General features: G+C 58.5%; 112 protein-coding genes (2 of these 112 cut by a window edge). 70 read left to right on the top strand and 42 right to left on the bottom strand.

Annotation, left to right across the window (positions count from 1 at the left end):
* A protein-coding gene (gene metH, locus BM074_RS16700) for a methionine synthase (protein ID WP_091923497.1) crosses the window boundary here: on the top strand, positions 1-2,301 show its 3' portion. 1,488 nt of this gene lie to the left of the window's left edge; only the last 2,301 of its 3,789 coding nucleotides appear in the window; its start codon lies off the left edge, out of view; its stop codon occupies positions 2,299-2,301.
* Here metH and BM074_RS16695 read toward each other — a convergent pair.
* A complete protein-coding gene (locus tag BM074_RS16695; RefSeq protein WP_027232296.1) occupies positions 2,286-3,110 on the bottom strand; it encodes an AraC family transcriptional regulator in 825 nt (274 codons plus the stop codon). The genes metH and BM074_RS16695 overlap by 16 nt on opposite strands.
* A 128-nt stretch (positions 3,111-3,238) precedes the next feature.
* Between BM074_RS16695 and BM074_RS16690 the strand changes: the two genes are divergently transcribed.
* From BM074_RS16690 to BM074_RS16680, 3 genes are all read left to right on the top strand, one after another.
* The gene (locus BM074_RS16690) at positions 3,239-4,453 is read left to right on the top strand and encodes an MFS transporter (RefSeq protein ID WP_091923495.1); all 1,215 of its coding nucleotides are present in this window, start codon (positions 3,239-3,241) and stop codon (positions 4,451-4,453) included.
* A gap of 199 nt (positions 4,454-4,652) precedes the next feature.
* Positions 4,653-5,579, top strand: coding sequence for an ABC transporter ATP-binding protein (locus BM074_RS16685; RefSeq protein WP_091923493.1), 927 nt, complete (start codon positions 4,653-4,655; stop codon positions 5,577-5,579).
* On the top strand, positions 5,576-6,337 hold the full coding sequence (locus BM074_RS16680; protein WP_027232293.1) for an ABC transporter permease: 762 nt from the start codon (positions 5,576-5,578) through the stop codon (positions 6,335-6,337). The genes BM074_RS16685 and BM074_RS16680 overlap by 4 nt, the downstream gene beginning before the upstream one ends.
* Here BM074_RS16680 and BM074_RS16675 read toward each other — a convergent pair.
* From BM074_RS16675 to BM074_RS16665, 3 genes are read right to left on the bottom strand one after another with little or no spacing between them, the layout of a single operon-like run.
* Positions 6,334-6,777, bottom strand: coding sequence for a TA system VapC family ribonuclease toxin (locus tag BM074_RS16675; RefSeq protein ID WP_091923491.1), 444 nt, complete (start codon positions 6,775-6,777; stop codon positions 6,334-6,336). The genes BM074_RS16680 and BM074_RS16675 overlap by 4 nt on opposite strands.
* A complete protein-coding gene (locus BM074_RS16670; RefSeq protein WP_091923596.1) occupies positions 6,774-7,004 on the bottom strand; it encodes a CopG family transcriptional regulator in 231 nt (76 codons plus the stop codon). The genes BM074_RS16675 and BM074_RS16670 overlap by 4 nt, the downstream gene beginning before the upstream one ends.
* A gap of 21 nt (positions 7,005-7,025) precedes the next feature.
* The gene (locus tag BM074_RS16665) at positions 7,026-7,544 is read right to left on the bottom strand and encodes a MarR family winged helix-turn-helix transcriptional regulator (RefSeq protein ID WP_091923594.1); all 519 of its coding nucleotides are present in this window, start codon (positions 7,542-7,544) and stop codon (positions 7,026-7,028) included.
* Between the two features lie 73 nt (positions 7,545-7,617).
* On the opposite strand from BM074_RS16665, the gene hmgA reads away from it, so the two are divergent.
* The 3 genes from hmgA to maiA are packed head-to-tail and all read left to right on the top strand — an operon-like array spanning position 7,618 to position 10,603.
* Positions 7,618-8,946: a homogentisate 1,2-dioxygenase gene (hmgA, locus tag BM074_RS16660; protein ID WP_091923490.1), complete on the top strand. Its 1,329-nt coding sequence runs from the start codon at positions 7,618-7,620 to the stop codon at positions 8,944-8,946.
* Positions 8,947-9,960, top strand: coding sequence for a fumarylacetoacetate hydrolase family protein (locus BM074_RS16655; RefSeq protein ID WP_091923488.1), 1,014 nt, complete (start codon positions 8,947-8,949; stop codon positions 9,958-9,960).
* Positions 9,950-10,603: a maleylacetoacetate isomerase gene (gene maiA, locus BM074_RS16650; RefSeq protein ID WP_091923486.1), complete on the top strand. Its 654-nt coding sequence runs from the start codon at positions 9,950-9,952 to the stop codon at positions 10,601-10,603. The genes BM074_RS16655 and maiA overlap by 11 nt, the downstream gene beginning before the upstream one ends.
* A 60-nt stretch (positions 10,604-10,663) precedes the next feature.
* Here maiA and BM074_RS16645 read toward each other — a convergent pair whose 3' ends face one another.
* From BM074_RS16645 to hppD, 3 genes are read right to left on the bottom strand one after another with little or no spacing between them, the layout of a single operon-like run.
* Positions 10,664-11,401 carry a nucleotidyl transferase AbiEii/AbiGii toxin family protein gene (locus BM074_RS16645; protein WP_091923484.1) on the bottom strand — a complete coding sequence of 246 codons (738 nt, stop codon included), beginning with the start codon at positions 11,399-11,401 and terminating at the stop codon, positions 10,664-10,666.
* Positions 11,402-11,454: 53 nt separating this feature from the next.
* Positions 11,455-11,679 (bottom strand): hypothetical protein, encoded by a 225-nt coding sequence (locus tag BM074_RS16640; RefSeq protein ID WP_091923483.1) that lies wholly within the window; start codon positions 11,677-11,679, stop codon positions 11,455-11,457.
* 52 nt (positions 11,680-11,731) lie between these two features.
* Positions 11,732-12,844 (bottom strand): 4-hydroxyphenylpyruvate dioxygenase, encoded by a 1,113-nt coding sequence (gene hppD / locus BM074_RS16635; RefSeq protein WP_091923480.1) that lies wholly within the window; start codon positions 12,842-12,844, stop codon positions 11,732-11,734.
* 120 nt (positions 12,845-12,964) lie between these two features.
* On the opposite strand from hppD, the gene BM074_RS16630 reads away from it, so the two are divergent.
* On the top strand, positions 12,965-13,426 hold the full coding sequence (locus BM074_RS16630) for an Lrp/AsnC family transcriptional regulator (protein ID WP_091923478.1): 462 nt from the start codon (positions 12,965-12,967) through the stop codon (positions 13,424-13,426).
* Here the strand turns inward: BM074_RS16630 and pdeM are convergent.
* Both pdeM and BM074_RS16620 read right to left on the bottom strand, forming a co-directional pair.
* A complete protein-coding gene (pdeM, locus tag BM074_RS16625; RefSeq protein ID WP_175499054.1) occupies positions 13,423-14,106 on the bottom strand; it encodes a ligase-associated DNA damage response endonuclease PdeM in 684 nt (227 codons plus the stop codon). The genes BM074_RS16630 and pdeM overlap by 4 nt on opposite strands.
* 29 nt (positions 14,107-14,135) lie before the next feature.
* Positions 14,136-16,649, bottom strand: coding sequence for a ligase-associated DNA damage response DEXH box helicase (locus BM074_RS16620; protein WP_091923475.1), 2,514 nt, complete (start codon positions 16,647-16,649; stop codon positions 14,136-14,138).
* Between the two features lie 313 nt (positions 16,650-16,962).
* Here BM074_RS16620 and BM074_RS16615 point away from each other — a divergent pair, with 313 nt between their 5' ends.
* Both BM074_RS16615 and BM074_RS16610 read left to right on the top strand, forming a co-directional pair.
* The gene (locus BM074_RS16615; RefSeq protein WP_091923472.1) at positions 16,963-17,970 is read left to right on the top strand and encodes a ligase-associated DNA damage response exonuclease; all 1,008 of its coding nucleotides are present in this window, start codon (positions 16,963-16,965) and stop codon (positions 17,968-17,970) included.
* Positions 17,970-19,595: a cisplatin damage response ATP-dependent DNA ligase gene (locus tag BM074_RS16610; protein ID WP_091923470.1), complete on the top strand. Its 1,626-nt coding sequence runs from the start codon at positions 17,970-17,972 to the stop codon at positions 19,593-19,595. Before BM074_RS16615 ends, BM074_RS16610 begins: the two co-directional genes overlap by 1 nt.
* A 4-nt stretch (positions 19,596-19,599) precedes the next feature.
* Here BM074_RS16610 and BM074_RS16605 read toward each other — a convergent pair whose 3' ends face one another.
* Entirely contained in the window at positions 19,600-20,394 is a 795-nt protein-coding gene (locus tag BM074_RS16605) for a DUF1295 domain-containing protein (protein ID WP_091923468.1), read from the bottom strand.
* A gap of 143 nt (positions 20,395-20,537) precedes the next feature.
* On the bottom strand, positions 20,538-21,722 hold the full coding sequence (locus BM074_RS16600) for a TIGR02281 family clan AA aspartic protease (RefSeq protein WP_091923467.1): 1,185 nt from the start codon (positions 21,720-21,722) through the stop codon (positions 20,538-20,540).
* A gap of 388 nt (positions 21,723-22,110) precedes the next feature.
* Between BM074_RS16600 and BM074_RS16595 the strand changes: the two genes are divergently transcribed.
* The 4 genes from BM074_RS16595 to BM074_RS16580 all read left to right on the top strand — a co-directional run bounded on the left by BM074_RS16595 (position 22,111) and on the right by BM074_RS16580 (position 27,596).
* Positions 22,111-23,706, top strand: a complete 1,596-nt coding sequence (locus BM074_RS16595; RefSeq protein ID WP_027232278.1) for a peptide ABC transporter substrate-binding protein — start codon at positions 22,111-22,113, stop codon at positions 23,704-23,706.
* Positions 23,707-23,931: 225 nt separating this feature from the next.
* Entirely contained in the window at positions 23,932-24,855 is a 924-nt protein-coding gene (oppB, locus tag BM074_RS16590; protein ID WP_027232277.1) for an oligopeptide ABC transporter permease OppB, read from the top strand.
* A complete protein-coding gene (locus BM074_RS16585) occupies positions 24,848-25,987 on the top strand; it encodes an ABC transporter permease subunit (RefSeq protein ID WP_091923465.1) in 1,140 nt (379 codons plus the stop codon). The genes oppB and BM074_RS16585 overlap by 8 nt, the downstream gene beginning before the upstream one ends.
* A 1-nt stretch (position 25,988) precedes the next feature.
* A complete protein-coding gene (locus tag BM074_RS16580) occupies positions 25,989-27,596 on the top strand; it encodes an ABC transporter ATP-binding protein (RefSeq protein ID WP_091923464.1) in 1,608 nt (535 codons plus the stop codon).
* A gap of 4 nt (positions 27,597-27,600) precedes the next feature.
* On the opposite strand, the gene BM074_RS16575 is transcribed toward BM074_RS16580, so the two are convergent.
* The 4 genes from BM074_RS16575 to BM074_RS16560 are packed head-to-tail and all read right to left on the bottom strand — an operon-like array spanning position 27,601 to position 30,572.
* A complete protein-coding gene (locus tag BM074_RS16575; protein ID WP_348271667.1) occupies positions 27,601-28,020 on the bottom strand; it encodes an addiction module antidote protein in 420 nt (139 codons plus the stop codon).
* Positions 27,999-28,934, bottom strand: a complete 936-nt coding sequence (locus BM074_RS16570) for a carbohydrate kinase family protein (RefSeq protein WP_091923460.1) — start codon at positions 28,932-28,934, stop codon at positions 27,999-28,001. Before BM074_RS16570 ends, BM074_RS16575 begins: the two co-directional genes overlap by 22 nt.
* A complete protein-coding gene (locus BM074_RS16565) occupies positions 28,931-29,374 on the bottom strand; it encodes an RbsD/FucU family protein (protein ID WP_091923458.1) in 444 nt (147 codons plus the stop codon). Before BM074_RS16565 ends, BM074_RS16570 begins: the two co-directional genes overlap by 4 nt.
* Before the next feature lies 1 nt (position 29,375).
* Entirely contained in the window at positions 29,376-30,572 is a 1,197-nt protein-coding gene (locus BM074_RS16560) for an ROK family transcriptional regulator (protein WP_244532920.1), read from the bottom strand.
* A 251-nt stretch (positions 30,573-30,823) separates the two neighbouring features.
* Between BM074_RS16560 and BM074_RS16555 the strand changes: the two genes are divergently transcribed.
* The 7 genes from BM074_RS16555 to BM074_RS16525 all read left to right on the top strand — a co-directional run bounded on the left by BM074_RS16555 (position 30,824) and on the right by BM074_RS16525 (position 36,823).
* On the top strand, positions 30,824-31,858 hold the full coding sequence (locus tag BM074_RS16555) for a sugar ABC transporter substrate-binding protein (protein ID WP_036814663.1): 1,035 nt from the start codon (positions 30,824-30,826) through the stop codon (positions 31,856-31,858).
* A 92-nt stretch (positions 31,859-31,950) separates the two neighbouring features.
* Entirely contained in the window at positions 31,951-33,033 is a 1,083-nt protein-coding gene (locus tag BM074_RS16550; RefSeq protein WP_027232270.1) for an ABC transporter permease, read from the top strand.
* Positions 33,033-33,812, top strand: coding sequence for an ATP-binding cassette domain-containing protein (locus BM074_RS16545; RefSeq protein WP_027232269.1), 780 nt, complete (start codon positions 33,033-33,035; stop codon positions 33,810-33,812). The genes BM074_RS16550 and BM074_RS16545 overlap by 1 nt, the downstream gene beginning before the upstream one ends.
* Before the next feature lie 25 nt (positions 33,813-33,837).
* A complete protein-coding gene (locus BM074_RS16540) occupies positions 33,838-34,530 on the top strand; it encodes a D-lyxose/D-mannose family sugar isomerase (protein ID WP_091923455.1) in 693 nt (230 codons plus the stop codon).
* 133 nt (positions 34,531-34,663) lie between these two features.
* Entirely contained in the window at positions 34,664-34,975 is a 312-nt protein-coding gene (locus BM074_RS16535) for a DUF3302 domain-containing protein (RefSeq protein WP_081815912.1), read from the top strand.
* Entirely contained in the window at positions 34,972-36,120 is a 1,149-nt protein-coding gene (locus tag BM074_RS16530) for an HlyD family secretion protein (protein WP_091923453.1), read from the top strand. The genes BM074_RS16535 and BM074_RS16530 overlap by 4 nt, the downstream gene beginning before the upstream one ends.
* 76 nt (positions 36,121-36,196) lie before the next feature.
* The gene (locus BM074_RS16525) at positions 36,197-36,823 is read left to right on the top strand and encodes a nucleoside triphosphate hydrolase (protein ID WP_091923451.1); all 627 of its coding nucleotides are present in this window, start codon (positions 36,197-36,199) and stop codon (positions 36,821-36,823) included.
* Positions 36,824-36,827: 4 nt separating this feature from the next.
* On the opposite strand, the gene BM074_RS16520 is transcribed toward BM074_RS16525, so the two are convergent.
* On the bottom strand, positions 36,828-37,628 hold the full coding sequence (locus BM074_RS16520) for an IclR family transcriptional regulator (RefSeq protein ID WP_091923449.1): 801 nt from the start codon (positions 37,626-37,628) through the stop codon (positions 36,828-36,830).
* 167 nt (positions 37,629-37,795) lie between these two features.
* Here BM074_RS16520 and BM074_RS16515 point away from each other — a divergent pair, with 167 nt between their 5' ends.
* From BM074_RS16515 to BM074_RS16475, 9 genes are all read left to right on the top strand, one after another.
* Positions 37,796-38,563 (top strand): SDR family NAD(P)-dependent oxidoreductase, encoded by a 768-nt coding sequence (locus BM074_RS16515; protein WP_091923592.1) that lies wholly within the window; start codon positions 37,796-37,798, stop codon positions 38,561-38,563.
* Positions 38,560-39,471 carry a 2-dehydro-3-deoxygalactonokinase gene (locus tag BM074_RS16510; RefSeq protein ID WP_091923447.1) on the top strand — a complete coding sequence of 304 codons (912 nt, stop codon included), beginning with the start codon at positions 38,560-38,562 and terminating at the stop codon, positions 39,469-39,471. Before BM074_RS16515 ends, BM074_RS16510 begins: the two co-directional genes overlap by 4 nt.
* A 13-nt stretch (positions 39,472-39,484) precedes the next feature.
* Positions 39,485-40,123 carry a 2-dehydro-3-deoxy-6-phosphogalactonate aldolase gene (locus BM074_RS16505; protein WP_091923445.1) on the top strand — a complete coding sequence of 213 codons (639 nt, stop codon included), beginning with the start codon at positions 39,485-39,487 and terminating at the stop codon, positions 40,121-40,123.
* 9 nt (positions 40,124-40,132) lie between these two features.
* On the top strand, positions 40,133-41,002 hold the full coding sequence (locus tag BM074_RS16500; protein ID WP_091923444.1) for an SMP-30/gluconolactonase/LRE family protein: 870 nt from the start codon (positions 40,133-40,135) through the stop codon (positions 41,000-41,002).
* A gap of 130 nt (positions 41,003-41,132) precedes the next feature.
* On the top strand, positions 41,133-41,639 hold the full coding sequence (locus BM074_RS16495; protein ID WP_091923442.1) for a YciE/YciF ferroxidase family protein: 507 nt from the start codon (positions 41,133-41,135) through the stop codon (positions 41,637-41,639).
* 233 nt (positions 41,640-41,872) lie between these two features.
* Positions 41,873-42,718: a transporter substrate-binding domain-containing protein gene (locus BM074_RS16490; RefSeq protein WP_091923430.1), complete on the top strand. Its 846-nt coding sequence runs from the start codon at positions 41,873-41,875 to the stop codon at positions 42,716-42,718.
* An 85-nt stretch (positions 42,719-42,803) separates the two neighbouring features.
* Positions 42,804-43,466 (top strand): amino acid ABC transporter permease, encoded by a 663-nt coding sequence (locus BM074_RS16485; protein WP_027232257.1) that lies wholly within the window; start codon positions 42,804-42,806, stop codon positions 43,464-43,466.
* 4 nt (positions 43,467-43,470) lie between these two features.
* A complete protein-coding gene (locus BM074_RS16480) occupies positions 43,471-44,133 on the top strand; it encodes an amino acid ABC transporter permease (protein WP_091923429.1) in 663 nt (220 codons plus the stop codon).
* Between the two features lie 11 nt (positions 44,134-44,144).
* Positions 44,145-44,912 carry an amino acid ABC transporter ATP-binding protein gene (locus tag BM074_RS16475; RefSeq protein WP_091923427.1) on the top strand — a complete coding sequence of 256 codons (768 nt, stop codon included), beginning with the start codon at positions 44,145-44,147 and terminating at the stop codon, positions 44,910-44,912.
* On the opposite strand, the gene BM074_RS16470 is transcribed toward BM074_RS16475, so the two are convergent.
* From BM074_RS16470 to BM074_RS16455, 4 genes are all read right to left on the bottom strand, one after another.
* Positions 44,890-45,297 (bottom strand): DoxX family protein, encoded by a 408-nt coding sequence (locus tag BM074_RS16470; RefSeq protein ID WP_027232254.1) that lies wholly within the window; start codon positions 45,295-45,297, stop codon positions 44,890-44,892. The genes BM074_RS16475 and BM074_RS16470 overlap by 23 nt on opposite strands.
* A 137-nt stretch (positions 45,298-45,434) precedes the next feature.
* Positions 45,435-45,611, bottom strand: coding sequence for a Flp family type IVb pilin (locus BM074_RS16465; RefSeq protein WP_027232253.1), 177 nt, complete (start codon positions 45,609-45,611; stop codon positions 45,435-45,437).
* 352 nt (positions 45,612-45,963) lie between these two features.
* Positions 45,964-46,140 carry a Flp family type IVb pilin gene (locus BM074_RS16460; RefSeq protein ID WP_081815911.1) on the bottom strand — a complete coding sequence of 59 codons (177 nt, stop codon included), beginning with the start codon at positions 46,138-46,140 and terminating at the stop codon, positions 45,964-45,966.
* Positions 46,141-46,365: 225 nt separating this feature from the next.
* A complete protein-coding gene (locus BM074_RS16455; protein WP_091923426.1) occupies positions 46,366-46,722 on the bottom strand; it encodes a hypothetical protein in 357 nt (118 codons plus the stop codon).
* Positions 46,723-46,944: 222 nt separating this feature from the next.
* Between BM074_RS16455 and BM074_RS16450 the strand changes: the two genes are divergently transcribed.
* The 6 genes from BM074_RS16450 (at position 46,945) to BM074_RS16425 (ending at position 52,824) form a co-directional block, all read left to right on the top strand.
* Positions 46,945-48,300, top strand: coding sequence for an LLM class flavin-dependent oxidoreductase (locus BM074_RS16450; protein WP_091923424.1), 1,356 nt, complete (start codon positions 46,945-46,947; stop codon positions 48,298-48,300).
* A gap of 28 nt (positions 48,301-48,328) precedes the next feature.
* Positions 48,329-49,222, top strand: coding sequence for an ABC transporter ATP-binding protein (locus BM074_RS16445; RefSeq protein ID WP_091923590.1), 894 nt, complete (start codon positions 48,329-48,331; stop codon positions 49,220-49,222).
* Between the two features lies 1 nt (position 49,223).
* Positions 49,224-50,297: an ABC transporter substrate-binding protein gene (locus tag BM074_RS16440; protein WP_091923422.1), complete on the top strand. Its 1,074-nt coding sequence runs from the start codon at positions 49,224-49,226 to the stop codon at positions 50,295-50,297.
* A gap of 108 nt (positions 50,298-50,405) precedes the next feature.
* Positions 50,406-51,167, top strand: coding sequence for an ABC transporter permease (locus BM074_RS16435; RefSeq protein ID WP_244532906.1), 762 nt, complete (start codon positions 50,406-50,408; stop codon positions 51,165-51,167).
* Entirely contained in the window at positions 51,167-51,952 is a 786-nt protein-coding gene (locus BM074_RS16430; RefSeq protein WP_091923419.1) for an ABC transporter permease, read from the top strand. Before BM074_RS16435 ends, BM074_RS16430 begins: the two co-directional genes overlap by 1 nt.
* Before the next feature lie 11 nt (positions 51,953-51,963).
* Positions 51,964-52,824 carry an NADPH-dependent oxidoreductase gene (locus tag BM074_RS16425; protein ID WP_091923417.1) on the top strand — a complete coding sequence of 287 codons (861 nt, stop codon included), beginning with the start codon at positions 51,964-51,966 and terminating at the stop codon, positions 52,822-52,824.
* Positions 52,825-52,842: 18 nt separating this feature from the next.
* Here the strand turns inward: BM074_RS16425 and BM074_RS16420 are convergent, their stop codons facing one another.
* Complete coding sequence (locus BM074_RS16420; RefSeq protein ID WP_091923415.1) at positions 52,843-53,667, bottom strand: class I SAM-dependent methyltransferase; 825 nt, start codon at positions 53,665-53,667, stop codon at positions 52,843-52,845.
* 329 nt (positions 53,668-53,996) lie between these two features.
* On the opposite strand from BM074_RS16420, the gene BM074_RS16415 reads away from it, so the two are divergent.
* The 4 genes from BM074_RS16415 to BM074_RS16400 all read left to right on the top strand — a co-directional run bounded on the left by BM074_RS16415 (position 53,997) and on the right by BM074_RS16400 (position 59,827).
* On the top strand, positions 53,997-55,058 hold the full coding sequence (locus BM074_RS16415) for a siderophore-interacting protein (protein ID WP_091923413.1): 1,062 nt from the start codon (positions 53,997-53,999) through the stop codon (positions 55,056-55,058).
* 9 nt (positions 55,059-55,067) lie between these two features.
* Complete coding sequence (locus BM074_RS16410) at positions 55,068-55,952, top strand: helix-turn-helix domain-containing protein (protein WP_091923412.1); 885 nt, start codon at positions 55,068-55,070, stop codon at positions 55,950-55,952.
* 135 nt (positions 55,953-56,087) lie between these two features.
* Entirely contained in the window at positions 56,088-58,235 is a 2,148-nt protein-coding gene (locus tag BM074_RS16405; protein WP_091923410.1) for a TonB-dependent siderophore receptor, read from the top strand.
* Between the two features lie 146 nt (positions 58,236-58,381).
* Positions 58,382-59,827 (top strand): metal-dependent hydrolase family protein, encoded by a 1,446-nt coding sequence (locus BM074_RS16400; RefSeq protein ID WP_091923408.1) that lies wholly within the window; start codon positions 58,382-58,384, stop codon positions 59,825-59,827.
* Positions 59,828-59,832: 5 nt separating this feature from the next.
* Here BM074_RS16400 and BM074_RS16395 read toward each other — a convergent pair whose 3' ends face one another.
* From BM074_RS16395 to BM074_RS16385, 3 genes are all read right to left on the bottom strand, one after another.
* The gene (locus tag BM074_RS16395; RefSeq protein WP_244532904.1) at positions 59,833-60,882 is read right to left on the bottom strand and encodes an AI-2E family transporter; all 1,050 of its coding nucleotides are present in this window, start codon (positions 60,880-60,882) and stop codon (positions 59,833-59,835) included.
* A 151-nt stretch (positions 60,883-61,033) separates the two neighbouring features.
* Entirely contained in the window at positions 61,034-61,525 is a 492-nt protein-coding gene (locus tag BM074_RS16390) for a DUF1269 domain-containing protein (RefSeq protein ID WP_027232239.1), read from the bottom strand.
* 150 nt (positions 61,526-61,675) lie between these two features.
* A complete protein-coding gene (locus BM074_RS16385) occupies positions 61,676-63,352 on the bottom strand; it encodes an alpha/beta hydrolase (protein WP_244532898.1) in 1,677 nt (558 codons plus the stop codon).
* Between the two features lie 213 nt (positions 63,353-63,565).
* Between BM074_RS16385 and BM074_RS16380 the strand changes: the two genes are divergently transcribed.
* On the top strand, positions 63,566-63,877 hold the full coding sequence (locus tag BM074_RS16380) for a hypothetical protein (RefSeq protein ID WP_027232237.1): 312 nt from the start codon (positions 63,566-63,568) through the stop codon (positions 63,875-63,877).
* Positions 63,878-63,898: 21 nt separating this feature from the next.
* Here BM074_RS16380 and gltS read toward each other — a convergent pair whose 3' ends face one another.
* Positions 63,899-65,092 carry a sodium/glutamate symporter gene (gene gltS, locus BM074_RS16375; protein ID WP_027232236.1) on the bottom strand — a complete coding sequence of 398 codons (1,194 nt, stop codon included), beginning with the start codon at positions 65,090-65,092 and terminating at the stop codon, positions 63,899-63,901.
* 219 nt (positions 65,093-65,311) lie between these two features.
* Between gltS and BM074_RS16370 the strand changes: the two genes are divergently transcribed.
* From BM074_RS16370 to BM074_RS16350, 5 genes are all read left to right on the top strand, one after another.
* On the top strand, positions 65,312-67,237 hold the full coding sequence (locus BM074_RS16370) for an adenylate/guanylate cyclase domain-containing protein (protein ID WP_175499048.1): 1,926 nt from the start codon (positions 65,312-65,314) through the stop codon (positions 67,235-67,237).
* A 254-nt stretch (positions 67,238-67,491) separates the two neighbouring features.
* Entirely contained in the window at positions 67,492-68,769 is a 1,278-nt protein-coding gene (repA, locus tag BM074_RS16365) for a plasmid partitioning protein RepA (protein ID WP_175499053.1), read from the top strand.
* A gap of 10 nt (positions 68,770-68,779) precedes the next feature.
* Positions 68,780-69,841 (top strand): plasmid partitioning protein RepB, encoded by a 1,062-nt coding sequence (gene repB / locus BM074_RS16360; protein WP_091923404.1) that lies wholly within the window; start codon positions 68,780-68,782, stop codon positions 69,839-69,841.
* A gap of 205 nt (positions 69,842-70,046) precedes the next feature.
* On the top strand, positions 70,047-71,363 hold the full coding sequence (repC, locus tag BM074_RS16355) for a plasmid replication protein RepC (protein WP_091923402.1): 1,317 nt from the start codon (positions 70,047-70,049) through the stop codon (positions 71,361-71,363).
* A gap of 258 nt (positions 71,364-71,621) precedes the next feature.
* A complete protein-coding gene (locus BM074_RS16350) occupies positions 71,622-74,129 on the top strand; it encodes an EAL domain-containing protein (RefSeq protein ID WP_091923400.1) in 2,508 nt (835 codons plus the stop codon).
* A 35-nt stretch (positions 74,130-74,164) separates the two neighbouring features.
* Here the strand turns inward: BM074_RS16350 and BM074_RS16345 are convergent, their stop codons facing one another.
* Genes BM074_RS16345 through BM074_RS16330 form a run of 4 tightly spaced genes read right to left on the bottom strand, consistent with a single transcriptional unit; the run spans position 74,165 to position 77,972 of the window.
* Positions 74,165-75,238 carry a D-TA family PLP-dependent enzyme gene (locus BM074_RS16345; RefSeq protein WP_175499047.1) on the bottom strand — a complete coding sequence of 358 codons (1,074 nt, stop codon included), beginning with the start codon at positions 75,236-75,238 and terminating at the stop codon, positions 74,165-74,167.
* Entirely contained in the window at positions 75,228-76,103 is an 876-nt protein-coding gene (locus BM074_RS16340) for a MurR/RpiR family transcriptional regulator (protein WP_091923396.1), read from the bottom strand. Before BM074_RS16340 ends, BM074_RS16345 begins: the two co-directional genes overlap by 11 nt.
* Positions 76,104-76,108: 5 nt before the next feature.
* Positions 76,109-77,179 carry an ABC transporter ATP-binding protein gene (gene ugpC, locus BM074_RS16335; protein WP_091923395.1) on the bottom strand — a complete coding sequence of 357 codons (1,071 nt, stop codon included), beginning with the start codon at positions 77,177-77,179 and terminating at the stop codon, positions 76,109-76,111.
* Positions 77,180-77,183: 4 nt separating this feature from the next.
* Positions 77,184-77,972, bottom strand: a complete 789-nt coding sequence (locus BM074_RS16330; RefSeq protein ID WP_091923393.1) for an SDR family oxidoreductase — start codon at positions 77,970-77,972, stop codon at positions 77,184-77,186.
* A 242-nt stretch (positions 77,973-78,214) separates the two neighbouring features.
* Between BM074_RS16330 and BM074_RS16325 the strand changes: the two genes are divergently transcribed.
* The 5 genes from BM074_RS16325 (at position 78,215) to BM074_RS16305 (ending at position 83,081) form a co-directional block, all read left to right on the top strand.
* On the top strand, positions 78,215-79,444 hold the full coding sequence (locus tag BM074_RS16325) for an ABC transporter substrate-binding protein (protein WP_091923391.1): 1,230 nt from the start codon (positions 78,215-78,217) through the stop codon (positions 79,442-79,444).
* Between the two features lie 73 nt (positions 79,445-79,517).
* Positions 79,518-80,387, top strand: a complete 870-nt coding sequence (locus BM074_RS16320; RefSeq protein WP_027232226.1) for a carbohydrate ABC transporter permease — start codon at positions 79,518-79,520, stop codon at positions 80,385-80,387.
* Entirely contained in the window at positions 80,381-81,208 is an 828-nt protein-coding gene (locus tag BM074_RS16315) for a carbohydrate ABC transporter permease (RefSeq protein ID WP_027232225.1), read from the top strand. The genes BM074_RS16320 and BM074_RS16315 overlap by 7 nt, the downstream gene beginning before the upstream one ends.
* A gap of 17 nt (positions 81,209-81,225) precedes the next feature.
* Entirely contained in the window at positions 81,226-81,591 is a 366-nt protein-coding gene (locus tag BM074_RS16310; RefSeq protein ID WP_081815920.1) for a RidA family protein, read from the top strand.
* A gap of 20 nt (positions 81,592-81,611) precedes the next feature.
* Positions 81,612-83,081 carry a M81 family metallopeptidase gene (locus BM074_RS16305; RefSeq protein WP_091923387.1) on the top strand — a complete coding sequence of 490 codons (1,470 nt, stop codon included), beginning with the start codon at positions 81,612-81,614 and terminating at the stop codon, positions 83,079-83,081.
* Here the strand turns inward: BM074_RS16305 and BM074_RS16300 are convergent.
* Complete coding sequence (locus tag BM074_RS16300) at positions 83,078-83,248, bottom strand: hypothetical protein (protein ID WP_244532896.1); 171 nt, start codon at positions 83,246-83,248, stop codon at positions 83,078-83,080. The two genes, BM074_RS16305 and BM074_RS16300, sit on opposite strands and share 4 nt — an antisense overlap.
* A gap of 235 nt (positions 83,249-83,483) precedes the next feature.
* Here BM074_RS16300 and BM074_RS16295 point away from each other — a divergent pair, with 235 nt between their 5' ends.
* The 9 genes from BM074_RS16295 to BM074_RS16255 all read left to right on the top strand — a co-directional run bounded on the left by BM074_RS16295 (position 83,484) and on the right by BM074_RS16255 (position 92,214).
* Positions 83,484-84,224 (top strand): FadR/GntR family transcriptional regulator, encoded by a 741-nt coding sequence (locus BM074_RS16295; RefSeq protein ID WP_244532918.1) that lies wholly within the window; start codon positions 83,484-83,486, stop codon positions 84,222-84,224.
* On the top strand, positions 84,221-85,408 hold the full coding sequence (locus BM074_RS16290) for a PLP-dependent transferase (protein ID WP_091923383.1): 1,188 nt from the start codon (positions 84,221-84,223) through the stop codon (positions 85,406-85,408). Before BM074_RS16295 ends, BM074_RS16290 begins: the two co-directional genes overlap by 4 nt.
* Before the next feature lie 49 nt (positions 85,409-85,457).
* Positions 85,458-86,729, top strand: a complete 1,272-nt coding sequence (locus BM074_RS16285) for an ABC transporter substrate-binding protein (protein ID WP_174208373.1) — start codon at positions 85,458-85,460, stop codon at positions 86,727-86,729.
* A 115-nt stretch (positions 86,730-86,844) separates the two neighbouring features.
* Complete coding sequence (locus tag BM074_RS16280) at positions 86,845-87,777, top strand: carbohydrate ABC transporter permease (RefSeq protein WP_091923380.1); 933 nt, start codon at positions 86,845-86,847, stop codon at positions 87,775-87,777.
* A complete protein-coding gene (locus tag BM074_RS16275) occupies positions 87,777-88,625 on the top strand; it encodes a carbohydrate ABC transporter permease (protein ID WP_091923378.1) in 849 nt (282 codons plus the stop codon). Before BM074_RS16280 ends, BM074_RS16275 begins: the two co-directional genes overlap by 1 nt.
* Before the next feature lie 14 nt (positions 88,626-88,639).
* Positions 88,640-89,710, top strand: coding sequence for an ABC transporter ATP-binding protein (ugpC, locus tag BM074_RS16270; RefSeq protein WP_091923376.1), 1,071 nt, complete (start codon positions 88,640-88,642; stop codon positions 89,708-89,710).
* 177 nt (positions 89,711-89,887) lie between these two features.
* A complete protein-coding gene (locus BM074_RS16265) occupies positions 89,888-90,658 on the top strand; it encodes an amino acid ABC transporter substrate-binding protein (protein ID WP_027232215.1) in 771 nt (256 codons plus the stop codon).
* A gap of 99 nt (positions 90,659-90,757) precedes the next feature.
* A complete protein-coding gene (locus BM074_RS16260; RefSeq protein ID WP_027232214.1) occupies positions 90,758-91,438 on the top strand; it encodes an amino acid ABC transporter permease in 681 nt (226 codons plus the stop codon).
* 2 nt (positions 91,439-91,440) lie between these two features.
* On the top strand, positions 91,441-92,214 hold the full coding sequence (locus BM074_RS16255) for an amino acid ABC transporter ATP-binding protein (protein WP_027232213.1): 774 nt from the start codon (positions 91,441-91,443) through the stop codon (positions 92,212-92,214).
* A gap of 122 nt (positions 92,215-92,336) precedes the next feature.
* On the opposite strand, the gene BM074_RS16250 is transcribed toward BM074_RS16255, so the two are convergent.
* The 4 genes from BM074_RS16250 to BM074_RS16235 all read right to left on the bottom strand — a co-directional run bounded on the left by BM074_RS16250 (position 92,337) and on the right by BM074_RS16235 (position 96,303).
* A complete protein-coding gene (locus BM074_RS16250) occupies positions 92,337-93,503 on the bottom strand; it encodes a diphosphate--fructose-6-phosphate 1-phosphotransferase (protein WP_091923374.1) in 1,167 nt (388 codons plus the stop codon).
* Between the two features lie 65 nt (positions 93,504-93,568).
* Positions 93,569-94,465: an NAD-dependent epimerase/dehydratase family protein gene (locus BM074_RS16245; RefSeq protein WP_091923372.1), complete on the bottom strand. Its 897-nt coding sequence runs from the start codon at positions 94,463-94,465 to the stop codon at positions 93,569-93,571.
* A gap of 51 nt (positions 94,466-94,516) precedes the next feature.
* The gene (locus BM074_RS16240; RefSeq protein ID WP_027232210.1) at positions 94,517-95,518 is read right to left on the bottom strand and encodes an ABC transporter permease; all 1,002 of its coding nucleotides are present in this window, start codon (positions 95,516-95,518) and stop codon (positions 94,517-94,519) included.
* A gap of 41 nt (positions 95,519-95,559) precedes the next feature.
* Positions 95,560-96,303, bottom strand: a complete 744-nt coding sequence (locus BM074_RS16235) for an ATP-binding cassette domain-containing protein (RefSeq protein WP_091923370.1) — start codon at positions 96,301-96,303, stop codon at positions 95,560-95,562.
* Between the two features lie 498 nt (positions 96,304-96,801).
* Here BM074_RS16235 and BM074_RS16230 point away from each other — a divergent pair, with 498 nt between their 5' ends.
* A complete protein-coding gene (locus tag BM074_RS16230; protein WP_027232208.1) occupies positions 96,802-97,791 on the top strand; it encodes a sugar-binding protein in 990 nt (329 codons plus the stop codon).
* 122 nt (positions 97,792-97,913) lie between these two features.
* On the opposite strand, the gene BM074_RS16225 is transcribed toward BM074_RS16230, so the two are convergent.
* The 3 genes from BM074_RS16225 to BM074_RS16215 form a co-directional block, all read right to left on the bottom strand.
* Complete coding sequence (locus BM074_RS16225; protein ID WP_091923368.1) at positions 97,914-98,540, bottom strand: hypothetical protein; 627 nt, start codon at positions 98,538-98,540, stop codon at positions 97,914-97,916.
* Positions 98,541-98,574: 34 nt separating this feature from the next.
* Positions 98,575-99,969 (bottom strand): selenium-binding family protein, encoded by a 1,395-nt coding sequence (locus BM074_RS16220; RefSeq protein WP_091923366.1) that lies wholly within the window; start codon positions 99,967-99,969, stop codon positions 98,575-98,577.
* A gap of 153 nt (positions 99,970-100,122) precedes the next feature.
* Positions 100,123-100,884: an ABC transporter substrate-binding protein gene (locus BM074_RS16215; RefSeq protein ID WP_091923364.1), complete on the bottom strand. Its 762-nt coding sequence runs from the start codon at positions 100,882-100,884 to the stop codon at positions 100,123-100,125.
* Positions 100,885-101,117: 233 nt separating this feature from the next.
* Between BM074_RS16215 and BM074_RS16210 the strand changes: the two genes are divergently transcribed.
* Complete coding sequence (locus tag BM074_RS16210) at positions 101,118-101,321, top strand: hypothetical protein (RefSeq protein WP_027232204.1); 204 nt, start codon at positions 101,118-101,120, stop codon at positions 101,319-101,321.
* A 181-nt stretch (positions 101,322-101,502) separates the two neighbouring features.
* On the opposite strand, the gene BM074_RS16205 is transcribed toward BM074_RS16210, so the two are convergent.
* Entirely contained in the window at positions 101,503-103,167 is a 1,665-nt protein-coding gene (locus BM074_RS16205; protein WP_091923582.1) for a dihydroxyacetone kinase subunit DhaK, read from the bottom strand.
* Between the two features lie 137 nt (positions 103,168-103,304).
* Between BM074_RS16205 and BM074_RS23345 the strand changes: the two genes are divergently transcribed.
* A complete protein-coding gene (locus tag BM074_RS23345) occupies positions 103,305-103,598 on the top strand; it encodes a hypothetical protein (RefSeq protein WP_244532894.1) in 294 nt (97 codons plus the stop codon).
* 349 nt (positions 103,599-103,947) lie between these two features.
* Here BM074_RS23345 and BM074_RS16195 read toward each other — a convergent pair whose 3' ends face one another.
* Positions 103,948-104,955, bottom strand: coding sequence for an AI-2E family transporter (locus tag BM074_RS16195; RefSeq protein ID WP_027232201.1), 1,008 nt, complete (start codon positions 104,953-104,955; stop codon positions 103,948-103,950).
* Positions 104,956-105,343: 388 nt separating this feature from the next.
* Between BM074_RS16195 and BM074_RS16190 the strand changes: the two genes are divergently transcribed.
* Positions 105,344-105,808: an AAA family ATPase gene (locus BM074_RS16190; RefSeq protein ID WP_244532893.1), complete on the top strand. Its 465-nt coding sequence runs from the start codon at positions 105,344-105,346 to the stop codon at positions 105,806-105,808.
* Between the two features lie 220 nt (positions 105,809-106,028).
* Positions 106,029-106,895: a class I SAM-dependent methyltransferase gene (locus BM074_RS16185; protein ID WP_091923349.1), complete on the top strand. Its 867-nt coding sequence runs from the start codon at positions 106,029-106,031 to the stop codon at positions 106,893-106,895.
* A 3-nt stretch (positions 106,896-106,898) separates the two neighbouring features.
* On the opposite strand, the gene BM074_RS16180 is transcribed toward BM074_RS16185, so the two are convergent.
* Together BM074_RS16180 and BM074_RS16175 are read right to left on the bottom strand one after the other, a co-directional pair.
* Complete coding sequence (locus BM074_RS16180; RefSeq protein ID WP_091923347.1) at positions 106,899-108,491, bottom strand: acyl-CoA synthetase; 1,593 nt, start codon at positions 108,489-108,491, stop codon at positions 106,899-106,901.
* Positions 108,492-108,509: 18 nt separating this feature from the next.
* Positions 108,510-109,358, bottom strand: a complete 849-nt coding sequence (locus BM074_RS16175; protein WP_091923345.1) for an IclR family transcriptional regulator — start codon at positions 109,356-109,358, stop codon at positions 108,510-108,512.
* Positions 109,359-109,562: 204 nt separating this feature from the next.
* Between BM074_RS16175 and BM074_RS16170 the strand changes: the two genes are divergently transcribed.
* Positions 109,563-110,417 (top strand): PCC domain-containing protein, encoded by an 855-nt coding sequence (locus BM074_RS16170; protein ID WP_091923343.1) that lies wholly within the window; start codon positions 109,563-109,565, stop codon positions 110,415-110,417.
* Positions 110,418-110,433: 16 nt separating this feature from the next.
* On the opposite strand, the gene BM074_RS16165 is transcribed toward BM074_RS16170, so the two are convergent.
* Entirely contained in the window at positions 110,434-111,486 is a 1,053-nt protein-coding gene (locus tag BM074_RS16165; protein WP_091923341.1) for a LacI family transcriptional regulator, read from the bottom strand.
* A gap of 299 nt (positions 111,487-111,785) precedes the next feature.
* Here BM074_RS16165 and BM074_RS16160 point away from each other — a divergent pair, with 299 nt between their 5' ends.
* From BM074_RS16160 to BM074_RS16145, 4 genes are all read left to right on the top strand, one after another.
* On the top strand, positions 111,786-113,027 hold the full coding sequence (locus tag BM074_RS16160; RefSeq protein WP_091923339.1) for an ABC transporter substrate-binding protein: 1,242 nt from the start codon (positions 111,786-111,788) through the stop codon (positions 113,025-113,027).
* A gap of 71 nt (positions 113,028-113,098) precedes the next feature.
* On the top strand, positions 113,099-114,004 hold the full coding sequence (locus BM074_RS16155) for a carbohydrate ABC transporter permease (protein WP_091923337.1): 906 nt from the start codon (positions 113,099-113,101) through the stop codon (positions 114,002-114,004).
* Complete coding sequence (locus BM074_RS16150) at positions 114,001-114,897, top strand: carbohydrate ABC transporter permease (RefSeq protein WP_027232193.1); 897 nt, start codon at positions 114,001-114,003, stop codon at positions 114,895-114,897. The genes BM074_RS16155 and BM074_RS16150 overlap by 4 nt, the downstream gene beginning before the upstream one ends.
* A protein-coding gene (locus tag BM074_RS16145) for an ABC transporter ATP-binding protein (protein ID WP_091923335.1) crosses the window boundary here: on the top strand, positions 114,894-115,343 show its 5' portion. Its footprint extends 648 nt past the window's final position; the window shows 450 of its 1,098 coding nt (coding positions 1-450); it begins with the start codon at positions 114,894-114,896; its stop codon lies off the right edge, out of view. The genes BM074_RS16150 and BM074_RS16145 overlap by 4 nt, the downstream gene beginning before the upstream one ends.

Below are 115,343 nucleotides of genomic sequence, written 5' to 3'. Positions count from 1 at the left end.
GGGGCGGCTGTCGTCGTCATGGCGTTCGATACCGAGGGCCAGGCCGATACGCTCAAGCGCAAGGTGGAGATTTGTACGCGCGCCTACGAACTCCTGACACGTGAGGCTGGCTTCGCGCCTGAGGATATCGTGTTCGACCCGAACATTTTCGCGGTCGCTACCGGCATCGAAGAGCACAACGGTTATGGCGTCGCCTTCATCGAAGCCACCCGGCAGATCACGCAGACCTTGCCGCACGCTCATATTTCCGGCGGCGTTTCCAATCTTTCCTTCTCGTTCCGTGGGAATGAACCGGTGCGCGAAGCGATGCACGCCGTTTTCCTCTACCATGCCATTCAGGCTGGCATGGACATGGGCATCGTCAACGCCGGACAATTGGCGGTTTACGAATCGATCGATCCGGAATTGCGCGACGCCTGCGAGGATGTGGTCCTCAACCGGCGGGACGATGCCACCGAACGCCTGCTCGACCTTGCCGAGCGCTACAAGGGCTCGGCCGGCAGGGAAGCACGCGAGCGCGATCTTGCCTGGCGCGAATGGAGCGTCGAAAAGCGGCTGGAACACGCGCTCGTCAATGGCATAACCGAATTCATCGAAGCCGACACTGAAGAAGCGCGCGCACGGGCCGAGCGCCCGCTTCATGTCATCGAGGGACCGCTGATGGCCGGCATGAACGTTGTCGGCGACCTGTTTGGTTCCGGCAAGATGTTCCTGCCGCAGGTAGTGAAATCCGCCCGCGTCATGAAGCAGGCCGTCGCCGTGCTGCTGCCCTACATGGAGGCAGAGAAGCTTGCCAATGGCGGATCGGGAAAACGCGAAAGTGCCGGCAAGGTGCTGATGGCGACCGTCAAGGGCGATGTCCACGACATCGGCAAGAACATTGTCGGCGTTGTCCTCGCCTGCAACAATTACGAGATCGTCGATCTCGGGGTCATGGTGCCGTCAACGAAGATTTTGCAGACGGCGCGCGACGAGAATGTCGATATTATCGGCCTTTCGGGCCTTATCACGCCCTCGCTCGACGAGATGGTCCATGTTGCGTCTGAACTCGAGCGCGAGGGCTTCGATGTTCCGCTGCTGATCGGAGGCGCAACCACGAGCCGTGTGCATACGGCGGTCAAGATCAATCCGCGCTACAGCAATGGCCAGACCGTATATGTGACCGATGCAAGCCGGGCGGTGGGTGTCGTTTCGAACCTTCTGTCGATGGATGCCAAGCCCGGCTTTGTCGATACGATCCGCGCGGAATATGAGAAAGTTGCGGAAGCGCATGCCCGCAACGAAGCCGACAAGCAAAGGTTGAGCCTAGAGAAGGCCCGCGGCAACGCTCATAAGGTTGACTGGTCGTCTTATGTACCGCCCGAGCCGCAATTTACGGGCACTCGCGTTTTTGAAAATTACGATCTTGCGGAAATTGCCCGTTACATCGATTGGACGCCTTTCTTCCAGACCTGGGAGCTCAAGGGTCGCTATCCTGCGATCCTGCAGGACGAGGCACAAGGCGAGGCGGCGCGCCAGCTCTTTGCGGATGCGCAGGCGATGCTGACAAAGATCATCGATGAGAAATGGTTCAATCCAAAGGCCGTCATCGGGTTCTGGCCCGCAGGGTCTGTCGGGGATGACATTCGCCTCTTTGCCGACAACGCCCGCGATAAGGAGATCGCAACGCTGTTCACGCTGCGCCAGCAGCTTTCAAAACGCGATGGCCGGCCGAATCTCGCTCTTGCTGATTTTGTCGCGCCGGTGTCAAGCGGTGCACAAGACTATGTCGGTGGCTTCGTCGTCACGGCAGGCATTGAGGAAATCGCCATCGCCGAACGGTTCGAGCGGGCAAATGATGATTATTCCTCGATCCTCGTCAAAGCGCTCGCCGATCGCTTTGCCGAAGCCTTTGCCGAACTCATGCACGAGCGCGTCCGCAAGGAATTCTGGGGCTATGCGCCGGAAGAGACATTTGCGGCGGATGAACTTATCGGCGAGCCCTATCGCGGCATCCGTCCCGCTCCCGGCTATCCGGCGCAGCCTGACCACACAGAAAAGGATACGCTGTTTCGTCTGCTTGACGCGGAAGACAAGATTGGCGTGCGGCTGACGGAAAGCTATGCGATGTGGCCGGGCTCATCCGTGTCGGGCATCTATATCGCTCACCCGGAATCCTATTATTTCGGCGTTGCCAAGGTGGAGCGCGACCAGGTGGCTGACTATGCGAACCGCAAATCCATGCCGGTTGAAGAGGTTGAGCGTTGGCTGGGTCCGATCCTCAACTATGTTCCGGGCCCGCGCGTTCAGGCGGCAGAGTGAAGATAATGGCGCGGCGGGGCGCCCAGCATGCGTTTGAACATGGTTGTGAAGGCAGGAACGCTGTAGCCGAGATCGAGTGCGACGCTGGTCACAGGTTCGCCCTCGGTGAGGCGGGGCAGGGCTGCGAGCAGACAGGCCTGCTGACGCCACGTCGAGAGGCTTAATCCTGTTTCGCGGCGGAACATACGGGTAAACGTGCGCCGGCTCATGCCGAGCCGGTCCGCCCAATTGTCGATATTGGTGTGCGGCGAGGGATCTTTCAGGAAACCCCGACAGAGCATGGCAAGCCGCCGATCCTCGGGAAACGGCAGGCCAAGTGGGCGCTCCTCAAGGTTCGGAATCTCATGCAACAACAGTCCCATGACGAACATCGTGCGTTCCTCCGCCTGCCTCTCGGGCGCAACGGCGACTGCTTCGCGAATGAGATTGTCCATCAGCGGTGTCAGGCCGACGACGTGCAGGTGATCCTTCAATCCCGCCACGGCATCCGGCCGCACATAAATCGAATGCATCGAAACATCGCCAAGCATGTCCACCGCGTGTTCGACGCCGGCCGGCAGCCACAGCGCGTGGTGCGGAGGCACCATCCAGCGGCCGAATTTCGTGGTCACCATCGCGACGCCGGAAATTGCGTGGAGCAATTGCGCCTGGATATGGTGGTGGTCGGGAATGTGGTGGCCTGACGGATAAAGCGTGGCCAGCGCGAAAACATCACCCTCGGCCTGCTCCAGCCATTGCAGCCGCAACCTGTGCAACTGTTCGAGCTCCAACCCGGCGGCATTACGCGCAACGAAGGTTTGGTAACGCATGTTTTGGCCCACTTGCGAAAGAATTGGACCAAACCACGAAAGCAGGTTGATGGCAACCGATATATCAGTTTGAAAAAGGGCGGGGCAATCCTTGCGACGACGCCCTTGTTTTTCGATGGAACGCCTTGATGACCGATACGACCTTGCCCGCACAGCGGACCTCCGCTGACACGACCGTCTTTGCGATAATTTTCGCCGTCAGCTTCTGCCATTTGCTCAACGACATGATGCAGTCGCTACTTGCCGCGATCTATCCGATGCTCAAGCAAAATTACGGTCTCGATTTCAAGCAGATCGGCTTTCTGACGCTGACCTTCCAGGTCACCGCCTCGCTGCTGCAGCCGATTGTCGGAACGTATACCGACAAGCGGCCCATGCCGTATTCGCTCCCGGTTGGCATGGCGTTTTCGCTCGTCGGCCTCGGACTTCTTTCGGTCGCAACCCACTACGCCATGCTTCTTGCCGGCGCAGCCTTCATCGGCATTGGTTCATCCATTTTTCACCCGGAATCATCGCGGGTGGCACGTCTTGCCTCGGGCGGCCGCCACGGTCTTGCGCAATCCTTCTTTCAGGTGGGAGGCAATTTCGGTACCGCACTCGGTCCGCTGCTCGCAGCTTTCATCGTGCTGCCTCGCGGCCAGCAGAGTATTGCGTGGTTTTCCGCCGCGGCCCTCATCGGAATGATCGTCCTTTTTCAGGTCGGCAACTGGTACCAGCGCTATCGCAAGGCCAACGCGAACAGGCCGGCTGCAAGCAAGCAACTCAAACTGCCGCGCGGCAAAGTTGCCATGTCGCTGATCATCCTGACCTTGCTTGTCTTTTCCAAGAACATCTATCTCGCAAGCATATCGAGCTATTACACATTCTATGTCATCCACAAGTTCGGGATCTCGGTGCAGCAGTCCCAGATGATGCTGTTCCTGTTCCTTGGCGCAGCGGCAGTCGGCACCATTGTCGGCGGGCCGATTGGTGACAAGATCGGCACGAAAGCCGTGATCTGGTTCTCGATTCTCGGTGTCTTGCCGTTCACGCTGATCATGCCTTATGCGGACCTCTTCTGGACAGGCGTCCTCACGGTCCTGATCGGCCTTATCCTGTCCTCAGCCTTCCCTGCGATCGTTGTCTTCGCTCAAGAACTGGTACCGGGCCGTGTCGGCATGATTGCCGGCATCTTCTTCGGCTTCGCCTTCGGCATGGCCGGCATAGCGGCGGCGGTGCTCGGCTTCGTCGCCGACAACAAGGGCATCGACTACGTTTACATGATCTGCTCGTTCCTGCCCTTCCTCGGCCTGCTCACAATTTTCCTGCCGAGCATGAAGGAAGTGCGCGGCGAACAGGCTTAACAATTGAAGGCCCGGTATCGTCCGGGCCTTTTTCTCGATTAGCCAGATCCTGCGCTCTGCTGACGCCGAATGTCAGGAGAGGTGGTTTGAAAATCCCGCCTTAACCCCATATAAGGAACACCATTCCCCTGGTGACCTCCGCCAAAGGGTTTCGTTTCGCTCGCCGCATTCAAACCCAAAGTCCTCCCCGGGAAGCTTCATGTCCTCAGCCATTTCCGTCTCCAGCCTCAACAAAACCTATGAGTCCGGTTTTGAAGCGCTGAAGAATATCAATCTCGATATCCGCCACGGCGAAATCTTCGCACTGCTCGGGCCGAATGGCGCAGGCAAGACGACGCTGATCAGCACCATTTGCGGCATCGTCAATCCGACCTCCGGCACAATCCTCGCCGATGGTCACGATATCATCAAGGAATACCGCGCGGCGCGTTCCAAGATCGGTCTCGTGCCGCAGGAGTTGACGACGGATGCATTCGAGACCGTCTGGGCGACGGTCAGTTTCAGCCGCGGCCTTTTCGGCAAGCCGGCCAATCCCGCACACATCGAGAAGATCCTCAAGGAACTTTCGCTATGGGACAAGAAGGATAGCAAGATCATGACGCTCTCGGGAGGCATGAAGCGGCGCGTCATGATCGCCAAGGCGCTGTCGCACGAGCCGGAAATCCTTTTTCTCGATGAGCCGAGCGCTGGCGTCGATGTCGAATTGCGGCGCGACATGTGGAATGTGGTGCGGGCGCTGCGCGAATCGGGCGTCACCATTATCCTCACGACGCACTATATCGAGGAGGCCGAACAGATGGCCGATCGAATCGGCGTCATCAGCCATGGCGAGATCATTCTCGTCGAGGAGAAGGACGCATTGATGCGCTCGCTCGGCAAGAAGGAGTTGCGCCTGCTTCTCCAGGAGAAACGCGAGGAAATACCCGAAGCTTTGGCGGCCTACGGGCTTGAACTTTCGCCCGACGGGAGCGAACTCGTTTATCACTACGATACCCGCAAGGAACGAACGGGCATTACGGCGCTCCTGAAGGATCTCGACAAGGCAGGTGTCCGCTTCAGCGATATTCAGACGCGGGAAAGTTCGCTCGAGGAAATTTTCGTCAACCTGGTGAGGGAACGCAAATGAACCTTTACGCGATCAAGGCGATCTATCTCTTCGAAATGCATCGCACCTGGCGCACGCTCATGCAGAGCGTCATTTCGCCGGTTCTGTCGACGAGCCTTTACTTCGTGGTTTTCGGTTCGGCGATCGGCGGCCGTATCCCCGAGATCAACGGCGTAAGCTACGGTGCGTTCATCGTGCCGGGCCTGATCATGTTGTCGCTGTTGACGCAGAGCATTTCCAACGCGTCGTTCGGCATCTATTTCCCGAAGTTCGTCGGCACGATCTACGAACTCCTCTCGGCACCTGTCTCCTACGTGGAGATCGTGATCGCCTATGTCGGGGCTGCGGCGACGAAGTCGATCATTCTCGGGGTGATCATCCTTGCGACTGCGGCGCTATTTGTACCGCTGCGCATCGAACACCCCTTCGTGATGCTGCTGTTCCTGGTGCTGACAGCGGTAACCTTCAGTATGTTCGGTTTCATTATCGGCATCTGGGCGGATGGCTTTGAGAAGCTGCAGCTCGTGCCGCTGATGATCATCACACCGCTGACGTTTCTCGGCGGTAGTTTCTATTCGATCGACATGTTGCCGCCATTCTGGCAGACCGTGACGCTGTTCAATCCCGTCGTCTATCTTATCAGCGGGTTTCGCTGGAGCTTCTTTGGCCTTTCAGATGTGCATATCGGAACGAGCCTTGTCATGACAGCCGTGTTTCTCCTCGCGTGCATTCTGATCCTGCGCTGGATATTCAGGACGGGGTACAGGCTGAAGAGCTAAGTGGTTCGTTCGCCAATGACATGCAGACAATTTCGGCCATCCCGTACCGCATCGGTTACGAGGCGCCGATCAAAGGTCGCCAATTTCCCTTGGTGTGCCTGAGCAAGCGCCAGGAGGTATGTATCCGTGACCTGACCGGCATTCAACAGCCGCGACGGATCAATGGAATTGTCCATTAAGCTGATGTCATCTGCCCAAAAGATATGACCCGGAATGGCACGTAATCCGGCCAGAAGCGCAACAACCGCGGCTGGCGTGCCCGGTGAGTTAAGGTAGCGGGCGCTGCTGATAATACGGATCGCACCGTTCTCGGTTATTGGGCAAGTGGCCCAACTGGACCGTCCTATATCAGCAAACCACTCATGTGCAGGATCGTGATGGACATGTGCGGGATCGAATAGGGCAATCAGCACATTGACGTCCAGGAGATATGGCGTCACGGCAATTCATCGCGAAGTTGGTTCACCAGTTCCATCGTTACCGGCGTGGAATTGGTGCCTGCCGGGAGGAGCGGCACGCCGTTTCGCGTCGCTTGACGTGCCGTTGGAGCTTGCAGACCTTTGCGGGCGAGTGTCGATATGACTTCACCTACAGTTTTGCGCTGGCGCTCCGCAAGGCCCTTGGCCGCCGCGAGGACGTCATCATCAATTGCAAGCGTTGTTCGCATCGTCTTGCGCCTCATCACGCATCAAGCATCACGCATCATATATGCGAGATCGTTGCCCAATTCAATTGCGGCGCCGCTTCCGGCGGTCTGTCCCGCGAGTTTCTCCAGCGCCTCGAGGCCATGCTTCAACGCTGCTGCTCCGCGCGGTCCCAGTTGCTGCAGCAGTTCAGTCTCGAAGTCATGCGCAACTTTCACAAGGTCGAGATAGGCCTTCCGCCCGGCCGGGGTCAGCATAAGATTCTCGACACGGCGGTCGGTCTCATCGCGCTTTCGCAACAGCCAGCGCCGCTGTTCGAGGGCAAGCACGGCGCGCGAGACTTTTGTCTTGTGCATTGACGAATGAGTCCCGATCGCCGTGGCGGTCATGGTGCCAAACTGGCCCAGCGTTGCAAGTGTTCGCCACTCCGGCCGTGTCAGTCCATACTGATCCCGGTAAAGGCTCGCAAAACGATGGCTCACGGCTTCTGCCGCCTTGTTGAGACGGTATGGGGTGAACGCCTCCAGTATAAGCGGCGGGTCGATGTCGATCTTCCTTTTCATGTCCACAATCCCGATTGTCATTGATAGTTACAAAATAGATCGTCACAATTGCAACTAAATTGGAGGTTCGATCATGGCTCTTCACTATATGCCGGGCTTCGGCAACGACTTTGAGACGGAATCGCTTCCAGGCGCCCTGCCGCAGGGACAAAACTCGCCGCAGCGCTGCGCTTACGGCCTCTACGCCGAGCAACTCTCCGGCTCCCCCTTTACTGCGCCGCGCGGCACGAACGAGCGATCCTGGCTCTATCGCATTCGCCCATCGGTCAAGCATAGCGGGCGCTTTTCGCCGGGAAAGCGCGAGCACTGGAAGACCGCGCCAAACCTCGATGACCATGAACTGCCGATTGGACAGTTACGCTGGAATCCGACGCCAATGCCGCGCGATTCCGTCAACTTTATTGATGGCATTCGCACCATGACCACGGCTGGCGATGTCCACGGTCAGGTGGGCATGTCCGCACATGTCTACGCGTTCAATACTGCCATGGAGGACGACTACTTCTTCAATGCGGATGGCGAAATGCTGCTTTTGCCCGAGAGGGACAGCCTCAACATTTTCACCGAGATGGGCATCATCGAAATCGAACCCTCGGAAATCTGCGTGATCCCACGCGGGATGATGTTCAAGGTCTCTGCGCCTGACGGCGAGGCCAGGGGCTATATTTGCGAGAATTACGGGGCAAAATTCGCCCTGCCGGATCGCGGTCCGATTGGTGCCAACTGCCTGGCCAACCCGCGCGACTTCAAGACACCGGTTGCAGCCTTCGAAGACAAGGAAGTTCCTTGCCGTCTGCATGTGAAATGGTGCGGCAAGTTCTATCAGACGACACTCGATCATTCCCCGTTGGACGTCGTCGCTTGGCACGGGAATTATGCGCCCTACAAGTATGACCTGCGCACGTTCTCGCCAGTCGGGGCGATCCTGTTCGATCATCCCGATCCGTCGATCTTCACCGTGCTCACCGCGCCGTCGGGCGAGGAGGGAACGGCCAATGTCGATTTCGTTATTTTCCCGCCGCGCTGGCTGGTTGCAGAGCACAGTTTCCGGCCGCCCTGGTACCACCGCAACATCATGTCCGAATTCATGGGGCTGGTGTATGGTCAATACGATGCCAAGGAGGAGGGGTTCGTGCCTGGGGGCATAAGCCTTCACAACATGATGCTGCCGCATGGACCGGACACGATGGGGTTCAACAAGGCATCCACGGTGGAACTCAAGCCGCAGCGGCTGGACAACACGCTTGCCTTCATGTTCGAGACGCGCTTCCCCCAGCACCTTACCCGCTATGCAGCTGATACGCCGACGCTGCAAGACAATTACGCCGACTGCTGGAAAGGTCTCCGCAAGCGGTTCAACGGGACGCCGGAAGGCGACTGGTCGGAGGAGATCGTAAATTAAATGAAACTTGCCTCTCTCAATAATGGAACGCGTGATGGCAAACTGGTCATAGTGTCGAAAGATCTGACCCACTATACCGATGCCTCGTTCCTCGCGCCGACGTTGCAGTCCGCGCTTGACGACTGGTCGCGTATCGCCCCGCACCTCGCGGCGCTTGCCTCCAGCCTCGACCTGCGCGCCGTTCCTCTTGAGCGCTTTCACGAACATGATGCGCTATCGCCTCTGCCGCGCGCCTATCAGTGGGCCGACGGTTCAGCCTATGTCAATCATGTCGAACTGGTCCGCCAGGCGCGCAATGCGCCGATGCCCGAGAGCTTCTGGACTGACCCGCTCATCTATCAGGGTGGGTCCGACAGTTTCCTTGCTCCGCGCGAACCCATCCGCATGGCAGACGAAGCCTATGGCATTGACATGGAGGGCGAGGTTGCGGTGATCGTCGACGACGTGCCGATGGGCGCGGGTCTCGACGAAGCGCGGGCCGCGATCCGCCTGATCATGTTGGTCAACGATGTCAGCCTCCGCAACCTCATTCCGGCCGAGCTTGGCAAAGGGTTTGGCTTTTATCAGTCAAAGCCGTCGTCGGCCTTCTCGCCCGTGGCGGTCACACCCGATGAACTCGGCGAGACCTGGGATGGCGGCAAAGTGCGCCTGCCGCTCTGCGTCGATCTCAACGGCCGGCCCTTTGGCCGCGCCAACGCCGGCATTGACATGACGTTCGATTTTCCGACGTTGATTGCCCATGCGGCGAAGACACGCCCGCTTTGCGCCGGCACGATCATCGGATCGGGGACGGTTTCGAACAAGCTTGACGGCGAAGCGGGCAAACCCATTGAAGAGGATGGCGCCGGCTACTCGTGCATCGCCGAAATCCGCATGATCGAGACGATCGCCACCGGCAGTCCGCGAACGCCATTCATGCGTTTCGGCGACACAGTTCGCATAGAGATGAAAGACGCATACGGCCATTCGATCTTCGGCGCCATCGAACAGCAGGTGACCCGCCATGGGCGCTAAAGCCATCCTCTATGATTATTGGCGCTCGTCGGCGAGCTATCGCGTGCGCATTGCCCTTAACATGCTCTGGCTTGAGTATGACAGGGTGCCGGTCGACCTCTTGAGCCAGGAGCATAAAGGCATCGATCACCTCTGTCGCAATCCGCAGGGGCTCGTGCCGACACTCGCGATCGACGGGCATATGATGACCCAGTCGCTTGCGATCATCGAATACCTCAACGAATCCCACCCCGGGGCTCGCTTCCTGCCGGACGATCCTTTGGGGCGACAACGGGTTCGCGCGCTTTCCTACGCGATCGCGATGGAAATCCATCCCGTCTGCAATCTGGGTGTGGCATCGCATGTCATGCAGCTTGCCGGCGGCGATGAAGCGGCGCGGCGCAACTGGATGCATAAGTTCATCTCTGAAGGTCTGGGCGCATTCGAGACCATGCTCGATCACCCCGAAACCGGGCACTTTTGCCATGGCGATACCCCTTCCATGGCCGATTTCTGCCTCGTGCCGCAGGTCTTCAATGCGAGGCGCTGGGGAGCCAAAATCGAAAGTCTGGAGCGCGTCAATGCCATCGCTGCCCGTTGCGATGCGATCGGTGCTTTTGCCGCGGCGCATCCTGATCGGCTGAGGCCGGGATTACCTGGTTAAATCGCCGGACGGGTCTCGCGGTTCATCGGTTTCGGGATAAGGTTGGGCAAAGTCAGAGTTTTAGACGCCGCTGAAAGATCCGATAGGGTTTTGGACTTGGTCTGGCCAGCGACGCATGACTTCGCCCGTCAAAGCTCCGATGGATCTCCTCGCATCGGTCATTTCCATTTGCAGGACTTCGCTTGCACGCTGCAATTCGCCGGTCGAGTTCAATTTCGAAACGACCCATGCGAGTTTGCGGACAATGTCGGCACCATAGGCACCTTCGGCCTTAGCGATCGCAATATCGGGTATGTTTTTATGATGGTGCACGAGCATGCCAAGGTCGATGGCATCCCGATATGCAACGGAGCGATCGTGACACCTGTCGGCATTTGCCAGGAGCTTCTCCGCAAACAAATCCTCTTCGACAAGCATCGGTAGGCCAAGCTCCGAGTCGATATGGCCACACAGCTCAATCCGCGCTTCGCGGATGATTTCGAATTTGATCACCTGTTCGTTATGCCGTAGCGCGGTTCGCAATCCGTATTGATCGATTTTAAATGTGCGCAGCGGTTCGACAGGTGCTGGAAAGAACGCGCGAATACCACGCTCGACGGCTGCGCTGCGCAGTTCGCGATATCCGTCCGGGTCAGCGCAAAGGAAATCAACATCCAGCGACTGCCGATATTCGCCCAGTTTGAGGACGATTGACGTACCACCACCGAACCAGCATTGGTTGGTCGCCAGAAACGAAGCATCCATCAGGCGCAGCGCCTCAAGGATAACGCGGTGTTCCGCCCTTTTTAGTTCGGTCATATTTGTTCTCGCTGTGCATTGGTACTATGCAGCAGCAAGCATGGATACGAAAGTCAGGAATTCAGCAATACGCCATTGCCGAAAGTATCGGTCAAATCTTTGATGAGATCCGCTTCAGGTCCCGTCAGCTTATCCGTATCGATGAAGCGCCAATTGCGCTCGTAGATTTCAAACGCTTCTTGTGCCGGTATCGCGCGCGCAACATCGCGGTTCCAGGCAAGCTGCTTAAGCTGCGGGAAATCGGCTGGTACAATAGGGGCGATTGTTGCTGGTTTCATAATGCATCCAATATAAATGTGGACTGCGGATCTTTAAAGCTCCAATCTATACCTACTCCGCCGCTTCGATCTTGATGACGCCGCGCCGAATCTGGTCTTCCTCGATCGATTCAAACAAGGCGCGGAAATTGCCTTCGCCAAAGCCTTCGTCGCCCTTGCGCTGAATGAATTCGAAGAAGATCGGGCCGATCACGGTCTTGGAGAAGATCTGCAGAAGGATCTTCGTCATGCCGCCATCGATGACACCTTCGCCGTCGATCAGAATGCCGTGCGTCTTCATGCGCTCGATCGGCTCGTCATGGCCCTGCACACGCTCGTGCGACTTCTCATAATAGGTTTCAGGCGGGCCGGGCATGAATTTGAGCCCGTTTAGGGACAGCTTGTCGGTAGCTTCGTAAATCGCCTCTGTCCCGACCGCGATATGCTGAATGCCTTCGCCCTTGTATTTCCGCAGATACTCCTCGATCTGGCTCTTGTCGTCCGTCGATTCATTGAGCGGGATGCGGATCTTTCCGCAAGGCGACGTGATCGCGCGGGAGACGAGCCCCGTCAGCTTCCCGGCTATATCGAAGAAGTGGATCTGCTTGAAGCCAAAGAGCTCGCGGTAGAATCCCCACCATTTGTCCATGTTGCCGCGATAGACATTGTGGGTGAGGTGGTCGAGGTAATAGAACCCGACGCCTTCCGGCTTCGGATCGCGTTCGCCGAGCCATTCGAATTCGGCGTCGTAAGCCGATCCGCGCTCGCCATAGGTTTCGATGAAGTACAAAAGCGAACCGCCGATCCCCACGATGGCAGGGACGTCCAGGGTCTTGTCCTCGCCCTCATAAGGGGTCGCACCCTTGGCGACCGCATGATTAAAGGCGTGATTGGCATCGACCACGCGCCAGGCCATGGAAGGGGCGCAGGGGCCATGCTTCGAGACGAAATTGGTCGCATGAGAATTTGGTTCGGCGTTGAGAACGTAATTGATGTCGCCTTGGCGCCAAACTGTGATGTTCTTGCTCTTGTGGCGCGCAACCGGCACATAGCCCATGCGTGCGAACAACTCTTCGAGCTTTTCCGGCTCGGGATGGGCAAATTCCACGAACTCGAATCCGTCGGTGCCAGCTGGGTTTGCCTTGGTGATTGCGGCTTTCGGTGCGTCGTGCGGAAACGGTCCCATATCATCCTCCATGTACCACCCTCATTATCGCGCAAATCAGCCGCATGGTGCTTGCATTTCAACGCCGTCTGGACGTAAATAATGCACGTTGTATGCACATTGGCGTTACAAGGAGCACGAATGGAGCATCTTGACGCATTTGACCGCAAGATACTGTTCAGCTTGCAGGAAGATGGACGGCTGACAAACAACGAACTTTCGGAAAAGATCAATCTCTCGCCCTCGCAATGTTCGCGCCGCCGGTCGCGCCTGGAGGGGGGGGGCTATATTCGCGGCTACCGCGCGGAGATCGACCGCGAAAAACTCGGCCTTGGCATCGTCAACATTATTTCGGTGACGCTCGCGACACACAATCGCGACAACGCCCGGCGCTTCTCCGACCTTATCTCGAGATTGCCGCAAGTGATGGAGGCCCATGCGCTCACAGGCGAAATGGATTACTTTATCAAGGTAGTGACGCCTGATCTGCGGGCGCTCTCCGCTTTCGTCAATGAGGTATTGCTGCCGCATGAATCAGTTCAGAATGTCAAAACCGCTATCGTGCTCGACACGCTGAAAGAGGATGGGCGGTTGCCAATCTAAAGATAAAGCGCCTTGCCGGCCATCGCGTAAATGCGGGCGCGCCCGAGCATATAGGCGGTGAGAGCATGGATATCGAAGAGGCCGTGGAATGCGCGGCTCATGATGTTCATCCCGCCCGTATAGGCGCCGAATGCCGGCATGATCAGCCGCGAATGGTCGCTGACGAAGCAGCGCCGCTGCACTGACTGGCCGCGGTGCACCACCTTGGCTGCCGGGTGGAGGTGTCCGGCAATTTCGCCGCGGCACGCGAATTTCGAGGGCTCATGGCGGAAAATGAGATTGCCGAATGCAAGTTCCGTGAAGGTTTCGCCCGGAAGGTCGGCCGGATGTTCGGGGTCGTGGTTGCCTGTGATCCATATCCATTCGCGCCCCGCCATCAGTGCGGCAAGCTGCGCCGCATAGACCTCTGGCAGGCGCGCCGCGGCCTTGCCGTCATGAAAACTGTCGCCGAGGCTGATGACGCAGGCCGGATCATAGCGCGCCATCACCTTGGCAAGCGCCGCGAGCGTCGACGCTGTATCATATGGCGGCAGCATCATGCCGCGCCGCGCGAACGACGATCCCTTCTCGAAGTGCAGATCCGAAACGATGAGGACACGGTCGTCTTCGAGATACAGCGCGCCTGAGGGATCCCCGATCGCCGGATGTCCCGCAACGGCAATCTGCGCCGAGCCGTGCAGTGCTGTCTTCGTTGTGTGGAATGCCGGATTCACTTCTGTTCCATCTCGCGGGTAAGCTCGTCGGCAATCTCCTCGAGGATCCTCTCATGCGCCTCGCCCGGAACGCGTTCCCTGCCGATTTCCAGCATGACGGGAACGGCAAGCGGCGAGATCTGATCAAGATCCTTGTGAACGATATTGCCCTTGATTCGCCCAAGCATATCGGCAAGTCGGCGAATGTCGAGAAGGCCGGTCGCCGCATCGGCCCGCGTCGCCTGAATAAGAATGTGATCCGGCTCGTGCTCGCGCAGGACATCGTAGATAAGATCGGTCGAAACCGTCACCTGCCTGCCCGTCTTCTCCTGCCCGGGATGACGCTTTTCGACAAGGCCCGATATCAGCGCGCAGTTGCGAAACGTGCGCTTCAGCATCCAGCTTTCCGCCAGCCAGGCTTCGAGGTCATCGCCCAGCATGTCCTCGTCGAAAAGCTCGGCCAGCGGCAGTTCGCCCTTCTTGAACATGCGGCCCATGTCGCGCATGCCCCAGATCGTCAACGCATAGTCCGTTGCAACAAAGCCGAGTGGACGCGCCTTGGCCCGTTCAAGACGCCGGGTCAAAAGCATCCCGAGCGTCTGGTGCGCCAGTCTTCCTTCGAAGGGATAGGCCACCATATAGGAGCGCTCGCCGCGCGGGAACGTCTCGACAAGCAGGCTGCCGGGTTGTGGAATGATCGACCTGTCCCTCTGGATGCGCAGCCAGTCGCTCACCTGATCCGGGAGCGCGCCCCAACGCTTCGGGTCGGCGAGCATTCCTCGCACCTGATCCGCGAGATAGGTGGTCAGCGGGAACTTGCCACCGGCATAGGAGGGAATCTTTGCGTCGAAGCCGTCCGCTTTCGATACGAGGCACTCGTTTTCGCGAATGCCTTCGAACCGCAGCACGCGCCCGGAAAAGAAGAAGGTATCGCCCCGCGACAATGCTTCGATAAACGATTCCTCCACCTTGCCGAGAACCGGCCCGCCGCGCACAGCGCCCTTGCTCCCTTGCCGGACGAGCCTGACATTGAGCGCCGGAGCTTCGATGATCGTGCCGACATTGAGCCGATATTGCTGCGCGAAACGCGGATGCGTCACCCGCCATGTGCCGTCGGCGGTCTGTCTTATCTTGGCGAAGCGCTCATAGCTCTTGAGGGCGTAGCCGCCGGTTGCCACGAAATCGATGATCCGGTCGAAGGTTTCGCGCGCCAGTTCGGCATAGGGAAGGGCCGTGATCACTTCAGCATAGAGATCGTCGGCGCGGAACGGCGCGGCGCAGGCCATGCCGAGAACGTGCTGCGCCAGCACGTCGAGCGAACCCGCGCCAAGCGGCGGGGTATCCTGTGCGCCGATATAGTTCGCATCGAGCGCGGCCTGGCATTCCATCACCTCGAAGCGATTTGCAGGAACGAGGACCGCGCGCGACGGCTCGTCCATGCGGTGATTTGAGCGGCCGATGCGCTGCGCAAGGCGGCTGGCGCCCTTCGGCGCGCCGACATGGATGACGAGGTCGACGTCGCCCCAGTCGATGCCGAGGTCGAGGGTCGAGGTGGCCACGACGGCACGCAGGGTATTAGCGGCCATCGCCTGTTCGACCCTGCGGCGTTTGCTGACATCGAGCGAACCGTGGTGCACGGCGATTGGCATGTTGTCTTCGTTCGCCATCCAAAGGTCATGGAACAGGCGCTCAGCCTGACTGCGGGTATTGACGAAGATCAGTGTTGTCCGGTGCGCCTTGATCGCCTCATAGATACCGGGGATCGCATAGATCGCCGAATGTCCGGCCCAGGGCACGTGGTCCTCGGTATCGAGGATGGTGATATGGGGTTTGGCGCCGCCCTCCACGGTCACGAGGCTCGCTTTTGGCGCATCCTCAGTCTGTGGCAGCAGCCATCGCCGCAATCCGTCTGGGTCGGCGACGGTCGCGGACAAGCCCACCGCTTGTAATCCGGGCTGCAGTTGCCGTAGGCGTGCCAGGCCGAGGGCAAGCAGATGACCACGTTTCGAGGTGACGAGCGAATGAAGCTCGTCGAGGATGACGTAGCGCAGGTTTTCGAAGAACTTGCCGGCATCCTTGCCGGATATGAGCAGAGCGAGCTGCTCGGGGGTGGTCAACAGAATGTCCGGGGGGGCGAGTTTTTGCCTCTGACGCTTATAGGCGGGCGTATCGCCGGTGCGTGTTTCCAGCGAAATATCGAGGCCCATCTCGTCGATCGGCTTTTCGAGGTTGCGGTGGATATCGACGGCAAGGGCCTTCAGCGGCGAGATGTACAACGTATGGACGCCGCGGCTTGGCGCATTGCTCTTGCCGCGGGTGGACAGGTCTACGAGAGCGGGCAGAAATCCTGCGAGGGTCTTGCCGGCGCCGGTCGGGGCAATCAGAAGCGTCGATCTTCCCGCCTGCGCCTCCTCGAGAAGCTCGAGCTGATGCGCGCGCGGCGACCAGCCCTTCGACTGGAACCAGTTGAGAAAGGCCGGCGGCAATAGGGGTGTGCCGGTTTCGGCTATGGCGGCTTTGCTGGTGCTCACTTGCGCGAATGTAATGGCGCGGTGTCGATGCGCCAAGTTTTCTTTGTCAGGATTGTACGGAGCCAAATGCGACCTATGTTCGTTGTCGCAAGATCCAAGTGATTGATGAGATGATGATGGTGATATTACCCCCCTCTGTCCTGCCGGACATCTCCCCCACAAGGGGGGAGATCGACTTGCAGAAATCTCGCAATCAACCGGCGACGTTCGCGGAAGAAGAATTTCGTTTGCATCAATATGGTCTCCCCCCTTGTGGGGGAGATGTCCGGCAGGACAGAGGGGGGTGTCTTTATCGCGCTCCCAATTTGCAATGATGCGCCCCGAAGCACTCCTATGCTCGACCCCCGCCGGGCTCTACTCGCCGGCCGGTGATTTCTATATCGATCCGGTACGCCCAGTTGACCGCGCGTTGATCACTCACGGACATTCCGATCATGCCCGCTCTGGACATGCGAAGGTCATGGCCACAAGGCAGACGCTCGATATCATGGCCCTGCGCTATGGTGCGGGCTTCGCCGGCCAGACCCAGGCAGCAGAGCTTGGTCAGACCACGGAAATCAATGGCGTATCCGTGAGTTTCCATCCGGCGGGGCATGTGCTTGGTTCCGCCCAAATTGCTGTTGAAAAGGAAGGAATGCGGATCGTTGCCTCGGGTGATTACAAGCGGCGTCCTGATCCGACCTGCCTCGGTTTCGAGCCAGTTGCATGCGATGTTTTCATCACCGAAGCAACCTTCGCTTTGCCGGTCTTTCGCCATCCAGACAGTCGCGATGAGATCGCCAAGCTGTTGAAATCTGTCGAGCAGTTTCCCGAGCGTTCGCACCTCGTCGGTGCCTATGCGCTCGGCAAGGCGCAGCGGGTTATCCGTATGCTCCGCGATGCGGGCTATGACCAGACGATCTACATTCATGGCGCGCTGGCAAAGCTGTGCGACTATTACCAGTCGCAGGGCATCCACCTCGGCAAGCTTGCGCCCGCGACGGTCGAGAACGGAAGTTCCGATTTTCGCGGAGCCATCATTGTCGGGCCGCCATCGGCGTTTCTCGACCGCTGGGCCCGCCGATTTCCTGATCCGGTATCATGCTTCGCCTCGGGCTGGATGCGCATCCGCCAGCGGGCGCGTCAGCAGGGCGTCGAACTTCCGATCATCCTTTCGGACCATTGCGACTGGGATGAGCTCACGCAGACCATCGGCGATCTCGGGCCGAAGCAGGTGTGGGTCACCCATGGCCGCGAGGAGGCGCTGGTGCGCTGGTGCGACCTCAACCATATCGCGGCGCGGCCGCTGCATCTCGTCGGCTATGAGGACGAGGGCGACTGATGGAAGAATTCGCACAACTCCTCGACCGGCTTGTTCTTACCCCGGCACGCAACGGCAAGATCACCTTGCTGGTCGATTACTTCCGCGTGACGCCGGACCCCGATCGCGGTCTTGCGCTAGCGGCGATCACTGGCGATCTCGACATTGCCAATGTCAAGCCGGCCATGCTGCGCGCGCTGGTAAATGAGCGCATCGATGAGCAGCTCTTCGCCTATTCCTACGACTATGTCGGCGACCTTGCCGAGACCATTTCGCTTGTCTGGTCGGCGGATGAGGCGGTGCGCGCCAATGCGGCGCCTTCGCTCGGCGATGTCGTCGCATCTCTCGCTCGGGCATCGCGCAGCGACGCCCTCCGACTGGTCGAGCGCTGGCTCGACCAACTCGACGCTTCGGCACGCTATGCCCTGATCAAGCTCGCCACCGGCGGCCTGCGTATCGGCGTGTCGGCGCGTCTTGCCAAGCAGGCGCTGGCGCAGTTCGGAAATGTCGATGTCGTAGAGATCGAGGAGCTATGGCACGGCTTGAAGCCGCCCTATGAGGCGCTGTTCGCCTGGCTGGAAAATACCGCGGAGAAGCCGCAAAGTCTTGCAGCCGCTCCCTTCCGTCCGGTCATGCTCTCGACGCCGCTGGAGGAGCCGGACTATACCCGCATCAATGCTGAAGACTATGCGGCGGAATGGAAATGGGACGGTATTCGCGTGCAGTTGACGGCGGAGGGCGGGCAAAGGCGCATCTACTCGCGCACGGGGGACGATATCTCCCATGCCTTCCCGGATATCGCCGATGCCATGGATTTCGAAGGCACGCTCGATGGCGAACTTCTCGTCGGTCGCAGTGCCGTAGACGGTATCGAGATTGGTGCATTTGGCGACCTGCAGCAAAGGCTGAACCGCAAGGCGGTCTCGGTCAGGCAACTTGAAACGCATCCGGCTTTCGTGCGGGTCTATGATATTCTTTTCGACGGACCTGATGATGTCCGCGCTTTACCCTTTGCCGAGCGCCGCGAACGCCTCGAGACGTTCGTCGAGAAACTCGACCCAACGCGCTTCGATCTATCACCGCTCGTTCCATTTGCTGGTTTTGAAGATCTTGTCGAACTGCGGCGCAACCCGCCACATCCGATCATTGAAGGACTTATGCTCAAGCAGCGCTCGTCATCCTATGTTCCCGGCAGGCCGAAGGGGCCGTGGTTCAAATGGAAGCGCGATCCGTTCATCATCGACGCTGTGCTCGTTTACGCGCAGCGCGGCCATGGCAAGCGCTCGAGCTACTATTCGGACTATACTTTTGCGGTCTGGACGGGTCCTGAGACGGAGCCGCATCTCGTGCCTGTCGGCAAGGCCTATTTCGGTTTCACCGACGAGGAATTGAAACGGCTCGACGCCTATGTGCGCAACAACACCACCGAACGCTTTGGCCCGGTGAGGTCGGTGCGGGCCGAGCCCGAACATGGACTTGTGCTTGAAGTCGCCTTCGAGGGGCTCAATCGTTCGAAGCGCCACAAGTCGGGCGTCGCCATGCGGTTTCCGCGTATCTCCCGCCTGCGCTGGGACAAACCACCCATCGAGGCGGATCGGCTCGAAACCCTTGAAGCCTTGCTGCGCGATACCGAGGCGGTCGACTGACTGGTCAACGTGGCGGGCGCGGGAAGAAAATGCTGGTGCGCCGTTGGTAGTCGCGAAAGGCACTGCCCCGTGTTGCCAGCATGTGCTGCTCGAGTGGCGGAACCCCGGAAACGTGACGCAGAAGCACATACATCAGGACGGGCGCGACCAATGTCAGCCAGCCATGAGCATAGTCGCCGTCGAAATCGGCGCCGATAAAGACATAGGAGGTCCATCCAAGCCACTCGAAGAAATAATTGGGATGGCGCGACCATGCCCAAAGTCCGACATCGCAGACCTTGCCGTAGTTAGCGGGATCTCTGGCAAACGTTCTTAGCTGCCAATCGGCGACGGCCTCGCCGAGGAGCGCAACAAGCATGATCAGCGCGCCGAGATAATCCGGAAATTCGAGCTCCGCATCGGGACGTGAAGCCGCTACGTAGACGCAGATTACCAGCATCGCCCCGGCGAAGGCCTGGCTTTGCAGGAAGAAGAACATGCGCGAAGCGGCATTGGGTCCCCATTCGTGCCGCAGCCTGACATAGCGGGGATCGTCGCCATTCTTCAACGTCCGGACGAGAATGTGGCCGCCGAGTCGGAGGGACCAGATGAGGACGAGTGCAATGACCAGATATTTGCGGTCGGCAGAAACTATATCGCTTGAGGCAGAAACGGCGAGCGCCGCTATCGTTCCGACACCGAAGGACCAGAATACATCGGCCCATCCATCGTTGCCAGTGACCCGCTGCACCAGCCACGCCACCGCCATAACCGCCGAGAATGCGATCGTCGCGATAATTAGAATGGCAACTGCCGACATTGGAACCACAACCCCTTCCAACTTGCGCGTGAAGTGAAGCTCGCACTGGAACGAGCGACTCACCGCTCATGAGTATACGTCACGCCGGACAATTCGGACTACCGGCCACAAAAGCGACTAGCCGCTCTGTCTGGCCAGGGAAATCAGTCGCGTTGCTTCTTGCTCTCGATGCGCCATTCCTTGGCGCCGAACGTTACGTCGAAGCGCGACAGGAACGAGCGCCCGAGCAAGCCGTCGGTACCGTCGTCCAAGGCATGGTCGTCGGCATGAACAACAGCTGCTACATCGTCGGCCTCGACTTTTCCAAGCTTCACTTTTTCCAGCGAAGTGCGCTGCGCCATGGCGATCCCGTTCGCCGTTTGCAACCGGACCATGTGATCGCGTCCAAGGCGTATCTTGGCCCTCTCGGCAAACGACTTGCTGAGCGAGACTGAGCTTGCACCTGTATCGACGATGAATGTTCCGGTCACGCCGTTTACACTGACCTGGGCGGTGATGACATCCTTCCCCTGGGTGGGAAATCGATCGCTGCCCGTGGCATAGCTTTCGGCACATTTACCCTTGCGGCTATAGTCCTTGATGATCGATTGGGTGCGCGGAGTGTCGTTTTCAGATGGATCAATGGAGATCCATGTCTGGATCGGCGTGATGGCCTGGCAATATTGACCGAGAGCCGCATAGCTCAGCGACAATCTACGAAAAACGGTGCTGTTGAGCGATTTCAGATCATCGGTCAGGCCAATTGTCGAGTCGTACTCGTCTATGGCTTCCTGGTAGCGCTTGGCGTCCTCGAGAATTTGTGCCCTCATGTAATGGTTCTGGGCCAAATCGGGCGACATAACGATGAGATCGTTCGACACCTTCAACGCCGCATCCAGATCGCTCAGGCCGTACAATATGTCCGCGGCATTGTAGAGCGCGACGTCAGAGGGATTGCACTTGGCGGTAAACGCCAGAAAGACCTTCGCGGCCTCGCGGCGATAGCCTTCTTCGCGAAGGTCGTCCGTAAACTTATAGGTGGCTTGCCAATCGCACGGTTCTCTTACGAGGATGGCGAGATTCCTGGCCATGGAACCGCTGCCCGCAACCTCGGCAGGCAAGGGCTGAATATCGAAGCGCCCATAAAATTCCGGTGAAATCCCGTTCTGAGCTTGGCTCGCAACGCCCTTCGACGGACGACCATTCAAGAGGTCTTCGCCGAATAAATAAAGCGCGATTCCACCGGCTGCGATGAGCAAGATGACGATGATAATGAAGCTGTATGCGCTCCAGAAGGTTTCGCGTGGCGGCATTCCGCCGTTCCGGTCGTTCCAATCGACGTTAAGCATGGGCCGCTTTCAAAATTCATTATGAAAAAGTCTTGAGTAACCCACTATGCAACAGGAGGTGGGAGCCATGAAATACGACCTAAGTGCTACGAATTTATGCTATCCGGCAGCCGATCCGATGGGTTTCGCGTCCGAAATCGTGTCCTAGACAGCAGTTTTCCACATGATCCGCGGTTGTTCTGTCCCGATTCCGAATCTGCCGCATTTTCCCGATAAAGCGCCGCCAAATGACCATTTGGTCCATATGGTGCAACAATTTTTTGACGTGCTCGTAAGCCCCGTGGGATCAAAATATTACGACTAAAGTATTATACCCTCCTTGCGTTTGGGAAAATTTTGTCATTTGTTCATGCCTTCGCAATTCTCTTAGAGGGGAAGGAAAAGAAAAATGACCTTTATGAAACTGAATATCCGCGCGGCAATGCTGCTTGGATCGCTGATGATGGCGGCAAGCCCAGCGCTGGCCGAAGCCGTGCTTCATCGCGGCAATAGCGGTGAGCCGCAGACCCTCGATCAGTCACAGACTTCCATCGATATCGAAGCCTTCATACTGAAGGATCTTTACGAAGGCCTGACGATCTATGACGCCAATGGCAAGATCGTTCCGGGCGTAGCCGAAAGCTGGACTGTATCCGACGACGGCCTCGTCTATACGTTCAAGCTGCGTGAAAACGCCAAGTGGTCCGATGGTTCGCCGGTCGTTGCTGAAGATTTCATCTTCTCGATGCAGCGTGAGGAAGACCCGAAGACGGCTGCCGGCTATGCCAACATTCTTTATCCGATCAAGAATGCCGAAGCGATCAACAAGGGCAAGATGCCGGTGGACCAGCTCGGCATGAAAGCCGTCAACGACAAGACGCTTGAAATCACGCTGGAACGCCCGACGCCTTTCTTTATCGAACTTCTGTCGCACCAGTCCGCACTGCCAGTCAACAAGGCGAGCTTCGAGAAGAACGGCGCCGAATTCGTCAAGCCAGGCAAGCTGGTCGGCAATGGCGCCTTCAAGCTGGTGGAGCACGTTCCGAATGACCACCTCACGGTCGTGAAGAACGAAAACTACTGGGACGCTGCCAACGTAAAGCTCGACAAGGTCATCTTCTACCCGCTCGAAGACCAGGCCGCTGGCCTGCGCCGCTACGAGGCCGGCGAACTCGATCTCGTCTATAATTTCTCCTCCGACCAGATCAAGCGCCTGCGCGACGCCAATCCGAAGCAGGTTCATGTGACGCCTGCCGCCGCGACCTATTATTATCCGTTCGACACGCGTACCGAACCCTTCAACGATGCCCGCGTGCGACGCGCCTTGTCGATGGCGGTTGATCGCGACTTCCTCGCCAAGGACATTTACGACGGCACGAAACTTCCGGTCTATTCGCTGGTTCCTCCGGGCCTTGAAAATTATGGCGAGCCGTCCAAGGCCGATTTCGCCGGAATGTCGCAGCTTGACCGCGAAGACAAGGCTATCGAGTTGATGAAGGAAGCCGGATACGGCGAGGGCGGCAAGCCGCTCAACATCGAAATCCGCTACAACACCAACCCGAACCACCAGAAGGTTGCGACAGCCGTCGCCGACATGTGGAAGAAGACCTTCGGCGCCAATGTAACGCTGATGAATCTCGATATTTCGTCGCACTACGCCTACCTGCAGGAAGGCGGCAAGTTCAACGTTGCGCGCGCCGGCTGGACCGCCGACTATGCCGACGCCGAGAACTTTCTCAATCTCAACGTCAGCACCAACAAGACCTTCAATTACGGGCACTATGAGAACCCGGAATTCGATGCGCTGATGAAGAAGTCCTATGAAGAGCGCGACCCCGCGGCCCGCTCCAAGATCCTGCATGAGGCCGAGGCGCTAATCATGAAGGATCAGCCCATCGCCCCCTTGATGAACGATGCCAATCTCTGGCTCGTCTCCGACAAGGTGAAGGGTTGGGGTGACAACGCCAACAATGAACATCTGAGCAAGTATCTGAGCGTCGAATAGCATCGTGGGCGCAACCCGGTTTTTCCCGGGTTGCGCCGTTCGTTAGCCCGGCTCGCAATGCGGCACGTTCCGACAGAACAACAGTCAAGAGCGCTAAACCGGTGATCCTCATGGGTCGGCCGAGCGGAACCATTTGCGCCGTGCAACGGGATGATGCAGTCTTCAAGTTGAGAGAAACACAACCTCATTCTTGAACTGTTCCGACAAGAAGAAGAGACTAGTTCGATGTTTCATTTCGTCCTCCGCCGACTGGCGAGCGCCGTGCCGACGCTGTTTATTGTCGTCACGATTTCCTTTTTTCTCATGCGCTTTGCGCCAGGCGGACCATTCAACCTGGAACGACCTTTGCCGCCGGCGACGATGGAAAACCTGATGCGGGCCTACCATCTCGATCAGCCGCTATGGAACCAATATCTGCAGTACCTGAAGAACGCGGTTACCGGCGATTTCGGGCCGAGCTACATCTACAAGGACAACACCATTGCCGAGCTCATTGGCAAAGGTCTTCCTTACTCGGTCCAGCTCGGTACCTACGCCTTGCTGTTCGCCTTGATCGGCGGGGTGCTGATCGGAACGATCGCGGCGCTCAGGCAGAACAGTTTCATCGATTTCCTTGTCATGTCCGTGGCAACGACCGGCGTCACCGTGCCAAATTTTGTTGTCGGCCCGATCATGACCCTGATCTTCGCTCTCATGCTTGCCTGGGTTCCGGCCGGCGGCTGGGGCGACGGATCGCTTAAATTCCTCATCCTCCCGGTGATCACGCTGGGCCTGCCCCAGCTCGCGGTGTTTGCTCGCCTTACGCGCGGGTCGATGATCGAGGCCCTCCATGCGGATCACATCCGCACCGCGCGCGCCTACGGCCTGCCTGCGAAGGTGGTGGTCGTAACCCACGCCATGCGCGGCGCGCTTCTGCCGGTCGTTTCCTATCTCGCGCCTTGCGCCGCCGCCTTGCTGACTGGCTCGGCGGTCGTCGAGTCCATCTTCACAATTCCCGGCGTCGGTCGCTATTTCGTTCTGGGCGCAATCAATCGCGACTATACGCTAGTGATGGGAACGGTCGTACTCGTTGCCATTTTCGTCATTGTTTTCAATCTTGTGGTCGATATTCTCTACGGCCTTCTTGATCCGAGGGTTCGTCATGACTGATCTGATCGATGTTCCCACCACCATCATTCCTCCAGAGGAATCAAAGGGTCGCAGCCTGTTCCAACTTGCGGTCATGCGCTTTCGCCGCAACTACGCGGCGATGGCCGGCTGCGTCATGCTTGCGCTTATCACGATCTTTTCCTTTGTCGGTCCCTATTTCCTGAGCCACACCTACGACCAGGTGTTTCCGTCCTACGTAAACATGGGTCCGAGCCTCGAGGCCTATCCGAAGGCCGATACCCTCAACGACGTGATGAAGGGCGTAGCAAGCCGGGCTCGCGTCGAGCTTAACGAGTTTGCCGTGGATGGTAACAACTTCACCGCGAGCGTCAGCTCCGAGCAGCCGATCGATCCCCGCGTGACGCGCTATTTCGACCGGGCCAACGAGTTTGAAAACACCAAGGTCACGGCCACGGAAAATGACGGCAAGACCCTGAAGCTCGCGGGCGAGGTCAAGCGCGAGTACTTCCTTTTCGGCACGGACGACAATGGCCGCGATCTCATGGCGCGCGTCATGCTAGGCGGACAAATCTCGCTCGCCGTTGGTTTGCTTGCCAGCCTGGTTTCCCTGGTTGTCGGCGTAGTCTACGGCGCCATCTCCGGTTATATTGGCGGGCGTCTCGACAATGTGATGATGCGTCTCGTGGAAATTCTCTATTCGCTGCCCTTCGTCTTTCTCGTCGTCGTACTTGTCGTTTTCTTCGGACGCAGCTTTATCCTGATATTCCTGGTGATCGGCGCGGTGGAATGGCTCGACATGGCCCGCATCGTGCGCGGCCAGACGCTCGCGCTGAAGCGCCGCGAATTCATCGGCGCTGCGCAAGCCCTGGGACTGACCGATTGGCAGATCATTCGCCGCCACATCATTCCCAACACGATCGGTCCGGTCATCGTTTTCGTCACTGTGGTGGTGCCGAAAGTCATCCTGCTCGAAAGCTTCCTTTCCTTCCTCGGATTGGGCGTGCAGGAGCCGTTGACGAGTTGGGGCGCATTGATCTCGGCCGGCGCCAACAAGATGCAGTCTTCACCGTGGTTCCTGATCTTCCCCGCGATTTTCTTTGTCCTGACGCTGTTCTCGCTCAACTTCATTGGCGACGGATTGCGCGATGCTCTCGACCCGAAGGACCGCTGATATGACGGACACCAAAGAAAATATCTTGTCCGTACGCGGGCTGAAGGTCGACTTCACGACACCCGACGGCGACGTCAATGCTGTCAAGGGGATCGATCTCGACGTCAAAGCGGGCGAAACCCTTGCGGTCGTCGGTGAATCCGGCTCGGGCAAGAGCCAGACCATGATGGGCATCATGGGCCTCCTTGCCAGGAACGGCAGGGTAACGGGCTCAGCGAAATACCGCGGCAAGGAACTGGTCGGTCTGCCGCTGAAGCGCCTTAACGAGGTGCGCGGTTCGAAGATCACCATGATCTTTCAGGAACCAATGACCTCGCTGGATCCGCTCTATACTGTGGGTCGCCAGATCGCCGAGCCGCTCGTCCACCACAAGGGAATGACTTTCAAGCAGGCAAAGGTGCGTGTCCTGGAGTTGTTGAAGCTCGTCGGCATCCCCGACCCGGAGCGGCGCATCAACAGCTATCCGCATGAAATGTCAGGCGGACAGCGCCAGCGCGTCATGATCGCCATGGCCCTTGCCAACGAACCGGATCTGCTGATCGCCGACGAGCCTACCACGGCGCTCGATGTGACGATCCAGGCCCAAATCCTCGACCTGTTGCGATCACTGCAAAAGCGTTTCGGCATGGCCATCGTGCTGATCACCCATGATCTCGGCATCGTCAAGCACTTCGCCGACCGCGTCGTCGTTATGCGCCGTGGCGACGTCGTCGAACGCGGCAGCATCAAGGATATCTTCGAAAATCCGCATGAGGATTATACCAAGATGTTGCTTGCCGCAGAGCCGAGTGGAAGCAAGGAGCCGCCGGCCGACAATGCGCCAATCATCCTCGAGGGGCGCAATGTCGCGGTCGACTTCGCCATTGGCGGCGGATTCTTTACCAGCGCGAAGACCATGTTCCGCGCGGTAGACGGCGTAAGCGTCCGGCTGAAGAAGGGCCAGACAATCGGGATTGTCGGCGAATCCGGTTCAGGCAAATCGACCCTGGGCAGGGCGCTGCTGCGGCTCCTGCCAAGCAGCGGCCAATATCATTTCGGCTCGAAGAATATCTCCAATTTCGACCGATCCGCCATGCGCCCGCTGCGGCGCGAATTGCAGCTGGTATTTCAGGACCCATACGGTTCCCTGTCGCCGCGCCAGACCGTCGGTGAGATCATAACCGAGGGCCTGTTCATCCACGAGCCGCAATTATCACGCGCCGAGCGCGACAAACGGGCAATTGCTGCGCTCAAGGAGGTCGGGCTCGATCCCGCAGCGCGCAATCGCTATCCGCACGAGTTTTCGGGCGGCCAGCGCCAGCGCATCGCCATCGCCCGCGCTGTGATCCTCAAGCCGAAAGTGGTCATACTCGACGAGCCGACGTCAGCGCTCGACCGTTCCGTGCAGGGACAGGTCATCGATCTTCTCCGAGACCTCCAGGATAAGCACGACCTCTCCTATATATTCATCAGCCATGACCTTGCAGTGATCAAGGCAATGTCCGACTACGTCATCGTCATGAAGAACGGCAAGATTGTCGAGGAAGGCGATACCGAGGACATTTTTGAAACGCCGACCCAGAACTATACGAAGACCCTGATGGCCGCCGCGTTCGATCTGGAAATATGAGAGTTCAAGCAGCGCGCGTCGTGGTAACGGTCAGCTTTACCCCAAGTGCGCTGACAATTTTTTGGACAGTTTCGTATCGAAGCTTTGAACTGGGCCTGAGCGCTTTATAAAGGCTCTCTCGACCCAGGCCCGATACTTCGGCGATTTTGGCCATTCCTCGGGCCTTGGCGACGTCTCCGAGCGCTGCGATAAATACGTCAGGATTGCCGTCTTCAAGGGCTGCGGCGAGGTATTCAGCGATCATGTCGTCGCTGTCGAGAAACTCCGCTGCGTCGAATTTGGTATCCTCAGACATCCGTTGCCTTTCCCATGCCATCGCCCGAGCCCGCGCTATATCGCGTTTTTGCGATCTTTTGTCACCACCGACCAGAAGCAAAAAGACCGCTAGAATTGTTTGACGAACTACACCAACTCCGATCGCCACGGCGGGTTGGCGCCCGCGCGCGATACCGTCACCGCGGCCGCTTTCACCCCCAGCGACAACGCCTCGCGGACTTGGCCTTCAGTGAGGCGCGTGACCGCGTTCTTGGTTAAAAGGCCCGCTTCTTCAAGGGAAGCCAGTACACCGGCGGTAAAGGTATCGCCAGCGCCGACCGTATCGACGACGGGAACTTTCTGGGCCGAGACTTGCACTGTAAGGTCCGCCGTATAACCTGTGACACCGTCGGCGCCGTGGGTAACGAGGATTAGTTTCGGTCCGCTCTTATTTGCCGGCACGATCCAGCGCCGGGCGATCTCGTCCATCGTTCCGCTCTCGCCGAACCAGCGCATGTCCTCATCGGAGATCTTGAGGATGTCGGTCATGGCGATCATGCGGCGCATACGGGCCATGTGCTTTTCACGGTCAGGAATGAAGCCTGGGCGAATGTTGGGGTCAAGAATGGTCACACGCTTCTCGTGCTCGCGTGCCATCAACGCTTCATAGGTCGAGCCGCAGGGCTCCGGGATAAGGCTAATCGCGCCAAACTGTAGGGCGGTTATATCGTCGCCCAGCTGTGGCAGATGTTCGACTGCAAGCGAACGTCCGGCGCTGTTTTCGTCATAGAACATGTAGCTTGCCTGACCGTCGGTCAAACGGACGAAAGCGAGGGTCGTCGGCTGCTCCGAAATATGGGCATAGGTGGTGCCGACCTTGTTGGCGGCGAGACTGTCGAGCAGCATCTGCCCGAAAAAATCCGACGAAATTCCGGAAAAGAACTCCGTTGCAATTCCGAGCCGGCCGAGCGCGATGGCGGTATTGAAAACAGCGCCGCCCACATAGGGTGCAAAGGCAGGCTCTCCTGCCTCGCTCTTGCGCTGCAACATGTCGATCAGGGCCTCGCCACAACATAAAATCATAGGTCAATCTCTCTTGGATAAATGACACCCTTGCGGATGATAATATTGGCATAGAGCCGCGGTTCACTTGTCGCAATGATCGTGTGCGCGGCTTTTACACGTGCATAGAAGGCATCGCCGGCCAGTGCAACAAGCTTGAAACCCTTGGCACGGCGGGCACAGACTTGCGTCATTTCTTCGTGTACCGGATCTGCAAGAGCGGGATCGCCTTTTACCGAGGCACGAAACAGCGCCTCCGGGACGAAATCGTCGACGGGCAAGACTTGCAGGATAGCGTCGAGGAGGGGAATGAGCGGCAGGCCGTCCGCACGAATAAGGCGCCTTGCGTGTTCCAACGCCGGGTAATTGCCGTCGACAAGTGCGATCTCGTCGCCGTGGCCCATGGAGCGCAGGGTGAAAAGCAGTTCCGGCCCCAGCATCGGCGGGATTCCGATGAGCATCTCAGTCCACCTTCCTGTAGATCTTCTGCCCGATCAGGAAGCGGTCGGCGAGCGGAAGGCTGGCCGCCCCGATGGCGCGGGCGTGGATGCCGACAGTCCCCTCGAAAATCGCCGGCAGTTGCAGCCCTTCAAGATCGAAAGTCCCGACATGGAGGCGTACAGCGGCAACGATTCGCGCGCGCACGTCTGCAGGCATCCAGCCGTCGATGATCGCCGCCTCGAAATCCACCACGGATGAAGCAGCGACAACCGCCTGCGCGATGGCTTTGGAAGCCTGGTTGATCCATGCGTCGAGTTCGCCGCCCATCGGCCCCCAATCCTCGGGCGAGGCCCAAAGCGGGGAGGGGTCGCGGCCGAGGCTCGCGACGACCTTCTCGAGTGCGGTGATCGAGGCCACATCGATCAGCTGGCGCGGCGCGCCGTCGGGTCCCGGTACCGGCATCGAGCCGAGCGCGCCGGCATTGCCGCTGCGCCCCGGATAGAGATTACCGCTGATGACGATGCCGCCGCCGATGAACGAACCGATATAGAAGTAGACGAAATCGCTGATGTCCTTGGTCTTGCCGAACACGAGTTCCGCGCCGCAGGCGGCCGTCATGTCGTTCTGCAGGTATACGGGGTAGGGACAGAGCGCTTCGATGCGCGCGCGAATATCGCAGTCGCGCCACTGGTCCATGATTTCCTGTGGACCTCCGAGCGTGTCGGCCCATTTCCAGAGTTCGAACGGAGCGGCGATGCCGATGCCGGCAATTCTGTCCCGCTGCCTCTCCGTCAGGCCTTTTGTCATATCGTCGATCGCCTTCTCGGCAAATGTGAAGATCGGCTCAGGGGCTGGATAGTCGTAGGAAATATGCAACAGCGAGCGGATGTTGCCGACAAAATCGATCAAAACGAGATGTGCGCTGCGCCGCCCGATCTTAAGTCCGAGGAAGAAGGCACCTTCCGGATTGAGGGACATCGGAATAAGTGGCTGGCCGATCCGTCCGCGCAGGGGCTCTTCGCGGGTCAGGAGTTCATCCGCTTCAAGCATGCGCATGATGATAGAGCTGGTTTGTGCCGAGAGGCCTGTCATCCGGGCAATCGCAGTTTTGGCAAGGCTGCCATGCTGGCGCAGCAACGACAGCACAACGCGCTCATTGTGCTCGCGCATCCCGCTTTGATTTGTGCCGTGGTGAAGCGGTGGCCTGGTTCCTCCCATGCCTGCCCGCTCAGTAGCTCGAATGCCCAAGTGGGACTCCTCCCGATGTCTTCCGACAATGGCGGCATGAAGCCGGAGTGTCAATATTAAATCAGAGTGATTTATTAATGTTGACAGCCCGAGGCGAGTGGTATTTGCTAGGTGGAACACTTGGCCGGGAGGATAACTGTCCGAGGTGTTAGGAGTTGAACAAGGGACCGGCAGGGCGCCGGCCTATCGCGGACTGGCGCGATTTTTTGGGAGGAAGTGACATGCTCAGAAGCATTTATCTGAAATCAAGCGTTTTTGGTGCCGCCGCGGTGGCGATTACCGCTTTTGCTGCTCCGGCGCAGGCGGCGGATGTCGGCGCCTGCCTCATCACCAAGACCGACACCAATCCCTTCTTCGTCAAAATGAAGGAAGGCGCGGTCGCCAAAGCCAAAGAACTTGGCGTTAATCTGAAGACCTACGCCGGCAAGATCGACGGCGACAGCGAAAGCCAGGTCGCTGCAATCGAGACGTGTATCGCCGACGGCGCCAAGGGTATTCTGCTGACTGCGTCCGACACAGCCGGCATCGTTTCGTCTGTCAAGCAGGCGCGCGACGCCGGCCTTCTGGTTATCGCACTGGATACGCCGCTCGACCCTGCTGATGCCGCCGACGCAACCTTCGCCACCGACAACCTCCTCGCCGGCGAACTGATCGGCAAGTGGGCCGCCGGTACGCTCGGTGACAAGGCGAAGGACGCGAAGATTGCCTTCCTCGATCTGACGCCGTCGCAGCCAACGGTCGATGTCTTGCGCGATCAGGGCTTCATGAAGGGCTTCGGCATCGATGTTGTCGACATCAACAAGATCGGCGACGAAAAGGATCCGCGTATCGTCGGCCATGACGTCACCAACGGCAATGAAGAAGGCGGCCGCAAGGCGATGGAAAGCCTTCTGCAGAAAGACCCAAGCATCACCGTCGTCCATACGATCAATGAACCGGCAGCTGCCGGCGCCTATGAGGCTCTGAAGGCTGTTGGCAAGGAGAAAGACGTTCTCATCGTTTCCGTCGACGGCGGCTGCCCAGGCGTCAAGAACGTCGAGGCCGGCGTCATTGGCGCGACGTCACAGCAATATCCGCTGCTGATGGCATCGCTCGGCATCGAGGCGATCAAGAAATTCGCCGATACCGGCGAAAAGCCGAAGCCCACGGAAGGCAAGTCGTTCTTTGACACGGGTGTTGCGCTCGTCACCGACAAGCCGGTTCAGGGCCTCGAGTCCATCGATGTCAAGACCGGCATGGGCAAGTGCTGGGGCTGATCCAGGTTTGAGCCAGCAATAAAGCAAGCAGGGGGAGAGAGGAGGGTGTAACCTCCTCTCTCCGACTTCAGCGGTTCAGGGAGGGCCCAGCCATGACGGAAACCAACACCACATCTCAGACCGGGCAAGAGTTCGAGCGCGTGCTGTCGCAAAGTGCGACGACGGTCGCGAGCTTCGACCAGCATGAGCGAAGCCCCCTCGAAAAGCTGCGGCACTTTCTGCACTCGAGTCCGGCCTCGGTACCCCTGATCGTTCTCGTCCTGTCACTGCTGATCTTCGCAGTCATCGTCGGGTCGCGATTTTTCACGCCCTTCGCGCTGTCGCTTATTCTTCAGCAGGTGGCCATTGTCGGTATCGTCGGCGCGGCGCAGACCTTGGTCGTGCTTACCGCCGGCATCGACCTTTCGGTCGGCGCGATCATGGTGCTGACTTCCGTGGTAATGGGGCAGTTTACCTTTCGCTACGGAATGCCGGTTGAACTTGCGATCCTCTGCGGCGTTGCGCTCGGCGCATTGTGCGGCTTCATCAACGGTTTTCTTATCGCGACCGTGAAGCTGCCGCCCTTCATCGTCACCCTCGGCACCTGGCAGATTTTCCTCGCAACGACATACATCTATTCCGCCAATGAGACGATCCGGGCCCAGGATATTGAGACAAACGCGCCCTTGCTCCAGTTCTTCGGTCAGAAGATCAATATTGGCGGGGCCACTTTCACCTATGGCGTCTTTGCCATGCTCATTCTGATTGCCGTTCTCTGGTATGTCCTCAACCATACGGCGTGGGGCCGCCACGTTTACGCCATCGGCGACGATCCCGAGGCGGCGAAGCTTTCCGGCGTCCGGACGAAGCGTGTAGTGATCACTGTCTACGTGCTTGCCGGTCTCATCTGTGCACTGGCCGGGTGGGCCTCCATCGGGCGCAACGGTTCGGTTTCGCCGCAGATCGGCCAGTTTGCCAACATCGAATCGATCACCGCCGTGGTGATCGGCGGTATGTCGCTCTTCGGCGGACGCGGCTCCATCCTCGGCATGCTCTTCGGCGCGCTCATCGTCGGCGTGTTCTCGTTCGGAATGCGCATGTACGGCACTGACGTGCAATGGACGTACCTGATCATCGGCGTCCTGATCATCCTTGCCGTCGCAATCGATCAGTGGATCAGAAAGGTAGCAGGCTGATGCAAAGCGAACCCCTTCTAACCGCGCGTGGACTGGTAAAGCGTTATGGCCGGGTCACAGCCCTCGATTACGCGGATTTCGACCTCTATAAGGGCGAGGTCCTCGCGGTGATCGGCGACAATGGCGCTGGAAAATCTTCGCTCATCAAGGCGATTTCCGGCGCTATCCACCCCGATGACGGCGAGATCAAGCTGGACGGCAAGCCCATCCACTTCCGCTCCCCCATGGAAGCCCGCGACGCAGGTATCGAGACGGTGTACCAGAATCTTGCCCTGTCGCCGGCGCTTTCGATCGCCGACAACATGTTTCTCGGCCGCGAGATCCGCAAGCCCGGCATCATGGGCAAGTGGTTCCGCATGCTTGACCGCAAGGCCATGGAGAAGCGGGCGCGCGACAAGTTGACGGAGCTCGGCCTGATGACCATCCAGAATATCGGCCAGGCTGTGGAGACGCTTTCGGGCGGGCAGCGCCAGGGCGTTGCGGTCGCCCGTGCCGCGGCGTTTGGCTCCAAGGTCGTGATCATGGACGAACCGACGGCTGCCCTCGGCGTCAAGGAATCGCGGCGCGTGCTTGAACTCATTCAGGACGTGAAGAAACGCGGACTTCCGATCGTACTGATTTCGCACAACATGCCGCACGTCTTCGAGGTGGCCGACAGAATTCATATCCATCGCCTCGGAAAACGTCTTTGCGTCATCAATCCGAAGGAATATACGATGTCCGACGCCGTCGCTTTCATGACTGGCGCAAAGAGCCCGCCGGCCGAACTGGTTGCGTAATTTACATGAAGGAAAAATTTGAAAAATGAAGCGTTCCGAAGTCAATGAAATCATCCGCGAGAGCGACAAGTTCATCCGCTCTTTCGGCTATGTTATGCCGCCCTTCGCTTATTGGTCACCGGAGGAATTGAAGGCGCGTACCGCCAGCGATTCAAAGGCCATTCTGCAGGCCCGCCTCGGTTGGGACATTACCGACTACGGGCAGGGCAAGTTCGATGAACTCGGCCTCTTTCTGTTCACGACCCGCAATGGCAACCAGGAAGACCTGAAGAAGGGCGGCGGCATGCTCTACGCGGAAAAGATCATGATCTCGCGCGAAAAGCAGTTGTCGCCGATGCACCGCCATATCGTCAAAGCGGAAGACATCATCAACCGCGGCGGCGGCACGCTTGTGCTCGAACTTTTCAATTCCAATGCCGACGGCAGTGTCGATGAGAAGACCGATGTCGAAGTCGCGACGGATGGACGTATCGTCATGCTGAAAGCTGGAGGTTTGCTGAAGCTGCAGCCGGGTGAAAGCGTAACCCTGCTACCGGGCAACTGGCATGCATTCTGGGGCGAAGGCGGTGACGTGCTGATCGGCGAAGTGTCGACCGTCAACGACGATCTGACCGACAATATCTTTCGCGAGCCCATCGGCCGTTTCTCGTCGATCGACGAAGACGAAGCGCCGCTGCATCTGCTGGTTTCCGATTACGACAAGTGGCTCGCGGCCTGAGGTAGCAGCTTCCGGTACCTTCCCCGCCGCTTTTTTGCGGCGGGGATTCGGTCCTTGTTACGGTTACGTACTTTTTAAACATACCAATCCGAGCTAATCGCTTCGCATTTGATATACCCATTGCGAGGTTGATATTGTGCTTGACTATGTTGCGCTCGCGCTTCTGTTTTTTCTGGCCGTTACTCTCGTCTACGGCATTGTCGCTATCCACGATGTTCCCTATAAGATAGCCAAGGCGCGCGACCATCCGCACCAGGATGCGATTGAAGCTGCAGGTTGGGTCAGTCTCTTTACGCTGCACGCGATTTGGCCGTTCCTCTGGATCTGGGCGATGATGTACCGGCCCGACCGGGGGTGGGGCATGGGTTCTAGCGGGTCGAAAGCTCTTGAAGACCGGATTGCCGCGCTGGAACAGCGGCAGGTTACCGGGCCCTCCGCGAAATGACCACGCTCCTTTGCCTCCTTTATGCGGCTCTCTGCATTGTCGCATTCCGGCTCCTGCGGCTGCCGGTCAATCAATGGACACTGACGACGACCGTGCTCGGCGGCGTCGTTCTCATCGGCGGCATCGTCATCGCCATGAACTATAACCACCCGTTCACGACCGAGGCCCGGCTCTATTTTTATGCGACGCCTATCAGCCCGGCCGTCAACGGCCAGGTGGTCGACGTTCCCGTCGCCCCCAATACCCATGTGAAGAAAGGCGACGTCCTGTTCCGGCTCGATCCGCGCCCCTTCGAATACGCGCTCGCCCACCGGAAAGCCGCTCTGGCCAAAGCACAGCAGGACGGGCTCGAACGCCAGGCGGCACTTAAGGCTGCCAACGCAGCCGTCGATGGCGCGCGCGATTCACGCGACCGCGCCAAGGATGACTACGACCGGCATGCCACGGCCAATGCGCATGCGGGCGGGAAGGGCGATGCGCCATTTTCTGAAGCTGAAGTGGTCAACCGGCGCGACCTCTATCTGGCAGCGGAAAGCGCGCTTGCGAGCGCCGCCGCGCAGGCCGATCAGGCGCGTCTTGCCGCCAACGCGCAGATTGGTGGTGTCGATACGACGGTCGCACAACTGGAGGCCGAGGTGGCGCGAGCGGAGTTTGATCTCGAGCAGAGCGTCTACCGTGCGCCGACGGATGGCTATGCGGCGCAGGTGTTCCTGCATCCGGGGATGATGGCCGTCTCCCTGCCGCTCCGTCCTGTCATGACTTTTGTGCACACCGACCGGCGCGTCTTTGCAGCGGCCTTCAATCAATTGTCGCTACAACGCGTCGAGGCCGGCGACGAAGCTGAGATCTCCTTCGCAGCTGTTCCAGGCCAGGTCTTTCGAGGCACGGTAAAGACCGTGGTTGAAACCATGGCGACGGGACAGCTTGAACCTTCGGGTACGCTCCTTGCTCCCGACGACCGCCAAGCGCCTGGACGCATGATTACGGTGATCGATCTTGGCGAGGAGGCCGCCGCCTATAATCTGCCGGGTGGCGCAACGGCGGAGGTTGCTGTTTATACCAAAAGCATGGCGGCGCTCGCCATCATCCGCAGGATACTGCTCAGGATGCGTGCATGGGAAAACTATCTCGTCTTCGATCGCTAGACGCCAAAAAAATACTTCCTCCGCATCGTTGGGAACGGTAGAAGCGGTAGCGTAGAACATCGCAGAGTATCGCCCCATGATGATCACCGTCGAAGATCTCGTTCCCGAACTTCTTGCGCGGGCGGCTAGGACCGACCGTCTGATCGTCGCGATTGCGGGCGCGCCCGGCGCCGGTAAATCGACTGCTTCGGCGGCGCTTTGCAAAGCCATCAATGCTCGCGAACCCGGTGCGGCAATCGTCGTGCCGATGGACGGGTTTCACCTCGACAACGCCATTCTCGACGCCATGAACCTGCGCAAGCGCAAGGGTTCGCCGCCGACCTTCGACTGTGCCGGCTTTGAGGCGCTGCTGAACCGCCTGCGGCATATCGGCGATGATGTGGTCATCCCGCTATTCGACCGCAAGCTCGATCTGGCGCGCGCTGGTGCCGATATCGTGCGTGCCGGGCAACGCATCCTCCTCGTCGAGGGCAACTACCTTCTCTTGGATCAGGCTCCATGGGATCGGCTCGCGCCGCTCTTCGACGTTACCGTCTTTCTCGAGGTCGATCGCCTCGAACTCGAAAACCGTCTCGTCCAGCGCTGGCTGGGTCTCGGCCACAATGTCGGCTCGGCCCAGCAACGGGCACTTTCCAACGACATGCCCAATGCCGAACTCGTTCTCGAAGAGTCGCGCGAGGCCGATTTTACCATCCGCAACTAGTCGCTCAGGCTGAACGGCGCGGCGAGAACTGGATCGCCATGTCATGCATGATTGCTGCCGCCGCTGCGCGGGTGATTCCGGCCCAGGAGGAGAGGATTTCCGGCGTGATACGGTATGCCGGCCCCGTCACCGATACGCCAGCGATGAGCTTTTTGTCAGTCGACGAGACAGGTGCAGCCACGCAGCAAATCCCGAGTTCATGTTCCTCTCGATCATAGGCGTTGCCCGCCCTGCGGATCGTGGAAATCTCGTTCAGCAGGCTCGGTACATCGGTAATCGTATGCGGTGTATAGCGAGTAAAATTAATTTTGCCGATACGGTCGTGCAAATCTTCATCGGCCATCGCCGACAGTGCGGCCTTGCCGACACCGGTACACCAGGCTGGCGCCGTATTGCCGATGCGCGAGACGAGGCGGATATTTTGCCGGCTTTCGATCTTGTCGAGGTAGACGACCTCGGTGCCCTGCAAAACACCGAGATGCACGGTTTCGCCCGTCGCCTCGTGCAGTTTGCGGATATGCGGTTCGGCGATAGCGCGCAATTCGTTGCTCGCCCATGCCCGTGATGCAAACTGCAGCAGCCGAAGGCCAAGGCCGTAGGACTGATCGCGATTGACCGTGAGCAGGCCCTCTTCAATGAGGTTTGAAATCTGCCGGTGAAGCGTGCCGCGCGGTTGACGGGTAAGACGCAGAACATCGGTAAATCGTAACGGCTCGCTCGCGTTGGCGATGATATCGAGCACGCTGACCGCCTTGCCGAGGGTGCCCGTATCTCTGGCGCTTCCAGTCGTTCGGCTCTTGCTCACTCGCGCTCTCCATGCACCTTCACCTTGAATCGGAGATCACTACACAAATGTGAGTTGTCCGGGTGCGGAATTCAGGGTCACATCTTGACTTCCGGAAGTCTAGGAGATCAATTCGATATAGTCAAACACTGTTCCAAATAATGGAACTTATGCTGCGAGTTCGAGCCATGATGCCTTCTGCCGTTTTCCCCGATCTGAAGAACCGCTCCGTGCTCATAACGGGTGGCGGGTCCGGCATCGGCGCTGCCCTCACGGAGGGTTTCGTCGCGCAAGGTGCACGCGTTGCTTTCATCGACATTGCCGAGGCTGCTTCGCAGGACCTTGCCAACGCGCTCGACAAGAAATACGGCAACCGCCCGTTTTATTTGAAGGCCGATCTCACTGACATCGAGGCCCTACGCAACGCTGTTGCCACGGCAATTTCGAAAAATGGACCCGTTACCGTTCTGGTCAACAATGCTGCCTGGGATGACCGGCATGACATTGACGATGTGACAGAGAACTACTGGAACGGGAACCAGGCGATAAATCTCCGCCCGCACTTCTTTACCGCTCAAGCTGTCGTACCCGGCATGCGAACGGCAGGTGGCGGATCGATCATTAATTTCACGTCGATCTCCTTCATGATCAACCAGGGCAACCTGCCAGCCTACACCGCTGCCAAGGCTGGAATCATAGGCCTTACAAAGGGATTGGCGGGTCGGCTCGGACCCGAGAAGATCCGTGTCAATGCCATCGCGCCCGGCTGGGTGATGACGGAACGGCAACGCACGCATTGGGTCACGCAAGAAGGGCTGGAAGCGTATATGAAAAGGCAGGCCATCCCGGAGGAATTGCTGCCCGGCGACATGGTGGGACCTTGCCTCTTCCTGGCCTCGGACGCATCACGCATGCTGACAGCACAAACGCTGATCGTCGATGGAGGCTGCCTGTGACGTCTGCACCCGCCTATGGCCTCGCCGATTGGGGAACGAGCCGTTTTCGCCTCTGGCTTGTGGATGGCACGGGGAACATCATTGCCGAGAAGCGTTCGGACGATGGGCTCGATGCGTCGCGGGAACGCGGATTCGCCACGACACTCGAAGCTCACCTAGCAGAGCTTGGTGCGCCAGCGCAGCTGCCGGTGATCGTCTGCGGCATGGCGGGCTCACGCCAGGGTTGGGTCGAGGCCAACTACGTTGCTGTCCCGGCAGATCTCAATGCGATTCTTTCCGGTGCCGTGAAAATTACCGGGACCGACCGTGATGTGCGGATCATCCCGGGTTTGTCGCAATCCGGGCGCTTTCCCAACGTCATGCGCGGCGAGGAAACCCAACTCCTTGGCGCCATGCTGGCTCGAAACATCACGGATGGTGTCGTCGCCATGCCCGGTACCCACTCGAAATGGGTCGAACTCCAGAGCGGCAGGGCGAAGACGTTTTCAACCTATTTGACGGGCGAACTTTATGCGCTCCTCGCCTCGCAGTCGATCCTGCGGCACTCAGTGCAGGGTGCTGCGAGTTCCGCGTCTGCCGATCATCCGCAATTTACCGCTGCAGTGGAGTTGATGCTGTCTGGAGAAGCGATGCTCGGCGAACTCTTTCCTATTCGCGCGGCGATGCTGCTCGACAACCTTTCGCCTGAAGGGGCAGCCTCACGACTTTCTGGTCTGCTTATCGGCGCGGAAATTGCCGGCGCAAGATCGAAGCACCAGGGTAGGGTCGCGCTCGTTGCTTCCGGCAGCATGGCTACGCTTTACGGCAAGGCACTTTCGCTCGCGGGCATCGAGTTCGGTGCGGTCGACGCCGATGAGGCCGTGCGCAAGGGCTTGTTTGTCGCCGCCTCGGCCATCTGGCCCCGTTGATAAGGACTATGCAATGACAAGCGCATCCACCCCATGGCCCAAGCTGCAACGCGATCTCATCGCCATTTTGCGCGGCGTGAAGCCGGATGAAGTTCTGGGCATTGCTGAGGAACTGGTGAGGGCCGGCATTGAAGCTATCGAAGTCCCACTGAATTCACCTGATCCGTTCCGGTCGATCGAGTTGCTGGCGAAGAGATTGCCGTCCTCCGTTCTGGTTGGTGCCGGAACGGTGCTTGACGCCGCGGATGTCGCACGTCTGGCGGAAGCGGGTGGACGTCTGATGATCAGCCCTAATGTCGATCTGGCCGTATTGAGTGCGGCGGTCGCGGCAGGCATGGTGACCATGCCGGGCGTTTTCACGCCTACCGAAGCACTGGCGGCCTTGAGCGCTGGCGCATCCGGCTTGAAATTCTTTCCTGCAAGCGTCCTCGGGCCTGACGGTATCAAGGCCGTCAGCGCGATCTTGCCCAGGGGAACGGTCATCGGCGCCGTTGGCGGTGTCGACGAAAATGGCTTTGCAGCCTATTCGAAGGTCGGGGTGCGAACGTTCGGCCTTGGATCGAGCCTTTACAAGGTGGGCGCATCGGCCGCCTTTGTCGGCGAACGCGCAAGGGTTACTGTGGCGGCCTATGACCGCGTGTTCGCCGCCTAAGGGCCATCGATGACGAAGATCAGCATATTTCATGACGAACCCTGCGAACTTGGAGAAGGGCCGGGATTTGATCCACTGACCAATACGGTGTGGTGGTTTGACATTCTTGCCGGTCGGCTCTTTGAAAAGCCGCTCGCCGGCGGCGAAGCGCGCATGCATAGCCTCGGCCAGATGGCGAGCGCGCTTGCAGTCGTCGACAAAGAGCGCCAACTCGTCCTGACGGAGACCGGGCTCTTCGTTCGCGATCGCTCGACAGGGCACACGATGATGCACCAGCCGATCGAAGCCGATAATCCCGCAACGCGGTCCAATGATGCGCGCGTCCATCCGGCCGGCGCGTTCTGGGTCAGCACTATGGGCAAGAAGGCCGAGCCGAGCGCGGGCGCCATTTATTGGTATCGCGAGGGCGAGCTGCGCAAACTGTACGGCAATATTTTGATCGCCAACTCGATCTGTTTCGCACCTGATGGGCGGGCTGCCTATTTCGCGGATTTGGCGCTTAATATCGTCTGGCGGGTGAATACGGATCCTGAGACGGGACTGCCGAACGGCGAGCCCACCGAGTTTCTCTGGAATATCGGGAGCGGGGGCTTTGACGGTTCGGTGGTTGACGCTGACGGCAACCTTTGGAATGCCTCCTGGGGCGGCTCCCGTATCGATGTCTTTGCTCCATCGGGAAATCGCATCCGAACGATTGAACTGCCCATTCCGCAGCCGACCTGTCCCGCATTCATCGGCACGGATAGCGCGAGCCTGGTCGTGACCAGTGCCTATGCCGAGATGGATGAGGCTTCACGGTTGGCGTATCCCGATGCCGGCAAAACCTTCCGCATCGATATCGCAGGGAAGGGCAGGCTGGACCCGCAAGTGAGAATTTAGAAACCTGAAAATTATCTCGGAACAATAAGCAATACCTCCCGTTTCCTCTGGGCAATCGAAACACACTGACTGCATGCCGACGCCTTTTGGGCGCCGAATGTCGATGCATGTCCAAACAAGGGAGAATGACATGGGTTTCTTTTCGAAAGACATCAAAACGATGGACGATCTTTTCGTTCATACACTGCGCGACATTTATTATGCCGAGAACCAGATCGTAAAAGCCTTGCCTGAAATGATCGACAAGGCATCGGATCAAGAATTGAAGATGGGGTTTGAAAAACACCTGCAGGAAACCGAGACCCAGATCGACAGGCTTGAGCAGGTCTTCAAGCTGCATGGCGTGGACGTCAGCGGCGTGAACTGCCCGGCAATCGATGGTATTCTCGAAGAGGCCGACGAGGTCAGCGGCGAAGTCGATGACGATCAGGTTCTCGATGCCGCGCTGATCGCCGCCGGTCAGGCCGTCGAGCACTACGAGATCACGCGCTACGGTACGTTGATCGCGTGGGCAAAGCAGCTTGGACGCGAAGATTGCGCTTCGCTTCTCCAGCAGAATCTCAACGAAGAGATGAATGCCGATAAGGCCTTGACCAAGATTGCTGAGGGTCACGTCAACGCTGCTGCCGCAGCATAAGACGAAATTCGCAATCAACGTAAAGAATCCAAGCTCGCATCCGCCGATGCGAGCTTTTCTTTTGGGCCGCGCGAGCGCCCATTTCAAGCACCCCCAATCGCCCAGAGAGCAGCGGTAAATCACGCTTGACAAGTTCAAGCCGCTGTAATTCTATATGTCATCCATTATTAGGTATTATATTCCACTATAATGGATAACGACACAAGATTCGCTTTGACGAATAGGGGAACAAAATGTCCAAACGACTTTACATTGCGGCCCTTGCAGCCGCTCTCGTTGCGCTGCCTTCGATTGGCGCATTCGCTCAAGAAACCAAAAGCAAGCTCGACGAAGTGTTGGCGCGCGGCCATCTGGTCCTGGGAACCGGCAGCACCAATGCGCCCTGGCATTTCAAGAGTGCCGACGACAAGTTGCAGGGCTTCGATATCGATATGGGCCACATCATCGCCAAGGCCCTGTTCAACGACCCGGACAAGATCGAATTCGTCAACCAGTCTTCCGATGCGCGCATTCCTAACATTACCACGGATAAGGTGGATATCACCTGCCAGTTCATGACGGTGACCGGCGAGCGGGCGCAGCAGATCGCATTTACAATCCCCTATTATCGCGAAGGCGTCGGCCTCATGCTGAAGGCCGACGGCAAATATGCCGACTACGCCGCGCTCAAGGCGGGCGGCTCCGGCGTGACGATTTCGGTTCTGCAGAACGTCTATGCCGAAAGCATGGTCCACGCGGCGCTCCCCGAAGCCAAGGTCGACCAATATGAATCGGTCGATCTCATCTATCAGGCGCTCGAATCCGGACGCGCCGACGCTGCCGCCACCGACCAGTCCTCGCTGGCCTGGTACATGACGCAGAATCCCGGTCGCTACAAGGACGGTGGCTATGGCTGGAATCCGCAGACCTATGCTTGCGGTGTGAAGCGCGGCGATCAGGATTGGTTGAACTTCGTCAATACGGCCCTGCATGAAGCCATGACCGGCGTCGAGTTCGACTTCTACGCCAAGTCCTTCAAGACCTGGTTCGGCAAGGACCTTACCCCGCCGCAGATCGGCTTCCCAGTCGAATACAAGTAACCGGCATCGCGCAACGGCTCCGGGTCTCTCCGGTGCCGTTGCGTGAGCGCTGCGCATCGGTCCGGTTCCATCGGGTGGGAACGCAATGGGATATACGCTGAATTTCGCTGCCGTCTGGCGCAGCTTCGACCTGCTCCTTCAAGGCCTGGCCCTCAGCCTCGCACTTGCATTCGGTGCAATCCTCATCGGCGCCATCATCGGCCTGATCACCGCGTTCGGACTGATCTCGAAAAACGGCTTGATCAAGCGGCCGGCCGGTATCTACGTAACGATCATCCGCAACACCCCGATCCTGGTGCTGGTGCTCTTCAGCTATTTTGCCCTGCCGCAGCTCGGTTTGCGGCTCGGCAAGATCGAGAGCTTCGTCTTCACCCTCGCGCTCTATTCCGGCGCCTATCTTGCGGAAGTGTTTCGCGCCGGACTTCTGTCGATACCGCCGGGACTTCGTGAAGCGGGGCTCGCCATCGGCCTTACGGAAATGCAGATTCGAACGTCGATCATTGCGCCACTGATGTTCCGCAACATCCTGCCCTCCTTGAGCAGCACGATAATTTCGCTATTCAAGGATACCTCGCTCGCCGCCGCGATCGCGATTCCGGAACTGACCTTCGAAGCGCGCAAGATCAATGTCGAAAGCTTCCGTGTCATCGAGACCTGGATCGTCGCCAGTTGCCTCTATGTATTCACCTGCTCGATCCTCGCGGCGCTGATGCGCAGCGTCGAACGCCGCTTGTCCTTGCCGAGGTGAGCCGATGGACATAGCCCACTTCCTCGATGTTCTCTGGCTCGCGCGCTTCCCGATCCTCAAGGGTCTTGGCGTCACCATATCGATATCGCTCCTCGCCATCTGCTTCGGCACCGTGCTCGGCGTATTCGTCGGGCTCGCCCTCACCTACGGTGTGCGCCCGCTGCGCTGGATCGTTCGCGGCTACACGGATTTCATCAGGGGCACGCCGGTCCTCGTCCTTGTCCTTGCGAGCTATTACGTGCTTGGCACGATCGGGCTTGATCTTGGCCCCTTTCAGGCAGGCGTTCTTGCCCTTGCGGTATTCTGCAGCTCGCATGTCGGCGAAATCGTCCGGGGCGCCCTGCAATCGATCCCCAAGGGGCAGACCGAGGCGGCCAAGGCCATTGGTCTCACCTTCCCGCAAACATTCGCCTATGTTCTAGGCCCTCAGGCATTGCGCCAGGTCCTGCCGGCCTGGGTGAACACCGCGGCGGAGATGGTCAAGGCGTCGACGCTCCTTTCGATCATCGGCGTTGCCGAACTACTACTGCGCACACAGGAATTGATCTCGCGCTCGTTCATGAGCCTTGAGTTCTATTTCTTCGCCGGTTTCCTCTATTTCGTCATCAACTACGCCATCGAGCGCTTCGGCCGCTATGTCGAGCGCAAGACCGCCGTTCCATCGTAAGGCATTCTCCGATGTCCAACCTTCTTGAAATCCGCAACCTGCACAAAAGCTACGGCGACGTGGAAGTGCTGAAGGGCGTCGACTGCACCATGGCGCTGGGAGATGTCATCAGCATTATCGGTTCGAGCGGTTCGGGCAAGACCACGATGCTCCGCTGCATCAACATGCTGGAAGAGTTCCAGGGCGGCTCGATCAGCATCGATGGCGAAGAGATCGGATATGTAACAGCTGGTGGCCAGCGCCATCGCAAGAAGGAGAAGGAAATTGCCCGCCAACGCGCCCTGACCGGGATGGCCTTCCAACAATTCAATCTCTTTCCGCACATGACCGCCGCCCGCAACGTCATGCTGGGGCTGATGAAGGTGAAGAAGCTTGGCAAGGACGAAGCGCGATCCATAGCCGAAAAATGGCTCGATCGTGTCGGCTTGCGATCACGTGCCGACCATTTCCCGGGTCAGCTGTCAGGCGGGCAACAGCAGCGTGTCGCGATCGCCCGCGCCATCGCCATGAACCCCAGGCTGATGCTCTTCGATGAAGTGACATCCGCGCTTGACCCCGAACTCGTCAACGAGGTGCTGCAGGTGATCAAGGCGCTGGCGCAGGACGGCATGAGCATGCTGCTCGTCACCCACGAAATGCGCTTTGCCTATGAGGTTTCCAACCGCGTCATCTTCATGAACCAGGGTCGCATCGGCGAGGAAGGCAATCCGCGCGAAATGTTCCACAAGCCGCAAACGGAACGCCTTGCCGAGTTTCTCAAGACATCGAGTTTTGGATAACGCCGCGCTTCATTGCGTCGATCGACCAGGCGCCCGGCCCGAAGGCCATGAGGGCGAGAAATCCACCGGCAATGGCGATATTCTTGTTGAAGTTGATGACCTGCTCGATATTGCCGAAATCGCTATGGAAGAGCAGCGCCGTCAGGAGGCAGAAGCCGGCAAGCGCGAGCGCGGCATAACGGGTCATAAATCCTGCAGCGATCAGCAATCCACCGCCAAGCTCGGTCAGGATGACAAGTGGCAATAGACCGGGCGTGACACCGTTGGTCTGCATGTAACTTGCGGTTGCCGAGTAGGCGGAGATCTTGCTCCAGCCTTCGACAACGAAGATATAGGCGAGAAACAGTCGCGCCAGCAGCGCGAGCGGGGCCTGCAATCTTTCCATCTCTTCCTCCAGATATTGGACTGAATATGGAACACGCAAATCCGCCGCTTTATTCATATGTCGGAAAAGCGAAAGAGCCACCTCGCGGTGGCTCTCCGGTAGTACGAGGTCGCCGGTAAAGGCGACACTCAAGTAAATTAGTTGGCAGCGTCGGTCATCGTCGTGCCGAGCGTATTGAAGGTCGAGCTCAGGCTGGAGCCGAGGCTGCGTACACCAGCGATGATGCCGACGGAGATGAGGGCTGCAATCAGGCCGTATTCGATTGCCGTTGCGCCAGATTCGTCCTTGAGGAAGCGTGCGAAGAGGTTGCTCATGATCATGTATCCCTGTTTGTTTGTTGACGCGGTTTCGTTGAACCGTCTCGAACTTAGGCGGCGGCCATTTACGGCCGACTTAAGGAACATGGTTGAGAAATAGCTAACCCACGTCGTGATTAACACGGGATTACATCAGATGGTTGTATTTGTGTAAAATGCCGTGAGCGTTGCATGGCCGGTTGCCAAAAGCGTTAGAGGTCGTACTTGGATACGGAGTTGGAATAGCTGGATCCTAGGCGCAATTACTTCGAAACTTGATGAGAAAGTGAGCAAATCCTCATACTCTCAATCGACGGTTTAACTTTTGACCGCGGATTTGCATGAAACGCTAGCAGAAGCCCCTGCCGGCTTACTTGCCGTTCTTCTCTATCGTGGTGCCGAGTGTGTTTAAGGTTGTGCTGAGGCTTGAGCCGAGGCTCCTCACTCCGACGATGATGCCGACGGAGATCAGGGCTGCGATCAGGCCGTATTCGATTGCCGTTGCGCCGGATTCATCCCTGAGGAAGCGTTTGAAAAGCTTGTTCATATCTATATCCCTGTGTGCGAATAAGGTGGTGTTGCAACGCACTGAACCTCAGTCGCAGCGGTTTACACACTCCTTAAAGAATGTGGTTGAACAATCTTTAGCACACCTTGCAATAAACGAGGTATTACTTTAAATATTCGTATTTATATCGATGTTTACTATAGTTTTATTAAAGTCTTAACAAAATAAACTCTCTGAGGAGCAAGACTAGCCGAGTTTTCCGCGTTACCAAATCCATTGGTAGCGTTCTGAAAGCAGACGGACGGAGTCGATGACGATTGCCACGAAGACGCCCGAGCCGGTTATGACGATGCCGATCAGGAAATAGCGACTCGCCCGTTCATAGACGGACTTTTTCAGGGATTCGGTTTTCAAGAGGAGCGCGAGGGAACGCAGCTGGAATGCAATGCCGATCGATATGAGAAAGAGGGTTGGCAAATCCGTGATTTTCCAGGGTACCGGATTGCTTGCCCACTGGGTGAGGAACCCAAGCGAAAATGACAGGACGACGCCGACGACAGTGATCGTGCCGTTGCGAAACACCGTTTCAATGAGATGTTCGTCGTGATCGTTGCGGTTCATCCCAAACCCTCCGCTTGATCAGCTTAGCACGATATCGGACCGGCGACGCGGGCAATCAATCACCGCGGGCACGACGCCACCGTCACCGAAAATCAGCCTCCGGGGATAAGTCATCTTAAATCAATAAAACCCCGTAGACTGGTTTTTAAAGAATACCATTTCTGTCGTGATTAAAATTTGCGGCCTAGGCTTTTCGTCACGCAATGGACGAAAGGCGAAGTCATGGGCAAACGAACCGGCCAAATTAAACTTGGAGCATTCCTCTATCCGACGGGTCATCACATCGCGGCCTGGCGCCATCCCGAAGCGCAGGCCGACGCGGGTTCGAACTTCGCCCATTACGCCGAACTTGCCCGGATTGCCGAGGCCGCAAAGTTCGACCTGATCTTCATGGCCGATGGCGTCGGCACCCGGGGCACGGACACCGAGGCCTTGAGCCGGACGGCGATCCGCTATGTGGCCCAGTTCGAGCCGCTCACCTTGCTCTCGGCGCTTGCCGCACTCACGACGCGGATCGGGTTTGTCGCAACCGCCTCGACGACCTACAACGAGCCCTATCATATCGCCCGCAAATTTGCCTCGCTCGACCACATCAGCGGCGGGCGCGCCGGCTGGAACCTTGTCACCTCCGCCAGTGAGGACGAAGCGCACAATTTCAACCGGGACCACCACGTTGCCCATGCGGAGCGCTATGAACGGGCGGAAGAGTTCGCTGACGTCGTGCGCGGTCTTTGGGACACTTGGGAAGAAGATGCCTTCCTGCGCGACAAGGAGAGCGGCATCTATTACGACCCGTCGAAGCAGCACCTCCTCAATCACCGCGGCAAGCATTTCAAGGTCCGTGGCCCGCTCAACGTTGCACGTGCACCGCAAGGGCACCCGGTGATCGTTCAGGCCGGGTCGTCCGAGCCGGGCAAGGAGCTTGCGGCGCGAACGGCAGAGGTCATTTTTACCGCACATCAGAATGCCGACGATGCACGCGCCTTTTATAGTGATGTGAAGGGGAGGCTCGCCCGCTATGGCCGCTCGCCGGATGAACTCAAGATCATGCCCGGCATCTTCCCGGTCGTCGCGAAAACAGAATCGGAAGCCAGGGAAAAGTTCGAGCAGATTCAGGAGCTTATTCATCCCGCAGTTGGACTCTCGCTTTTGAACGGCATGGCAGGTGACGTCGATCTTTCCAAGTATCCGCTTGATGGACCGCTCCCGGAAGTTACCGAAACCAATGGCAGCAAGAGCCGTCAGAAACTGATGATCGATCTGGCCCGACGCGAAAACCTCACCATCCGCCAACTCTATCTGCGCGTTGCCGGTGCGCGCGGCCACTGGCAGGTGATCGGGACGGCCGAGCAGATCGTCGATCAGATGGAGGACTGGTTCAAGACTGGCGCAGCGGACGGCTTCAACGTCATGCCGCCACATTTGCCGGCCGGATTGACCGATTTCGTCGAGCACATCGTTCCGGAACTCCGTCGTCGCGGTCTCTTCCGCAGCGAATATGAAGGCCAGACGCTCCGCAGCCACCTCGGTTTGCGGGAGCCGCAGCATCCGGCGCATGCCGCTGTCGCAGCCGAATAACATTTACTCGCGAAAGAGAGCGACCAAGATGACCAGCACAGCGCATCTGAAGATCAGCAATGTCAGCCGGCAATTCCGTGTCAACGGCGGCGAACTTACGGCGCTCGACCGCGTCAGCCTTGACGTCAAGGCCGGTGAATTCGTCACCATCGTCGGCGCGAGTGGCTGCGGCAAGTCGACATTGCTGCGCCTCGGCGCGGGTCTCGATACCGGGCATGACGGGCTTGTCGAACATGCGGGCAAGCCAGTGACCGGTCCGAGTCTCGATCGCGGTATCGTATTCCAGGAGCCGCGACTGTTTCCCTGGCTGACCGTAGAGCGCAATGTGGCGCTGGGGCTGGAAAACGCGGCTTTTTCCAAGGCCGAGAAGCAGGACCTCGTTGCCAAGCAGATCGCGCTTGTCGGCCTTACCGGTTTCGAAAAAGCCTATCCACACCAGCTTTCGGGCGGCATGGCCCAGCGCGCGGGGATTGCGCGCGGGCTCGTCAACCGTCCTGACGTCCTTTTCCTCGACGAGCCCTTCGGGGCCCTGGATGCGATTACCAAGGCGCATCTGCAAGGCGAGCTGCAGGATATATGGGCGAGGGAGCAGATCACTATGGTGCTGGTCACTCACGATGTCGACGAAGCCGTCTACCTCGGCGATCGCGTCGTCGTCATGTCGCCGCGCCCGGGCCGGATCAGGGAGATCGTACCTGTCGACCTGCCACATCCGCGCGAACGGACCTCGGCGCAACTCGCCAGTATCCGCAACCATGTTCTCGACATTCTCAACAGCACGACGCGGAACGGCGAGCCGAAGACAATCGCCAAGCAACCCGCACAGGTGAAGCGCCCGCCAATCAAGACCACCAGTGCTGCACGGAACGCGCCGCGTTCGCAGCCATCGGGGCGTCCCATTCTTTCAACGACGGAGATCTGAAATGAGCCTATCGCAACTCACCCGCCGCACGGTTCTGGCCGCATTTGCCGCTTCGCTGCTGGCAGTTCCGGCGATTGCCGAGCCGGTGACCATAAATATCGGTTACGCCGCGATCGGCGTCGATAGCAGGCCCTATGCGGAGGGGACTTCAGCGGCGACGGCGCGTGCCGGCGAGTACCTCGAAAAGGAGTTTGCCAACGACCCTGACGTCAAGATCGAATGGTTCTTCTTCAAGGGTGCGGGACCTGCTGTCAACGAGGCCTTTGCCAACAACCAGCTTGATTTTGCCTATCAGGGCGATCTCCCGTCATTGATCGGTCGGGCCAACGGCTTGAAAACAAAATATCTACTGGCGAGTGGCGCGCGCAAACCGCTTTACCTTGCCGTTGCCAAGGATTCTGACGTCAAGTCAGTTGCGGATCTGAAGGGTAAGAAGGTCGCATATCAGCGCGGTACCAACGGCCATCTCGCAGCGATCAAGATCCTAGAGGCGAATGGTCTGACAGAAAAGGATATTCAGGTCATCAATCTCGACAGCGCTGGTACGGTCGCAGCGTTGACGAGCCAGGATATCGATGCCGCGTTCGGCGATACGCCACTGATCAACCTCGCTGCGAAGGGCAACGCGAAAGTGATCTACACAACCAAAGGCGATGATCCGCGATTCGGCCGCAATGCCGGCATCGTCGGCCGCGAGGACTTCATCGACCAGCATCCCGAAATCACCCAGCGCGTCGTCGACGCCTTCGTCAAGGCGGCGCAGTGGTCGTCGGACGAGCCGAACCGGGCTGCGCTCTTCGAGCTCTGGCACAAGTCTGGAACGCCCGTGCCGATCCTCGAGGACTACTTCAGCAACGACACGCTTGCCTACCGCAACTCCCCGCTGATCGACGACCTGCTTGTTTCCCAGTATGAAGAGCAAGCCGTCAAAGCCAAGGAATTCGGCTTGATCCGGCGTGATGTGAGCACCGATGGCTGGTTCGAGCCGAAATATCTGAATGCGGCGCTGGCGAAGCTCAATCTTCAGAATTTTTGGCAGTCCTACGGCGCCAATGGCAAGCCTCTCGGCTCCTGATCTGGCCTCAACCAAAGGGACGACATGACGCTCCTGTCCGATAATACCGCCCTTGTGCCGAGATCGTTGCAAGGGCGGGCCAGAACATGGCGATTGCGGCGCGGCGGTTTGAGGCTTCGCCGCGTCGCGGTTGCGCTGATCCTGCCGTTGGCGCTGGTCGCAGCATGGTGGCTGGCTTCAAGCCAGGGATGGCTCCCCGAGCAGATCCTGCCGTCGCCCGCCTATGTCTATGCCACCGCCGTCGAGATGATCGCGTCAGGTGAAATCCTCTACCACACCGGGGTGAGCCTGCGACGGGTGGTGATCGGGTTTCTGTTTGGTGCGGTAGCGGGCCTTACACTTGGCGTCGCAATGGGATTGTCGCGGCGCGTGGACGACTACGTGCGCCCGCTCTTCCTCGCCTTCGCCCAAATTCCGACCCTTGGATGGATCCCCTTGCTGATGCTGATCTTCGGCATCGGCGAAACACTGAAGATCATAGTCATTGCCAAGGGCGCTCTTGTCCCGATGACCGTGAACACCGCGGCTGGCATTCGCTCCGTGCCAGCCAATTTTGTCGAAGTGGGCCACGCACTCCGCTTCAACCGCTGGCAGACGCTGCGGCTGATCGTTCTTCCGGGCGCAGCACCTTCGATCTTCACCGGCATTCGCTACGGTCTGACCCATTCCTGGACGGCACTTGTCGGCGTCGAGCTGCTCGCCTCCTCCGAGGGGCTCGGGTACCTCCTCGTCTGGGGCCGGCAGATGTTCTGGCTCGATGTCGTCATCGTCGCCATGATCGCAATCGGGATCGTCGGGTTCCTCATGGATAAGGGATTCGACGCTGCCGAAAACCGCGTGCAGCGCTGGAAGCAGAAGGAAGAAAGCTGATGGCGATTACCTATGTGAGTTCCGAACGTGTGCTGAAAATTCGCCGTGGTCTGACCCTCCCGATCCTTCTCCTTATCTTGTGGGAAGGTTCGAGCCGTAGCGGCCTCGTCGATCCGCGCTTTCTTCCATCGCTCGAAGATGTCTTCCTGACGGCAAAGCGCGAACTCATCGACAACAATCTGATCGGCGAACTGGGGTTCAGCCTGTTTCGGAATATTGCGGGCTTTCTCCTCGGTTCTGCTCTCGGCGTGCTCTTTGCAACGCTGCTTGCCCTGTCGCGCGTGGCCGATGCCCTGATTGCCCCTACCTTCAACGGCCTGAAGCAGATTTCACTGCTCGCATGGATCCCGCTCATTTCTATCTGGTTCGGCTTCGGCGAACAGGCCAAGATTGTCTTCGTCGCGCTCGCCGCCTTCATTCCCGTCGTGCTCAACACCTATGAAGGCATGCGCAATGTGCCGGCGGATCTGATCGAGGTGGGCGATGCCTTGCGGTTTACGCCAACGCAACGCATCACGCGCATATTCCTCCCGTCGGCCCTGCCATCGATTGCTACAGGCGTGCACCTCGGGTTGATCTATTCATGGCTGGCAACGGTCGGCGCCGAGTATTTTCTTGCTGTTGGCCCGGGCATCGGCGGCTTGATCATTGCCGGCCGCGAACGCTTCGACATGGCCCTTGTTATGGTCGGCGTGATCATTCTCGGCATTGTCGGGTTTATTCTCAACCGGCTCGCCGCTAAGGTCGAAAACTATCTCTTGCGCTGGCGCGTAAGCACCCATTGAAAGCAATATTGATGCCCATCACTGCAGCCGAAACCCTGAACGATACGCCGCGCGACCGCCTGGAAAGGCTGTTGGAACAACGATACGGCGAAAATCATCCTTTGGTAGGCCATGGGATTTCGACAGAGACGATTGATGTTCTGCTCGATCATCGCAGCGTGCGGTCCTACCTGCCAAAGCCTGTTCCGGCCGAGGTCGTGGAACTTGCAATTGCCGCCGCGCAATCGGCTCCCACATCATCGAACTTGCAGGCATGGAGTGTCGTTGCGGTCGAAGACCGAGAGCGCAAAGCGCGGATCAACGCCATTGCTGGCGACCAGAGGCAGATCAACCAGGCACCCCTGCTTCTCATTTGGCTTGCGGACCTTTCCCGGCTGCGCCGTATCGCCGATGCGGAAGGATCGACATCTGACGGCCTGGACTATGTCGAGGGCTTTCTCCTTGCCGTCATCGATGCTGCACTTGTCGCACAGAATGCCCTGGTCGCCTTTGAGTCCCTCGGCCTTGGCACCTGCTATATCGGCGCGCTGCGCAACGATCCGGCTACGGTTGCCCGGGAACTCGATCTGCCCGCATTGGTTTTTCCAGTGTTCGGCCTGACGGTCGGATATCCCGATCCTGCGATCAAGACAGATGCCAAGCCGCGCCTGCCGCAACCCACTGTGCTCCACCGCGAGCGATACAGCGAGAACCCCAGCAAGGCCGACCTCGGTCTCTACAATGAGACTTTGCGCGCCTTCCAAAAAATCCAGTCGATGACACCGATCGATTGGTCGGAACAGGTCTCCCGCCGTATCGCCACGAAGGAGGCGCTGAAGAACCGCGACAAGCTTCGCGACGTACTGGAAGGATTTGGGTTCCAGCTGAAATAGGCGAGGATCAAAGCGCGACTATGCCCGTGCAACAATCTCGATTGGTTCGATAATTCCGTTTTCGAGGGCTTCAAAAGCGTTTGCCAGTCGCTGCTTGGCCGTTGGTCCCATGATGATCTGTCCACTGAGCACGGGCGGACCCTCCGCCGCGGCCTTGGCCTGCATCTCTCGGACGATTTTTATGGCGAGATCGCGCCGGCTATTCTTTGCCTGTGTCTCGAAACCTGCGGCGCTCAATGTCTTGCCATAGAAGCCCGGCGTCTCGACGAAGCTCGTTTCCTTGTTCATGGCCCAGGGCATGGGATAGTTCAGCGGCGCATCGCCCACACGCATGATGTCATAGACGACAAAGCGCCCGCCCGGCTTCAAGACGCGCCAGACCTCAGCAAAAAGCGTGTGCTTGTCTTCAATGTTCATGCCGACGTGGATCATGTAAGCAGCGTCGAAACTGCCTTCATCGAAAGGAAGGGCGAGCGCACTGGCCTGATGAAAATCGATGCGGTCATCAAGCCCACAGCGGTCCGTCAGCGCCCGGGCGACTTCGACGAATTCGTCAGTAAGATCAACACCGGTGATGCGGCACTCATAGGTTTCGGCGAGATAGCGGGCCGGGCCGCCTATGCCGCAACCAACGTCAAGGAGGTGCATTTGCGGCTCGATACGCAAGCTTCTGCCGAGTTCTATGGTCGCGGGAAGCCACCCGAGATGAAACTCGTCAATGGGCGCAAGATCAGATGCCGTCAATGTATCGATGTCTTTACCGGCAGCTATGAGTGCCGCCAATATCGCCTTTTCCAGCGAGCCGTGTGTGTAGTGCCGGGCGACTTGTTCTTCAATGCTCATCGGCGTTCCTATTGAGGGGAGCGGAACAAGGTGTATGCCGGATTATACCTCGTCGCAGTCGGAAGCGATATGACGTCGCCTGGCGTCGGCCGTGAAATCAGCGGATCGCGGCAAATTATTTACCTGTTTGTGCGTCCATGGGGCGTCGAAGACTTCCAGTTGCACGACCGGCCCGGTATCCGCAGAGTCCACAGCCATGCGGGCCGGGCCACTTTCTGTTCAAGTTGCCCTATCGATAATATGACTTGAATTATCATATTATTATCGCGTATTGAGCGATAGATGCTTTCCTGTCGTATCAGCGCGGGATTGCCTTTGCCGAGGTCAATATGCCAGACACAATTTTGCGCGCATCTGCGCGGATCGCCCTCACCAATCCAGCACTGCATCTCAACAAGCTGCTCGATCACTTTTCAGAGCATGGGGATGTCACACGGCGTCGTGAAGGTGGCACCATCGGTCTGACGTATGGCAAGGCCGACCTTGCGGCCGACGGGGACAGCCTGTCCTTGACAGCCGAAGGCGAGGACGAGACCGGACTTGCCTATATGAAATATGCACTTGCCAACCACGTGCTGGAATTTGCGCGGGCGGAAAGGCCACGTATTGTCTGGGAGGGTGATGGGGCCGTCGGAAGCGTGCCGCCATTCTTCCGCGAAATGCGCGTGGTCGAAAGCCGCAATGTCTCGCCGAGGATGCGCAGGGTGACGCTGCGGGGCAACAACCTTGCGCGGTTCCAATATGGCGGGCTGCATGTGCACCTGCTGTTTCCGCCGAACGGCGTGGCGCAACCACGATGGCCGGTGATGGGCGAAGACGGCCGCCCGGAATGGCCCGAAGGAAGCGATAAACTCGTCTCGCGCGTCTACACCATTCGCAAGATTGATGCCGCCAGGGGCGAGGTCGATATCGATATCGTCATCCATGATGGAACGCCCGGTTCGCAATGGGCCCTCAATGCCATGCCCGGTGACCTTGTCGGCATGACAGGGCCGGGCGGCGGCGATGTCGGGGTAGCGGACTGGTATCTTCTTGCCGGCGATGAGACGGCCCTCCCTGCGATCGGTCGCATACTCGAGCGTCTGCCTGCAACTGCAAAGATCGTGGTGCGGATTGAAGTCGAGGACGAGGCAGATGAGCAAAACCTTACTGCGGCCTGCGATCTCGATCTTGTCTGGCTGCATCGTTCCGGCGCGGCCGCCGCAACAACAGATCTGCTTCCCGAAGCAGTGGCTAAGGTGGTGTTTCCAACGGATGTGCGGGTCTTTGTCTGGGCCGGCTGCGAATTTTCGGCGTTCAAATCCATTCGCAATCACGTGCGCAAGGAACGCAAGTTGGCGCGGGAGGAACATCTCGTCGTCTCTTACTGGCGCCGTGGACACGAAGGGTAGCGCGAAACGATGACGTTCCATCCAAGGATGACGAGCAAAGTCGAAGGCGTCACGGTTCTTGGCGAGCTGAAGTGGCGGGCCTGGACCGGTGTCGTTGCCGATGTCTGGTCAGTCAAATGCGAGCCTGGCGCCGAGGGCGAGTATATATCCGAGGATCCGCGTTTGTTCGTAACCCTCGATAAGGGAGGCTCCGGGACCTTCAGTGTCGGTCTTGGCCCGGCCTCGCATGGCGCGCCTGGCGACGTCGCCTTCTATCCAATGAGCTACATACCTGCGGGCCTTCCGGTTTGGGGTCGCGGCGAAGGCGTGGAATATCTGCGCCACCTCGATCTGCATTTCGATCTCGCCGTCCTGTCGCATCGGTTTCCGGAGGCGAGAAAATGCGGAACGCTCGGCGCTCCCCGCCTCATGTTCTTCGATGACCGCATTGCGAGCCTTGCCAGACTGATTGCCGAGGAGTGCCTGAACGAGCAGCCCTTACACGACCTTTATGGCGATGGACTGACAACAGCCCTAGTCGTCCAGCTTTTCGGCATCGCGCAGGAACAGAAACGTCAACGCAGCCAGCTCTCGCCGCGCCAGTTGCGGTCCGTGACCGGCTATATCGAAGATAATTGCCTGCGCAACATTCGCCTCGAGGAACTTGCTGGCCTTGCTGGCCTGTCACAATCCTATTTCAGCCATGCCTTCAAGGCCTCCACCGGTGTCGCGCCGCATCAGTGGCAGATGAAGGCACGGATGCGCCGCGTACAGGCGCTGTTAAGACAGCCCGGTTCATCATTGCCGGCCATCGCCTCCGCCACCGGCTTCTCCGATCAGGCGCACCTCACTCGCATGTTCAAGAAGATCGTTGGAATCACCCCCGCCGCCTGGCTGCGCGATCTCTGCAAATAGCTTCCCATCGGCAAGTTCGGACCAAAACCGTTCAAAAGGCGACAGAAACTTTCAATCCAATTCTTAAAAGTTGATATATATACTCAACTTAATATTATTGCGGTCGGCTCGGCCGTCTATGTCGAAGAGGGTAGAATGCGTGGGGTTTATCGGTCAGCAACCTTTGCCTTGAGCGGCGGGGTTGCGTTGCTCGTTTGTTTCGGATCGCTTGGAGCGAGGGCGCAGAGCACGACCTCCAACATCGAGCTCAATCCGATCGTCATCGACCAGAGCGACGGATCGGCCACCGGACCGGTACAGGGATTCGTTCCCAAGCGCACGACAACCGGCTCCAAGACGAATACGCCGATCGAAGCAATTCCCCAGGCAGTCTCGGTCGTCGGCCGCGAACAGATGGATGATCAGGGCGCGACGAAGATCGACGAGGCGCTGCGCTTTACGAGCGGCGTCTTCACTCAGCCTTTCGGTTCCGACAGCGATACCAACTGGTTCTATATCCGTGGCTTCGACGCTACCCAAAAGGGTACCTTTCTCGATGGCCTTCAGAACTTCGGCTATGGGTTTGGCGGCTTCTTCATCGATTCATGGGGCATCGAGCGCGTCGAAGTCCTCAAGGGACCAGCCTCGGTCCTTTATGGCGGCAGCAATCCGGGCGGTATCGTCAACTTTATCAGCAAGCGGCCGACGGGCGAACGCCTCCGCTATGTCGAAACCGGGATCGACAGCTTCGGCACGGGTTATCTTGGCTTCGACATTGGCGACAAGGCCTCCGACGTCGTCGATTACCGCATCAATGGCAAGATTCAGGGCGGCGACGGTTATACGGATCTCTCACAGGAGTTTCTTGGCGTGATTTCGCCAAGTCTCACGTGGAAACCGGACGAGTCGACCAAATTTACCGTGCTCGCCAACTACACCCACCTTGATGAGACCCATGGCGGCGGCAGCTTCCTGCCGTACTACGGAACAGTCGTCGATGCGCCGTTCGGCAAGATCAAGCGCGACGCCAATTTCACCGAGCCGGGGGTCGACGACTACAATCGCGAACAGGCCGCTATCGGCTACGAATTGGAACACACGTTCGACAATGAATGGACGGTGCGCCAGAACCTTCGATATGGTTACGGCGACGTCCGCGAGCACTCGCTCTATCCGTTCGGATATGTGCCGTTCTCGGAACAGCCGGTCGGCGACAACTACGATTTGTCACGGATCAACTTCCTTCACGACACGACTGTCAACACCTTCATCGTCGACAATCAACTCGAGGGGACGGTGAACACCGGTCCCATCGAACACACGTTGCTCTTCGGCGCCGAATATAAATACTTCAACATCGACCAGATGCAGGCGACGGGTGGTGCGACGCCAATCAGCGCCGTCGATCCGATTTATGGCGCACCGCAGGGTCCGATGTCCACGCCCTATATCGACCAGGTTTTGAAGCGCAACCAGATCGGCATTTACGCACAGGATCAACTGCGTTTTGGCGATGGATGGCTCGTTACCCTCAACGGCCGCTACGACTACGTGAAGACCGAAGCGACCGGCACGCCATCCTATGACGGCAATGACGGCAGCACGAGCGGGCGCGCCGGCATTGCCTATGAGTTCGAAAACGGTCTCACACCCTATGCCAGCGTCTCGACCTTCTTCAGCCCAGAGATCGGTGTCGATGCCAATCTCGATTTCCTGAAGCCAGAGACCGGCCATCAATATGAGGTCGGTGTCAAATACCGCCCGACCATGTTCGATGGTCTGATCACGGCGGCGCTCTTTGATCTGACCAAGGAGAATGTCCTGACCGGTCCTTTCCTGGCGCAATACCAGGTCGGCGAGGTCAATTCGCGCGGCTTTGAAATCGAGGCGCAGGCAAATATCACCGACGCCTGGAGGCTGACCGCGGCATTTACTGCGCTCGACATGGAAGTGAAGGACGATGCGGATGCAGCCTTGATCGGCAAGCGCCCCTACCTCATCCCCGAGATACAGGGCTCGCTCTTTGCGCAATACACATTCCAGACCGGGGTGCTCGAAGGTGTCGCGGTCGGCGGTGGCGTGCGCTATGTCGGCTCGAGCTATGCCGACGCCATGAATACATTGAAGGTTCCGGACGCGACCCTCGTCGACCTCAAAGTTGGTTACAAGAAGGACAATTGGGGCGTCGATCTCAACGTTACCAACCTCTTCGACAAGGATTATGTGTCGGGTTGCCAGGGGCTGCTTGTCTGTTCCTATGGCGAAGGCCGCAAGGCCCTGCTCAAGGCGCATCTGACCTGGTAGCGGATAAGGCCGGCGATGAGCAGTGCTGCAAGCTCCTGTACTGCCCATCATTTATTCGGCCGCACGTGCCGATTTCTTCCATGCATTGGATCTGGCTAGCTGGTATAAGATGACCTCAACCTGAAGTAGTGCAAAGGGGCATCGCAATGCGTCTTGGTGAGAAGTACCAGCACCTCGTTAACGGCGCCGGTTGCGCCTGCCTGTCGCCGGAATTGCAGCAGGTATGCCGCCGCCTGGAAGATCTGACACGCCGCGGATTCTTGACTGCTGTCGCCGCGACAATTGCCGCCGCCGCGACGCCGCGCGGGGCATTCGCCCAGGCCGCCGCACAGCCCGCTAAAGTCCTCTTCCGGCAGTTGAAGCTGTTCGACGGTAAGTCCGACGCCGCGCGAACCGGTGTTCAGGTCCTGATTGAGGGCAACAGGATATCCGCAATCGACACTGGCAATAGCCCGCCGCCCTCAGATACGACTGTCATCGACTGCGGCGACCGGTTGCTGATGCCGGGCCTGATCGATGCCCACTGGCACACGCTCTTTGCGGCCGTGCCCGTCGGCATCGCAACGACCGGCGACCCAGGTGCAATTTTCACGGCATCGACAGCCGAAGCGGAGCGCACCCTGATGCGCGGCTTCACCACAGTGCGCGATGTCGGCGGGCCTGTCTTTACCTTCAAGCAGGCGATCGACAACGGCGTCATACCCGGGCCCCGCATCTTCCCGTCGGGAGCGATGATTACGACCTCCGGCGGTCATGGCGATCTGCGCATGCTTTCGGAAATTCCACGCAATCCGGCCCAGCTTAGCCTGATCGAACAAACCGGCGGCGCCATGATCGCCGATAGTGCCGACGAAGTGCGCATGCGCGTCCGCGAGCAGATGCTGCAGGGTGCGTCCCAGATCAAGCTTGTCGGGGGCGGGGGTGTTTCGTCGCCACGCAGTCCGCTGGACATGTCGACATTCAGTGAGGATGATCTGCGCGCCGGCGTTTCGGTGGCGCGCGACTGGAACACCTATGTAACGGTCCATGCCTACGCGCCGAATACGGTACAGCGGGCCATCAATGCCGGGGCGGCCTGCATCGAGCACGCCCATCTCATGGATGAGGAGACGGCACGCCTGATGGCGGACAAGGGCGTCTGGCTAAGCATCCAGCCGTTTCTCTCGGTGGAGGATTCAGTGCCGCTGACCGGGCCGAGTTTCGACCGGCTGCAGCAGGTCTTCGCCGGTACGCTTACTGCTTACGAACTTGCGAAAAAGCATAACATCAAGACTGCGTGGGGATCCGACATGTTGTTCTCGCCGCAGATGACGGCAAGGCAGGGCACCATGCTCACGCATCTCAGCCGCTGGTACACAAACGCCGAGATCTTGCGCATGGCGACATCGACCAATGCCGAGCTTCTTGCACTCTCCAACCTGCGCAATCCCTATCCTGGCAAGCTTGGCGTGGTGGAAGTGGGCGCGTTCGCCGATATGCTGGTGGTCGATGGCAATCCCCTCGACAACATCAATCTTATGAACGAGCCGGAGAAGCATCTCGCCGTCATCATGAAGGATGGCAGGATTCATAAAAACACCCTGAGCGGATAGCTGCGTCAGGTCGAAGCTTTGTCCGCATCGTCGTCAGAAGGCTTTGCCGACAACAATACCGCAATCCATCTCGCCCCGGGTGACTGTTCACAATAGATGATGAACGCGATCAGGATCGGTACGCCAATGAAAGCACCCGGCACGCCCCACATGAAGCTCCAGAAGAACACCGAGAAAATCACCGCAAAGGGCGAGATCGCCAGGGACGTGCCGATCAATAACGGCTCGAGATAGCTGCCTATCAGGAACTGGATGAGGTTCAACCCGACGAATACCGCCACAGCCATCTGCCACGAATCGAACTGACCTATGGCAAAGAGGGTCGGCAGGAAGGTTGCCACGAACGGCCCGAGGAATGGGATATAGTTCAGCGTAAAGGCGATAGCGCCCCAGGCTGCAGCAAGTTCGAGACCTGCGATCAACGCGAAAGCCCAGACGATCAAGCCAGTCAGGACACTGGCAAAGGTGCGCACAAGCATGAAACGGCGCAGCTTCTTCGAGATTTCGCGGTTGGCGTGAAGCATCCTCATGCCCTGTGGCTGGACGGCAGGAGAGCGAAGCCGCTTGCCGAAAGCCTCGATCTCCAAAAGGCCGAGCATTACGAACACAAAGACAAGCAAGGCAAATCCGGCAAAACTGTTGAGCCGGCCGGCAAGTCCCTGCGTAAAGCCGACGAGCCACGTCACATCGAAACGATCGGCAAGAGGCCCCGCGATAGCAATGCCATGTCCCTCCAGCCAGTCGGTCCAGTGCACGTAGACATCCTGGAACCTGCGGGCATTGACGAACAGCCATTGGCCGAGCTTGCTGAAGCCCCAGGTGACGGACGAACCGACGGCGATGATGATGAAGATCGTTGCCGATACCGTCACAAGCAGAGCAAGCAGTTGCGGAATCCAGCGCTGCAACTTGATCTGCAGCGGGCCGACGAGCGCAATGACGAACAGGGAAAAGACCAGCGGGACAAAGATGGATTGACCAAAGCGCAGAAGCGCGAGTACCAGGATTCCGGTAGCAAGGTAGCCGATCATCGGTTTGGCGTTCTGGACTGTCATGTCTTCGTCAACCCAACCCTTGCCCGGCCTACCCGTTGATTTCTGTTCTTAAAAGTCAGCACTAATACCCGTCAGGGGCGCCCAACGCGCCGCCGACTGCGGCTGGAGAAGCGCGGGGAAACCGCTGATGGCCGTCTCCCGCTTCAAACAGTCACGACGATGCCTTCTGCAAAGCGTCGCGCAGGACCTGTTCCTTGCTCTCGTCGAGTGAGGTCTTGAGAACGACGCCGCCAAAGTGCGAAATGTCCTTGAGGACCTTGTCAGCCGTCATCGACTGGACCAGTACGAACAAGGCGGCATTACCGGGCTGGATGCTTGCCGCGAGATCCTTCATGAAGTTGTCGTTGATGCCAACATCCGTCAACGCTCCGCCGAGCGCACCTGATGCCGCGCCCACGGCGGCGCCGATCAGCGGATTGAGGAAGAGGACGCCAATGAGCAGACCCCAGAAGCTGCCCGATACGGCACCGGCCGCGGTCGTGCTGACCATCTGGTTCAGCTTGACCTTGCCGGCGTCGGTCTTGGTCGCGATTACCGCATCGCCGAGCGTAATGAGATATTCCTTCTGGAGCTCAAGAAGGCGATTGCGCACTTCCTCGGCTTTTTCTTCGGTGGGATAGACGATCACAATTAGATCAGACATGTTGCCTCCAAATTTCACAAAGGTATGAACGCCGTAGCGCACTGGAAAAACTATATCTTGCTCGGCGCGCGCAAGAGATTAGCAATAAATCCCAAGGCCATGCATCGCGTTTCTTTTTCCATCGACACGTCACCGCATTTGCCCGATTGATCAATCACTTGCTGGCGGATTATCAGCGCTGCGCGACCGTTTGATGAAAAATGTCTTCAGCCGAGCAAGATCTTCAGACGTCACACCCTGCGGATCGGTCACGGCCATCCAGCCGTCGATATAGTGTTCAGGGGCATAGACGTGGCCATATCCCATGGGAGAGGTCGTCGCGATAGCCATGTCGAACAGCAGTTGCAGCATGGTCACGCCCGGAATCCAGCGCAGGCTCGGTGAGACATCAGGACCGCGTGGGTTTTGCATCCAGGCGGGTTCGCGGTAGAGCGCGTGGAAATCGAAGAAGGTCACCGGGTCGCTGGCATATTGCAGATAGACGATGCGAAGCGGGCCCCAGACGGCGTCAGGAATGTTCAGTGCATTGTCCTGGTTGGTAAACCGGATGACCGATCCATCGCGGAACCGCGGCAGCCATGCCGGCGAGCCGGGATTGCGATCCGCCGTGACTGAGTTCCAGATGCGGCTCTGGAAGGGCGGTCCACTCCACAGGGCGCCCTGAAACGGGTCGCCAATAATATCGTAGAGGTGGGCCGAAAGTTCGGAGTTCATGGCGCCGAGGCTGAGGCCATAAAGATAGAGTTTCGGCCGGTGGTCACGCGGCAGCGTCGTCCAGTAGCGATAAACTTCGCGAAACAGCGCCTGCCCGGCCTCGGCTCCGTAGCCCGGTTCAACGAGCAGCGACAACCAGCTGCTGAGGTAGGAATACTGCATGGCGACGCTGGCGATATCGCCGTGGTGAACGTATTCGACTGTATCGATGCCCTCGGGATCGACCCAACCCGTTCCCGTCGGAACGATGACGAGCAAGGCCGATCGTTCGAAGCCGCCGTTCCGCTTGAGTTCCTGAAGGGCAAGATGCGCCCGTTCATCGACGGTTTCCGCAGCGTTCAGCCCGACATATACCCTAACGGGGTCAAGTGCTTTTGCGTTGAAAAAACTGCCGATCTCGGCACCCGTGGGTCCCGTCGCGATGAAGGCGCGCCCTTGCCGTCCGAGATTCTGCCAGTCGAGAAGCGAGCCGGGGCCCCCGGGTTTGTTCGGATCCGCCGGAGGCGCCGAACCGTCATCGATGCGGGCGTCGAGCTCACGAAAGGACGTATCGACCATGCGCAGGACGCCCTTGAACAAGATGCCCTGTGCCACTGACCAGAAGAGGATAATAGCGAGCACGCCGCCAACCAGGTTTGAAATGCGTCGCGGTACCAGCCGGTTCAGCCAGCGGGAAAACAGGCGGAATGTTTGCCGGAAGAGGCGCGCCAGCATGATCATAACGAGGAATATAACGAGTGCGATGATGGCAAGTTCGATCGGCTCGACGCTCTCGACCGGCCCGAGCCCCATGAGCCCGCGCACCGTGTTCTGCCATCCCGCGGCCTTCCACAGGAAAACGCCTGCGGTGCCGATGCAGACAATGATCGCTATCCAGTTGGCGGCGCGCTGAACGCGGGCACGGGGCACCGGGATTTCCAGATAACGCCAGAGCCAGACGCAGGCGACGCCGACACCGTATCCGAGCGCAGCGCAAAACCCCGAGAGCGCCCCCTGGACGAGATACGAACGCGGCATGAGGCTGGGCGTCAGCGACGCCGCAAAGAACAGGATGCCAACCAGAAGACCGATCGCGGAAAACGACTTCGCCAATACTGCCAGGTAAGCTTTCACACCGGTTTTCCCCCGACCGACTTCGCCGACTCGTTATCTCGTTGAATAGTGGTAGCAATTCCGTTTGCTGTCACGCTGATATTAACCACCCGATCGCTCATCGCGCCAATTCCAAAGCAATTGTTTTGCTTTTCGACGCTTCTGGTCCCAAAGTTGTCCGGCCGGCATCATCGCCGCTGATTGCCTCGAATACCGCCTATCCGGGAGCTCATCATGCGCCAATCTTTCGTCTCGCTTGCCGTGGCCTGCGGCATACTGCTTTCGCCCGTTGCGCTGCCAAGCGAGGCGAGTGCCACCACCGTATCCGTCACCATTGGTACGAGCGTCAGCAATGGTCGTGGAATTTCCTGCAGCGAAGGAGAACGGCGGCTCCGCAGCCGCGGCTTTCGCGATGTCCGGCGCATCGATTGCCGTGGCCGCTTTTTTGTCTATCGCGCCTGGCGCGGCAGCAACCGCTTCGAGGTTGCGCTGAGGCAACGTGATGGCCGCATCGTAGACATGCGCCGCATCAGCAGCAGGCGTTGATCGGTTCATCGCACCGCCCAGTCAATTGACGAAGAGGCCGATCGCGAAGGCATTCGCTATATCGATGAAAAATGCCGACACGAGCGGCAGGATGATGAAGGCCATGGGCGCAGCGCCGTGGAGCTTGGTGATGGCGGTCATGTTGGCGATGGCAGTCGGCGTCGCCCCAAGGCTTATGCCGCTGAAGCCGCCGGCAATCACCGCGGCATCATAATTGCCGCCCATCAGGGGGAAGACTGCAAAGAGTATATAGGCGATCGCCGCGATCGTCTGGAGTGCCAGCACCAGAAGCAGCGAAGGACCGAGCCCGCCCAGCGTCCAGAGTTGCATGCTCATGAGCGACATTGCGAGGAAGATGCTGAGTGAGAGGTCGGAGACGAGCGCCAGCGCGCGCGTTCGCGTCGGCCAGAACAGGTTCGGCATGATCCGCGGCACGATATTGGTCAAGACGATTGCTGACAGAAGGCAGGCAACGAAGAGTGGCAGACGAAAGCCAAGATCCTCCAGGAGTTCGTCAACTGCGTAACCAATAAGGACGGCGACGTTAAGGACGAGGATCGTACGCAGTAGCGTGATGTGATTGAGATCATCTTCCGGGGCCGTGTTCGGCAACCCGATCGACGGGGCAGCGTCCGGTCCCTTCAGCCCATACCGCGCAATCAGAAGACCGGCGACAGGACCACCTATCAAGCTCGCAATGACAAGACCGAGTGTCGCTGCCGCCACACCGATCTCCATAGCATTGGTGAGCCCGAAACGCTCAACGAGAATGGGCGCCCAAGCGATGGTCGTGCCGTGTCCGCCAATCAGCGAAGCTGAACCGATGAGAACGGTAATGCCTTCAGGCAAACCCAGTGCGGCCGCGCTTCCAGCGGCAATGAGATTTTGGATGACGAGGTAGACAAGCGTCAAACCGAGCAGGACAAGAAGCGGCTTGCCGCCTGCAATCAAGTCGGCAAGGCGTGCGTTGAGACCGATACCGGTAAAAAAGTAGAGGAGCAGAAGGTCTCTTGCCGCCAGATCAAACGAAATCGCAATACCCAGAACGCGGTAGGCAAGAAGCGTCACCAGTGCCGCGAGCAGACCACCGGTCACGGCTTCAGGGATGTTCCATCGCCGCAATGCCGCGATGCGGCCATTGAGACCAGCGCCGATAAAGAAAACGACAATTGCTATTGTCAGACTGACAAAACCTGGGAACTCGATATTTTGCATGGGGGATCGGACCTCATCGGGAGTTGGGCCTGTGGCGCACCTGCACGGTACCATGTTGCCAGTCTCCGAAATCCTCGGCAAATGCATGTTGCACCGATAAGTTGCAGAAACGGGGCAGTTGCTTCTATCATAGGTAATTCGCGAACATCGTGGTCGTGCCAGAATATGAAATCGTCTTCTCGATCGTTTTGGACACGGCCCCTTCGAGTCCATCTCGGAGTGATCATTGTACTGCTGCTTATCGGCGTGTCAGCGCCGCTGCTGTGGCTCGGGTTCGACCGGGCACGGCAGGCTGCTCTTGCTGCGATCGACGAGCAGATGGCCTCGCTTTCCGAACGTATCGTTGACCATTATCGGGTGCTGTTCTCCGATAAACTGGCGTTTGTGGGCCTTGTTGGAGTCCTCGACTCATTTCGTGCGCCGCCCCCCGACCAGCTTGCAGAAAAGATTGAATTCTTAGCTGAAGCTGCGCTCCTTGCACCGGATCTCGACAGTTTGCAGGTTGGCTATCCCGACGGATCGTTCATTCGAGCCTTCAACTTCCACAAGGACGAGCAGTCGCGGGCGAACTTGAAGCCCCCGGAAAACGCAACAGTTGCCATTCAGATCATCGCTCCCGGCAATGGCGGCCACCCCACGTCGACCTGGCGTTTCCTCGACGAGAAACGCCGCCTTCTTGAGATCCGCGACCCGGTGATCGCGGACTACGATCCGCGCCAGCGCCCTTGGTACAAGGCGGCAATCGCCGCTGCCGGCAATGTGGTGAGCCCAATATATGCGATGCCACTAACCGGCAATCAGGTGAAGACCTTCGCTGTTGGCCACGCATCGGATCCGAGCGTCGTCGTCGCCGCCAATATCCGGCTTGGCAGCATCGCCGATTTCCTGGCTGACGAACGCATCTCGCCCCGCTCGACCGCTTATGTTTTCGATACGGACGGCAAGCTCATTGTTCATTCCGACACCCGGATAATGAATCGCCTTCTGGCGAGCGCCGAGGGCGGCGCCGTTCCGGATGTTTCTGCGCTTGCAACGCTCGACCCGCTGCTCCCAACGTTGATGCAGACGATTGGAAGCGGGAAAAGAAAGGGTGCGACCACATTCAGCACGGGTAACGAGACCTATGTGATGCTCTTCGTTCCAGTCGATTTCACCTCTGTCTTGAAAGGCAGCACGATCGTGGTGGCGGCGCCACAGTCCGATTTTACCACTGAAACCAACGTGCTCCTGCGGCGGGGGTTGTTGACGGCATTGGCCGTTCTGGCCATCGGCCTTGCCATGGCCATCCTCGTCTCGCGGATGATCAGTGCATCGCTGACCAAACTCACTGGCCAGGCCCTGCGGTTGAAGGATTTGGATTTTGCTCCCGTCAAACCGATCCGCTCTCGAATCTCCGAAATCGGGTCACTCGCATCGGCTCTCGCCTCGGCACGCGCGGCCATTGCCACTTTCGGCCTCTACGTGCCGAAGGAACTTGTCCGCCGCGTCGTTGAGTCGGACCTGCTTGGCGATCGGAGCGCCACGCGCCAGGTGGTGACGGTGCTGTTCACTGACATACGCGACTTCACGACCCTCTCCGAAAGTAACGAACCGGAAATGGTGGTGGCGCTCCTTTCCGATTATTTCGACCTCATAAGCCGGGGTGTGCGCGAGAACCACGGGACCATTATCCAATTTCTCGGCGATTCGGTCTACGCCATGTGGAACGCGCCCGTCGCCGATGAGGATCACGCGGCTAACGCCTGCCGCTGCGCCTTGCGGTTGAAAGCCGACCTCGATGTGTTCAATTCTCGCCAACGCGAAGCCGGCTCCCCGGAGTTCGTCACGCGTTTCGGTATTCACACTGGCGCTGCGGTTGTCGGTAACGTCGGTGCGGAGGACCGGCTGCAATACACGGGCATGGGCGATACAGTAAACGTCGCATCGCGGCTCGAGGGCCTCAACAAGGAGTTCGGTACGCTTATCCTGGTGAGCAGCCATACTGTAGAAGCCTGCGCCGACCGATTTGTCTTCCGGTCACTCGGCGCACGCGCGGTGAAAGGGCGCAAGGGTGCGCTCGACGTGTTTGAACTCGTTGGGTTGCGCACGGAAAATTGTCCGGCAGGATTGGATAAGGGGTCCGAGACACGGTCCGCGCCAAAGTAGCTTCACGCTGCAGAAATGGTTAATTTGCGTTAACTATAAAGTTCTTGACGCGACTCGGTTCTTTCCCCAGTTTGGTTACGGTTTTTAGGGGTATCCAGTTAGTTTAACGTTAGAAGAATGTGGCGGTGTTAGTGCCGCAAAGCAGCGTTAAATTGTTGTCCGGCGTTACCCCTTTGGTTTTTCTATCGAATCGGCGCATGGTTTTCCTGCATCGAGGCGATTTGGCTTAGACGATGCAGGATAAATACGTGAACATGATGAACGCGGTACAGACAGGACCACAGGACAGCGCGCAACCGGCGAGCGCTGCATCTTTGTCTGCTACCCTCTCCGCCGACCGGGCGATTGCCGCCGATGCCGAAATGCTGTCGGCGCAGCTGCAGGCGATGCGCAATCGTTTGTTTCCGCCGACGGCGCAAAAGACCTTACGCAAATTCACCAGTGGCGAGGCTGCGAGGCTGATCGGCGTGTCGGACGGCTATCTGCGCCAGCTCTCGCTTGCCGGGGAGGGCCCACAGCCCGAAACCGGTAGCGGCGGCCGCAGGCTTTATTCCCTCGCCGAGATCAACGCATTACGGCGTCACCTCGCCGAGGCCGGCGGCGCCAAGGCGAAAACCTACCTGCCGCATCGCGATCCGAAGGCGGGCGAGCATATGCAGGTGATTGCCGTCACCAACTTCAAGGGTGGGTCCGGCAAGACAACGACCAGCGCTCACCTTGCCCAGTACCTGGCAATGTCCGGTTTGCGCGTGCTTGCGGTCGATCTCGATCCGCAGGCGTCGATGTCCGCATTGTTTGGTTATCAGCCCGAACTTGACCTGACTGGAAATGACACGCTCTACGGCGCGATCCGCTATGATGGCGACCGCCGCCATTTGCGGGACATTATCTGCAAGACCTATTTTGACGGCCTCGATCTCGTGCCGGGCAATCTTGAACTCCAGGAATTCGAGCACACGACCCCGCAAATGCTGGCCGATCGCCAGCACGGAACGCACCAGAGCGTCGAGCAGCAACTGTTTTTCGCTCGAGTTCAGGCGGCATTGGACACGGTCTCCGATGACTACGATGTCGTCGTTATCGACTGCCCGCCGCAGTTGGGGTTCCTGACGCTCTCGGCGCTTTGTGCCGCGACCTCGGTTCTGGTTACGGTGCATCCGCAAATGCTGGATGTTGCGTCAATGAGCCAGTTTCTCTTCATGACCGCAGATCTTCTCGCAGTTGTCCGCGAAGCGGGCGGTGAATTGAACTTCGATTTCATGCGTTATCTGATCACCCGTTTTGAGCCGAACGATGCACCACAGCAGCAGATTGCAGGCTTCCTGCGCTCGCTTTTCGGCGACCGGGTGCTGACGTCGTCCGTGGTGAAGTCGACCGCGTTCTCCGATGCGGGCCTGACCAAGCAAACGCTGTACGAAGTGTCGCGCGACAGCTTTACCCGCGCCACCTACGACCGTGCGATTGAGTCGCTCACATCCGTCAATGCCGAGATTGAGGGCCTGATCGCCAAGGCCTGGAACAGGCCAGGGTGAGGGGGCAGTGATGGACAAGAACCGCAGGGATCAGTTGAAAGCCTTGTTTGGGACCGTTGAAACGGTGTCGCAATCCGAAGCAAACCCGGCAGAAGCTCCGGCGACCCAGCCGCCCGGCAACGTCGAACCGCTGAAGCCGCGCGCGGCTTCAGGCGCCGTGAAAGCCATGGGACTTTCGCTCGGAGGGATTTCGCGCGAACTGGAGGATGCCCGCCGCATCAGGGATAGTTTTGAAGGCAGCGAGCGCATCGTCGAACTCGATCCTGCCCTGGTTGAAAGTTCCTTCATCGAGGATCGCCTCAGCAGCGATACGCCACTCGATGAAAGCTTCGAAGAACTCGTCGAAAGCATCCGCTCGAACGGCCAGCAAGTACCAATTCTTGTGCGGCCGCATCCGGACAAGCACGGAGTGTACCAGACCGCCTATGGACATCGGCGTCTACGCGCCGCAGCGCGGATTGCCAAACCGGTGCAGGCGATCATTCGCGATCTTACCGATGTGCAACTCGTCCTCGCGCAGGGCAAGGAAAACACCGAACGGCGCGACCTGTCGTTTATCGAACGCGCATTTTTTGCCAGCAACCTGGTGGAACGAGGCTTCGAGCGCGGTCTTGTGCAAGACGCGCTGTCGATCGACAAGGCTGAAATGACCCGCTTCCTCCAGGTTGCGGCGGCTGTTCCGGCCCCGATCGTTCGTGCAATCGGGCCCGCACCGAAAATCGGCCGCCCGCGTTGGATAAGGTTTTCCGAACTGCTGCGGCCGGAAGAAGCGCGCAAGGCGGCACTTGCCGAAATTGCGACGCCGGTCTTCAAGGGTGCGGATAGCAACGGACGGTTCAACCGGCTCTTCGAACTGCTGTTGAAGCAGGAAAAGCCTGTCGTACTTCCCGTTGCGACGGCTCAGGCGATACCACAATCCGGCAGGAACACTGCCGCGGTCGCTCGTCTTCAGACAGACAACGGCAAGAAGACATTATCCTTTGCCGAGCACGCGCCCGAGGGCTTTGCCGAGTTTGTTGTCAGCGAGCTCGATGCGCTTTTGAACAGGTTCAAACAACAGAAGCGGGGCTGATACCCGCCACAGATCTTTGCGTAAGCGTAAAATCCGAGAGAAACCGAGAGAAGGAACAACGGCAAGAAAAAAGGCCCCCAGAACGTCACCGCTCCGGAAGCCCTCTTCAATGTAGCAATTCGAGAGAATCACTTCCGCCCAGACTTGTCAAGAGTCGGACGCGTTCCGGCAACACCTTTCCCTTGCCTCAATTTGAGGTAAAGACATGACTGACCGTTTCGCGACCACGCCGTTTGGCGGGCGATCGCTGTCGTATGCCATGCTCGCCGCGCAGGAAAAGACTGCGCGAGCCCGCGAAAGAATGGCAGATGCGACAGCGGATCATCCAGAAAAATGGCCGTTGCTGCGCTCGCTCACGGAAGCGCGCGCAGCCTTTTTCCTGTCCGACCGAGCCATTGCGGTTTTGGAAGCCCTGCTTAGCTTCCATCCCGAGACGGTGCTCGACGGCAGCGCGCCCTTGATCGTATTTCCATCCAATGCCGAACTGTCGATGCGCACGCGCGGCATGGCGCCGGCGACAATCCGCAGACATCTGGCGTCCCTGGTTGAGGCCGGCCTGATCATTCGCCGCGACAGCCCGAATGGCAAGCGCTATGCGCGGCGGGGAGACACGGGCGAGATAGAACACGCATTCGGCTTTGACATCTCGCCGCTGGCCTTACGTCATGCCGAAATTGAAGCCCACGCGGCTGACGCACGCAACCTTGCGCGGGCCATCCACCGCATACGCGGCGAGATTACAATTCATCTGCGCGACATATCGAAGACGGTAGAGGCTGGATTGAGCGAGGGCCGGCCGGGAGACTGGACGCAATATGCTGAGGAGCTTGCTGCCCTGTCAGGGCGGGTAGGGCGCAATTTGCCGCTGGAGACCCTCGAGCGGCGGCGTGACGCGCTGACTGCGTTACGTGTGCGTGTGGAGAAAAGCTATCTGGCGTCACTCTCAGATGAAGAAATGAGCGCCAGTGACTCCTCTTTTGAGCGCCATATTCAGAATTCAAATATAGACCACCAATTTGATAGAAGCCCAGAAAAAGGGCTGAAGCAATCCGCGGCACCGCAAGCCGAGACCGTGAGCAGTGGCAAAACGGCGGCATTAATTAAAATGCACAAGCAGCTTAATGCCGCGCGGGGCAACCGGAACCACCCGCAGCCGGATGGTCGCAAATCAATGAGTGAGCCCGGCACAGCGCAGGTGCCGCTCACCGCCGTGTTGAGTGCCTGTCCGCAGATAGGCGACTACGCCCGCGCTGGAATTGCCGACTGGCGCGATCTGGTGCAAGCGGCCGGCGTCGTCCGGTCGATGCTTGGTGTTTCGCCTGATGCCTGGGACCGGGCGAAAGCGACTATGGGTGAGGTGAATGCCGCCATTACCGTCGCCGCAATCCTCGAACGCGTTGGCGACATCCGGTCGCCTGGCGGATATTTGCGAGCGCTGACCGAGCGCGCGGAAGACGGCTTGTACTCCGTCGTTCCCATAATCAAGGCGTTGGGGGGAAGTGCGCCGGCGAGGCTGGAATGATGCGGAGGCGTTGGTTGCGGCGGGCGCGTTCCCGGCTGGACAATTCAATCTTGCTATTAGGCGTTGCAAGGAATAGGCATATGCTTCTCGGGCAAACCACCATGCAAGTGAAATCCTGGTACGGCCCGGGAATGAATACTAAGATAGCTATTTATCTGCATGATATTTCGATAGCGAGCGGGCGGTCAGCATTTTCTGTAGAGGTTTGGCCCGCAATTTTATTTTATCGATTTTTTCGTGCGTTTTAGGATCGGTTCCATGAATATTGCGGACGCGGATGCGCAAGATCCTCATAATCCACGACAGGCAAGGGGCCCTGGCATCCCGCTCATTGCGCTCGTTGGTCTTCCCCTCGTGCTCCTTCTATTCCTGGTCTTCCTCGGGATAGGCTGGGTCGTTCAAACCGAGCGGACCAACCAGAGTCGCATCTATTCAGAGCGCACAGCGGAAATACTGGCTGGAGATATTGCCGGACAGTTAGGCCAGCTCATTTCGCCGACGAGCGACTATGTCGAGGCCCTGCGCGCCGAGATCAAATCCGCATCGTGCCGGACCGCCGATTGTGTCTTCGCGATCGTTCAGAAACATGCGGCCGCTCCAGATACGATCCCAGCCGAAGCAGCCTATGTGGCCTTTGGCGCAGAAAGCGGACAATTCTTCGGGATCTTCAAGATCAATGCACATGACGACAAGCTGCTTGGGCGTGCGCAGACTGACGCGAATGATCCGACCCGGCTGTATCTCATCAGTCCAACGAATACTGTGACTGTGAAGCCCTATATTCTTCACGACCGCGGCTGGTACCAGGGCGGCAGCATCAGGGAGGAACCAATCTGGAGCGCCCCGTTCAAATATGTGGCGCCGGGGAATGCGCCTGAGATGCTCGGCGCTTGGGCAATGTCGCGGATCGTCAGGGTGGATGACCCCGACGGTAAGCTGCTCGGTGTCATTACGGCGGATGTGGATCTTCGGCCCATCGGTGCATTCCTTCAACAAATGACCGGCAAGGCCTTTGCCAATCTTTCGATTCATACACGATCAGGGGAATTCATCGTTTTCAGGGACGGCCAGCTTCAGGTCATATCCGATGATTCCAGCGCTGCGAAGATCGAGGACGGGCTGATCTCGAAGGAAGTGCCGTTGCCGATGAGCGATCTGAAGGGTTGGAGTCTGACGCTCACGCTGGGGCCGGAACTATCGAAGCCGGCACTTTGGGGACCGAGTACACCGCTCCTCCTAATGGTCGGACTGCTCGCCAGCCTGGCCGTTGCTGCCTATACAGCTTCATACGTTGCCAATCCTGTGAAGCGGTTGTCGCGTGCGGTCGTCGAGGTCAGTAATCTCAAGCTGGACATGCCGGTGAATGTCGAAACCAAGGTAACGGAGATCGCTGCACTCGCGGGAGCGGTAGAGCGTATGCGCGCGGCGCTTCTTCGCAACCAGAATCGTCTTGAATTCCTCGCTTATCACGATCCTGCAACGGGCCTGCTCAACCGCGCCGGATTGAGCAATGAATATTCGGGAATGATTGCGCGCTCCGGTCAAATCGAACTGGTTCTGATCAAGATCCCGAACTACACGCATATTGGCGGCGTTTTTGGCGGCACCGCTCTTGCGAACATCATTGCTCGAAACGTTGCTCGCATAAGGAACGAATACCCTGACAGCATCGTCGGTAACGTAAGCGAACACGAGACCGCCTTCCTTGCTTGCACCCCTTCGGGGCTTGATCATCTCCAGCTCGACAATCTTCTCAAATCATTGCGTGAGCCTTACGAACAGGCGGGCATACGCTGCGCGGTCGAGATCGTTGCTTCAGTCAGCATCAAGCAGAGCGAGCAAACCGACTTCGATCTATTGCTGCGGCGTGCCAACGGCGCACTTCACTACGCGGAGAAAACGCAAAGCGAAGGCGCCATCTGGTATAACCCGGCATTGCTTCATGATCTCGAAGAGGAACTCGAGGCAACCGGGAACGTTGCACTCGCCATCATGGGCGGCGAGTTCTCGGTTGAATTCCAGCCGATCGCCGAACTCAAAACGAGGTTGATCGATTCCGTTCAGGTTTTCGGCGTTTGGAATCATCCGCAACTTGGTGCGATCAGGCAGAAGGAGTTTTTCTCCATTTTCGAGAAGAACGGCTCCATTCGCGATGTCGGGCTTTATATCATCGGCGAGGCTTTCAAATTTCTGCGGACATTCAAGACGCTTCATCCGCAAGCGCCCATGGTCGTTTGTATTAATCTCTCGCAGGTTCAGCTTTTTGATCCGCTCTTTGTCGAACGCGTAACGGAGTTGCAGCGAGAGTGGGATGTCGACGGTGCGGACGTCATGTTTGTCATCGTCCGCAATGCTTCGAGCCTTGAGGACGCACAGATCGTGCGCACCCTCGACAAGCTTCAAACACTCCGTTTCCGCCTTGCGGTCGATTATTTTGGCTTGGACAATGCCAGCCTTGCGGCGATGACAGCGGTAAAGTCCGAATGTCTGATAGCCGGTCCATCATTGCATCGAAATATTGACCGGCCCGGACGGGAACGGACGCTTCTACGGGCGATCTGCAGACTTGCCGCCGATCTTGGCATGTATACCGCCGCCGTTGGTGTCAACAATGCAGCTGATATTGAGCCGCTCATTGAATGCGGCTGCACCTACGGCATGGGACCGCTATTCGGACGGGCGGTTTCTGCTGAGGCATTCCTAGATAATTTCGTGAAGAAAGCCGTGGAACTCCGGCAGCATATGGGGCACGGCAGCCGTTCGTAGCGTTTGACCCCGATTAATGATCAGTCTGAAATATCTTAGTCGACACGACCGCGCGCAGCCACGGGTGTGACTTCGACAACCTCGTTGCCTGAAATCAAAACCACCTCGTCAAAGAGGTTCGATACGACACAGGCGTGGTTGGGGACGATCCTAACCCTGTCACCAATCCGCGGCTTGCGGGCGCAACCACTCACATCGACAATGCCGTGCTCTTCACTCAAGGAGGTGATGACGGCATCGGGAAATTCGACGATGCGACCGAACCCCTCCATGCCAAAAGTGTCGCTGGACAGCGATTTTGAGCCCGCATCGATAATAGCGCGCGTCTCAGTTGGGCAACTGACGATGGTAGCAAGCACCGTCAGGGCGCAGTCGTCCCAGGTTCCCACGCCTTTCGCAACCTGGAAACGGTCCATGTAGATGTAGGTGCCGGGGCGATGCTCGGTTGCGCTCGTCACTTCATGCGCTCGCCACATATCCGGCGATCCGCCATTGGAAATGATGCGCGGATCGAGCCCGGCCTCGGTTGCTTGACGCTTCGCTGCGGCGAGAAAGGCTTCGTTTTCTTCAACGGCACCGGTTTTCGGGTAGGTCATGAAGCCCCTGAAGCGCAAACCGGTGCAGCCATCGACGAGCCTGGCGAGTGTCAATGCTTCGTCCGGCGTCTGGACGCCGCATCGGCCCATGCCGGTGTCGCATTCAATGAGGACGTCCAGCGGCTTGCCCGTATCGCCGAATGCTTCGGCGAGGCCCCGGATTGTCGTCTCGCTGTCGGCCGTCACGGCAAGGGTAACGCGCTCGTTCAATGCCACCAGGCGGTCGAGTTTTTCCTTGCCGAGTATGTTGTAGGGAAGAAAAATGTCCGTCAGCCCGGCATCGGCCATGACCTCGGCCTCCCCCAGTTTCTGGCAGGTGATGCCAACAGCGCCGAGTTCAACCTGGCGCTTTGCAAAGCGTGGCAGCTTGTGCGTCTTGATATGCGGGCGAACGGCAAGGCCATGGCTATTGGCATAGGCCTGGAAGCGTTGCAGATTGGCGTCGGCCCGATCCACATCAATAAGGACTGCGGGCGTATCGATTTCGGCGAGGTTCACGGGACTAATCTCCAAGCGGTAGGTTGGGCGCACCGGTCTTGTGCAGGCCCTGCAGGTTCTTGATGCGCCGCATGCGTTCGACGGCGGGTGCGCCGATGCGCTCGGCAATGGTCATCGCCAGCATATCGGTCATTGCGAGCAGGGCATAGCGGGCAGGCGAGGGGCGATATACATTCGTACCCTCATCGATGCTAAGCGGCAGGACCAACTGGGCGGCGGCAGCAAGCGAGGAGCCGGGGGCCGTTATCGCAATAGTCTTTGCCCCGTAACGCCCGGCGATGGTTACGGCTTCGATCAACGGCCTGACTTCCCCTGACAGCGAATAGGCGACGATTGCCGTTTCCTTGTTGCTGGTTGCGGCAGTCATCTGCTGCATTTCGCCGTCGATGGAAGATGATGCCCTGAGCCCCAGCCGGAACAGGCGGTTTTCAAGTTCCGTCGCTGCCATCGACGAAGCACCGCCCGAGCCGTATGCGCGTATCATACCGGCATCGGCGACGATTGCGGCTGCGCGTTCCAGGTCGGTGCGGTCAATTTGCTGGATCACATGGCCGATCGCATCAAGGGCACCGCTGGATATGATCGTCGGAATATCGTTGTCCTTATGTGCGGGCGCCGCCACGATAAAGCGTCCGGCAACGGCCAGCGATTGCGCCAGCTTGACCTTGAATTCACGTGTTCCCTCAAAACCCAGCATGCGGCAGAAGCGGGTTATTGTCGGCTCGCTGACGCCCGCCTTTTCGGCGAGAAGCTCGATCGATGCATGCGTTGCAAAATCCGCATCGGCCAGAATTGCCGCCGCAACCCGCTGATCCGAACGCTGCCCGGTATCGGCGATGTCCCGCAGACGGGCGACGATGTCGAAATGTGGGGCGGCCATTTCAATCAGATCCGGTTGCCGGTTCTGCGATCGAACACATGCACTTTGTCCGGGTCGATCGACAACTTCATGAGGCTGCCAGGCTCGGGCGCAATTCTGTCGCGAAAGACGCAGCGAACACCAACGCCGTCGATCGTACCGAAGATGTGCGTTTCCGAGCCTGTCGGCTCCACAACCACAACCTGATAGGTAAACCCCTCACTGTCGGCCGCCGCTAGCCGGAAATGCTCCGGACGAATCCCGATCTCGACCTCTTGCCCGGAAACCGCAGTTGTGGCGCCGACAGGTATGGTCGACCCATCCGCCATGCGCAGGCGCGGCGCGCCGTCGCCGCGTTCGATGGTCCCCGGAATGAAATTCATCGCCGGTGAGCCGAGAAAGCCAGCAACAAACTTGTTCACCGGCTTGTCATAGAGTTCGATCGGCGAACCTGACTGCTCGATGCGGCCACCATTCATGACGACGATCCGGTCCGCCATGGTCATCGCCTCGATCTGGTCGTGTGTCACGTAGACCATGGTCGTCTTCAACTGCTGGTGCAGGGCCTTCAGTTCGGTGCGCATCTGGACACGCAATTTTGCATCGAGGTTGGAAAGCGGCTCGTCAAAGAGGAAGAGATCGGGTTCGCGCACGATGGTGCGGCCCATGGCAACACGCTGACGCTGTCCGCCCGAAAGCTGGCGCGGCAGGCGGTCGAGATAATCGTGAAGATTGAGGACTTCCGCCGCCTTGTTGACCTTGGTGTCGATCGCATTGGCAGCTTCCCGCCGTATCTTTGGGCCAAATCCAATATTCTTGCGGGTCGTCATATGCGGGAAAAGCGCATAACTTTGAAACACCATGGAGATATTGCGCTGCTGCGGCGGCAGTTTGTTCGATAGGCGGTCGCCGATCCACAACTCGCCCTCGGAAATGTCGTCGAGCCCGGCGATCATGCGCAACAGGGTGGATTTGCCGCAGCCGGAGGGGCCGATGAGCACGAGGAACTCGCCGTCTCGGACGTCGAGGTCAATGCCATGCAGGACATTCATCGCACCGTAAGACTTCACGAGTTTCTTGATCTGCAGTCCGGCCATGCTGCTACTCCCCTGCAAGAACGTCGTTGATAAAACACAGATTGCCGGCAGTCAGGCCGGCATCGACCGCCAGAGCCGTGCCGGTAATACCCGAGGCAGCCGGCGAGGCGAGGAACACGGCTGCCCTCGCCACCTCTTCAGGCGTCACCATCCGCCCGAGCGGATAATGCGGCAACACCTTGGCCAAAAGGCCCGGCTCCTTCTGCAAGCGGTGGTCCCAGGCGGGCGTACGGACCGAGCCGGGGCAGATGGCATTCGCGCGAATTCCGTAGCGGCCGCGTTCGACGGCGAGCGCCTTTACATAGGAGATCAAACCGGCCTTAGCTGCGGAATAGGCCGGATTGCCGAAGTGGCTGAGACCATTGACCGAGGAAATAAAGACAATGCTGCCGCTGGCTCGTTTGCTCATCGCATCGACGACCGGAGCCGTCACATGATAGGCGCCGTTCAGATTGATCGCTACCTCGCGATCCCAGATCGCGCCATCGAGTTGATCAAGCGTCTCGCCGCGTGTGAAACCCGCATTGTTGATGAGGATATCGGGCGTACCCTTCGCCTTGATAAATTCCCGAATGGCATTCGTCGTTGTTCCAGCTTCGCTCAGATCGAAGGTCAGGCGATGCGCAAGGTCGAGGTCGGCCATCGTATTTGAATGCTGATCCGCCCCTGACACGACGGCGCCTGCGGCGCGGAACGCTGCCACAAGGGCGCGGCCGATGCCGCCCCCCGCTCCGGTAATGAGGACGGTCCGGTTCCTGAGCCCAAGGAAGTCGTCGACACTTGCTGAAGTCATGCACCGGCCTATGAATCTGGACTGATTTGCGATCTGCTCGCTCCGCCTCAGCTAAGAACCGAGCGTGAAAAAAAGCAACACAAAAATCTTGCTTATGCGCAAAAATCCCACTTGCATGAAATTAAATTACATTTGAAGATGACGCCGCCGAAGAGCAAGCTGACGGAACTGTTGGAGCAAAAGTCCGAACAGCGTTGCAACGAGAAAGCGCTGCCGCGTGTAGCTTTAAAAAGGGGTTACCAATGACGATCAGACAAAAAATCTGCCTTCTTGCTGGAGCGAGCCTGATTGCTTTCAGCACCAGTGCACTTGCCGAGACGACGGTGCGCGTTACCATCGCCGAATACAGCAAGGGCACCGGTCCCTACTTCGAAGAGGCTGCAAAGGCATTCGAAGCAGCCAATCCGGACACGAAAATCCAGATCGAAGTCGTTCCGTGGGACAACCTGCAGCAGAAGTTGACCACGGACATTTCCGCGGGCGCAAATGCGGACCTTTCCATCATCGGCACGCGCTGGCTGCTCGACTACGTCAAGGAAGGCATCGTCGCACCGCTCGACGAACACATTACGCCCGACTTCAAGGCCCGCTTCATTGACACGTTTCTGTCGCCCTCGGTGATGAACGGCAAGGTCTACGGCCTGCCGATCGCCGCCTCGGCACGCGCGATGTATTACAATAAGGATATCTTCGCCAAGGCCGGCATCGATACACCGCCGGCGACATGGGCGGATTTCAAGACCGACGCGGAAAAGATCAAGAAGCTCGGCGGCGAGACCTATGGTTTTGGCCTGCAGGGCAAGGAAATTGAGACCGATGTCTATTTCTACTACGGCATGTGGTCGAACGGCGGCGAGATCGTCAAGGACGGCAAGTCGGGTCTCGACTCCCAGGCGTCGATCGATACGGCGAAACTCTACAAGAGCTTTATCGACGAAGGCCTGACCCAGCCCGGCGTTACCTCTTACTCGCGTGAAGACGTGCAGAACCTCTTCAAGCAAGGCAAGGTTGCAACCGTTATCACTGCGCCGTTCCTTTCCAACCAGATCAAGACGGAAGCGCCGAACCTTAAATATGGCGTTGCTCCTATCCCGGCAGGGCCAAGCGGCGACAAGGGCACCTATGGCGTGACCGACTCCATCGTGCTCTTTGAGAATTCCAAAAACAAGGAAGCTGCCTGGAAATTCCTCGACTTCATTTTCACCAAGGAGCAACGCACCAAGTTCGACAAGGTTGAGGGCTTCCTGCCGGTCAATGCCGAAGAAGCAAAAGACCCTTACTTTGCCGACAATGCGGATCTGAAAGTCTTCACCTCGCTTCTGCCGAACGCCCGGTTCGCGCCGGTTATTCCAGGCTGGGAAGACATTGCGCAGACGACCTCCAATGCGATCCAGAAGATCTATCTCGGCCAGGGCGATCCCGAAGCTACGCTCAAAGAGGCTGCTGCTAAGGTCAACGAGACGCTGAAGTAAGTTTGCTCGGGGAGGCGGATCAAGCCGCCTCCCGATTTCCCTTCACGCTCAACGCTCGAGGAATTCAAAGCCGATGCAACGGGCTACAGCACCCTATGTCCTGATCTTGCCGAGCTTCATCCTGGCCGCCGCCATCATCCTTTGGCCGCTCAAGGAAATCATTTCGCTGTCACTGCACGATGTGAACCGCTTCGGCATGATCCGCGATTTCATCGGCCTGCAGCATTTCCGCGTTCTGTTCGCCGATCCCGATTTTATCGCAGCGACCTGGCGCACGCTTTTCTGGACAGCATCCGTGGTGGTCGGAACGCTGGTCATATCGGTGCCCATCGCGCTCATTCTCAACGAGGATTTTTACGGCCGCGGTATCGCGCGCATATTGATCATGTTGCCTTGGGCGATCTCTCTGACGATGACTGCTATCGTCTGGCGCTGGGCGCTCAACGGTGAAAGCGGCATGCTTAATTCGGCCTTGCGGGGCCTTGGCCTCATCGACACCAATATCCAGTGGCTGGCGGAAGCTTCGACGGCATTCCCGATGCAGATATTTATCGGCATCCTCGTTTCTATACCTTTCACGGTAACCATATTCCTTGGCGGCCTGTCCTCGGTGCCCGACGATCTCTATGAGGCTGCGGCAACGGAGGGTGCGGGAAGCTGGGATCAGTTTCGCCTGATCACGCTGCCGCTCTTGCGCCCCTTCATCAACATCGCTTTCGTCCTCAACACGATCTATGTGTTCAATTCGTTTCCGATCATCTGGGCGACAACGCAGGGCGGTCCGGCCAATTCGACCGATATCCTTGTTACCTACCTTTACAAGACCGGCTTTCGTGTGGGTAAACTCGGCGAGGCCGCGGCCGTTTCCCTGATCATGTTCGCGATCCTTCTGGTCTTTACGATCATCTATGTCCGGCTGGCGATGCGGGAGGCGAAATCATGAGCGCGAAACTCAAACGCTCCATTCTCTTCTGGATTTTGCTGTCGCCGATCGTCGTCGTGATCCTCTTTCCCTACGCGGTGATGACGATCAGTTCGCTGAAATCCGCCACCGAAGTACTGACGCCCAACTGGTGGCCGAGCGAACTGCACTGGCAGAATTTTCCTGAAATGTGGCGGACCTCCGGCATAGCGCCGGCCCTCGCCAATTCGCTCTACGTTTCGGCGCTGTCAACGGCTTTGACGATCCTTGTCTCGATCCCGGCAGCCTATGCCCTGAGCCGCTACCAGTTTGCCGGGCGCGACGCCTTCCGCCAGTTCCTGCTGGTCTCGCAAATGCTTTCGCCCATCGTGCTGGTCATCGGCCTGTTTCGCCTCGTGGCCGGCGCCGGCATGATCGACAGCCTCAATGTGCTCGTCGTCATCTATACCGCGTTCAACATCGCGTTCTGCGTGTGGATGTTGCAGAGCTATTTTTCGACCATACCGCGCGATCTTGAGGAGGCCGCGTGGATGGAGGGTGCCAGCCGCTGGCGCACGCTTATCAGCGTGTTCCTGCCGCTCGCGGTGCCGGCGATGGTGGTCACGGCGATCTTCACCTTCATCAATGCGTGGAACGAGTTCGTCATCGCACTGACCATGCTGCGGACCGAGGGCAGCTACACTTTGCCGATCCGCGTTTTCTCGCTCGTAGCCGGCCGCTATACTGTCGACTGGCACTATGTCATGGCAGCCGCTTTCGTCGCTTCCGTTCCGGTTGCGGTCCTCTTTGCCTGGCTGCAACGCTATCTGGTGCGGGGCCTCTCGATCGGCGCCGTCAAATAACAGAAAGGATTTTCATGATGACGAAGCATCACTTCGGCACGTCCCACGTTCCGCTTTCACCTGCAGTGCGGGCAGGCGACTTTATTTACATTTCGGGCCAGGTACCGGTCGGAAGCGATGGCACTGTCATCATCGGCGGTATTGAAGCACAGACGAAGCAGGTCATGGACAACGTCCAGTCGGCGCTTGCCCTTGCCGGCGCGGAGCTTTCGGATGTGGTCAAGACCTTCGTCATTCTTGAAGACGCCCGCGAGTTCGCCGCGTTCAACAAGACCTATGCCACCTATTTTCCCAAAGACCCGCCGGCGCGGACGACCATTGAATCGCGCTTGATGATCGACATCAAGATCGAAATCGAGGCGATCGCCTACAAACCGCTCTGACACTGAAATACAGGCCTATTATGCGCATCTTTACCGCATCGTTCGCGACCGAAACCAACACGTTCTCACCGGTCCCGACAGACCGCGCCAGCTTCGAAATGGCGTTTTACGCGGCACCGGGAGAACATCCTGAAACACCGACGCTTTGCTCGGCGCCCATGGTCGTGCTGCGCAAGCGGGCGCGCGAGGAAGGCTTAGAGCTCATCGAGGGCACGGCGACCTGGGCCGAGCCGGGCGGACTCTTGCAGCGCAAGGCCTATGAGGAGTTGCGCGACGAAATCCTCGGCCAGCTCCGCGCGGCGCTGCCTGTTGCTGGTGTTATCCTCGGATTGCACGGAGCCATGGTGGCCCAGGGCTATGACGACTGCGAAGGCGACCTTCTCGAACATATCCGCGCCATCGTCGGTCCAGACGTGCTGATCGCCTCGGAGTTGGATCCCCACAGCCATCTTACGGCCAAGCGTGTCCATAATGCCGATATTCTCGCGGCCTTTCTCGAATTTCCGCACACCGATTTCTACGAACGCGGCGAGCACGTGGTCGATCTTGCCTTGTGCGCGCTGAAGGGCGAGATCAAACCGGTAATTTCGACATTCGATTGCCGGATGATCGGCGTCTATCCAACGAGCCGGGAGCCCATGCGCTCCTATGTCGACCGCATGAAAGCATTGCAGGGCCGTAACGGCATTCTTTCAGTGTCGCTTATCCATGGCTTCATGGCCGGCGATGTGCCGGAGCTTGGCACGCAGGTGATGGTTGTCACCGACAATGATCCCGCTAAAGGTGCGGCACTGGCCGAAAAGCTTGGCATGGAACTTTTTGCCCTGCGCGGAAGGACAGCAATGCCGATGCTCGACACCGAAGCCGGTCTTGACGCAGCGATCGCAGTCGCTGCCAGGAAATCAGGCAAGCCCGTTGTTGTCGCCGACGTCTGGGATAATCCGGGCGGCGGTGTCGCCGGTGACGGCACGCTGATCCTGCGCCGGATCATCGAGCGCGGCATAGACAATGTCGCGGTCGCAACCATCTGGGATCCCATCGCGGTCACCTTCTGCCTTGCGGCGGGGGAGGGCGCGCAGATTCAGCTACGCTTCGGGGGCAAGGCCGGGCCCGATGGCGGTGCGCCGATCGATGCCCGGGTGATGGTCGTGAAGGCAGTCGAGGAGGGATGGCAAAGCTTTGGCAAGAGCCGCGTTACGCTAGGACCCGCCGCCGTTGTCCGCCTCGAAGGCACCGACATCGAGGTTATCCTCAACACCAACCGGACGCAGACGTTTGAGCCCGATATTTTTTCCAATCTCGGCATCGACCCGATGCGCAAGGATATGTTGCTGGTCAAATCGACCAATCACTTTCATGCGGGTTTCGAGCCGGTGGCGGCTGAGATTATCTATATCGACGCCGGCGCGCCTTATCCTTCGAATCCGCGGAAAACCAATTACCGCAAGCTGGCGCGCGAGATTTGGCCGAGGGTGGAAAATCCGTTCTAGGTAAAACGATCAAGTTTGGCGGTTTCTGGGCGCGTGGCGATCGGATAGGTCATCCGCGTCGCCCGGAAATCCTGCAAGAAGCGACCAAGGCTTGGTATCCTCGAAAGGCGCTCATATTCCTGGAATGATATTACAACGGCCACTTTGCGCGCTTGACGCAGCAACACGGTTGGCTCTCCCGCGATGGCTTTATCGACGATGGTCGACAGCGTTTCCTTGGCTCATCCAGATCTGACTCGCGCATACCCTCCACCTTTCCGCAACCCACTCACGGGCAATTTCCGGAGCCGCAATCAACACTATTATCGCCATTTCGCAAAAGCGCGAAACAGGGTTTGACTCCCATTGGCTTTCATGTTGAATTGGCACAATGGTCCAACCAATTTAGGCGTTGTCCGCGTGATCAGTCCGATCCTTGCTCCAGTGCATACATCATCCCGCGACGACGCGGTTTTGCACGCGCTGGTCGATTTCGTGACGGGTGAGAGGCTGAAGCTGGGCGATCGCTTGCCCACAGAACGCGTCCTTGCCGAGCATTTGAAGGTCAGCCGGACGACCGTGCGGGAGGCGCTGACGCGCTGGCAGGAACTCGGCCTCGTTGAGCGCCGGCAGGGGAGCGGCACCTACCTCAAGGCAGCCGTTACCCGCAACATGCTTCACCTGCCGCTGACCCTGCCTTCGGGCAACGACTTCAATAGCCTCATGCACACGCTTGAGATTCGACGCGGGCTGGAGGCGGAGGCCGCCACGCTGTGCGCCGAGCGCGCGAGCGACGCGGATATTGCGCTGATCGAGCAGAAGCTTATCCGCATGGAGAGAGTTTTCCACGAACGCAACGGCATGTCGGCGGAAGAGGACTGGGAGTTTCACCTTGCCGTGTTCCGTACGTCCGGCAATCCCCTGTTCGAGCAGATAATCGCTGCGATGTACGAGATGTTCCACCGCTTCTGGGAGCATCCGCTCGGCGTGCGCGATTTCGGCCATGCGAGCTTCCCCTATCACCGCACGCTTTTCAACGCGATAGCGGCGCGTAATCCCATCGCTGCCCGCGGCGAGGCGCTGAAACTCATTGCGACCGTCGAGGACGACCTCAAGCGCGGCAACGCGAACCTTAAAAAGCAGACCAAGAAGAGCAGAGAATGAGCGACAATCCATATTTTCACAATCAGGAGATAATGGCGCAGGCGGCAACGCTCCTTGCCCATGACGAGCCATTCCCGGGTGGCTCGGTAGTGCCGCCGATCTACCAGACGTCGCTGTTCACCTTCGACAATTATGCGGCAATGGCCGACGCCTTTGCCGGACGCAAGCGCCAGCCCATGTACTCGCGCGGTGACAATCCGACGGTGATGGAATTCGAAAGCAAGATCGCCGCGCTGGAAGGCGCGGAGGCAGCGCGCGCCTTTTCGAGCGGCATGGGCGCCATCAGCGCCATGGTGCTTGCCTTTGTCGGGGCAGGGGATCGGATCGTTGCCGTGCGCAACTGCTATGGCGACGCCTATCGCCTGTTCGAGCGCCTGTTGCCGCATCTCGGAATCAAGGTGGATTATGTCGACGGCTCGGATCCCGATGCGGTCGCTGCCGCGTTGCCCGGGGCCAAATTGCTCTATCTCGAAAGCCCGAGCTCGATGATGTTCGAGTTGCAGGACATCGCCCACTATGCGCGGCTCGCCAAGCAACACGGCGTCGTTACGACCATCGACAATTCCTGGGCGACACCGCTCTTCCAGAAGCCCATCACCCATGGCATCGATCTTGTGATGCATTCGGCATCGAAATATCTCGGCGGCCATAGCGATACGGTTGCCGGCGTCGTTGCCGGATCGCGCGAGATGATCGACCGCATCAACGGCCGTACCTATTCCTATCTCGGCGCGAAACTCTCACCCTTCGAGGCCTGGCTCCTGCTGCGCGGCCTGCGCACCCTGACCCTGCGCCTGCCGCACCACATGAAGAGCGGTCTTACCATCGCTGAGCGGTTAAGGGCGCATGAAAGCGTCGACCGGATCATGCATCCGGCCTATTCCAACCATCCGGGCAAGGCGACCCTTTCCGGCTACTCGGGACTGTTTTCCTTCGAGGTGACCGAAGACATCGACGTTCCGACCTTCGTCGATGCGCTGAAACTCTTCCGCATCGGCGTCAGCTGGGGCGGTCACGAAAGTCTCGTCGTACCGGCGCTGGCCTCGCTGCAGCAGACGCCGGACGCCAATTCGATCGGGCGCTTCGGCGTAAGCCCGCGAACCATCCGCCTGCATGTGGGGCTCGAAAGTGTCGAGGAACTATGGGCGGATCTTACCAACGCATTGGCAAAAGCCAAACGCTGAACTTCTGAACTGTCTAAAAAATGGGAGCTAGACAATAATGCAAAAACGAATGGGAACATTTCTGGCGGGCGCCATCGCGGCGCTGTCAATGACGGTATCGGCGGCCTTCGCCGATACAACGATCAAGATGGTGGAAGTGATTTCCAGCCCGCCGCGAACCGAACTTCTGAAGAAGCAGATCGCAGGATTCGAGCAGGCCAATCCGGGCGTGAAAGTGGAGCTCGTATCGCTGCCCTGGGGGCAGGCGTTCGAGAAGTTCCTGACCATGGTCCAGGCTGGCGATACCCCCGATATTGTCGAGATGCCGGAGCGCTGGATGGGCCTTTACGCCAATAATGGCCAGCTTGAGGATCTCGGGCCCTACATGGCCAACTGGAAGGACGCGGCAACGCTGGGCGACCGCGCCAAGCAGTTCGGCTCCGTCGTCGACAACAAGCAGTATATGATTCCATACGGCTATTACGTCCGCGCCATGTTCTGGAACAAGAAGCTGTTCGAACAGGCTGGTCTCAAGGAAGCGCCGAAGACACTCGACGAATTCATGGAAGCCAACAAGAAGATCTCAGCGATCCAGGGCAAGTATGGCTACTGCCTGCGCGGCGGACCCGGCGGTTTCAATGGCGTGCAGATGTTCATGAACATCGCCAATGGCAAGGGTGGCTATTTCAATGCCGACGGTACCGCGACACTCAATGAGCCGGGCGCCGTCAAGGGCCTCGAAATGCTGGCCGATATCTACAAGAGCGGCTACGCGCCGAAGGATAGCGTCAGCTGGGGCTTCAACGAGGTTGTGACCGGTTTCTATTCCGGAACCTGCGCCATGCTCGACCAGGATCCGGACGCTCTGATCGGTATCGCCGAAAAGATGAAGCCTGAAGATTTCGGCGTTGCGCCGCTGCCTACCGGGCCGAATGGCAAGTCCTATCCGACCCTTGGCTATGCCGGCTGGGCGATGTTTGCAAATTCGAAGGTCAAGGACGAGGCCTGGAAGCTCATGGGCACCTTGCTGTCGCCCGAGGACAATATCGAGTTCGCCAAGAATGTCGGGGTCCTGCCGATCCACAATGGCGCGGACAAGGACCCCTATTTCGGTTCGGAAGCCTTCAAAGGCTGGTTCCAGGAATTGAGCGATCCGAAGACCTTCGAATTCGTCACGCCGCCGACGCATCTCGAAAACCTCGGCAATTTCTATGACTCGGTTTCGGTCAAGAATTTCCAGGAAGTTCTGCTGGGCCAGAAGACGGCGAAAGAGGTCGCCGACGAGTGGGCTGCGTTCCTGACCGAACAGCAGCAGGCCTGGATGGCCAAGAACAAGAAATAACGTCACCTGCAACGATGCTCCGGCGCGGACCGTGCCGGAGCATTTCTTTTGGTTCGCCAAGCCGGAAACAAGGCGGCGAATTCGAAACGACATCGAGATGAGGGGTTCGATAGGTATGGTCATGCAATCGACAGCGGCAGGCTTGCCGCAGAAGGGCGGAAGGGCCGGCGAGAAGCGAAGCTTTGCCGATGCCTTTGAACCATGGGCCTATATGAGTCCGGCCCTCGTATTTCTGCTCCTCGTTCTTGTGGTACCGCTGATCTTCGGCATCAGCTATTCCTTCCGCAAGTTTTCCGCCTTCAAGTCTGAGTTTGTCGGGCTCGCACAATACCAGGCGATGCTACACGACAAGGTGCTGGGCGAGGCGCTGATCAACACCCTGTGGTGGACGGTCGCGAGCCTTTTCTTCCAGTTCTTCCTTGGGCTTGGCCTCGCACTGCTCCTCGATCGCAATTTCGCCGGCAAGAAGCTGGTCCAGGCCATCGTCTTCCTGCCATGGGCGGTGCCCTCGTTTCTTTCGGGTCTTACCTGGGCCTGGCTTTTCAATCCGATCGTCGGGCCTCTGCCACACTGGCTCTATGCGCTCGGTCTCAAGTCAGAGCCGACCAATATCCTCTCCGATCCCGCGACAGCCATGTGGGGGCCGATCATCGCCAATGTCTGGTTCGGCATCCCGTTCTTTGCGATTACCCTGCTGGCGGCGCTGAAGTCTATCCCGTCGGAACTGCATGAAGCCGCCGCGATCGACGGCGCCAATCCATGGCAACGTTTCACCAAAGTGACCTTGCCGTTCCTTGCACCTACCATCGCCATCACGGTCATGCTGCGGACAATCTGGATCGCCACATTCGCCGACCTCATCTACGTGATGACCGAGGGTGGACCGGCGGGTTCCACCAATACTGTCGCGACCTACATCTATGTCAGCGCATTCAAGACGCTCGACAAGGGCTACGCATCGGCGGTTGCCGTACTCCTCCTCGCGCTCCTCATCCTCTACGCGGTCGTCCTGATCCGTATCCGCAAAGCACTCGTGAGGTATTCCTGATGATCGCCGGACGCTCGCGCAATGCCCGGATCTTCGGGGCCATAGGTCTCTATGGCGCAGTCGGGGCCTATGTCATTTTCGCCTTGTTCCCGCTGTTCTGGACGCTGAAGATTTCGGTGACGCCGCAATCGCTGCTATATTCGGAAGGCATCACGATGTGGCCGTCGACCTCGACGTGGGAAAACTACGTCACCGTGCTGCGTGCCACCGATTTCCCGCGCTACTTCCTCAACAGCGTCATCGTGTCGGTAATAACCGCTGCGCTGGTGACGATCATAGCCTCGGCGGCTGGCTATGCCATGTCGCGCTTCTCATTCCATGGCAAGACAACCGTCGCCGTGACCCTGCTCCTGACCCAGACATTTCCGCTGGTGATGGTCATTCCGCCGATCTACCGCATCATGGGTCAGCTTGGGCTTACCAATAGTCTCACCGGGCTCATCATCATCTACACCGCCTTCAACATCGCCTTTGCTACATTCCTGATGCAGTCGTTCTTCGACGGTATTCCCAAGGACCTAGAGGAAGCCGCGATGATCGACGGCTGCAGCCGCTCACAAGCGCTGCGCAAGGTCATCATTCCGCTTACACTGCCCGGTATGGGCGCAACCCTCGGCTTCGTCTTCACCGCCGCATGGAGCGAACTTCTGTTCGCGCTGATGCTGATCAGCAGCGACAGCCAGAAGACCTTTGCCGTCGGGCTCCTCACCTTCATCGGCAAATTCGCCGTGGACTGGGGGCAGATGATGGCGGCTTCGATGCTCGCGCTCATTCCGGCCTGCCTGTTCTTCGCCTTCCTGCAACGCTACCTCGTGACCGGTCTGACCGCCGGCGCAGTGAAGGGCTAACCAAGGATAATCCCATGGCTTCTGTCACCATATCGAATGTTCAGAAAAACTACGGCGCCATGAACGTGCTGTCCTCCGTTGATCTCTCGATCGCCGACGGCGAGTTTGTCGTCCTTGTCGGCCCATCGGGCTGCGGCAAGTCCACGCTGTTGCGCATGATTGCGGGGCTGGAAGAAATTTCAGCCGGCGAGATCAAGATCGGCGATCGTGTCGTCAACGATGTCGCGCCCAAGGATCGCGACATCGCCATGGTGTTCCAGTCCTATGCGCTCTATCCGCATATGGACGTAGCTGCGAACATGGGCTTCAGCCTCTTGCTGCGCAAGACGGCCAAGGACCTCGTCATGAGCCGCGTCGGCAGCGCCGCCAAGCGTCTCGGCCTCGACGTGTTCCTCGAGCGGCTTCCGCGTCAGCTTTCCGGCGGTCAGCGCCAGCGCGTCGCCATGGGGCGGGCGATCGTCCGTGATCCCAAGGTCTTCCTCTTCGACGAACCCTTGTCCAACCTCGACGCAAAGTTGCGCGTACATATGCGCACCGAGATCAAGGCGCTGCACCAGCAGTTGAAGACGACGTCCGTCTATGTCACCCACGATCAGGTTGAAGCCATGACCATGGCCGACCGTATTGTTGTGATGCACGATGGCGTGATCCAGCAGGTCGGAACGCCTCTCGAACTCTACGACCATCCGGCGAACCTCTTTGTTGCCGGCTTCATCGGTTCGCCCGGGATGAACTTCCTGCCGGCCGTTGTCACAAACCAGAACGGAACGAGTGCCGCGGAGCTTGCCGATGGTCAGTTCGTGCCGCTGCGGCAGGAACTCAACCTTACCGACGGCGACAGGATTGTCGTTGGCGTACGGCCGGAAAACATCGAGATCGGCGGGGCGGATAATTTGAAGGCCAGGATCGAGGTCATCGAGCCATTGGGCCTCTCGACGCAATTCTATACGAAGATGGCGGATCAGCAGGTTTGCATCTTCGCCATGGGGCGCACCGATCGCGCTCCGGGCGATATGATCGGCCTCGGCGTCAAGCCGGAAAATGTTCACGTCTTCCACGCCAAGTCGGGCATGAGATTGGCCTAAGGCGATCGTCGCCTTCCGCGAAAAAGCGGCTGGAATAATATTTCGCTGTTTCGGCGATTTCTGGTATTGCTTTCGCCGTTTAGCAGATTTTGCTGGCTGGGAATGCCTATGCAGCAGCCAAGCAAAGTGACATTTTCCGATCATTCGCCAAAAGGCTAAAACAATGGATGGAAACAAATGAACTGGCTGAAATCGCTCCTCGTCATCGGCGCTCTCGCAATCGTGCCCGCACAGGCCCATGCAGAATCGAATCTGGAAAAGATCAAGGCGGCGGGTGTCCTGAAGATCGGCACCGAAGGTACCTACGCGCCGTTCACCTATCATGACGCGGCCGGCAAGCTCGTCGGGTTCGACGTGGAGATCGGCGAGGCGATCGCCAAGAACCTCGGCGTCAAGCCACAGTTCCTCGAAGGCAAGTGGGATGGCCTCATCGCCGGTCTTGACGCGAACCGCTACGACACTGTCATCAACCAGGTTGGCATCACCGAGGCTCGCAAGCAGAAGTATGATTTCTCCGAGCCCTATATCGCCTCCAAGGCTGTTCTCATCGTCAAGGGCGACAATGCCGATATCAAGACCTTCGCTGATCTGAAGGGCAAGAAATCGGCGCAGTCCCTGTCGAGCAATTTCGGCAAGATCGCGCAGGAAGCGGGCGCCGAGCTCGTTGGTACCGATGGTTTCGACCAGTCGATCCAGCTCGTCCTCAACGGCCGCGCCGATGCAACGATCAATGACAGCCTGTCGTTCCTCGACTTCAAGAAGCACAAGCCGGACGCCAATGTGAAGATCGCCGCCCAGCAGGAAAATGCCGACTTCTCCGGCATCATCATTCGCAAAAACGAGCCGGATCTCCTGGCTGCGATCAACAAGGCGCTCGAGACGATCAAGGCGGACGGTACCTACAAGAAGATTGCCGACAAGTATTTCGGCGAGGACGTCTCCAAGTAACACCCGTTTACGACCGGCGCGATTTGCGCTCTAAGAGGGCAGGGCATTTGTCCCTGCCTTTTTCCTATTAAAATACGGGCTCACCAGGGAGAACCGGATTTGACCCATTGGCTGACACTGATGCTTGAATCTCTGCCCTCGCTGCTCTGGGCAGGATTGGTTTTCACCATTCCCCTGACGCTGCTCTCCTTCGTCCTGGGGCTGGCTGTCGGCCTGATCGCAGCGCTCGTCCGCTTGTTTGCCCCAGCACCCTTTGCAGCGGTCATCAAGTTCTACGTGTGGATCATTCGCGGCACCCCGCTTCTCGTCCAGTTGTTTCTGATCTTCTACGGTCTGCCAAGCGTCGGTATCGTCCTTGATGCGTTCACCGCCGCGTTGATCGGCTTCACGCTCAATATCGGTGCCTACACGTCGGAGATCTTGCGTGCGGTCATTTCCTCCGTGCCCAAGGGGCAATGGGAAGCTGCCTATTCGATCGGCATGAGCTGGGGGCAGGCGATGCGTCGCACGATCCTCCCGCAGGCCGCGCGGGTCGCCGTTCCGCCCCTGTCGAATACCTTCATCTCGCTGGTCAAGGATACCTCGCTTGCCGCCGCAATCACGGTGCCGGAATTGTTCCAGGCAGCGCAGCGCATCGTTGCAACCACCTATGAACCACTGATCCTCTATGTCGAGGCGGCGTTGATCTACCTCGTGATGAGCTCGGTCCTGTCATCGCTGCAGGCGCGGCTGGAGACGCGCCTCAATCGCTATGGCGGCTTCCTGGAGGCGCGCTCATGAGCATGGTCGATCTCAAAAATATCGTGAAGCGTTTCGGCGATCTGACAGTGCTGAATGAGGTCTCGCTCAGCGTTGCCGAAGGCGCGGTCATGGCACTCGTCGGCCCTTCGGGAGGGGGCAAGAGCACGCTGTTGCGCTGCATCAACCTCCTGGAAATTCCGACCTCCGGATCCGTCGATATAGCCGGCGACAGGTTGGAGTTTCGACCGGACCTTCGCGTCAACAGCAAGGACGTTCACAGGCTTCGCCGTCACACCGGCATGGTGTTCCAGAACTTCCAGCTCTTCCCGCACCGGACCGTCATCGAGAACGTCACCGAGGGACTCACCACCGTACTGAAATGGCCGAAGGAGCGCGCGCGCGAACGGGCCATGATGCTTCTCGAAAAGGTTGGCCTCGCCCACAAGGCCGAGGTATGGCCCTCGACGCTTTCGGGCGGCCAGCAGCAGCGTGTGGCCATCGCGCGGGCGCTCGCGCCTTCGCCAAAGGTCCTCCTGTGCGACGAGCCGACATCGGCGCTCGACCCCGAACTATCGGGCGAGGTAGTCGACGTGCTGGCGCAACTTGCCCGTGAAGGAACGACGATGGTGATGGCGACGCACGATCTGCGGCTCGCATCGAAAATCGCCAATGAGGTCATTGTTCTCGACGGTGGAGTCATCGTCGAACAAGGGTCTTCGCGCGATATCTTCACGCGTCCGCAACGCGAACGAACAAAACGGTTCATCGCGACATTGACGCATGAGGAGAGGAACACCCAAGGCGAGGGGATCTGATTTCCCTACCCGCCTGGGCTTCGTGTCAATCCAGTGAATCCGTGTCGGCGGGGAAGTTGTGAATTTCCCACTTATCCTGAATGGACGCGGACCGCGTCGCGCACTAGCAGTTCCAGGTAGCTCTAGACAAACGGTTTCGCGAGTTTGAGCCGCCGTGGCAGCAACCGGTCGAAATAGGCCTTGCCGCCGGCAGCAAGACGCGTTCCCTCCGCAGACAGGAAGCCGGAGGGCAGGTGACGCGTCTTTCCCGCGACATTGGCGAGCGGCACCAGGCGGATACGTGTTATGCCGCCTTCCTCCTGCAAGGCAACCGAACCCCCACCCTGTGCTGCAGCTTCGACCGCAAACGTGCCCGCATCAAAAGCTTCTTGCGCATCGGTCGCGTTGATCATCCCGGCATTGCCGCGCGGCAAATAGCCGAACGTGTCAACCCGGGCGCGCACGCCGGGCAATCCGTCGCGCAAGGCCTGTTCCACCGCCATGCCGAGATCGCCACCGGAGAGGCGAACATTGCCATGCGCGTCAAATTCAAGGCGCTCGCGCGGTACGAGATTTTCTACCACCGAACGGCCGTCCTCGGCGGTAACGCCTTCGGACATGGCAACGATGCAGCGGCCATGACGATCGATGACGGAGCGAACCTCCTCGATGAAACGCTTTGGCGAGAAGGCGAGTTCGGGAACATAGAGGAGATGCGGTCCGCTCTCGTCGTCAAATTGCCATGCGGCTGCTGCGGCGGTCAGAAAGCCGGCATGCCGGCCCATGACGATGCCGACATAAATGCCCGGCAAGGCGCGGAAATCGAGATCGACGCTGGCGAAAGCCGTCGCGACGAACTCGGCGGCCGAGATGAATCCCGGGGTGTGGTCGTTTTCTTCAAGGTCATTGTCGATCGTCTTCGGCGCGTGAACGAAGGCGATATCGCCGCCTGCAGCGTCATTCAGGATCTGTTGCGTCCCAGCCGTATCGTTGCCGCCAATATAGATGAAGGCCGTGGCACCTGCCTGTCTCAGACCTTTCAGGACCTTTTCGCAATAGGCTGCGTCCGGCTTGTCGCGCGTGCTGCCCAATGCGGCACTGGGCGTTGCACCGAGCAAACGGAGTTTCTCTTCGGGAAGCGCGGAAAGGTCGACGAAATTGCCGTCGCGAATGCCGCGCACGCCATGGAGCGCGCCTAGAATGCGCGCACCCTTATGGCGTTTGCGCGCCTCGATCACCGCTCCAGCCAACGTCTGGTTGATGACGGCGGTAGGGCCGCCGCCTTGCGCAATTACGAATGTCTCGCTCATGTCCGCCCTCCGCTCTTGTCATCTTTGCCTTGACGAAGCAATTGGACTTTGAGGGGAGGGGGAAGTCAACTCTGTTTGACGTATTTCCGCCAATCATGCTCTTCGCGAAACCCGAGGACTTCGCGTGTCTTGCGGTTGGACAACGGTGCTTCGAACTCCCCAAGTTCGCGGGTGATTGTCACGTTGGGGCAGTATTTGGCGAGGAATTCCTGCGTCGGCAGCGTCGCCGTGATCGTGTCGTTGACCGCATTGAACACCTGGAAGCCGAGACCGTCCTTCTGGATCGCCAGATCGACGATCTGCCCGAGATCGCGGGCATCGATATAGCTCCACGCATTGCGTTTGCGCGACATCGGATTGGCGATGAAATCCGGGAAGCGATCATATTCATGCGGCTCGATCACATTGCCGATGCGCAGCGCGTAAATGTCCGCGCCGGTGCGCATGGCAAAGGCCCGTGCAGTCTTCTCGTTGACGAGCTTCGATAGTCCGTAGCTGTCCATCGGATCGATGTCGTAATCTTCTTCGAGCGGGAACGCATGAAAATCCTTGTCGCCCTCGGCAAAGCAAACGCCATAGGTCGTTTCGCTCGAGGCGATGATGACCTTGCGGATACCGAGTTTGACCGCCGCCTCGATGACATTGTAAGTGCCGATCGTATTGACCCGGAACGTTTCGTTGTCGGGCTTGATCAAAACGCGTGGCACCGCTGCAAAATGCACGACCGCATCGATCGGCGCCGGACCTTTGCCGGTCTCGAACCCATCGAAGCCGAAGTGACTCGAAAGGGCGTTGAACATTTCGCCGCTGTCGGTGATATCGGCAAACAGGGTGTTGACGCCTGGATAGTCCAGGGCAACGAGGTCGATATTGAGAACCTCATAGCCGTGCTCGACGAGGTAGGGAATCACGTGACGCCCCGCCTTGCCAGCGCCGCCGGTGAACACGATACGCTTCTTCATTCTGGTTTCTCCATGTGCCGGGGCACTGCCGTCTGGGAGTCGGCAATGCCCTCAATTGTCGCTTTGGCGCAGGTTGCGCAGCCTGTCGAAGAGGACGGCGAAGAGGATTGCGCCGCCGATGAAACAGCCTTGCCAGAAGGCATTGATACCGAGAAGACCAAGGCTGTTGCGGATCACCTCGATCAGCGCTGCGCCGACTAGCGCACCGAGCGCGGTGCCGACGCCGCCGGCGAGGGCCGCGCCACCGATGACGGCCGCGGCGATGACCTGAAGTTCAAGACCCGTGCCGATATTGGTGGTAATCGCGCCGAGCCAGCCGGTCTGGATGATGCCGGCGATGCCGGCCGATAGTGAGGAGATCATATAGACGGCAACCTTGATGAGCCGGACCGGCACGCCGGTGAGGGTCGCCGCATGTTCATTGCCGCCTATCGCATAGACATGGCGCCCGAACCTTGTCCAGCGCAGCACAAAGCCGGTCAGGAGCGCCAGCACGATCATGTAAAGGACAGGATTGGCGATGCCGAGGAACCACGCGCCACCGCCGAGCGCGAGCAATTTGTCATGGTCGGGCCCGAACTGGAACACGACCGTGTTGCCGGAGGCGACCATGGCGAGACTGCGCGCGATCGACAAGGTGCCGAGCGTGACGACAAAGGGGGGCATGCCGATATAGGCAATCAGGATGCCATGGCACGCACCGATGGCGAGAGCGGTGGCGATGGACGCGGCAATGCCGATTTCGATGCTGTAGCCGGCATGCATGACCACGCCGAGGATCATGCTGCATAAACAGAGGACCGATCCGACCGAGAGATCAATTCCTCCCGTGATGATGACCAGCGTCATGCCGAGCGCGATGATCGCGACAAAGGTGACGTTGCGGGTGATGTTGTAAAGGTTCTTTGTCGTCGCGAAGGAATCCGTGGCGAACGAGAGGAAGATACAGGCGAGGATAACGGCTATCAGTACCCAGAACGTCTGGCTTCCCAGGACGGACGAGAGCCAGTTGTGCTGCCTTTGGTTGATTGTCTGATCAAGTGTGATGGCCATGGTCGACCTCGGTTCCTCCAAATGGTTCGATGCCCGACGGATCAGGCAAGCTGTTCGATCGCGCCGGTGATCAATCCCGTGACTTCTTCAGGCGACGTCGCTCCGATCGACTTGTCAGCAACCTTCCTGCCGCGCCGCATCACTATGACCCGGTCGGCCACGTCGAAGACGTCGGGCATGCGGTGGCTGATGAGAATCACTGCAATACCCTGTTCGCGCAGGTTGCGGATCAGGTTGAGGACCTCGGCAACCTGGCGGACCGAGATTGCCGCCGTCGGCTCGTCCATCAGCACGATCTTGGCCTCTGATAAACGCGTACGTGCAATAGCCACAGCCTGGCGCTGCCCCCCGGACATCTGTTTGACCAGGTCGCGCGGCCGCGTCTCGGATTTCAGTTCAGCGAAGATCTGGCCGGCGCGCTTGTACATATTGGCGTAGTCGAGGATACGGATGGGACCGAAACCCCGCCGCAGTTCGCGCCCAAGAAAGACGTTTGCCGCCGCCGAGAGATTGTCGCAGAGTGCAAGATCCTGATAGACGATCTCGATTCCATGCTGGCGGGCATCGATTGGCTTGTGCATGATGAGTTCGGCACCATCCATGCGCATGGTGCCTTCGCTCTGGCGGAAATTTCCGGCTATCATCTTCACGAGCGTTGATTTACCGGCGCCATTGTCCCCCATGAGGCCGACGACCTGGCCGGGTTCAATCGCGAATGAAACATCATTGACCGCTTGTATCGCGCCGAAATGCTTCGAAATATTGATGAGTTCGAGAACCGCCACCAGCTAACCTGCCTCCCTTTTTCTGTGCGCTCGCTATCCCGCTCGTTCATGCGGATATCGTCGCGACCTTCCATCCCCTCCCAAGGAAAGCGGTAGGTCGAATTTACGCAAACGCTTAATCAAGCGTCAATCAACTTTCGGGTGATTGCAAGCCCATACAACCAAAAATAGTTTTATATTACAAATACCCGTTGACGGGGAAACGTTGGCGTTATTAGCTAGCGTCAGGGAGGAATATCTGATCACGAAAGCGACGGGGCAAGTCGGGCGGAACCCGTTCGCGGTCAATGCGGTAACGCGTACTCGCCGCTCGTTCCTGGTTCGAACCGGAACCTGGAAGACATCGGGATCAGGCAAAGGTCGCCTGCATCGGACTGAAATAACTATCGACTGGTTTCCGCGATACGTGTGATTGCAGAACAACCTCGTATTGTCTGGCATCCAGATTGATCTGTGTGGCGGGCACGCTCGTGTCCGTTGGGTTCAAGGGAGGAACAAATGAGGAAATCAATTCTACTGTTAGCCGCCGCTGCGCTCGCGCTCGGTGCCGGACCAGCTCTGGCGAAGAAGCAGCTTGTCATCGTCGTCAAGGGTCTCGACAATCCATTCTTCGAAGCCATCAACCAGGGCTGCCAGAAGTGGAACAAGGAGAATGCGAGCTCGGAGTACGAGTGCTTCTACACCGGCCCAGCTTCGACATCCGATGAAGCAGGTGAGGCGCAGATTGTCCAGGACGTGTTGGGCAAGGCAGACACGGCCGCGATTGCCATTTCACCATCTAACGCCAAGCTAATCGCGCAGACGATCAAGACCGCCAATCCGACGGTTCCGGTCATGACGCTAGATGCCGACCTTGCTGCTGAAGACTCTGCCCTGCGCAAGACCTATCTTGGCACGGACAACTACCTGATGGGCGCCAAGATCGGCGAGTACATCAAGAAGGGCAAGCCGAGTGGCGGCAAGATTTGTACGATCGAAGGCAACCCCGGTGCGGACAATATCCTGCGCCGTGCGCAGGGCATGCGCGACACGCTCAGCGGCCAGAAGGGCTTGACCGCCCTGAAAGGCGAGGGCGGCTGGACAGAAGTTGCCGGTTGCCCGGTGTTTACCAATGATGACGGCGCCAAGGGCGTCCAGGCGATGACGGATATCCTCGCCGCCAATCCGGACCTTGACGCATTCGGCATCATGGGTGGCTGGCCGCTCTTCGGTGCGCCTCAGCCGTATCGTGACCTGTTCAAGCCACTGGCTGACAAGATCGCCAAGAATGAATTCGTCATCGGCGCGGCTGATACGATCGGCGACGAAGTCGCCATTGCCAAGGAAGGCCTGGTAACGGCTCTCGTTGGTCAGCGGCCTTTCGAAATGGGCTACAAGGCGCCATCGGTCATGATCAACCTGATTGAAGGCAAGACCGTCGAGGATCCGGTTTTCACCGGTCTTGACGAATGCACCAAGGATACTGTCGATACCTGCATTCAGAAGTAACCTTCAGGCGAGGAGGGCGCGTCATTGCGTCCTCCTTGTTTTGCGTTCAACGGGAAAAATCTGTTCCGGCAGCTCAATCATAATTCCAGGATGTGCAGAGGGCTTCCCGCAAAGCTGGTGCGCTAGGCAATCAGGATAAGGCCGGTCGCCGTCAGCGCCGCGATCCATATGAGATCGAAGTTGATCCACCCGCGCCGCAGGAACGCGAGCCCGAACCAGTCATAGACCGTGAGCGCGATCACAAGAATGACCGCCAGCATTGCGGCCATGTGGGTGCCGACCGCTGCGAGCGCGATCAAGAGCGACCCCGCAGCCGTCAGGTCCTGCCCAGGCATTGACGCGAGGCAAAGCGGGATCACGACCGGCACAAGCATGAGCCCCGCGCCATGCGCGCTCGCCATCAGGAACGACCAGAAGCCGAGGCCGACCATCCCCGTGGTCATGCCAACACGCACGCGGTGCCGGTGACCATAGGCGGCCTGATATGCCGCCCAGGCAAGCAGCAGGATACCCGCCGCGATTTCGAGTGGACGCTGATCGAAAATGAAGCCGAGCAATACGGCAACGAAGGCAACCACCGCGATCGAGGCTGCGTGGCCAAGCGCAATCGGCACGAGCGACCGCAAGACAACCATGCGGCTGCCGCGGTGGAGCCCGAGCGCTACCGCGAACAGCCAGCCCATCGCCGGGTTGAGACCATGAAAAACGCCAAGGCCGGCAAGCACCAGCCATGGAGAGATGGATGTCATTCTGCGTGTCTGCTCGTCGTTTGACCTGATGCCGTCATGGATAGCAGTAGGAATCCGACGAACAATCGCCACCTTCGAGCCGCACCTGGTGCGGCCGGTGGCTCTTCGGCCAATCGATGAAGAAGTTCTCATCGAATGTGATGCCGCCATTTTCGCCGACATCGAGCTTCACCATCCAGCCTTCGAGCCCTTCCGGATAGAACTGCGGATCGATGGGTCCGTAGAGCGAGTTGGTGAAGTAGACCCGCTTGCCATCGCGGCTGATTTCCACCATCTGCGGCCCGCCGTTCAGGGCGCCGTTCTTCGCTTTCGGATGCGTCGCCCGCGAGACGATGCCGCCGATGCGGACCCGGCCGGTTTCCTTCGGATTGAAAGGGTCGGAGACGTCATATTGGATCATGTCGCCGGTGCCCCAGCAGGAGACATAGAGGAAGCGGTCATCCATGGAAAGGTCGATGTCGGTGACAAGCGGCGCGACCGCGCCGAACCCCTTCAGCACGGGCGGCAACAGGTCGGGGTCGGCCGGCTCGGCAGGGATTTCGATGATTTTCTTCACGGCCCACTTGTCGCCGTCGCGATACCAGGTCCAGATCGACGCGGAAAGATCCTTGAGGCTGATGACGCAGCCGACAAAGCCATAGGCCTTGGTCGGGTTGTGCGCCGGACGCAGTTCGAACACCAGCTGGTATTCTTCACCCAGATCGATTTCCTGCAGATGCTTGCGCTTGTGGAGGTCCCAGAAGTGCAATCTGCGTCCGTACTTGCTTCCGAGCAGTATCTCTGGAACGAGACCGTTCTCAAACGTGTCGGGCGTTCCCCATTCGCTGGTTACCATCGTGTCATGCCCGAGGTGCCACCAGAAATCATAGGCGAGTTTTTGCGGGCCGCGGTCCATCTCCCACTGTCCCAGAACATCGAAACTCGTGGGGTCAAGGAGGAAGATGCCTCCCGGCGCCTTGCCTTCGGCATTGCCGAGCGCGTTCACGTAAATACCCTCGGGCCCGCAGTGAATGGTATGAAGGCGGGAGTAGCCTGCCTTTTCGGCGACTTCCTCCGGCTCGATGACGCGGATGATTTGCGGGTTCTTCGGATCGGGCTTGGTATCGATGATATGGAGCCGCGAGGAACGCAACCCAGGTACGACCAGATAACGGCGCTCCATATGCGGGTGAGGGGCATTCGGGCAAAGGCACGACGAACAGGCATTCCAGCCGAAGTGATGCAACTCATCACCGGCATTCGGCATATCGACCTGGCCGACAATCTGCGAATAGGTGGGCGATTGCGGATCGACATCCACGACGGTAATGGCGTCGGGGATTTTTCGTTCGGGATCGAAGGCGGCGACATAGGCCAGTTTTTCGGCCGGCGCTTTCGCCGCCATGCGCGGCGAGGGATAGAAGGAAGGATCAGGTTGCCAGGTTGCCATGATGATGCTCTCCTCGTGATCGATGACAGAGTGTGCTGAGCGGTCCCCAATGCGACTTTCGTATCAATCTTGGCATCTGGCCGCTGTGCTGTCCAATCAAGTCATTTGATGAGAGCGGGGCCACCCGACCGGGGTCGGATGGCTCTGTATCGATCAATAGATATCGAAGGCGAAATACTTCGAGACGATTGTCTTGTAGGTTCCATTGGCTACGATGGCATCGATCGCCTTGTTGAATTTCTCGCGCAGCGCGTCGTCGCCCTTGCGAATGCCGATGCCGGCTTCAGTTGCCGTTCCCGGAACGTCCGCAAGCATCTTGCAGCAATCCTTGCCGGCATTGTTGAGCCAGTCGACCACGACGAATTTGTCTGAGATCAGCGCGTCGATGCGTCCGTTCTGGAGGTCGGCGGCCGCTTCTTCCTGCGTCGGGTAGAGCTTCACATCCACGCCGGCCTTGCCATAGATGTCGGTCGCATAGTTGCCCTGGGTCGTTGACGCCTGGGCGCCGACGCTCTTGCCCTTCATGTCTTCGACGCCGACGCCGGCGAGCGTGCTATCCTTCGGGACGATGACCGCCAAAGGCGTGGTATAGTATTTGTTGGTGAAATCGATCTTCTGCTTGCGCTCTTCGGTGATGCTCATGGACGCAATGATGGCGTCATACTTGTTGGCCATTAAACCCGGGATGATACCGTCCCAGTCTTGCGCAACAATGGTGCATTTTGCCTTCATCTCATCGCAGAGCGCATTAGCGATATCGACATCGAGGCCAGCCAGCGTTCCATCGGCCTTCAGCGTATTGAAGGGCGGATAAGCGCCTTCAGTGGCGATGCGGATTTCTTTCCAATCCTGGGCTGCTGCGTTCGATGCAAAAGCGACGATGGCCGCAGCGATCGTCAGAAACGTTTTATTCATGTTCCATCCTCTTGGGTATCTGGCCTTTTGGCCCGCCAACACATTAGCCGAAGCGGAATGGATGCAAAGGATATTTTCACGCAAGAGTTGAATCAGCTCGCCGGACTGGCGGCTCTTCGAGACAACGGCGAAAAGCGGCGATTGAGCAATGCCGCAACCACTGCTAGCATGGACTGCCGTCGTGTGCACGGCCAGGCGAACTTCGTTCAAGCCTGCAACGTCGGAGGTTTGACATGGCCTTAAACGATGACAGACCGATTTCACTCTTCAAGAAGCTGGGCGGATTGATCGCCATTATCTTGGGTTTCCTGATTACTGCGTCAGGCTACCGCTACGGTTCGACGGAGTTCCTTACCATTGGCATCGCGTTCATCGCGCTTGGCATCATTTTGCTCGTGCTCATGATCGTCCGACGCAACCAGAGCGGGCATGTGTGACGCCGAGCAGGCCGACAGCTAGAGGGGAACCCTCGACCGCTCGGACGCTTGGTGTAGTACTAAGTTATTGATATTTCGTTATAATTTGCAGTTTATGGCATAAGAGTAGTTATGGAACTCACACCTTCGCATGCCAGACGCAAGAATGCGGGCTGGCAATTGATCCGGGCCGTACGCCCGGTCATGGACGGTGTCTCGTCTTGCCGTCAGCGATAACGGCTGCAGCGGCCTCGAATGCTGCTGCAACTGCTTCTGCACCGGGGTCGACTATGCCATCAAGATCGCGCGCGCCGACATAAGACGAGCGACCCGCTTTTGCCTTGGTCATCGATGCCGTTGCCTCGGCTCCGGACCTTGCAGCAACGGCAGCTTCTTGCGCTCCGCTGGCGGCAAGCGCATTCAGTGCGGGATCGAGCGCGTCGATCATCGTACGATCGCCGGGTTTGGCGCCGCCGTAGAATGTCATGCGATCGAGCCCTGAGATGAGTGCTTCCGGTACGTTTGCGCCTGCCGCCATCGACTTCGATGCCGCCGTAAAGAATATGGACAGAAGCACGCCGCTCGAACCGCCCATGCTGGTTGCGAGAATCGAACCTATGGCCGCAAATGTCGCCGCCTTGTCGGCTAGAGGCAGTGTATCGATCCGCGCCAGGATGCCGCGCGCGCCTGCTGCAACCGTGGAACCGGTATCGCCGTCACCAGCACGAGCATCAAGCCGGTTAAGGTCCGGTTCGAGCGCGACAAGCCTGTTGCAAACGGTCGCGAGCATTTCTTCGACTTGTGGGTCGCGACTGGCGGCCATATGTTCGATTTCGCTTCGCAGTGCGGGCGCGGGTACGATGGCTAGCTCATGGCGTTCGACAGGAGTTAGCCATGCGTGCGGTGCAACCTCCGCGAGAAGAGCCGCTTCGCGCGCCAGATCAAGCTTAATCAGCGACAGCGAAAAGCCGTTCATGTTGAGCGCTGTCATGATCGGCCCCGGGCCAATGATGAGCTTCACTCTGCCGCCAAGCGGTGTTGCAAGAACATTGCGCGCGATCAGGTTCATCTCGACTGGTGGCACGGCACCAAGGTTGTTGATGAGCAAAGCATATTCGCCGCCAGCGGGAATAGCGGCACTAAGGCGTTCGGCCATGATGCCGACAATACTCGCCGCGGCCTGGACGGGGATGCGCTCGACGCCCGGTTCTCCGTGAATGCCCAGCCCGAGTTCGCCCTCATTCTCGCCGAGCCGCGACTCCTGCGGCTGGCCTGGAATTGAACAGGTGGAATAGGCAACGCCGAGCGAAACGATCTCTGCCGCTGCCGTGGTGGCGGCCGCTGCGATGTCCTGCAACGCGTCACCGCGCTCGGCGAGAAAACCTGCGATCTTGTGGACGAACAGCGTGCCGGCGATACCGCGTGGCTGTGCGAGGTGCGGGAGCGCTATGTCATCGGCAACGATAACCATCTCGACGTCGAACCCTTCGGCGCGTGCCCGCTCAGCCGCAAGACCGAAGTTCAGCCGGTCGCCCGTGTAATTCTTGACGACAAGGAGGCAACCTGCAGGGCCAGTAACAGCGCGTATGGCCGTGAGCACCGCATCAACGCTTGGCGATGCGAAGATTTCCCCCGAGACTGCGGCCGTGAGCATGCCCCGCCCCACGAAGCCGGCATGGGCAGGCTCGTGGCCTGCGCCGCCGCCCGAAATGACGGCGACCTTCGACCTGTCCCAATCGGACCGGACAATGACCTTGATGTCCGGATATGAGTCGAGGCGGGCCAGCAGACCCGGGCGGCTGGTCAGCAGGAGGCCGTCGAGCGCCTCGGTGACGATGTTTTCCCTGCGATTGAAGAAGTGGCTCATCGGCATACCCAGTCTGTTGAATCATCAGGTCATAACCCGACCTGATGACACCAGTACTACGGTTTCCATCCTTGGCAAAATTGCGCACGATTGCGCGTGGCCATTTGGAAGCCACAGCCACGTTGGGAGAGCGGCACGTGCAGTTGCGCCTCGATCGCCTGCCGCTCAAGTCAGGTGCGCAACGCAAAGACCTATTTGTTCGTCCGGTCGTCGATGAAGACCCCGGCGCGCTGCGCTGCCTGGACGAAGGCCTGCCTGGCTTTTGCCGGCGTCATCCACCCTTCGAGGGCATCGCGATTGATGCGAACCGCACGCTTGTATTCAAGCCCATCCTGCTGCGGCCATTGATTTCGGAGACACTCAAGAGCCTCCCAAGCCGTCGCAACCAAACGGAGCCCCATGGCGCCAAGACTTATTCTGACTGGCGATGAAAACGACTTGTCGTCCATTACACCCTCCCCCTACCACTTTGCCCGATGCCCCGAACGAAGCATCGATGGGAGTGCGGCGCGTTATGCGACAGGATCTGCGGGCCGGTATCCACTGGGCATTGCTGGACTGCTGTCCGGCATGTTGCGGAATCCGGGATGTAAACGATGTCGGCATGACTGGAATGTGAAAGCATAGTTGAACTCCAAAACAGAATTGCGAACTATGTTTCCTCCTTTACCCCATTCTTTTTTGTTTGCTGTTCAGGGCTGTCATTACGATCTCAGATTTGAATCGCATCCGCAATACCAAATTCGGCGAATGCCGGTATATCTCAAGGTGCAATCGTTGTCAGATTAGCTGGCGGAACTTCAGCTCATCCTTCAAATAGGCGTAGTAGATCGGCGCAGCAATCAGGCCGGCAATGCCATACCAGGCCTCCAGGACAATCATCGCCAAGAGCAACTCCCACGCGCGCGCCTTGATGCGTGAACCGATGATCTTCGCATTGAGGAAGTACTCGAGTTTGTGGATGACAATGAGAAAAGCCAAGGATCCGAGTGCCGCAAACAGCGATACACTGAGGGCTACAATGACGATTACGGTGTTCGAGATCAAATTGCCGATGACGGGCAATAGACCAGCGATGAAGGTGACCGCGATCATGGTCTTGACGAGCGGAAGGTCTACGCCGAAGGAAGGCAGAATGAGGACGAGGAAGATCCCGGTAAAGAACGTGTTCAATGCAGAGATACGCAGCTGCGAGAAGACGATGTTGCGGAACGCGTCGCTGAAGTGATCGATACGATCGGTAAGCGCGATCGCCAGCGGGCCGAGCTGCCGTGACGGCGCAACCGAACTCAGTGCGACCATGCCACCTATGATCATGCCGATGATGATTCTTATGAGAAGGACACCGAACTCCCTCCCGACAAGCTGCAACTGTCCGGCATGTTCACGCAGCCAGACGGCGGCAACCGATTCCAGCTCTTCAAGGTTAGACGGGAAATAATCCCGCGCCCAGCTCGGCAGATGTACCTGCGCCGTATCGATGATTTCCGCCATCTTCTTGAAAAGTGACGCAATGCCTTCCGAGCCGTCACTCAGAAATGCGACGCCGCCGAGCACGGCCGCCACGATCAAAAGGATGAAGACGAGGGCAAGCAGCGCCAGAGCGACGGTCTTGGCAATTCGGCCATCGACGCCTGCCCTGCCGAGCAGCGGTGCCGAGAGGTGCACGACGTTATAGACAAGGAGGCCGGCAAGAAGCGCCGAAAGCAATCCCAGTTCGAGCACGGCGATAAGCGCTATGAACGATAAGACATAAGATGCAATTGTAAGCCGGTTGGCGGTAAGCAAGCGGTGCCCCTAGGAAGGCGTTATTCATTGCCCACGTTCCTACCCTTGAAGTCCGATGCGATGCAAGCACAACCGTTGGACAGCTCGGCGTTTCAACAAAATAGATTGAAAAATATAGTACTTTAAGATGAGATAAAATATCACTTAAAACGTTACTGCAAATGACAAGAAAATATTGACACCGGATCATGGTCTTGTTTAGACGGCATAACTAGGCCTTTGCGATGCGAGGGTATATTGCTGCTTTGCATCGTGCCAACCCCCGAAGGGAGCGACTATTGCCATGGCAAACGTGCGGCGAGGTTTCTTAGAGCGGATAGACACGTCTGCCGGTAAAACGGCCTTTGCCTTGCAGGGTGAAAGACCCGCCCAACGCGTGAACGAGACGGTGGATCGGATTCGGGCAGAGCGCGGTCTGGATCGGAAAGCATTGCGCGGGTCGTCGGGCGCACGTCTAGTTCTTCTCACCGGCGGTAACAGTGCAGCAAGGCTTAGTGCGTCCGCCATCATTGCCGCAGGGCTAGGCCTCGAACTCTTCCGCGTCGATCTTTCGGCCGTCGTCAGCAAGTACATCGGTGAAACCGAGCGCAACCTTAAGCAGTTGTTCGATGAGGCGGAGCGAAGTGGCGGTGTGCTGCTCTTCGATGAGGCGGACGCACTCTTCGGCAAGCGCTCGGAAGTGAAGGACGCGCATGATCGCCACGCACATGTCGAGGTGGATTACCTGCGGCAGATGATTGAGAACTACGATGGGGTGGTGATCTTGGCGACCGGCTCGCAGCATTGGTTTCCAAAGCTCAAGGCCATTGCCGGGTATACGGTAGAGCTTGCACCCGATAGTGGCGCTTGCTGAACGCAGTCTAGGTGGGGAAAACCCTTGCAGCGGTCCACATGGCGGCAATGGAACATTTCAAGACGAATTCGAGTTAAATGTAGAGTCTATTTACAAAATTAAGTTATATTTCAGGAGAGAAAGGTGGGCGGAACCTTGTCAAATGCGCCAGGCGTTCGACTAAAATCGTTGAAACCAGCCCCTCATTGCCACGCCACCCTCGGCAGTGCAGTCCCCTCGTTTGGAACTCGATATCGGCGTACGGCATCCCATGCGTGAGGAAGCCGAGAATCATCATGATTTCAAAGGTTTGACGACCGACTACTTTGATCGCCGGAGCGAGACTTACGACCAGGACGCGATTTTTCCGAAACTCGCTTTTGTGATCATTCGACATGCCGATATCGAACCGGGGCATTGCGTGCTCGACATCGGCACGGGCACAGGCCGGTTGGCGCTGCAGGCCGCGAAAATGGTTGGGGATGAAGGTGGCGTTGTCGCCATCGATCTATCGGCGGAAATGCTCACGCAGGCGCATTTCAAGGCCGGGATGGATAATCTCAGCAACATTCAGTTCATTCAGGGAGATGTCGAGGAGGCGACGTTTGATAATAACGCGTTCGACAGGATCCTGTGTTCCTCGGCGTTCGTACTTCTGTCCGATCCACACGCGGCGCTCAGGCAATGGAACCGCTGGCTGAAGTCAGGCGGGATGGTGACTTTCGATGCACCGGGCGAACCCTTTGGCATTAACAGCATCATTGCCGAAGTCGCAGAAGCGCATGGAATTGACCTGCCCTATGCCACGATCGCCAATTCAGTCGAAAAATGCAAAGAGTTGCTCGAGAGTTCCGGATTTGAGGTGGCCGAGATCAGCCCGGAATTGATGCAGGAGCATAGAATGTTGACTGAGGAAGCACTGTTCGTCTGGGAGAAATCCCTCGCGCATCCCGCCTGGCACCAACTCAACCTGCTACCGGCTAAAGAGCTTGAGCAGCTGCGAAAAGACTTCGAAACGAAGGTCCATGCCAAGGCCAAGGATGGAACCATCGTCAGCAAGATCATCATGCACGTCGTCACTGGCCGAAAGAAAACTGACGGCGTATGAGCGCTAGGCGGTCGGACCTTCCAGCTCGCCGCGCCTGATCAATTCTTCGCGGATCAGTTTCTTCGCTATCTTGCCATAGGCCGACTTCGGCATTTCCGGCCAGAAGACAAAGCGTTTTGGAAGCTTGTAGCGCGCCATCTTGCCGTCAATCCAGGCGATCATTGCATCAGCATCGGGACTGGCGCCGTCATGCGGTACGCAGACGGCAAGACCAACCTCGCCCCACATCGGATCTGGGATACCGAGCACCGCAACCTCGCTGATGTCGGGATGGCTGAGGATCTTTTCCTCGATCTCGCGCGGATAGATGTTTGAACCGCCCGAAATATACATGTCGGACGCGCGCCCGGTGATGAAGAGATACCCTGCCGTGTCCATATGGCCAAGGTCACCGGTGCGGAACCAGCCGTTGCGGAAAGCCTTCGCATTCGCCTCCGGATTTTCGTAGTAACCTGCAAAGACGGCCGGGCCGATCACGCAGATCTCGCCGGTCATTCCCGGCTCCAATTCGTTGCCGGCATCATCCTGAATCGAGATCTGCATACCCGTGCGCGCATAGCCACAAGTGCCAGGACGCTTATCATCCGTCTCTTCGATGTGATGTTCGCTTGCAGGCAGAACGGTTATATTGCCCGTAACTTCCCCAAGCCCGAAATACTGAACGATGACCGCTCCCAAGGCTTTCAACGCGTGCACCTGATCGGTGCGATACATCGGTGCGCCGGCATAGATCACGTAGCGCAATGAAGAATGGTCGCGCTCGTTGACTGAGGGGTGCTCGGCAAGAAGTTTGAGGATTGTCGGCACCGTGAACATGTTGCTGACCTGCCAGGTTTCGACGAGGCGCCAGGCCTCGGCGACATCGAGCTTTTCACCGGGCAGGAGCACCGTCTTCGAACCGCGGGCGACCTGAGTCAAAAGGTGGATACCCGCCCCGTGCGACAACGGGGCGACAACGAGCGACGCGTCGAGGCGCGTCGTCGCCGGCATCAAGTCGCAAAGGTGGTTGGTGACAACTAAAGCCATCTGTCCATGCGTAAGCACTGCGGCCTTCGGCCGCCCGGTTGTTCCTGAGGTAAAAAAGAACCAGCATGGGTCGTTATGATCGACAGGTGCCGTCTCTACCGTCTCGCCCTCGAAGCGTTCGATGATCGCGTCATAATCCTCGCCGAACGGGGCGTCGCCGATGGCGATGGCGAAGGCAAGGTCGGAGCTGGCAGCCCGGCAGGCGGAAACATGCTCCGGAAACCCATTACCGCAGATCATGCCCTTCGCGCCGCTCGCCGCGGCGAGATAAGCCACTTCATCGGGTGTCTGGCGGAAGTTGGTTGGAACCCAGACAGCGCCGAGCTGAAAGCAGGCGAACATAGATTCGAGCATCTGGTTGCAGTTCTGCGACTGGACGAGAATGCGATCGCCCTTCCCTACCCCGTACTCCCTCTGCAGCGCCGCCGCCATGGCATTGACCCGGCGGTGTATCCAGCTCCACGTCCAGTTTTGGTCGCGCCACACGAGTGCTATCTCATCGGGAAATCGCGCCGCCGTTTGAGCAAGAAACCCCGAAAGATTCATCACCCGATTCGACATGCGTTCCATGGTTCTTCCCCCGATAATCTAGGTCCTCGGCTGTATCGACCGTCCTTTGGTTGACAAGGTCCCTAGCCTGTCATCAGCCGGCTGCAGATGGGCAAGCCGCGCTTCGATCTTTCGTGCCTCACTGCGCATCAGCGAGGCAAGTTCGACCTGCCTGTCGGGCTGCATCCGGCTGTCGATGGCGGCGATGCTGAGCGCTCCCGCCGGCCGCCCGTCCGGATAACGTATGGCGAGGCCGACGCCCCAGGAGTTTGGCAGTATGCGGCCCGGGTTCAAGGAAAATCCGCGTTCCCGCGCAGTCGCGATATCCGCGCGGATTTGCGGCGGAGCAAGTTCGGGGAACTCCTTGAGGAGTTCTGGCTCGTTGGCGGAAAGGGCGGCCTCGATCTCGTCGTCGTCAAACGCGGAAAGAATGGCGAGTGAACCCGCGCCGACACCAAGCGGGTGGCGATAGCCGGCCTGGAGCGCATGGGTTCTGATTGGATAGGTTCCCTCTTCCCGGTGCAGGCAGACCACGTGATGGTCGCGCTGGATCGACAGAAAGCTCGTATCCTGCGTTCTGCCCGAAAGGACGCCGAGACTATCGCGGGCGATCTGCAGAAGGCCGTACCGGCGTGTGGCCAAGGTGCCGAGTACATAGGCTTCCTGCCCGAGGAAATAGCGACGCGATCGCGCATCCTGTTCCAGCAACCCGGAGCGGATGAGGGCCAGGAGCAGCCGCCTTACGGTCGGCTTGTTAAGTCCGCTTTGCTCGACGATTTCGCTGAGGGCGCCACCTGCGTCACCAAAATAGCTGACGAGGCTGAGCAGGCCGAGGGCCCGATCGACGCTCTGCGAGCCGTTGTGAGCCGGTGCTACCGTCTGTTCCATCAATGTGACCCACGATCCATATTGTGGATCAGCCTATCAGCGGAATTGCGAAAGGCAAAATTGAATCCCGGTTGCCCCATATCGCGAGGGAAATATTCACTTGAGCGGGCGCGTTAGCTCTATAATGTGGACCGATGATCTGTGTCCGGTTCGCACTCCTGAAATTGTCTCCTCCTCGGGAGCGCCTGATTGCGCTTGCGGGCCATGTTTGAGCGACGTTTGCGTCAGCCGGGCCCGGCGGCCACGGCCCCCTTCGAAAGTTTAATCGGCTCCGGGGAATACCTGCAATTTACCCTCAAGTCGGGCCTCAGTATCAATGAGGCCATCGCCCTCCCCCTCGCGGAGGCTGGGCTGACGGCAGCTGCAATCGTCCTTGAAAGTGGAAGTTTCGCGCCCCTCCACTATCTGATGCCGGCGCTGTCGACAGATGACTACCATGCAGCCTGGTATAGCGAAACGAATTCACCCGAAGGCGAGGCGCAACTTGAACGCGGCAATGTGACTTTTGGGGAAAGGGACGGTCATCCCTTCATTCACTGCCATGCGACATGGATCGAGGCCGATGGCAGGAAGCGATGTGGTCATGTCCTGCCGCACGAGACGATCGTGGCAAAGCCAATTCGCGCCACGGCCTGGGGCACGAACGACGTGCGCATGGTATCAGAACCCGATGCGGAGACGGCGTTCACCCTGTTTCATCCTATAAAGACTGCACAGGTTCCAAGGGCTAAAGGGCCTCGCATCGTAGTGGCACGTGTCCGGCCTAACGTCGACATCATCGAGACGCTCGACGAGATCTGCCGGGCGAGCGGTTTTTCCAATGCCCGATTGCGCGGCGGTGTCGGCAGCCTGATTGGCGCGCGCTATGCGGACGGAACGTCCGTTGATGACATTGCAACCGAGGTGTTCGTCATCGATGGCTTTGTCTCGACGCGGCCGAATCTCACAAGGCTCGAGATCGTCATGGTCGATACAATGGGAAGGATAACGCAAGGGCAACTCCTTCGTGGAAAAAACCCCGTTTGCATCACGTTCGAGCTCTACCTTGAAGAAGCTTGAAGTCCGAACCGGGTGATCAGTCGTGACCTTCGCCCGGATAGCTTAGCGTCTGCAATTCGCTGGCATCGATGCCGGCAATACGCCGAAGCACGGCGCTTGCCAGTTCCCGGCCTGCCTGGCGTACGTCCTCATTGAAGACGATGATCTGGGGGCGGAACCACTTCAGTACGTCCGTCGACTGCTTGGAGGCGAGATCAACGTCTTTGCCGATCTCCAAACCTGCTGCCTCGATACCGGCCACAATGGCGATCGCCGCGCTGCCGCTGCAGCATACGATCCCATCGGGACGGTCCGGTCCGGACATAATTTCAACCATGCGGTCGCGAATGCCGGCGAGCGATGTATCGACATCGAAGCCCGAAAAAGACAATGAACTGACGCCGCCTTCGCTGATGGCCCGGGCAAACCCTCGCTCGAGGTGCCGGTAATACGTGACCGACGGCGAAGGTCCGGCAAGCATGGCGATCCTGCGGCGCCCCCGCTCTACCAGACTTTTGACCGCAATATAGGCGAACGTCTCATTGTCGAAGTCATGAAACGGATGTTCGATGCCCATTTCCGTGCGCCCATGGGTGGCGAAGGGAATGCCGTGCTCAGTCAGGTAGCGAACGCGCGCATCGTTAGGCTCGGTGCGAGACATGATGATCCCGTCCGCCGAACCGGTCTCCACAATATAGCGTATCGGCTGCATCGGGTCGTTCTCGACCGAGTAGGGGGTGACCGTCAAATGGTACGGCGTCTGCGACAGTATTTCGGTAATGCCGTAGACGAGGTTTGACGTGAGCCCCATGATCTCCGATTGCGCATTGAGAACGAGACTGATGACATTGGTCTTGCCGGTTCGCAGGCGTACCCCGGCGCGATTGGGCTGGTAGCCGATCTGCTTGGCAATGAGCTGAACGCGGTTCTTCGTTGCCTGACCGATTTCGGGCGCATCCTTGAGTGCCCGCGATACTGTGGTGACGCCGAGGCCGGCCATGAAGGCAATGGTCTTCAGCGTCGGACGCTCGCTGTCTGCGGGCGGTCCGGCCTCCTGTGCAGTGGATCGGGCGCTTTTCTTTGGCTTCATTGCTGCTTGGCCACAACCTTGAAGTTGATATCGGCTGTATCGTTTCAAAATTTGAACCAAATGTACAGAGCCATGCGACGACTTTTCCCATGCGGAGATCAGTCTTTATTCCGCTGGACCCTGGCAGCTCAACCCATCAGCCAAGATTTTTTGGAAAGGAAAAATAAGACAAATCAATGTTATAGTTACAATCTGGGCCAGAGTGAACGGGAACCCAATAAAAAATCATCGCTCGGGAATTGCATCGTGCCGGAGTTTGAATTAGCCTACCTGTAACGTTTCAGATTTGGGAGGATAGGATGCGTTACCGTTCGATGCTTGCCGCTCTCGCGGCTTCGACTTTGCTTTTTGCAGGCTCGGCGCGAGCCGTTGATCTCGAAGTCACCCATTGGTGGACATCCGGCGGCGAAGCGGCGGCGGCAAAAGTCCTTGCGCAATCCTATGACAAGCTTGGCGGTGACAAATGGGTCGATGGCGCCATCGCCGGCAGCGGCACCACAGCTCGCCCAATCATCGTCAGCCGCATTCTCGGCGGCAATCCCATGGGGGCGACGCAGCTGAATACCGGCCGTGATGCCGAAGATCTCGTCAAGGCAGGGCTGATGACCGACCTTTCCGAGCTTGCAGCCAAGGAGGGCTGGGCCGACTTCATCCGCCCTTCGAAGCTCCTCGACTCCTGCAAGTATGAAGGCAAGATCTACTGCGTGCCGGTCAACATTCACTCGTGGCAGTGGATGTGGATCAACCCGGGCGCGTTCAAGGAAGCGGGTGCGCCGGTTCCCACCAACTGGAGCGAGTTCGTGGCCGCGGCGCCGAAGCTCAAAGAGAAGGGCATCATCCCACTTGCGACCGGCGATGCGTGGCAGGTCGACGGTATCTTCCGCGTGATGCTCGCGACGCTCGGCGGCAGGGACCTCTATCTCAAGATCATGGACGACAAGGACAAGGATGCGGCTGCAAGTCCTGAAATGAAGGCGGTCTGGCAGGCTTTCGCCAACGCGCGCGATCTTGCCGATCCCGGCTATGTCGGCCGGCAGTGGAACGAGGCAACCTCACTCGTGCTGACTGGAAAGGCCGGCGGGCAGATCATGGGCGACTGGGCACAAGGTGAATTCGGCGTTGCCGGCAAAGTCGCCGGAACGGACTATGACTGTCTGCCGGGCCTCGGCGTCCACCCGATACTCGATACGGGCGGCGATGCGTTCTATTTCCCGAAGAATGCCAATCCCGAAGTCACGCGCGCCCAGCTGAAACTGGCGAGCATGCTCGTTTCGAAGGAGACCCAGGTGGCCTTCAACCTTGCCAAGGGTTCTTTGCCCATACGCGGCGATATCGACATGGAGGCAGCCAACGCCTGCATGCAGAAAGGCATCAAGATCCTGGCTGACGCCAACAATGTGCTTCCCTCGATCGAGCAGGCACTTTCTTCCGACGCGCAGGGCCAGCTCGAAGATTTGAATACGGAATTCTTCGCCAACAAGGACATGTCGGTCGACGACGCGCAGGCGCGTTTCGTCGAAATCATCAGCCAGGCAAAGTGAACCGCTGGACATGACGCCCTGATAGCGACCGGCCGCAAGGCCGGCGCCTATCGCAAGGTTGGAGACACTTCATGGCCGCGACCCGCCCCTTTGCACCTTTGCGCAATTTGAACGCGAAGATTGCCGCCGTTCCGATGATCGCAACGGTGCTCGTCGTGTTCATTGGCTGCACGCTCTGGACGGTAGTCTATTCATTCACGTCATCGCGGTCGCTTCCGACACTGGATTTCGTCGGAATCGATCAGTACAGGCGATTGTTCACCACCTCGCGGTGGATAGTATCGCTGCGAAACCTTGCCATATTCGGCGTCCTCGCGCTCAGCTTTTCGCTGGTGTTAGGCTTTATCCTCGCCGCGCTGATGGACCAGAAGATCCGCTTCGAGAACAGCTTCCGCACGGTCTTCCTTTATCCCCATGCCCTGTCGTTCATCGTCACTGGCCTCGTCTGGCAATGGATCTTGACGCCCGCCTACGGCGTGCAGAAAGTCGTGCGCGACCTCGGCTTCGAGACGTTCAATTTCCCGATCCTGACCGATGGGCGCTTTACGATCTACGCGATTGTCATCGCCAGCCTATGGCAGGGCACCGGTCTTGTCATGGCGCTGATGCTGGCCGGGCTTCGCAACATTGATGACGAGATCTGGAAGGCGGCACGGGTCGACGGCATCCCCACCTGGAGGACCTATCTCTTCATCATCATTCCGATGATGCGCCCGGTCTTTGCGACGACCCTCGTGATCATCGCCGCCACGATCGTAAAAGTTTACGACCTCGTCGTCGCCATGACCAATGGCGGTCCGGGCATCGCCTCGGAAGTTCCGGCGAAATACGTTTACGATTTCATGTTTTCGCGCGGCAATCTCGGACAGGGCCTCGCCGCTTCGACGATCATGCTGACGACGGTACTGATCATCCTCGTTCCGTGGGCGCTCTATGAGTATCGGCCGAGAAACCGGACGCTGGGAGTGGGCAAATGAGCCTCATCAATCCTGCAGGGCCGCGCGGACGGCGTCCTCGTCGCATCGTGTCGCCGACCTCGATCATGATCTACGGGATCCTCATCGTCGCAGCCGTCTATTACCTCATTCCGCTCTACGTCATGGTCATGACTTCGCTGAAGGGCATGCCGGAAATCCGCCTCGGCAACATCTTCTCACCGCCGGTCGAAGTGACATTCCAGCCATGGGCGACAGCGTGGAACAGTGCCTGCACCGGGCTCTACTGCGAGGGCATCAAGGTTGGCTTCTTCAATTCGATGAAGATACTGGTACCGAGCGTGATCTTCTCGATCATTATCGCCTCGGTGAACGGTTATGCATTGTCGAACTGGCGCTTCAAGGGCTCCGAGCTGTTCTTCACCGCGTTGATCTTCGGCGCGTTCATCCCCTATCAGGTGATGCTCTATCCGCTGGTCATCATCACCCGCGAACTTGGGATATTCGGCACGCTCACCGGCGTCATCGTCATCCATACGATCTTCGGCATGCCGATCCTGACGCTGCTCTTTCGCAACTATTTTGTTTCCCTGCCTCCTGAACTCTTCAAGGCCGCGCGTGTCGACGGTGCCGGCTTCTGGCGGATATTTCTGCAGATCATGCTGCCCATGTCGCTGCCGATCTTCGTTGTTGCCGTGATCCTGCAGGTAACCGGCATCTGGAACGATTTCCTTTTCGGCGTGATCTTCGCCGGGACCAAGAATTTTCCGATGACGGTGCAGCTCAATAACATCGTCAACTCGACGCAGGGCGTGAAGGAATACAACGTCAACATGGCGGCCACCATTCTGACCGGCGCCGTCCCTCTCCTCGTCTATTTCTTCTCAGGCAAGTATTTCGTCAGGGGCATTGCCGCTGGCGCCGTCAAAGGATGACCCAGTTGCACAGCGTCTCGATCAAAGATCTCTCGCTCAATTTCGGTTCGGTCGGTGTCCTGAAGGACCTCAATATCGATGTTGCCGACGGCGAGTTCCTGGTCCTGCTTGGACCATCCGGGTGCGGCAAGTCCACGCTGCTGAATTGCATTGCGGGTCTTCTCGATATTTCCGAGGGGCAGATCTTCATCAAGGGCAAGAACGTGACCTGGGAAGAGCCAAAGGATCGTGGCATAGGGATGGTCTTCCAGTCCTATGCGCTCTATCCGCAGATGACGGTTGAAAAGAATCTCTCGTTCGGGCTAAGGGTCGCCGGACTTCCGAAGGCGGAAATAGCAAAGCGTATTGCCGCCGCTGCGGAGATCCTGCAGATCGGGCCATTGCTGCATCGCAAGCCAGCCGAGCTCTCCGGCGGGCAGCGCCAGCGGGTCGCCATCGGCAGAGCA

Source organism: Phyllobacterium sp. CL33Tsu (genome assembly GCF_900113985.1).
GTDB classification, from domain to species: Bacteria; Pseudomonadota; Alphaproteobacteria; order Rhizobiales; family Rhizobiaceae; genus Phyllobacterium; species Phyllobacterium pellucidum.
The sequence above is the reverse complement of the archived record's forward strand: the minus strand, read 5'-3'. Positions and strand labels throughout refer to the sequence as shown.

Bases quoted from the DNA above. Each gene is read 5' to 3' on its own strand.
- BM074_RS16450 (WP_091923424.1), top strand. From the start codon at position 46,945: ATGGGCAAACGAACCGGCCAAATTAAACTTGGAGCATTCCTCTATCCG.
- BM074_RS16410 (WP_091923412.1), top strand. From the start codon at position 55,068: ATGACGTTCCATCCAAGGATGACGAGCAAAGTCGAAGGCGTCACGGTT.
- repB (WP_091923404.1), top strand. From the start codon at position 68,780: ATGGACAAGAACCGCAGGGATCAGTTGAAAGCCTTGTTTGGGACCGTT.
- BM074_RS16685 (WP_091923493.1), top strand. From the start codon at position 4,653: ATGTCCTCAGCCATTTCCGTCTCCAGCCTCAACAAAACCTATGAGTCC.
- BM074_RS16460 (WP_081815911.1), bottom strand. From the start codon at position 46,140: ATGAACAAGCTTTTCAAACGCTTCCTCAGGGATGAATCCGGCGCAACG.
- BM074_RS16280 (WP_091923380.1), top strand. From the start codon at position 86,845: ATGGTCATGCAATCGACAGCGGCAGGCTTGCCGCAGAAGGGCGGAAGG.
- BM074_RS16320 (WP_027232226.1), top strand. From the start codon at position 79,518: ATGCAACGGGCTACAGCACCCTATGTCCTGATCTTGCCGAGCTTCATC.
- BM074_RS16210 (WP_027232204.1), top strand. From the start codon at position 101,118: ATGGCCTTAAACGATGACAGACCGATTTCACTCTTCAAGAAGCTGGGC.
- BM074_RS16465 (WP_027232253.1), bottom strand. From the start codon at position 45,611: ATGAGCAACCTCTTCGCACGCTTCCTCAAGGACGAATCTGGCGCAACG.
- BM074_RS16220 (WP_091923366.1), bottom strand. From the start codon at position 99,969: ATGGCAACCTGGCAACCTGATCCTTCCTTCTATCCCTCGCCGCGCATG.
- BM074_RS16215 (WP_091923364.1), bottom strand. From the start codon at position 100,884: ATGAATAAAACGTTTCTGACGATCGCTGCGGCCATCGTCGCTTTTGCA.
- BM074_RS16680 (WP_027232293.1), top strand. From the start codon at position 5,576: ATGAACCTTTACGCGATCAAGGCGATCTATCTCTTCGAAATGCATCGC.
- BM074_RS16645 (WP_091923484.1), bottom strand. From the start codon at position 11,401: ATGACCGAACTAAAAAGGGCGGAACACCGCGTTATCCTTGAGGCGCTG.
- BM074_RS16255 (WP_027232213.1), top strand. From the start codon at position 91,441: ATGGTCGATCTCAAAAATATCGTGAAGCGTTTCGGCGATCTGACAGTG.
- BM074_RS16690 (WP_091923495.1), top strand. From the start codon at position 3,239: ATGACCGATACGACCTTGCCCGCACAGCGGACCTCCGCTGACACGACC.
- BM074_RS16245 (WP_091923372.1), bottom strand. From the start codon at position 94,465: ATGAAGAAGCGTATCGTGTTCACCGGCGGCGCTGGCAAGGCGGGGCGT.
- BM074_RS16170 (WP_091923343.1), top strand. From the start codon at position 109,563: ATGTTTGAGCGACGTTTGCGTCAGCCGGGCCCGGCGGCCACGGCCCCC.
- BM074_RS16350 (WP_091923400.1), top strand. From the start codon at position 71,622: ATGAATATTGCGGACGCGGATGCGCAAGATCCTCATAATCCACGACAG.
- BM074_RS16455 (WP_091923426.1), bottom strand. From the start codon at position 46,722: ATGAACCGCAACGATCACGACGAACATCTCATTGAAACGGTGTTTCGC.
- maiA (WP_091923486.1), top strand. From the start codon at position 9,950: ATGGGCGCTAAAGCCATCCTCTATGATTATTGGCGCTCGTCGGCGAGC.
- BM074_RS16500 (WP_091923444.1), top strand. From the start codon at position 40,133: ATGACGAAGATCAGCATATTTCATGACGAACCCTGCGAACTTGGAGAA.
- BM074_RS16485 (WP_027232257.1), top strand. From the start codon at position 42,804: ATGGGATATACGCTGAATTTCGCTGCCGTCTGGCGCAGCTTCGACCTG.
- BM074_RS16285 (WP_174208373.1), top strand. From the start codon at position 85,458: ATGGGAACATTTCTGGCGGGCGCCATCGCGGCGCTGTCAATGACGGTA.
- BM074_RS16305 (WP_091923387.1), top strand. From the start codon at position 81,612: ATGCGCATCTTTACCGCATCGTTCGCGACCGAAACCAACACGTTCTCA.
- BM074_RS16470 (WP_027232254.1), bottom strand. From the start codon at position 45,297: ATGGAAAGATTGCAGGCCCCGCTCGCGCTGCTGGCGCGACTGTTTCTC.
- BM074_RS16580 (WP_091923464.1), top strand. From the start codon at position 25,989: ATGACGGACACCAAAGAAAATATCTTGTCCGTACGCGGGCTGAAGGTC.
- BM074_RS16530 (WP_091923453.1), top strand. From the start codon at position 34,972: ATGACCACGCTCCTTTGCCTCCTTTATGCGGCTCTCTGCATTGTCGCA.
- BM074_RS16540 (WP_091923455.1), top strand. From the start codon at position 33,838: ATGAAGCGTTCCGAAGTCAATGAAATCATCCGCGAGAGCGACAAGTTC.
- BM074_RS16230 (WP_027232208.1), top strand. From the start codon at position 96,802: ATGAGGAAATCAATTCTACTGTTAGCCGCCGCTGCGCTCGCGCTCGGT.
- BM074_RS16390 (WP_027232239.1), bottom strand. From the start codon at position 61,525: ATGTCTGATCTAATTGTGATCGTCTATCCCACCGAAGAAAAAGCCGAG.
- repA (WP_175499053.1), top strand. From the start codon at position 67,492: ATGATGAACGCGGTACAGACAGGACCACAGGACAGCGCGCAACCGGCG.
- ugpC (WP_091923395.1), bottom strand. From the start codon at position 77,179: ATGGCCGGACTGCAGATCAAGAAACTCGTGAAGTCTTACGGTGCGATG.
- BM074_RS16630 (WP_091923478.1), top strand. From the start codon at position 12,965: ATGGAGCATCTTGACGCATTTGACCGCAAGATACTGTTCAGCTTGCAG.
- hppD (WP_091923480.1), bottom strand. From the start codon at position 12,844: ATGGGACCGTTTCCGCACGACGCACCGAAAGCCGCAATCACCAAGGCA.
- BM074_RS16495 (WP_091923442.1), top strand. From the start codon at position 41,133: ATGGGTTTCTTTTCGAAAGACATCAAAACGATGGACGATCTTTTCGTT.
- BM074_RS16585 (WP_091923465.1), top strand. From the start codon at position 24,848: ATGACTGATCTGATCGATGTTCCCACCACCATCATTCCTCCAGAGGAA.
- BM074_RS16420 (WP_091923415.1), bottom strand. From the start codon at position 53,667: ATGAGCATTGAAGAACAAGTCGCCCGGCACTACACACACGGCTCGCTG.
- BM074_RS16515 (WP_091923592.1), top strand. From the start codon at position 37,796: ATGATGCCTTCTGCCGTTTTCCCCGATCTGAAGAACCGCTCCGTGCTC.
- BM074_RS16550 (WP_027232270.1), top strand. From the start codon at position 31,951: ATGACGGAAACCAACACCACATCTCAGACCGGGCAAGAGTTCGAGCGC.
- BM074_RS16395 (WP_244532904.1), bottom strand. From the start codon at position 60,882: ATGACAGTCCAGAACGCCAAACCGATGATCGGCTACCTTGCTACCGGA.
- BM074_RS16600 (WP_091923467.1), bottom strand. From the start codon at position 21,722: ATGCTTAACGTCGATTGGAACGACCGGAACGGCGGAATGCCGCCACGC.
- BM074_RS16565 (WP_091923458.1), bottom strand. From the start codon at position 29,374: ATGCTCATCGGAATCCCGCCGATGCTGGGGCCGGAACTGCTTTTCACC.
- BM074_RS16670 (WP_091923596.1), bottom strand. From the start codon at position 7,004: ATGCGAACAACGCTTGCAATTGATGATGACGTCCTCGCGGCGGCCAAG.
- BM074_RS16340 (WP_091923396.1), bottom strand. From the start codon at position 76,103: ATGGCCGCCCCACATTTCGACATCGTCGCCCGTCTGCGGGACATCGCC.
- ugpC (WP_091923376.1), top strand. From the start codon at position 88,640: ATGGCTTCTGTCACCATATCGAATGTTCAGAAAAACTACGGCGCCATG.
- BM074_RS16505 (WP_091923445.1), top strand. From the start codon at position 39,485: ATGACAAGCGCATCCACCCCATGGCCCAAGCTGCAACGCGATCTCATC.
- BM074_RS16415 (WP_091923413.1), top strand. From the start codon at position 53,997: ATGCCAGACACAATTTTGCGCGCATCTGCGCGGATCGCCCTCACCAAT.
- BM074_RS16545 (WP_027232269.1), top strand. From the start codon at position 33,033: ATGCAAAGCGAACCCCTTCTAACCGCGCGTGGACTGGTAAAGCGTTAT.
- BM074_RS16405 (WP_091923410.1), top strand. From the start codon at position 56,088: ATGCGTGGGGTTTATCGGTCAGCAACCTTTGCCTTGAGCGGCGGGGTT.
- BM074_RS16430 (WP_091923419.1), top strand. From the start codon at position 51,167: ATGGCGATTACCTATGTGAGTTCCGAACGTGTGCTGAAAATTCGCCGT.
- BM074_RS16400 (WP_091923408.1), top strand. From the start codon at position 58,382: ATGCGTCTTGGTGAGAAGTACCAGCACCTCGTTAACGGCGCCGGTTGC.
- BM074_RS16150 (WP_027232193.1), top strand. From the start codon at position 114,001: ATGAGCCTCATCAATCCTGCAGGGCCGCGCGGACGGCGTCCTCGTCGC.
- BM074_RS16440 (WP_091923422.1), top strand. From the start codon at position 49,224: ATGAGCCTATCGCAACTCACCCGCCGCACGGTTCTGGCCGCATTTGCC.
- BM074_RS16570 (WP_091923460.1), bottom strand. From the start codon at position 28,934: ATGATTTTATGTTGTGGCGAGGCCCTGATCGACATGTTGCAGCGCAAG.
- repC (WP_091923402.1), top strand. From the start codon at position 70,047: ATGACTGACCGTTTCGCGACCACGCCGTTTGGCGGGCGATCGCTGTCG.
- BM074_RS16265 (WP_027232215.1), top strand. From the start codon at position 89,888: ATGAACTGGCTGAAATCGCTCCTCGTCATCGGCGCTCTCGCAATCGTG.
- BM074_RS16665 (WP_091923594.1), bottom strand. From the start codon at position 7,544: ATGAAAAGGAAGATCGACATCGACCCGCCGCTTATACTGGAGGCGTTC.
- BM074_RS16310 (WP_081815920.1), top strand. From the start codon at position 81,226: ATGACGAAGCATCACTTCGGCACGTCCCACGTTCCGCTTTCACCTGCA.
- BM074_RS16615 (WP_091923472.1), top strand. From the start codon at position 16,963: ATGCGCCCCGAAGCACTCCTATGCTCGACCCCCGCCGGGCTCTACTCG.
- BM074_RS16205 (WP_091923582.1), bottom strand. From the start codon at position 103,167: ATGAGCCACTTCTTCAATCGCAGGGAAAACATCGTCACCGAGGCGCTC.
- BM074_RS16275 (WP_091923378.1), top strand. From the start codon at position 87,777: ATGATCGCCGGACGCTCGCGCAATGCCCGGATCTTCGGGGCCATAGGT.
- BM074_RS16555 (WP_036814663.1), top strand. From the start codon at position 30,824: ATGCTCAGAAGCATTTATCTGAAATCAAGCGTTTTTGGTGCCGCCGCG.
- BM074_RS16380 (WP_027232237.1), top strand. From the start codon at position 63,566: ATGCGCCAATCTTTCGTCTCGCTTGCCGTGGCCTGCGGCATACTGCTT.
- BM074_RS16325 (WP_091923391.1), top strand. From the start codon at position 78,215: ATGACGATCAGACAAAAAATCTGCCTTCTTGCTGGAGCGAGCCTGATT.
- BM074_RS16175 (WP_091923345.1), bottom strand. From the start codon at position 109,358: ATGGAACAGACGGTAGCACCGGCTCACAACGGCTCGCAGAGCGTCGAT.
- BM074_RS16180 (WP_091923347.1), bottom strand. From the start codon at position 108,491: ATGGAACGCATGTCGAATCGGGTGATGAATCTTTCGGGGTTTCTTGCT.
- BM074_RS16165 (WP_091923341.1), bottom strand. From the start codon at position 111,486: ATGAAGCCAAAGAAAAGCGCCCGATCCACTGCACAGGAGGCCGGACCG.
- hmgA (WP_091923490.1), top strand. From the start codon at position 7,618: ATGGCTCTTCACTATATGCCGGGCTTCGGCAACGACTTTGAGACGGAA.
- BM074_RS16655 (WP_091923488.1), top strand. From the start codon at position 8,947: ATGAAACTTGCCTCTCTCAATAATGGAACGCGTGATGGCAAACTGGTC.
- BM074_RS16595 (WP_027232278.1), top strand. From the start codon at position 22,111: ATGACCTTTATGAAACTGAATATCCGCGCGGCAATGCTGCTTGGATCG.
- gltS (WP_027232236.1), bottom strand. From the start codon at position 65,092: ATGCAAAATATCGAGTTCCCAGGTTTTGTCAGTCTGACAATAGCAATT.
- BM074_RS16425 (WP_091923417.1), top strand. From the start codon at position 51,964: ATGCCCATCACTGCAGCCGAAACCCTGAACGATACGCCGCGCGACCGC.
- BM074_RS16250 (WP_091923374.1), bottom strand. From the start codon at position 93,503: ATGAGCGAGACATTCGTAATTGCGCAAGGCGGCGGCCCTACCGCCGTC.
- BM074_RS16480 (WP_091923429.1), top strand. From the start codon at position 43,471: ATGGACATAGCCCACTTCCTCGATGTTCTCTGGCTCGCGCGCTTCCCG.
- BM074_RS16290 (WP_091923383.1), top strand. From the start codon at position 84,221: ATGAGCGACAATCCATATTTTCACAATCAGGAGATAATGGCGCAGGCG.
- BM074_RS16560 (WP_244532920.1), bottom strand. From the start codon at position 30,572: ATGGGAGGAACCAGGCCACCGCTTCACCACGGCACAAATCAAAGCGGG.
- BM074_RS16225 (WP_091923368.1), bottom strand. From the start codon at position 98,540: ATGACATCCATCTCTCCATGGCTGGTGCTTGCCGGCCTTGGCGTTTTT.
- BM074_RS16490 (WP_091923430.1), top strand. From the start codon at position 41,873: ATGTCCAAACGACTTTACATTGCGGCCCTTGCAGCCGCTCTCGTTGCG.
- BM074_RS16605 (WP_091923468.1), bottom strand. From the start codon at position 20,394: ATGTCGGCAGTTGCCATTCTAATTATCGCGACGATCGCATTCTCGGCG.
- oppB (WP_027232277.1), top strand. From the start codon at position 23,932: ATGTTTCATTTCGTCCTCCGCCGACTGGCGAGCGCCGTGCCGACGCTG.
- BM074_RS16695 (WP_027232296.1), bottom strand. From the start codon at position 3,110: ATGCGTTACCAAACCTTCGTTGCGCGTAATGCCGCCGGGTTGGAGCTC.
- BM074_RS16155 (WP_091923337.1), top strand. From the start codon at position 113,099: ATGGCCGCGACCCGCCCCTTTGCACCTTTGCGCAATTTGAACGCGAAG.
- BM074_RS16160 (WP_091923339.1), top strand. From the start codon at position 111,786: ATGCGTTACCGTTCGATGCTTGCCGCTCTCGCGGCTTCGACTTTGCTT.
- BM074_RS16240 (WP_027232210.1), bottom strand. From the start codon at position 95,518: ATGGCCATCACACTTGATCAGACAATCAACCAAAGGCAGCACAACTGG.
- BM074_RS16610 (WP_091923470.1), top strand. From the start codon at position 17,970: ATGGAAGAATTCGCACAACTCCTCGACCGGCTTGTTCTTACCCCGGCA.
- BM074_RS16475 (WP_091923427.1), top strand. From the start codon at position 44,145: ATGTCCAACCTTCTTGAAATCCGCAACCTGCACAAAAGCTACGGCGAC.
- BM074_RS16330 (WP_091923393.1), bottom strand. From the start codon at position 77,972: ATGACTTCAGCAAGTGTCGACGACTTCCTTGGGCTCAGGAACCGGACC.
- BM074_RS16445 (WP_091923590.1), top strand. From the start codon at position 48,329: ATGACCAGCACAGCGCATCTGAAGATCAGCAATGTCAGCCGGCAATTC.
- BM074_RS16640 (WP_091923483.1), bottom strand. From the start codon at position 11,679: ATGAAACCAGCAACAATCGCCCCTATTGTACCAGCCGATTTCCCGCAG.
- BM074_RS16525 (WP_091923451.1), top strand. From the start codon at position 36,197: ATGATGATCACCGTCGAAGATCTCGTTCCCGAACTTCTTGCGCGGGCG.